This is a genomic window from Nocardia sp. NPDC055002 (genome assembly GCF_053608825.1).
On sequence record NZ_JBSGWE010000011.1, the window covers coordinates 1 to 113,011 of the forward strand.

Genomic DNA, 113,011 nt, shown 5'->3' on the forward strand with positions numbered 1-113,011 from the left:
GGCGCCGGTGCGTAGGCGACGAAGGAGCAAGCACCGGTGCCTGACCGGCGGCCCCTCAGGGCCGCGGACACGCGCGCGCCAGCGCGCCAACAACACAGCGTTCACCGTTCTGGGACTACCGAACCCCCGAATCCCCGCACGCCCCGACCACTCCACCACCCAGCACCAAAACCCTGTCGGACCCCCATGACATCATGCGAGCACCATGGAACTACGCAAGGGTGCGCACGCGCCGGTACCGACATCGCTTCTCGCCGTGGTCGTTTCATGGCGGTCGGCGCATACCGTAGACGCGCATGCCCTGCTGGTCACCGAGTCGGGCCTGGTCCGCGCCGACCGGGATTTCGTCTTCTTCAACGCGCCCCGGCACGCCTCCCAGGCGGTGACCCTCGACCAGGAACCCGCCCCCGGCACCGCGCGGCTGAGCATCTCACTGCCCCGCACCGAACCCGAGGTGGCGCGCATCGTCATCAGCGCGTCCCTCGACGACGCCACCTTCGACCAGCTCTGCGACCTCACCTTGACCGTGCACGCCGCCGACGGCCCGATCGCCCAGTTCACCATCGACGGTATCGAAGACGTCCAGGCGATGATGTTCGGCGAGTTCTATCGCCGCGACGGCCAGTGGCGGTTCCGCGCGATCGGCCAGGGTTGGTCGGGCGGGCTGGCCGGACTCGCCAGTGAATTCGGGGTCACGGTCGACGAGCCGGCCACCGGACGTCCCAGCATCACGCCCGACGACAGCTCGCGGGTACCCGCGCGACCGAATGGGGCCGCCGCTGACGCCGCTGCGCGCTCCGTCGATCGCGCACGATTCGCGAGTGTGCCGTCACGGCACGACGCGTCTTCTGCCGATCTGCCCGACGCCGATCACCGGGCGAACTGGTCGTCCCCCGAGTCTCCGAATCCCGCCGCAGCCCGACACGACGGACCGACATCGACGCGCCCACCGGCCCTGTCCCGCCGCGTCATCGACGTACCGCCCCCGCCACCGGCCGACCCGGAGGTCGCCGACTGGCACCCGGACCCGGAAACCCCCGATCAACTCCGCTGGTGGGACGGCGACGAGTGGACCTCGAGCGTCCACCCGCACATCCACGATCACCGAACCCGCTGTACCCGCTGTGGTAGCCCGCTGCGGCGCAAGCTGTTCGGTGGGCACGGACCGTGCAAGAACTGCGCCGCCGAAATCGAGGAGTTCCTCACGCACTGGCGCAACCGGGCCAGGCGCGTCCTCGCGGGTCCCGGCACGATGTCGGTGGAATGGACCGAGGTGTGGGCCGCTCTGCGCTTCCAGCGCATCGACGAGGAGCGCGGCCGAACACTGCTGCGCGAGGCGGGTCTGACCCAGGTCGAGCGGATGGTCGCCTTCGCCTTCGCCGACGGTGAGGTGTTCGCCGAGGAACTGGACGCCTTCGAACACGTGGTCAGCGAGCTGGCGCTGTCCGGCGGCATCGTCGACGATCTGCGTCGCCGAATGCATCGCGGCCGCACCCTGTCCCGCTTGCGCGCCGGCGAACTGCCCACCGTCAACACCCCCGGTCTGCACCTGGACCCCGACGAACGCGTGCACCTCGATCTGCCCGCCGTCCACGTCCGCATGCTCGCGCGCGGCCCACGCAACACCGAGGGTCGCCTGATCGGCAGTTCCAAGAAGCTGCGTTTCGTCGGCCACGGCACCGGCATCGAGCTGCCGTGGAACCGGGTGGTGTCGGTGCACCCCGAGCACGGCACCGTCGTGCTCGCGGCGACCTCGGCGCGCGGCGGCGCGACCTTCGGCGTCGCCGACCCCGACTATGTGGCGGCAGCATTGGAAGGCGCACTGCGCGTATCGAAACGTCTGGTCCTGACGCCGGGCCAGCTCGACAGCCGCAGCATCCCCCAGGATGTGAAAGCCCAGGTGTGGCAGCGCGACGGTGGCGCGTGCGTCGAATGCGGTGACGGCCACTACCTGGAGTTCGACCACATCATCCCGCTCAGCCGCGGTGGTGCGACGAGCGTGACGAACCTGCAGATCCTGTGCCGGGCCTGCAATCGCGCCAAGGGCGCGCGGATCTAACCGAGAATCGCGTTCATGATGGTGCCGCCACTGGTGGCGACGACGCCGCCGATCATCGCGCCCGCGATCATCTTCGGCGACTCCATCGCACTACCGTTCCACTTCTCCCAGGCGAACTTTCCACCGGCGACAGTGATGGCGAGCACACCCGACAGAATCATGAACCAGGTCAGGTACTGAACCATTTTCATGATCTTGTCCGACAGCGGAGGCGCTTCCGGCGAGGGATTGCCGATCTGCGCATACGTGGTGATGGTGTCGGCCATCGACGTCAGAATGATGCTCATAGCCTGCTCCCCTATCGCGTGACGCGAACTGCGTTCCAGCCCTGCCGTATTCGATCGTGGTCCAGGATACGGGCGCGAACCCCCTGCACACCAACAAAACCGATCGGTTCGGTCGGATGGGCACCGACACGGTGACAGATGACCGGATACCATCAGTGCAGAGTTCATCGTCGTCCCGTTCCTCCGAGATACCGAGTGAGACCCCATGCTCCTGGCCGCCGTCACCGATACCTTGGCGCAGATCGGCAATCCGACCCCCGAAGCACCGCCACTGGCGGACAAGATCATGCAGCTGGTCAGGTACCTGACCTGGTTCATCTTGTTGTCCGGCATCATCGCCATCACTGTCGCGGGCGGAAAATTCGCCTGGGAGAAGTGGACCGGCAGCTCCATGGAGTCGCCGAAGATGGTCGCGGGCGCGATGATCGGCGGCGTCGTCGCCACCAGCGCGGGCACCATCATGAACGCGATGCTCTAGGTTCCTGCTCCGCTCGGGACGGTCCGGGATCAGCCCGGGCCGACTCGACCGGCCAGAAACGCTTCGACCCGAGTTCTGTTGGGGTTCAACAGAACTCGGGTCAGCTGAACTCTCGAGTGTCGGCGCACAGCATCTACCTCCTGTCGTTCGGTGGTTCGGGTCGGCTAGGTGTAGAGCCGGTCCACGAAGGCGTTCAGGTTTTCCACCACTCGCTGGGCCTTCTCCTCCGGGGTCAGATCCTCGCGATACCGGCTGCCCATCGACGGCCGCTTCTTGTTGCGCGCGTACAGCGAGCAGGCCAGATCGGTACACATGTAGCTACCGACCGTGTTGCCTTTACGCCCCGACTCGCCCGTCTTGCTCGCGGTCATCAGCGAAACGCCGCCGCCGGAGTGCGTGGTGAGGCAGATCGTGCACATCTGTGTCTTGCCCGACCCGCCGGTCTCGTGCCGCAACGCGACGCTGACCAGCCCGTCCTCCCGCGGCACCGAGATATAACAGCGCCCCGCGTACGAGGGGTCGGTCCAGCCGAGGAAGTCGAGATCCTCCCAGGGGCGTTCGACCAGGTCACGCGGCACATTCAAGCGCTTGGCGTCGCCCTTCGAACAGTTGACGAACGACGACCTGATATCGCGTTCGGTAATGGGTTCCATGCGTTGCTCCTTCCAGTCTGCGTACTGCAAACGGTAGACACGCTAACGATCCCCACCTGCGGAGACAACCTGTTTTCCGGCCACCGGTGACGAGCATCCCCGCCGATGACCCGGCTGTCAGCGGAGGATCCCCGCGGCCCGCGCGGCGCGCAGCCAGTCGGGGAACTCACCGAGCAGCCTCCCGTACAGCTCGGCGTCGCTGATCTGGTCGATGTCGTCGAGGGCGAAGAAGCCCGCGTTGTCCACGACGCGGCCGTCGAGTTCGTCGAGGGTGCGCAGGACACCGAAGTTGGCTGTGCCGAGGCCGATGAACTGCCAGAAGGCGGGCAGGTGGGCGGCCTCGCGCATCAGGGCCGCGATCTCGCGCTTCTTCGCGAAGCCACCGTCGGTGAAGAACAGGACGAGAGTGGGCTCGGTGAGGGTGTCGATGACCGCCCGCATGATCGGCAGTTCGTCGTTGCGGCCGCCGATGGCGTTGTAGTCGACGCCCTGGTGCGTGCCCTTGAGATGGAGATAGGTGTGCGCCCACTGCTCCCCGCCCTCGACGGTGATATCGGGCAGTTTCACGTAGCTGAGCGCGTAGAGGTAGGCCTCGAGTACGCCGTCGTCATCGAGTTGCGTGGCGACCGGGATCATTCGCTCGACGACCCGATGCACCGTCCCGGCGCGATACATCTTCTCCATGCTGCCGGTCTTGTCGATCACCAGCACCACCCGCGCCCTGGCGCCGAACGCGCTCTTGTCGAGCAGCACCTTCGCGACTTCGCGCTTGCGCATGTCCAGCCGCTGCCGCTTCTCGAACGACAGCGCCGCCTCGCCGGGAACCGTCCGAACTTCCACCACCGCTTCCGGCTCGTCGACGCTCACCCCGTGGTCGGTTACCAGGTCGGCGAATCCGCCCGCGTAACCCTGTCCGACGGCGCGGACTTTCCACTGGCCACCGCGGCGATACAGCTCGAGCGCGATCACCACCGACTCGCGACCGAGTCCGTCGATCACGTACTCGTGCAGCACATTCCCCGCACGGTCAGCGACCGAGGCCACCGGCGACGTGGCGCCGCCGAACGTATCCCCCTCTGCCGCGACAGTGATCACGGCGCGAATCTGCGCGATCTCGACCGGTACGGCGCCGAGTGACACCTCGAGCCCGGCACCGTGGAGCCGAACACCCGGCGCCTGCGGCTGATTGAAGAAGACGAAGTCCGCGTCCGAACGCACCTTTCCCGCGTCGGTCACCAGCAGTGCCGAGAGGTCGGCGGCCACGCCGCCGCGAACCGACAGCACCACCTCCCCCGAAGCCAAGCCCGCATTCTGTCCCTTGACCAGCGCAGCAGCCATCGCCATCCCTCTCATCGCACCGTAATGCCCCACACCCTAGGCGAATACGGGCTAGATCCAGCCCTTCTCGCGCGCTTTGAGGGCGGCTTCGTAGCGATTGGACACCCCGAGCTTGGTCATCGCCGAGGACAGGTAGTTGCGGGTGGTACCCGGGGACAGGTGTGCGCGTTTGGCGATATCCTCCACGGAGGCGCCGTCGGCGGCGAATTCGAGGACGTCGGCCTCGCGGGCGGTGAGGACGGTGTCGCCCGCGCTGATGGCTTCGGCCGCGAGCTCGGGATCGACATATCGGCCACCGTTGTGCACCGACCGGATCACCTCGGCCAGCGTCGCCGCGGAGGTCGTCTTGGGCAGGAATCCGCGCACACCGGCCGCGAGAGCGCGCTTGAGATAACCGGGCCTGCCATGACTGGTGACGATCAAAGTGCCCGCACCAGGAGTGATTCGGAGCAGTTCGACGGCGGTGTCGATGCCGTCGATGCCCGGCATCTGCAGATCGATGACCGCGACCGCGCCCGGTTCGCCGTCCTCGGCCCTGCGGCGCCACGCGGCGACGAGTTCCGCACCGGAGCCGACGTGGGCGACGACCTCCAGATCGGGCTCCAGGCCGAGCATCGTCGCCATGGCGGCGCGGATGAGGGTCTCGTCGTCGGCGAGGAATACGGGAATCACTGCTTCTCCCAATGGATTTCGAGGGCGAATTCGTCGCCGGAGGTGGCGACGTCGAGGGTCGCGCCGACAGCGGCGAGTCGTTCGCCGAGGCCGCGCAGCCCGGATCGTTCACCGATCGCGCCCTGCGGTCGGTCGTTGCGCAGCGACATGCCGGACCCGCCGAGTGCGAGGGTCGCGGTGGTCGCGGCCGAGTGTTCGACGATATTGGTTGTGCCTTCCCGGACCACCCAGGCCGCGACTTCATGAAACGCCGCGGGCACCTTGGCCGCGTCACCCTCCACGACGAGTGCGCAACCCGCCGCCGACAGCAGCGATCGCGCCCCGGCCACCTCCCCGCGCAGGTCGATATTGCGGTAGCCGCGCACCAGGGTGCGCATCTGCCCCATCGATTCGACCGCCAGTGTTCTGACCTCGTCCATTTCCGCAGTCGCTCGATCGATGTCGCCTGCCCGTGACAGTGCCACCGCCAGTTCACTTTTCACCGCGATGGCCGAGAAGCCGCGTCCCACGACATCGTGGAGGTCGCGCGAGAAGCGCAACCGTTCCTCGGCGACCTGCAGTTGCGCCTCGACACCTTTGGTTCGCTCCAACTCGTCGATGATTCCCAGACCCCACACGGTGAGCCGCGTCAATACGATCGCGAAGACCCCGGTGCACAGAAACGCCGCCGCGCCTCGAAGGCCCGCGCCCAGTGGCGTGCCGAAGACCACCAGCGGAGTGGCCGCGCTGAGAACGACCAGGATCCACCACTTGTGACGAGTGAACGGGATGACGGAGAAGATCGCCATGAACACCGCGGACACACCCACCGTGCGCGCGCTGAGGACGGTCGCCTCGTCGGTGGCCACGCGGGCGACGAGCCCGCTGATCGCCCACAGCGCGACCAACATCACGATGGCGACGGGCAACATCCGCGGCCGTGCCACCACACCGGGAACGGTGGCGAAAGCGGGTTGTGCCTCCAACGCGAACCCGGCCGCGATGCCACCGGCGACGATCCCGAGCACCGATGGCACCGACTCGGCACTGATCGCCAGCGTGACGACGAGCACGGCGATCACCGCCTGGAACGAGAGCCGGGTGTAGAGCCGGAACTTGGCGGCTCCCGACAGCTCATGCCACCAGGCGGTCGCGCGCGTCACCCGCGGTCGTCCCAGCGGAAGCTCTTGCGGGTCAGCACGAGCGCCAGCACGGTCCATAGCGCCAGTGTCGCAAACGGCCGGCCGGATTCGGTGACGGTGCCGGCGAAGCCGAGCGCGGCGTCGGATTCGGCGAACGACGACAGCGTGCCCGAGGTGCCGAGGGAGATGAGGTCGGAGACGGCGGCGAACGGGGTCCAGTCGGCCGCCTGCGCCAGCCGATCGGGCAGCACACCGCGGATCGAGGACATGCCGAGCATCGCGATGATCATCACCGGCAGTGAGGTGATCTGCGCGGCCTCGGCGTTCTTGGTGTACGCGCTGGTCGCCAGGGCGAGCAGTGAGAACAGCACTGTCCCACCGGCGAGTGCTACCACGATCGCCAGTGGGTTGACGGGCGCGGGGGCGCCGGTGCCGTAGACCACCGCGGTGATGACGGCGGTGCACGCGAGCGTCATGATGGCGCCCGGGACGGCCGGAGCGAGCTGGATCTGCCAGTCGGCGGCCTCGCCCGTGCGCAACCGTTTGAGGACGCCTTCGCTACGGCGGGTGGTCACCATCGACAGCACCGAGTAGTACTGCACGAACAGCAGGGTGAGCAGCGCCAGCAATTCGAAGGTCACCGCCGCCATCGCCGCTGTGGGCTCGGCGTCTTTGCGGGCGATGAAGTAGCTGGCCAGCGGAATTCCGATCGGGAAGACCGTCGCCATGTAGACGAGAGTTTTGTTGCGCCGGAACTGCAGCCACTCCGCCGTGGCGAGCGCGGTGAGTGGTCGACGGCGAAATCCGGCGGCGGGCAGGGCGGTGGTCATCGTGCTCCGATCAAGGTGGGAGTGGTTGCCTCGGCGATATCGAGAAAGACCGATTCCAGGGATGCGGCGCGCGCTTCGAGTCCGGTCAGGCGCACGCCCGCTTCGCGGGCCCAGCCGAGCAGCTCGAACAGGTGACCTTGGAGATCGTTGGTGCTGATGGTGACTCGCGCTTGCGCGTCGACGCGGGCGCCGCGCAACTGCGGTACGGGCAGGCCGGGGTGATCGAAGGCGATCCGCGCCGGATGGTCGTCGACGATGTCGCGCAGCGTGCCCCTGCGGGCGATCGCGCCCTTGTGCATGATCGCGATCTGATCGGCGAGCGCTTCGGCCTCGTCCAGGTAGTGCGTGGTGAGGACCATCGTCACCCCCGACGCTTTGAGGTCGGCGAGCAATTGCCATGTCCCCCGCCGGCTTTCCGGATCGAGGCCGGTGGTCGGTTCGTCGAGGAACAGCAGGCGCGGCTGTCCGAGCAGGGCGCAGGCCAGGTCGACGCGGCGCTGCTCACCACCCGACAGCGAGCCGACCCGTACCCCGGATCGGTCGGTCAGGCCGACCTGCGCCAAGACCGCCTCGGCGGTGGTCGGTGCGGTACACGTTCCGCGCCACATTTCGAGCGTCTCGGCGACGGTCAGCTCGGCGGGCAACCCGCCCGACTGCAACATGATGCCGACCCTCGGGCGCACCTGGTCGCGGTGCCGGAGCGGGTCGAGGCCGAAGACTTCGACCTCGCCTGCCGAGGGGGCGATGAGCCCCTCCAGCATGTCGAGGGTGGAAGTCTTTCCCGCGCCGTTGGTTCCGAGCAGGGCGAACACCTCCCCTTCGCGCACCTCGAGGTCCACGCCTTTGACGGCTTCGAACGCGTCGTCGCCGCGGCCGTAGGTTCGGCGCAGCCCGCGTGCGGTGATGACGTCTGTGTTTCTCATGCCTTCTACCGTGGTCGACGCGGGGCATCGCCAGTAGTAAGCGCAGTCACCGATCCCCGATGGGATTCACATGGGTAAGCCATGACATAAGTCATCGGACTGCGGCTGTGCGCAGGAGCGCCACGCCGTAGGCGATGAACCAGGCCGACCACAACAGCCAGCCGGACAGGCCGATGAGACCGAGCGGGCCGTCGTGGTCGATGATCAGGGGCGTGATGGTCGCCGCGGTGAATTGCAGTGCGGCGGCGAGGAATCCGATGGCCGCGTGCCATGGCTTGACGAGGCCGCCGAGCCGGCCCGCGACCGTCAGGCCGACCAGTGCTGTCGCGAGGAAGGTGCCGTTCAGCGCGAGCAGGGCATCGTGCAGCGCCCACAGTGCGCCACCTTCCCCGCTCGAAGTGCCTAGGGCATAACGAATTCCGACGATCACTGTGAAAGTCGCGTTCTGCAACAGCAATCCGGCGAAGCCGACCAGCGACCATCCGGTCCCCGCCGTCCGCTCGGCCGGTCGCAGGGCCGCCAGTGCACCGGCGCCGAACAGCACGGCACAGAACCAGCCCAGCGGTACCGGTGCCATCGCCAGCGCCACGAGGTCGCGGTGGTCGACGAAGAACGTGACGGCCGTGCGCGAGTCGGTACCGGGCTTCGGCAACCCGGCAGGTGCCAAGATCAGATTGGCGCCCAGGATGACCAGCGCGAACCCGATACCGGCGATCCCCGCGACCTGCTGGAACCGCGCACCGCTCGACAGATTAGATTTATCATTCATATTTTGAATATAGGTACCGTAAACTGAAAGGGGAACCCATGGCCACCGACCCACCCCGCCGCCGCTACGACTCCCTTCGCCGCACCCTGCAAGCTCAGGCGACCAGCACCGAGATCGCCCAGGCCGCCCGCAGGCTGTTCGTGGAGCAGGGCTGGGCCGCCACCACGGTCCGCGACGTGGCCCGCGAAGCCGGCGTCTCCGTTCCCACCGTCTACTCCGCCTACGGCAACAAGACCGGGCTCATCCAGGCAATAGTCGACGCCGCCGATCTCTCCGCCGACGCCCCGCGAATGCTCGACACCCTGGAAGCCGCCGCAGGCGACCCCCGAGCCCAGCTGGCCGCCATGGCCGGCTACGACCGTCGCCTCTACGAACGCGCCGCCGACGTCATCGGCCTGATCCGCGAAGCGGGCCGCACCGAACCGGCCCTGGCCACCACCTACCTCGACGCCCGTCACCGCGCCGACCGAACCCGCATCGAGGTCTTCACCTCCTGGCCTCCCGGCACCCTCCGCGAAGACCTCCCCACCTCGGTCGACATCTACGCCGCCCTGTGCACCATCGACGTCTACACCACCCTCACCACCGAACGAGGCTGGTCTCCCGACCGAGTCGAAACCTGGTGGACCACCACCCTCGCCCGCGAACTCCTCGCTTGACGATTCACCCTCGGCCGACCGGAAACTTGTCTACTATCGATCGTAGTAGAACGAACACTGGAGGGGCAGTGAGTGATCCGAACAAGACCGATCCCGGCCATGGCGCCGAGAGGTCATCGATGGCACGGCCGGTGGAATCGTGCTCCCGATTCGCGAACAAGCGCGGCATCTACCTGGGCCACCGATCGACGAAACTCCATGTGGCCCTGTACCGCTGGACCAACGGCCGGGTGGGCGGGCACCTGCCCGCCTGGCCCGGCGCCCGAATACTGCTCCTCGACCACGTCGGCGCCAGAACCGGCACCCACCGAACCTCGCCCCTGATGTACCACGCCGACGGCGACACCATCGCCCTTGCCGCGTCCAAAGCCGGCCAACCGACTCACCCCGCCTGGTTCCACAACCTGAAAGCCAACCCGGACACCACGATCCGGATCGGCGCCCGGTCGCACCCCGTCCGGGCTCGCGTAGCCACCGACGCGGAACGAAACCTGCTGTGGCCGCAGTTCATCGAGTTCTTCCCGAGCTACGACTTCTACCAACGTCACGCAGGCGACCGCAAGATCCCGATCGTGATCCTCACCCCGCGCACCTAGATGTCACCCGACCAGCATCGCCGGTCGGTCTCCTCCGCTGCCGTACGCCGATCCACTGGCGACCGGCGGGGACTTCGGCTGGCGCACAGGTAATTTCCCAGCCATTTGCTGAATCCGCGACGCTGTCGACAGGCATCATCAAGGGATGAGTTTTACGGTGGCCTACCTGCAGTACGCCGGATCGGGTCCGATGCGGCACGAGGAGAAGCTCCTCACCGAGGGACTCGCAAGACTCGACGTCCCCGTCCGTCACTACAGCCTGAAGCGTATTCAACGCAGGCAGTTGGCGTTGGGGCCCGGCATTTTCATCGCCGGGGACATGGATGCGATGCACGGCGCGATGCGCCAATTGGGCATCCCGATACCGCAACCCGACGACTATCCCGACGTGCTTCGCGGCTTCCTCGGACGGAAGGTGTGGGCATCGACACTGGGTGAGATCGAGCGCTCGATGGACGGCGGCTCCTCCCCACCGGTTTTCGTCAAACCCGCGGACCGCCGAAAGGCCTTCACGGGCTCGGTCTGCTACTCGGAACACGATTTCGCCGCATGGGGGAATACCAGTCGGCGCCAGCGCGTCTGGTGCTCCGAGGTCGTCACCTGGGTGTCGGAATACCGCGTCTACGTCATCGGCGGGCAGATCGTGGCCGTCGACCACTACGAGGGTGACAACTCCGTGCCGCTGAACATGGAAGCGGTCGAATCAGCGGTCAGTGCCTACTACCGTTCCGGAACCGCCCCCACGGCCTACGCCATCGATTTCGGCGTACTGGCCAACGGTGAAACGACGCTCGTCGAGGCCAACGACGGCTACGCCCTCGGCGCCTACGACATCACCGCCGACCAGTACACCGCGCTGCTGATGAACCGATGGCGCGATCTCCTCACGTCCGAGGCGCGGCCGGCACGCACCACGAGCTTCTAGCGTCAACTCATCGACGACGCAGGGACGCGTCCAGCAGAGATGGTGGGGTGTCGTGCTTTTCGTGGGGGGCGAGGTCGGTGCCAGGGGCCACGATGGCATCGATGGCGTCGAGGATCTCGGGTGACAGGACGGTGTCGGCGGCGGCCAGCTGGGCGTGCAGGTGGTTCATGGTCCGGGGGCCGATGATGGCGCTGGTGACGGCGGGATGGGCCGTGACGAAACCCAGGGCGAGTTGGATCAGGGTCAGGCCCGCCTGGTCTGCCAGTGCCGCGAGTTGTTCGACGGCGGCCAGCTTGGCGCGGTTGGCCGGGATGGTGGTGTCGAACCGGTCGGGCATGAATGCCGAACGGCTGGTGGTTATCTCGCGGTCGGCGCGGATGGCGCCCGAGAGCCATCCCGAGGCCAGCGGGCTCCAGGCGAGCACGCCGAGACCGTATTCCTCGGTGACCGGCAGGACGTGAGTTTCGATGCCGCGCTGCAGGATCGAATAGCTGGGCTGTTCGGCGACATAGCGGCTCAGGTGGTGTTCTTTGGCCGCCCACTGCGCCTGCACGATGCGGTAGGCGGGGAACGTCGAGGATCCGAAGTAGCGGATCTTGCCCGCACGCTGAAGATCGGTGAGCGCCGAGAGGGTTTCCTCGTCGCTGGTTTCGGGGTCCCAGCGGTGGATCTGATAAAGATCGACGTGGTCGACGTCGAGTCGGCGCAGGCTGTCGTCGAGGGCGGTGGTGAGCCAGCGGCGTGAACCGCCGCGATGATTGCGCTCCTCGCCCATCGGCATGGTCGCCTTCGTGGCCAGCACGATGTCGTCGCGGCGACCCGCGACGGCCTTGCCGACCAGCTCCTCCGATTCGCCCTGGCCGTACATGTCGGCGGTGTCGATGAGGTTGACGCCGCCGTCGATGGCGACGTCGATCATGGCGGTGACCTCGTCCTGCGTGGAATTTCCCAGCTTGCCGAAGTTCATCGCGCCGAGCACGAGCGTGCTGACCTGTACGCCGGTACGGCCCAGAGTGCGGTACTGCATGGCGGTTCCTCCCAGATGGGCTTGGTTCGGCTCGCCGACTCTGGCATCCTCAACCAAGCGGAACAGTGTTCCGTTAATCAACATACGGAACACTGTTCCGTTTAACAAGAGGGAGCTCTCGTGGCCGACAACCCGACCGAGCCGCCGAGCCGCCGAGCCGACGCCCGGCGCAACCAGCAGGCCCTGCTCGACGCGGCCGCGGCCGCCTTCATCGCCTCGGGCGTCGATGTCCCCGTCCGCGAGATCGCGACCCGAGCCGGCGTCGGCGTAGGCACCATCTATCGACACTTCCCGACCCGGGCCGACCTCATCGTCGCCGTCTACCGCCACCAGGTCGAAGCGTGCGCCGAAGCGGGCCCCACACTCCTGGCCGCCCTCGCTTCCCCCCACGCCGCACTGGGCGAATGGATGACCCTGTTCGTCGACTTCCTGACCACCAAACACGGCCTGGCAGAAGCACTTCAATCCGACGCCGCCACCTTCGAAACCCTCCACACCTACTTCCTCGACCGCCTCGTCCCCACCTGCGAAACCCTCCTCACCGCCGCCGCCGGCGCAGGCGAAATCCCCTCCGGCACCGACCCCTACGAACTCCTGCGCGCCGTCGGCAACCTCTGCATCGGCGGCAACACCCCCCGCTACCACCCCCGCCGAATGGTCGCCCTCCTCATCTCAGGGCTGGGCGTTAAGTAGGCGACCAGAGCGCAGGCCAAGAACCTCGCGCGCCGACATACCTGGGCGGCGGTGAGCAGGTGGTTGTCGTCGGCACCAATGCGCAGGTGGGCCGAGCGATACCGGCGGCCGCCGCCGAGATCGGGGCGGCGCAGCGTGTCGCGTTCATCCAGGCGGACCTGCGCCTGGTAGCCGAGAAGTGGCCGGTCATCCTCGACCTGTCCGGCCCTGGCGGCGACCCGTCCCGAATCCACTGGAAGAAACCGCAGTTCAGGAGGGGAAAGTGGGGCGGGTGGGGCTCGAACCCACGACCAGCGGATTATGAGTCCGCGGCTCTAACCGACTGAGCTACCGCCCCTCGCCGCGGGGGTCTCCGCGGGCGAGTCGCATGGTACCCGGCGGAGTGCGGGGTTGACCACTCGACGCGGTGGTCGTGTCGAGTCGGCAGGTACGAGAACGGCGATCGGGTCGCGGCTTCCGAGGAAGACGCGGCGACCGATCGCCGTGGTGGTGCTGCACCCGGGGGTAGGGTTTACGAGCGTTCAGCTCGCTGGCCTCCCCGCGCTCGTACATCGCGTTCGCGACGTTCGATGTTGCCCCCTGGGTTGCTGGCCAACTTGATGACTCCAACTACCAACAACAGAACCGCAGCTATCACTGCGATGATTATCAATCCCTGCACGGAACATAACTTAACGTGTATTCCGTTGCAGCGCACAATAAGTTACAATGACGCGCCGACCGTCAACAAGGTACGGCCGAGGGCGGAACGGCTCTCGATCGCGGAGTGAGCCTGCCGCACCTGATCGATCGGGAAGGTTTGCCCGATCACAACTTCCAGCGCACCCTCGGCGACCGCTTCCTGAGCGCGGGCAGTGATGCCCACCCAGTCCACGTCCTGGCCGACGATATCGAACAGACCGAGCACCGTGACACCGCGCGCCACAGCGGCATCGGTGTCGCCCGTCGCGAAATCACCTGCGGCGGAGCCATATCCGAGAAAGAGTCCGGCGTCGGCTGCGGCAGTCAGGGCCGCGCCACCGATGTCGCCACCCGCACCGTCGAACACGACCGCCGCTCCCCCGCCGGTGATCTCACGTGCTCGGTCCGCCCAGCCGTCGACGGAGTAGTCGACGACCGCGGTCGCACCCAATCGCGTTGCGAGCGCGAGCTTTTCCGGTCCGCCCGCCGCGGCGACAACCCGCGCGCCCGCCGCGATCGACAGCTGGATGAGCAGCGTGCCGAGGCCGCCCGCGGCGGCGGTGATCAATACCCACGAATTCGGCTGCACGGCAGCCCTGTCGAAGACAGCCAGCGCGGTCCGGCCGTCGTGGGCGAGACCTACGGCCTGCTCGGTGGTGAGCCCGTCGGGGATCTCGGTCAGCGTGGCAGCCTTGGCGAGCGACTTCTCGGCGTAACCGCCGGTGGGCAGGCCGCCGCCGATGCCGCTGGCGGCAGTCTGGGTGACAACGCGCTTACCGAGCCAGCGGGGGTCGACCTCGGTGCCGACCGCACTCACCACGCCGCCGATCGCACCACCGGGAACGTAGGGCAGGCTCAGCGGGAAGTAGTCCTGACCCCACCCGCTGCGCAGCCGGGTATCGAGGAACATCACGTCGGCGACCTCGACGTCGACGACCACTTCAACCGAATCCGGTTGTGGCGTAGGAACTTCCACCAGGTTCAGAACCTCGGGCCCACCGAATTCTTTGACCTGCACTGCGCGCATCGCGACTCCTTCGTGGTGTTGACCGAACGAGTCAAGGATGAAACCTGAAGTCGAGTTCAGGTCAAGCGCACTGCGACGCAGGTCACACGGTCAGGACCCGCCGCCACAGCTGCTACTGCTGCCACCTCCACAGCTGCTGCTACTCCCACCGGAACAACTGCTGCTGCTTCCACCGCTACAGCTACTGCTGCTCCCGCCACCGCAGCCGCTCCCCCCGCCGCAACCGCTGTTCGAGCCGCCACCGCAGCCACCGGATGGGCTGCCCGGATCCCACGGCTGCCCCGAGGTCCCGTCGACATGCGCGGTCATCCCGGCCGACCCGGCCACCCATCGGCGATCCAGCGGGCGCGCGTTCTGCGGCTGAGTCGACTTCTGGATCAGCCACACGACGGTCGTCACCACCGCGCCGATACACACCGCCAGGAAACCGAGCACGATCACGAGCGTCAACACCATGTTCGCAGGCTAACGCCAGAACCCGGCCACAGCATCCCCACCGTCAGTGGCCTTACAGTGAATTGTGGCGTTCTCCTTCCCCCGGACCGGCAGACGGCAAGTCGACCTTCCCACCGTCGACCGCACTGTCGCCGCTCTGGTCTTCCCCGAAGCGATCTTCAAAACCTCGCCCTGGCAGCCTCGCGAACTCGTGGAAACCGGTCTGCGCCAATGGTTGCGGTGCTGCGGTGCCGCCCTTCGCGACGACCAGGTGATCGGGATGCCCTCGCACGCGGTCGACGAGGCGTGGCACGGTTTCATCCTCTGCACCCAGCTCTACGCGAGGTTCTGCGAGCAGGCTTACGGACGTTTCCTGCATCATTTCCCCGAGGGCGTCGGGGAGAGCACGCAGAATCACGGCACCATGGTCGAACAGCTGGGCCGCACCGTGGTCGCCTGGTCGCTGGTCGCGCGACCCGATGAAGAGTGCGTGCTGTGGGACCTGGACCGCAAGGTCGGCGTCGAGAACGCGTGGGGCGTGGACGCCCGGCACGTTGCCGCCGTAGAGGAGCAACTGCGCCGGGCGTAGCCGATCTAGACCAGCTTCATCCGGCGTGCCGCGAACCGCACCGCGCCGGGCGCGATCCGGTTGATCCGGTATTGCACCCACGACTCCGGCGTCACCGGCACGATGTCGCGCCCGGTCCGCACGGCCTTCACGATCTGCGCCGCCACCCGGTCGGGGGTGTAGCCGCGTCGCTCGTACAGCTTGTCGAACTTCTGCTGCGCGGCGGCCTCCTCGGCGGCGGAAACGCCCGAGATGCGGGTGGTGGCAACGATATTCGTGTGCACGATGCCCGGGCACACGGTCGACACCGAAATGCCACGGTCGGCCAGTTCGGCACGCAGGCAATCGGAGAACATGAAGACCGCCGACTTGCTGGTGGCGTAGGCCGCCATGTCGCGCTGCGGACTGTAGGCGGCCATGCTGGACAGGTTCACGATGTGCCCGCCGAGCCCGCGATCGGCCATCGCCGCGCCGAAGGCCCGGCAGCCGTTGACGACACCGCCGAGGTTGATCCGCAGTACGCGGTCGAACTCCTCCGACGGAGTATCGAGGAATCCGCCTGCCTGGCCGACACCGGCGTTGTTCACCAGCACATCGGGCACGCCGTGCGCGGCGATCACCGTGTCGGCGTGCGCGCGCACCGCGTCCTCGTTCGACACATCGAGTGGATAGGAGTGCGCCACACCACCTTCGGATGCGACGAGCTCCGCGGTGGCCTTGGCGGCGAGCTCGTTGACATCGGAGACCACCACTTCGGCGCCGAGGCGCGCGAAAGCCAGCGCGGTCTCCCGGCCGATGCCGCTGCCCGCACCGGTGACGACCACCAGCTTGTGTTCGAATTCCCTTCGCGCAGCGCCCACTTCGGCCCTGGCCAGTCCGCGCGAGACGCCGGCGCCGTCGAGTGCGTCGATGAGCTCGGTGGTCGCGGTCGCGAGGAGTTCCGGATGCGAGAACGGCATCCAGTGCCCGGCAGGGACGTCGCGACGCCACAGCCGGTCGGTCCACTTGCCCGAATCGTCGTAGCCCGCGGGCCGCACGGCGACATCGCGTCCTGCCACGATCAACTGCACCGGCACCTCGGTGCGACGCTCACGCGGGGAGAGCATGCGCGCCACGATGTTCGCGCGATAGATGAGCAGCCCGTCGACCATGTCGCGGCGGAAGGTGGGGCCGAGCTTCACATTGGCGGCGGGGGTGTCGTTCATGATCGACACCGCACGCTGCCACAGCTTTTCGGTGCCGATGGCGTTGAACGTCGCGCGCGGCAGCCCGGGAGTCATGAAGAAGAAGGTGTAGGCCGAGGAGGCCAGCTGGGTCATCGGCTGCCACACATTGCGCAGGGTGGGCCGGGAGAGACGGTCACGCACCCAGGAGGCGAGGTGGTCGAGGTTGGGGCCCGAGACCGAGGTGAACGAGGCGACGCGCTCGGTGGCCTGCGGTTCACACACCGCCTCCCACACCTGCACCGAACCCCAGTCGTGGGCGAGCACGTGCACGGGACGATCGGGGCTCACCACGTCGATCACGGCGTAGAAATCGCGCGCGAGTTCGTCGAGGCGGAAATCGCCGGTGCGCTGGGTGCGGGTGGACTCGCCGTGGCCACGGGTGTCGTAGGCGACCACGTGGAAACGCTCGGTGAGCAGCGGAATCACCCTGTCCCACAGGTGGTGGGTGTCGGGCCAGCCGTGCACGAGCACGACGGTATCGGCGGCCGGGTCGCCGTATTCGAACACGGCGATGTCGAAATCACCGCTGCGGACGGTGCGCTGGTTCGCGGGCTGCGGGCTGTCGTTCGTCATGATCTTTCGGACTCCTTGTCCAGCGGAGAAATCACAGGTCGAGCACCAAACGATCACCGCGAGAACGGGATACGCAGGCCAGCATGGCGCCCTCGGCGTGGTCGGCAGCGGACAGCGTGGTCTCGCGATGGTCGGGTTCGCCCGAGCGAACCCGCACCACGCAGGTGCCACAGAAGCCTTGCCTGCACGAGTAGGGCTGGTCGGGACGGGAATCGAGGATCGTGTCCAGCACGGTGCGGTCGGCTTCGACCGTCACCACCGCACCACTGGACGCGAATTCGATCTCGAACGGGGTGCCGTCGACGATCGGCGGCGGCGAGAACCGCTCGAAATGCAGTTCCACGTCGGCCATCTCGCGCACCGCAGCGACGATCGACGAGGTCATCGGGGTCGGGCCACACGCGTAGACCGCGGTGCCGGGCCCGACATCGGGCAGCAGGTCCATCGCGGCGGGGAGACCGTGCTCGTCATCGGTGCGCACCACGACGTTCGCGCCGAAGCCTTCGATCTCGTCCAGGAACGGGATGGTGTCGCGACTGCGTCCGCTGTAGACCAGGGTCCACGGCACGCCGAGCCGGTGCGCGAGCCTGGCCATCGGCAGGATCGGGGTGATGCCGATCCCGCCGGCCACGAAATGCAGGCGCTGCGACGGTGATCCATGGCCGGGCACGGCGAACGGGAAGGCGTTGCGCGGGCCGCGCACCACCAGCCCGGAGCCGACGGGCAGTGCGTCGTGCACCTCGATCGAGCCGCCGCCGCCACCGGGGATGCGGCGCACAGCGATGCGGTACGCGCGCTCGTCGGCGGGATCGCCACACAGCGAATACTGGCGCAGCCGACCCGACGGTAGTTCCAGGTCCAGGTGCGCCCCGGGCCACCAGCGCGGTAGCACGCGCCCGTCGGGTGCTTCGAGGCGAAGACTCACCACGTCCTGGTCGTGCGCTTCGATCCGGCGATCGGTCACCACCACGGCCAGGCGGCGATCATCGACGCGTGGGCGCAGATCACCGCGGTTGACCAGCGCGCTCCAGCGCAACCGGGTGGCCGCGATGGCGTCGATGACCTTCATCGCCGGATCGTGGCGGTACCTGCCGTAGAGATCGGCGGGGAGGTCGCGCGTGGTCACGACGCTGCCGCGCGGGCGCCGGGCGAGGCGGCCAGATACGCGATCGCCTGCGCCGTCGAGCCGACCGATTGCGGGTTGTAGCCGGGCTGGAAGGTCGACAGCGCACTGGCCAGCAGCGACGGCACGCCGGGCAGCGCACCTCGCCACATCGCGCCGAACACGCCGGCGAGCAGCCGTGCGTAGCCCTGATCCGGCAGCTGCGGATCCTGCTGGACGAGGAAGCGCGCACCGCGCACCAGCACGATGAGGAAGATCGGGAACACCAGCGTCATCGACGCGCAGCGCCGCACGTAGCCGACCCCGAAGTACTCGGCGACATCGTGGGCGACATTGCGGTGTTCGACCTCTTCGGCGCCGTGCCAGCGGAACAGGTCCGCCATCCGCGGGTCGGCGCCGAACTTCTCGAGGTCGGCGTTGAGCACCCAGTCCCCGAGCCAGGCGAAGAAGTGCTCGAGACAGGCGATGAAGGCGAGCCGCTCGACCAGCATCTGGCGGCCGGCGCGATCGTCGCCGCCGCGCGGGCCGAGCGAGATACGGAACAGGTATTCCATCTGCGCCAGGTAGGGACTCGCGTCGACGCCGTGGGCGGTGAAGACGTCGTCGAGCACCTTCCCGTGGGTCTGCGCGTGCATGGCCTCCTGCCCGATGAAGCCGAGCATGTCCTCGCGCAGCTTCTCGTCCTTGACGTAGGGCAATGCCTCGCGATAGGTCTCGATGAACATGCGCTCGCCCTCGGGCAGCAGCATGTTCAGCGCGCTGATCAGGTGACCGGCGATCGGTTCCGCCGACATCCACTGGAGGTCGACACCCGACCAGTCGAAGCTGACATTGCGCGCGTGCAATGCCACCACGCCCGGATCGATCTCCGGGCTTTCTCTTCCCCAAGGAAATAGCTTCATCGGTACTCCTCGATCAACCGCGCACGAGCATCCGTGCACCAGGTCGCGACGTTGCGTCCTGCTCGGTAGTTCCGATGATACAACTATCCATAACTGTACGTAACACCTAAATGTGTCAGTTGGCCGCACCAAAGATCGCCAGCGCGACCGGCGCCGCCACCAGCAACCCACACATCACGGCGTTGATCGCCTTGTGTTCGGCCAGAATCCCGACGTATTCGCGCAGGACAGCGCTGGGCAGGTAGTAGCGCGCGGTCGGCGCGCCGACGGCCTGGGCGTCGATCCCGACCGAACGGGCGAGCAACGCGGTGCGCAGCACATGAAAATTGCTCGTGACCAGCAGGATGCGGCTGTTGATCCCCTGTCTGGCGAGCAGTTCCCGGCTGAACAGCAGGTTCTCGCGGGTGGTCGTCGAGCGATCCTCCCGCAGGATCTCGTCGTCGCGCACGCCGTGTTCGACGAGGTAGGCGGCCATCGCCGTGCTCTCGGCGACCTTCTCGTCGGAACCCTTGCCGCCGCTGGTCACCAACAGCGGCGCGGGGCCGTGCGCGCGGTCGGCACGCCAGATCTGCAGCGCGCGGTCGAGCCTGCTCGCCAGCAGCGGCGGGACCCGGTCTCCGAGCAGGCCGGAGCCGTGCACCACGATCGCGACGGCATCGTCGGTGCGGGTCACCCCGCCGTAGACGACCGAATAGAGCAGGAACGCGACCAGCACGAAGCCGAGGTAGGCGGCGACGAGCACCACCGCGAGCAGCAACACCCCGAGAACCGCCCACTCGGCGATCACCGCCATCACCAGCAGCGCGTACGGAACCAGCAGCGCCACGCCGAGACCGAAGGAGAGCAGGTTGGCCGGACGCACGCCCTCGCGGCGCAGCATCACCACACCGTTGAGCATCAGCAGTCCGGCCAGGACCAGCACGAGCAGCGGCGACAGCGCCAGGGCGAAGAAGACCAGTATTTCGGGCCCCGATCCTTCGGCGCCCGAACCGATCAGCGCGGCGCCGACACACAGAACTCCGAGCAGCAACAACACCGCGTTGCTGAACCGGCGCCGCTCCTGACGGAAACACAGCGCGAACACCCCGAGCAGAACCACACCTATCGCCAGCAAGATCACCCGGCCACCCTAACCGCAGCACCGGCGAATCAGATCGCCGTGTTATTGCTGACACCTACTGAACAACCTCGATATCTGCGAGTGAAAACCATTTCACCTGCGACTATGACGGCCGGATGATTCCCGTATCCACAACAGCTGATCGGTAACTGACAGCGGCGGAAGGAGGTGAACGATCACGGTCATCGTTTGCTTCCCGAGGTCGGCCAGGATGATCTTCGACTTCTTCGTCTGATCCGAAGACACAAACCGCGAAGGCGCGGGCTCGGATCCCAGTCGCGGGCCCGCCCTCGCGTCAGTGGATAGCACGCGAAGCCGATCAACGCCGCACCCGCGTGGCCCACGTCGGTGAACGTGCGGTCCAGAAATACCGGCGGCACACAGACCGCCAGCACACCGAGCACGTACAGCACCCGCCACGGCAGCAACACACGGTAGGCGAGGACGGCGGCTACTCCGGCCAGCCCGTAACTGACTCCCACATCGAGCGCGAACGCCGCACGCTCCGGGGCTCTGTCGTGGCGAATCGCCCAGAGCAGCACGCCCTGGCTGAGATACGTGGCGCCGACATGCGCGAGGACGACCACGACCAGCCAGCGCAACGTCCCGAGCCACCGTTCGGCGTTGGCGTGCACGAGGCTGAACAGCACCGCGTAGACCAGCCACCCGCCGCCGTCGGTCCAGAACGCGCTGCCGATCAGCACCCGGATCGGGTCGTCGCCGAGACGATCGATATTGGTCGAGCGGTGCCCGAGCCAGACTCTGGCTTCCTCCGGCGTGAGCCGCTGCTGAATCGCGGTGGTCACACCCAGCGCCGCCAGCCACACATAGGTGCCGGGGGCGCTGCGAATCCACCGCCACGCCGAGGCGGCGGCCGCCCGCACGCTGCCCGAGGCGCTCACCACGCCAGTGTGCCAGTCCTCGATCACGGTTCCGGTCATCCTCGCCGGGCGGTTGTTTCCCCGACCGATCCCCGGGTAGGCGGCAACCAGACCCGTCCACCGACCGGAACGGAGCATGTGATGCCTCAGCAAGCCTGGAGTGACAAGCGCGAACGGCAGTACAAAGACATCAAGAAGTCCGAGCGCGACCGCGGCCGCAGTGAGGGCAGGGCCGAGGAGATCGCCGCGCGGACGGTCAACAAGACGCGCGCCCAGCACGGCGAGACCAAGGGGTCGAGCAAGTCGTCGCGATCCAGCGGTTCCTCACAGCGCAGCGGCGGCCAGCGGGCACAGGGCGGCGGCAAGACCCGCGATCAGCTCTACGACGAGGCCCGCCGCCGCAATATCGACGGCCGTTCCAAGATGAACAAGCAGGAACTGGCCAACGCCCTCGGCCGTAGCTGACCCACTGCGAAAGGTTCGCCATGCAGCTCGGATTCAAACTGGCGGCCGAGGCTTTCGGCCCGAAAGAGCTTGTTCGACAGGCAGTTCGGGCCGAATCGGCCGGTTTCGATTTCGTCGAGATGAGCGACCACTTCCACCCGTGGCTCGACGAGCAGGGCCACTCACCCTTCGCCTGGACGGTCCTGGGCACGATCGCGGCGAGCACCACCGACATCGGGCTCGCCACCGGCGTGACCTGTCCGATCATCCGCTATCACCCCGCCGTCATCGCCCAGGCCGCCGCCACCACCGCCCTGGTCTCGGATGGGCGGTTCACCCTGGGTATCGGTTCGGGCGAGCGGCTCAACGAGCACGTCGTCGGCCACGAGTTCCCGCCGGTGCTGATCCGTCAGCGGATGTTGCGCGAGGCGCTCGAGATCATCCGGTTGCTGTGGCGCGGCGGCTATCACAACTATTACGGCGAGTTTCTGGAGCTGTCGGACGCGCGGGTGTTCGATCTGCCGGAGACACCGCCGGTGATCGCGGTGGCCGCGGGCGGGCCGAGCGCCGCGGCGATCGCCGCCGAACTCGGCGACGGACTGTTCGCCACCGAACCCGATCCCGAACTCGTGCGGACCTTTCACGACAAGGGTGGCTCCGGTCCGCGCTACGTCGAAGTGGGGGTCGCCTTCGCCGAGGACGATCGCGCGGGCGCCGAAGCGGCACTGTCGACCAACCGGTGGTCGACCGGTGGCTGGAAGGTGATGAGCGAACTGCCCAATCCGGCGAACTTCGCCGCCGCGTCGAGCACCGTGCGAGTGGACGACATGCTCGAATCCTTTGTCTGCGGCAATGATCCGAAGCGCTACGTCGAGGCGGTGCGCAAGGCCGCCGACGCGGGTTTCGACCATGTGGTGCTGATGAACGCGGGACCCGACATGGACGCGTTCCTCGACTTCTACAGCAGCGAACTCGCGCCCCTGCTGCGCGCGGAGATCTGACGGCCCGCGCTGCGGAGGGAAGCCGAAATGACCATGTACGTTGGCACTTCCGGCTGGCAGTACCGCGACTGGCGGGGCGCGCTGTATCCGCCGGGGCTGCCCGTCCGGCAGTGGCTCGAGCACTATGCGCGGGCGTTCGCGACGGTGGAGTCGAACAACGCGTTCTATCGCTTGCCGAGCAGGGAGAACTTCGCCGCTTGGCGCGAGCGCACGCCCGCCGGCTTCGTGATGGCGGTGAAGGCGAGTCGCTACCTGACCCATATCAAGCGATTGCGCGACCCTGCCGAACCCGTGCAGCGTCTGCTCGACCGGACCGAGGGACTGGGTGATCGGCTCGGACCGATCCTGCTCCAGCTGCCGCCGACCCTGCGCGCGGACCCCGATCTGCTCGACAACTGTCTGCGCTGCTTCCCCGACACGGTGCGAGTGGCGGTGGAACCGCGCCACGATTCGTGGTGGACAGACGAGATCGGTGACGTCCTGCGATCCCGTGGCGCGGCATTGACCTGGGCGGACCGTGATTCGCACCCGATCACGCCCCTGTGGCGCACCACCGACTGGGCCTATCTGCGCCTGCACGCGGGCCGCGCCGCTCCCCTGCCGTCCTACGGCAAGCAGGCATTGAATGGCTGGGCGCATCGGCTGCTCGACACCTGGTCTCCCGACGCCGACAGCTACGTCTATTTCAACAACGATCACGGTGGTGCGGCGGTCCGAGACGCGGCCACCTTCGCCCACCTCGCGGCGGCCGCGGGCGCGGATGCGACGCGGGTACCCGATGCGCGCGCGACCGCGGGCTGATCAGCGAGCCGATGGGGACAGGATCAGGCCGAATCCGGTCTCGGCAAGACGGCGAACCCCGCCCCCGATGCCGCGCGCTCGATGATCGGCGCGAGATCGGAGGCGGGGTGAACCAGTGCTCACCAGCCGGGATCGGTGTCCAGGGGGACGTTGATCCAGCTCGGGCGGGACGGATCGAGCTCGAGGTGCTGGGTGCGCAGGCCGCTTTCGTTCAGCAACGGCCGCAGCGGGATTCCACTGGGGAAGTTGCCGGCGAAGACGTCGACGCGCAGGCGGTGACCCGGCAGCAGGACACCGTCGGTGGCACGGACGCCGATGTCGATCGTCGTCGGCTCGCCGGGCACGATCGGCTGACGGGTATCCAGGGTGAGGTACGGATACGGGTCGGTGTAGTCGCCGTTCGGCGAGCGGGTCGCCTTGCCCTCGTCGACCGTGCGCAGGGATGCCATCAGCTGCCCCTGAGACCAGACCGTCGACGTGCCGTCGGGGGCGACATCGTTCACCGTCACCGTCCAGTACCCGTCGGTCGCGTCGAGCACGGTGTTCAGGTGGGCGGCGATCGGCCCGGAGATCCTCGTCGGCGCGGCCACCGGAGCCGTGGTGAAGGTGAGCGCGGCGCCCTCACTGATCCGGGCGTCCTTGGCACAGATGTCGGGCAGCGGGACCAGGCCGGCCGTGCCCTGCGCGGCATCACGCGAGCAGATGGTGGTCAGGCTCGGATCCACCGAAACGCGTTGCGCGGCACCGGGGGCAGTGCGCAGGCTGCCGTCGTGGCGGGCGCCCGGCGCGGTGCCGGAGGAGGCGGCGTCGAGATACATCCGCCGGTACTGCATGCCCGGCCGCGGGAACGCGACGTCGGCGGTCCACTGCCCACTACCCTGCTGCCACAACGTGACCGGGTCGTAGCGGTCGATACCGTTGTCGATTCCCTTGAGCCACTTGTCGAACCACGCGCGCTGCAACGAATCCGCCGGCGCGGGCGCACCCGGCTGGCCGAGTCCCGAGCTCACCGTCACGTGGTAGACGTCGTCCATGACGAGCTTCTTCTGCTCGGCGGGCACGTTCACCGCGTTGTAGATGCGCGGGGTGGAGTAGGTGAAGATGTCGTGCCAGCCGCCGTAGAGGAAGGTCGGCACCCGCACCTGATCGGGCGAGCCCACCCAGGCCGTCCGTAGCGCGCTCTCGTCGTCGAGGATCGACGCCATCTCCGGCGGGATCTGCTCCACGTTCGGAGTGGTCAGCGCGGCGATGAGCACGTTGAAGAAGGTGAACGGATCGGTCACCCGGTCGCGCAGCCAGACCCAGTCGAATTTGCCGTTCAGCATCGACATCAGGTCGGGCAGCAGCTTCGCGCCGTCGACGGCGAGCAGCCAGGCCGGGATGAACCCGATCCCGAGCGCGCCACCGGGGGCAGCGACATCGCGGATCAGGTCGCTACCGGGCACGATCGGGAAGATCGCCTTGAGCGCCTCGGGGTGCCGCTGCGCGGTCTGCAGCTGGTTGATCGCCGAGTAGGAGATGCCGCTCATCCCGATCTTGCCGTCGGACCAGCCCTGTTTCGCGGCCCAGTCGACGATTTCCACACCGTCGAGCTGCTCGCGTTCACCGAAGACCTGCCAGGTGCCCTGGGAGAAGCCGGTGCCGCGCACGTCGACGACCACCTGGGTGTACCCACCGCGGATCAGATTCCGGTCGACGCCGAAGGTGCGGGCCGCGCCGCCGGGCAGTGCGTTCATCATGTCGCTGAGGCTGCTGAAACCGAACGGCGAGAAGTCCAGGTTCTGCAGCACCGGCATCAGCAGGTCCGACAGGCCGGGGACCGCGAGCGCCGAGTCGGCGACGTTGGTGACCAGCTTGGTGTAGGGCGTCATGTTGACGATCGTGGGCGTCGGCTCGGCGACGGGCCGACCGTCCGCACCGGCCGGGTGATAGACATTCGCTTTCAATACGGTGCCGTCACTCATGGTGATCGGCACATCCCACTCGATGAAGACGTTGGGGTACTGCTGCGGCCCGTTATGGGTGGCGACGAACTGCGCGTCGAGACCCTCGGCATTCGGCGATGCTTGTCCGACCGGTGCGGATGCGACGGCGCCTGCCATTACGACGACGGATGCGACCAGCGCAGCCAGCCGCCCACGATGTGTGATCATGCTTCGGTTCAGCCCTCCACCATCGGGAACTACGACGTTCCCGTACCGGGAAGTAACGTAGCGTGGGTCACGTCCGATCGCAAGAACATGTTCTGGGCAATCCTCGTTCAGCGCCCGCGCGCGCCCCACCACGGTCACCTGACAGAATTGGCGTTGTGACAGCGTCCGAACTCGATGACGGCCGCCGGTACCGCGGGGCTGCCCCTGGGCAACGTCAGCAGGAACGCCGCGCCCGGTTGCTCGAGGCGGCCACGGACGCCTTCGGCATCGACGGCTACCGCAACACCACAGTCACCACGATCTGCGCGGCGGCCGGCGTCGGCAAACGCTACTTCTACGAATCCTTCACCGACAGTGAGGATCTGCTGCTCGAGGTGTATCGCGAGACAGCCGCCAGGATGATCGAGGCGATCCATACCGGCCTGCGCGAGGCCGAGGCCGTCGACGCTCAGGTGCGTGTCGGCTTGACCGCCTACTTCCAGCTCATCCTCGACGACCCCCGGGTCCCTCGGATCGCGTTCTTCGAGATCCTCGGCGTGAGTCCCGCGGTCGACCGGGCCTACCACGATGTTCTCGACGCCTTGGTCGATATCTGCCTGGCTCTGATCACCCCGCATGTCGACCTGGAAACCCACCCCGCTGTCAGCGTGCGCACCGTGCTGTTCGGCCTGGTCGGCGCCATCGTGATCATCGCCCAGAAGTGGGTGCTCGACGCCTACCGCCAGCCGATGGCCGATGTGGTGGACAGCGCGTGCCTGGTGGTCAACGCGGTCCTGGCGCGGATCGGACCGGACGGCGACCGACAGTGACGCCGGAACTGCGGCACCTGCGTTATCTGGCCGCTGTCGCCGAGCACGGGAACTTCACCCGGGCCGCGGAGCAGCTCCATATCTCGCAGCCGACGCTGTCGCACCAGATCAAGCAGCTCGAGCGCGCCGTCGGGGCGATGTTGCTCGACCGGGCAGGGCGCAGTGTGCGGCTCACCGACGCGGGGGCGGCCTATCTCGCGCATGCCCGCCGAGCTGTCGACGAGATCGCCGCGGCGCAGCGGGCCGTGCACGACGTCACCGATCTCAGTCGTGGCCTGCTCCGCTTCGCCACCACTCCCACCTTCACGCCCTATCTGGTCGGCCCGCTGATCGCGGCGTTCCGGGCCCGCCATCCGGGGATCACCGTCGAGTTCGGTGAGTTGCCCCAGGACGCCATGGAGTCCGAGCTGCTCGACGACCGCCTCGACCTCGGCATCGCGTTCGCTCCACCGCGCCTGCCCGGCATCACGGCCGAAGCGCTGTACGAGGAGACGATGGCCGCCGTACTCGGCATCGCCGCGCACCCCGCGCTGCCGGCGGCCATGACACCCGACGATCTGGTCGGCCACGATCTCGCCCTGCTCAATTCGACGTTCGCGACCCGCCACCACATCGACAGCTATCTCCACGACCACGGCGTTTCGCCACGAATCGCGGTGGAAGTCAATTCCATTCAGGCGCTGCTGGAGGTGGTATCCGCCTCGGACCTGATGACGATCCTGCCCGAGTCGGTCACCGACACTCATCCCCCACTCGCCCGGATTCCGCTGCGGCCCAGCATGTCCCGGAGAGCCGTCACGCTGCTGTACGCGGCCGAGGGGCACCGCAGCGCCGCCGCGACAGCGTTCGCCGAATCAGTCCGCGAACAGACGCGCTGAGCGCCTCGGCACGCCCGCTCAGCGCAGCAGTGCCACGATCGCGTCCTGGTGGAGACGTTCGGCGTTCTGAAGCGCGGTGCGGCCTTCGGCGTCGCGGATCCGCGGGTCGGCGCCCGCGGCGAGCAGCGCGGTGACGGTTTCCTGGTAGCGCTGCGAGCCGTCGCCGTAGACGACCGCCTCCTGCAATGCCGTCCACTGCGGCGTGTTCACATGGTTGACGTCGACTCCCGCGGCGATCAGCATCCGCACGGTGCTCACATGCCCGTGCTCGCTCGCCGGGATGAGTGCCGTACCGCCGTAACGGTTCACGCTGCGCAGGTCCGCGCCGTGGCGCAGGGTCGCGGCGAGGATCTCGTCGAGGCCCTCGGCTCCGGCGTACAGGTAGGCGGAGTCCCGGAGGTCGTCCACAGCGTTCACGTCGGCGCCCGCCTCGATCAGGGCCAATGCGGCCGCCGTCGCCGTGTTCTTGGTGGCGGCGACCAGTGGTGTGCGCCCGTTGTCACCACGCGTCTCCATGTCGGCGCCGCGGGCGATGAGGTCACGGACCCGGGCGGCATCGTCGGCGACCGCCGCGTCGTAGAGGTCGCCGTCCAGGGCGTGGTCGAGCTGCCTGGTCGGCGGTGCGGCAGCGGAAGTCGTGACCGAGGTCTCGGGTGTCGCCGAGGCGGCGGCGGTTTCCGGCGTGCCCGGGTCGGCGGAGCAGGCACCGACGCCCACCGCGAGAACCGCGAGCGCGAGCACGGCCGCGCGGGGGCCACGAACTGCCGGGCGAGCCGGATTCATAGGTATCTCCTCTGGTCAGGTCATGCTCCACCGTGCCCATCCCGGCCCCTCACGTCCAGGACGCAGCGCCGATCGCCACCATCGACACCGTCTATGCGCCGCCGTCAGAACGCGATGCGGTGAATTGGGCGATCTCTGGTTTCGACGAAAAGTAGGCGCCGACCCGTTGATCGACGGTATCGCCGGGTACCCCCGGAATATGACTACTCACGAGAACCGCCAACTCGACGAGGTCATCGAGCGGTTGATCATCCGGTACCCGACCATCGCACCCGCTGAGCTCGCCGACATCGTGCACAACGTCTACGACGCGTTCGGGAAGGTGCACATCCGCAACTATGTCCCGCTGCTCGTCGAGCACCACGTGCGAGAAGAACTCGGCAGTCCGACAGGTGAGATCCCACCCATCCCGCATTGACCGGGCGAGCGGCCCCGCTAGCGTTGGCGTAGACCCACGCCAACCATGAGGAGGTCCGCATGCCAGACACCGTCCGCGGAGTCATCGCCCGCGCGAAGGATGCGCCGGTCGAAACCGTCGACATCGTGATTCCCGACCCGGGACCGCACGATGTCGTCGTCCGTGTCCAGGCCTGCGGGGTGTGCCACACCGACCTGCACTATCGCGACGGCGGCATCAACGACGAGTTCCCGTTCCTGCTCGGGCACGAAGCCGCCGGTGTGGTCGAGTCCGTCGGCGCGGCCGTGACCCATGTGGCCGAGGGCGATTTCGTCGTCCTCAACTGGCGCGCGGTGTGTGGCGAATGCCGAGCGTGTCGGCGCGGACGCCCCTGGTACTGCTTCGACACCCACAACGCCAGCGTCCCGATGACGCTCACCGACGGCACCCCGCTCACCCCGGCCCTAGGCGTCGGCGCCTTCGCCGACAAGACCCTCGTGCACGAAAAGCAGTGCACCAAGGTCGATTCCGAGACCGACCCCGCCGTCGCCGGCCTGCTCGGGTGTGGCGTGATGGCCGGGATCGGCGCCGCCGTGAACACCGGCAACGTCTCGCGCGGTGACAGCGTCGCGGTGATCGGCTGCGGCGGCGTCGGTGACGCCGCCATCGCCGGTGCGCGCCTCGCCGGTGCGGGCACGATCATCGCGATCGACCGCGATCAGCGAAAACTGGACTGGGCCAAGGACTTCGGCGCCACCCACACCATCGACGCGACCAGCGAGGACGTGGTCGAGCGGATCAAGGAACTCACCGACGGTTTCGGTGCCGACGTGGTGATCGACGCGGTCGGCCGCCCGGAGACCTGGCAGCAGGCGTTCTACGGGCGCGACCTGGCGGGCACGGTCGTTCTCGTCGGCGTCCCGACGCCCGACATGACGTTGGAGATGCCGCTGATCGACTTCTTCTCGCACGGCGGTGCGCTGAAATCCTCCTGGTACGGCGACTGCCTGCCCGAGCGCGACTTCCCGATGCTCATCGATCTCTACCGGCAGGGCCGGCTGCCGCTGGACCGGTTCGTCACCGAGCGGATCGGCATCGACGGGGTCGAGCAGGCGTTCGCCGCGATGGCGCAGGGCCGGGTGCTGCGTTCGGTGGTGGTCTGGTGACCCGCGTCGAAAGAGTCGTCACCTCGGGAACTTTCGCGCTCGACGGTGGCACCTGGGATGTCGACAACAATGTGTGGCTCATCGGTGACGACACCGAGGTGCTCGTCATCGACGCCGCCCACGACGCCGATGCCATCGCCGCCGCGGTCGGCGACCGGCACGTCACCGCGATCCTGTGCACACACGGCCACAACGACCACGTGACCGTCGCGCCGGAACTCGCGAAGCGCCTCGATGCCCCCGTCCTGCTGCATCCCGGCGACGAGCCACTCTGGCGCATGACCCACCCGGCCGCCGACTACCACTCGCTGGCGGACACCACCCGAATCACGGTGGCTGGCACCGATATCGACATCCTGCACACCCCCGGCCACTCCCCCGGCTCGGTCTCGCTGCACGTGCCCGACCTCGCTGCCCTGTTCACCGGTGACACCCTTTTCGCGGGGGGCCCGGGCCTCACCGGCCGCTCGTTCTCCGACTTCGACACGATCATCGACTCGATCCGAGACCGATTGCTCACGCTCCCCGAGGAGACCACGGTCCACACCGGCCACGGCGACACCACCACCATCGGCACGGAGCGGCCCGCGCTCGCGGACTGGATCGCCCGCGGACACTGACCGTGTGCCCACCGCCGATCAGCGGTGGGCACGCCGGTAGGCGCGGGTACCGAGGGCGACGGCCACCAGGCCGAGGAAGATCGCGATCGCCGCGCCGACGATGCCGTTTCCGGTGCCGGGGCCGCCGTCCGCGGTCGCGAATCCGATCACTCCCACGATCGCCGCGACCGCGCCTGCCCCGATCGCGAGAAACGATCGGGCGGGATTTCCGGCGCGCGAGACTGCCCAACCACCCACGAGCACGGCGGCCAGACCGAGGAACGCGGCCGATGTCGCGACGAGGCGGTCTGTCGTCATGCCGTAGGAGTCGGCGAGTGTGGTGGTTGCCGCGGTGGCGGGTGCGGCGCAGATGAGGGTGAACGCTGTGGTGACAGCGGCTGTGGTGAGTGGGCGGATGGACATCGGGGTACTCCTCGTCGTGCGTTCTGTAGGGGACGGACCTATCGTCGGCGACGTACGGGTGTTCGGTCATCGCGCGGCGGTGGACAATTCGAGGTGACGCGGCCGCGGTATCGACTACCGCCGAGGCGTCAGGAGCTGCGCGGATACCGCAGCCGTAGTAGTCGGTGGATCATCCGTGCGCGGGATTCGCCCAGGACCCGAGCGGGCTAGGGTTGGCGCATGGGCAGAACCGTCGACGGGGTGATCGCCGTCGGCGTGGCCGCGGTGCTGCTGGTCACCGGGCTGAGCCGCGAGCACTCCACCGATCTCGACTGGCTCGGCTACGCGTTGCTGGTCGCGGGCGGGCTGGCACTCGCCGCGCAACGCCGGGCACCGGTGGCGGTGCTGGTCGTGACCGGCGTGTGCGCGCTGGGTTACCAGGCGCTCGGTTTCGACGTGCCGGCGGTCGCCTTCCTTTTCGCGGTGTATTTCACGGTCCGCGCGGGCCATCGGATGGTCGCCGTGCTGACGTCGGTGGCGGTGCTCGCCGCGCTCCCGCTCGCGGCGCTGGTCTCGCTGCACGACACGACCCAGGCGCTCGCCCGCGCCCGCGACGCGCTCGAGATCGCCTGGCTCATCGCGGCGGGCGCCGCGGGTGAAGCGCTGCGCCAAGCCGAGCGGCGAGCCGACGAGGCCGAACGCACCAGGGAGGAAACCGCGCGACGGCGGGCCGACGAGGAGCGCCTGCACATCGCGCGCGAGCTGCACGATTCGCTCACCCACCAGATCTCGGTGATCAAGGTGCAGTCCGAAGCCGCCGTCCATGTGGCCCGCAAGCGGGGCGAAGAGGTCCCGGCGGCACTGCTGGCCATCCGCGAAGCCGGTCGCGAGGCGGCCCGCGAATTGCGCGCGACCCTGGAAGCGCTGCGCGACGACGACACCTCCCCGCGCCCCGGTCTCGCCCACGTCCCCGATCTGGTGGAGCGCGTGCGCGCCAACGGCTTGGACACCACTCTCACGATCGAGGGCGCGCACCAGAATGTGCCGGTCGCGGTCGACCGAACCGTCTACCGGATCGTGCAGGAGTCACTCACCAATATCACCCGCCACGCCGCCGCCGCGACCGCCACCGTCCACATCGACTACCGCACGGACACTCTCGTCGTCGAGGTCGAGGACGACGGCACCGCGAACCCCTCGACCGCACCGGTCCCGGGCGTCGGACTACTCGGTATGCGCGAACGCGTCACCGCCCTCGGCGGCCACCTCCATGCCGCGCCACGCAGCAACGGCGGCTTCGCCGTGCACGCCGCATTACCGGTGGACAGAACATGATTCGCGTCCTGCTCGTCGACGACCAGCCTCTCATCCGCAGCGGCTTTCGCGCGCTGCTCGAGATCGAGGACGACATCGAGGTGGTCGCCGAAGCCGCGGACGGCCGCGACGGCGTCGAGCTGGCCCGGACCCATCTGCCCGACATCGCGCTCATCGACATCCAGATGCCGGTGGTCGACGGCATCGAAGCCACTCGCCGCATCGCCGCCGATCCGGCGCTGTCGGGCGTTCACGTCGTCATCCTGACCAATTACGGCCTCGACGAATACGTCTTCGACGCCTTGCGAGCGGGCGCCGCGGGCTTTCTCGTCAAAGACATCGAACCGGAGGACTTCCTGCACGCCATCCGCGTGGCCGCCCGTGGCGACGCTCTGCTCGCACCCTCGATCACCCGCAGGCTGATCCACCGCTACGTCACCCAGCCCCGCACACCGACCCCGGGCGCGGGCCTGGACGAACTGACCACCCGCGAACGCGAGGCCGTGGTTCTCGTCGCGCAGGGTCTGTCCAACGACGAGATCGCCGTCCACATGGTGATCAGCCCGCATACCGCGAAAACCCACATCAACCGGGCGATGACCAAACTCCACGCCCGCGACCGAGCCCAATTGGTCGTGCTCGCCTACGAATCCGGCGTGGTGATTCCTCGAACCCGGTGAACCTCAGTCGCGAAGATCGATGAGGGACTCCTGGTAGGCCACTGCCGCCCGAGCGAAGTAAGACGAGCACGTCCCCTCCGTTGTGATCGCGCTGCGCGCAACCCGTGAATCCGGCACCTCCCTGCGCGATCGTGGAAGCATGACTTCCACCGCCGCGCCATCGACCACCGATTCCGAGCTGGACGCCATCTTCGCCCCGATCTTCGACCGGATCGCCGCGGGCGCGGTCGAACGGGAGGTCGATCGGCGACTGCCGTTCGACGAGGTGGGCTGGTTGAAGGAGGCCAAGTTCGGGGCGTTGCGGGTGCCGGTCGAGTTCGGCGGGTACGGCGTGAGTGTGCGACAGCTGTTCCGGTTGCTCATCGACCTGGCGGCGGCCGAGTCGAATCTGCCGCAGGCACTGCGGGTGCACTGGTCGTTCGTCGAGGATCAGCTCCTGGCGGAGGCGGGACCGGCGCGGGAGCGATGGTTGCGGGCGGTCGCGGCGGGCACACTGGTCGGCAATGCGATCACCGAACCGGGGGTCGGTGCGGTGGACCGGTATCACACTCGGCTGACCCGCGACGGTGACCGGCTGCTGCTCAACGGCGTGAAGTACTACAGCACCGGATCGCTGTTCGCCGATCACATCCTCGTCGCGGCCGACAGCGACGGTGAGCGGCTCGGCGTGCTGGTCGACTCGGACGCCGACGGTGTTGTGCAACACGATGACTGGGACGGTTTCGGGCAGCGGCTCACCGCGAGCGGCACCACCGAGTTCACCGATGTCGTGGTGGCCGAGGACCGTGTCCTCGGACCCGGTTACGGTGTCGCTGGCCCCACCTACGGCACCGCCTACCTGCAACTGGTGCAGCTGGCGGTGCTCGCGGGGATCGCCGCGCGCGCCGAACGTGATGCCAGGGAATGGGTGAGCGCGCGCACCCGCACCTACACCCACGCCGCCGCCGATCTGCCGCGCGAAGACCCCCTCGTCCAGCAGGTGATCGGCAAGCTGTCGGCGGCGGCGTTCACCGCGCGTGCGGCAGTGCTCGCCGTGGCGGATGTGCTCGACGGGGTACTCGACGCCGGGGCGAAGGACGAGCAGGCTCTCGTGGCAGCCGAATTGGCCGCCGCCCAGGCACAACTCGGGGTGATCGACATCGTGCTCGACGCCACCACAAGACTGTTCGAACTCGGCGGAGCCTCGATCGTGTCCGAACAGCTGCGCCTGGATCGGCATTGGCGCAACGCCCGCACCATCTCGGTGCACAATCCCGCGATCTTCAAAGCTCGCGCCGTCGGCGACTATCTGCTCAACGGCACCGACCTGCCCTTCGGGTGGAGCGCGGGCGAGCGGAACACCGGCACACCAGCTTCCACGAATGCGAGCACCGTGCACCCCGAGGCGGCGACGCGATGAGCAGGCCGATCCGGTTCAACGCCTTCGACATGAACTGTGTCGCCCACCAATCACCGGGGCTGTGGCGTCATCCCGACGACCGGTCGCATCGCTACACCGATATCGGCTACTGGACCGAGCTGGCGAAACTCCTCGAACGCGGGCGGTTCGACGGGATCTTCATCGCCGACGTCCTCGGCACCTACGACGTATACGGCGGCAACGACATCGCCGCGCTGCGCCAGGGCGCGCAGACGCCGGTCGCCGATCCGCTGCTGCTGGTGTCGGCGATGGCGGCGGTGACCGAGCACCTCGGTTTCGGGATCACGACCGGCACCGGTTTCGAACATCCGTTTCCGTTCGCGCGCCGCCTGTCCACCCTCGACCACCTCACGAACGGGCGGCTCGGCTGGAACGTGGTGACCGGCTATCTGCCCTCCGCGGCAAGGAATTTCGGTGCGGCCGATCAACTCGACCACGACGAACGGTACAACCAGGCCGACGAATACCTCGAGGTGCTCTACAAGCTCTGGGAGGGTTCGTGGGAGGACGACGCAGTGGTGCGCGATACCGAACGCGGCATCTACACCGATCCGTCGAAGGTGCACCACATCGGCCACTACGGCAAGCACTACACCGTGCCGGGGATCCACGTCTGCGAACCGTCGCCGCAGCGGACGCCGGTGATCTATCAGGCGGGCGCCTCCCCGCGCGGTGTGCGGTTCGCGGCCGAGAACGCCGAGGCGATCTTCATCGCCGGCCCCTCGAAACGAATCCTGGCGCAGACAGTGTCGCGTGTTCGTGACGCGCTCGAGGCCGCGGGCCGTGACCGGTACGCGGCCAGGATCTACGCGCTGGCCACCATCATCACCGACGAGACCGACACCGCCGCACGGGCCAAACGCGACGAATACCTGTCCTACGCGAGCATCGAAGGCGGACTGGTGTTCATGTCCGGCTGGATGGGAATCGATTTGTCGCAGTACGACCTCGACGACCCGATCGGCGATGTGCAGAGCAACGCCATCCAGTCTGCGGTCGCGGCGTTCCAGGAATTCGACGACGACGGCCGTGAATGGACGGTGCGCGACATCGGCCGTTGGGCCGGCATCGGCGGCATGGGCCCGGTGTTCACCGGATCCGGCGAAACAGTCGCCGATCTGCTGCAGGAGTGGGTCGCCGACACCGACCTGGACGGATTCAATCTCGCCTACGCGATCACGCCGGGGACGTTCGAAGACATAGTGCGCCACGTTGTTCCCGTCTTGACCGAGCGCGGCGTCTACCGGACCGACTACGAGCCGGGCACGTTGCGCAACGCGCTGTTCGGTGCCGGTGATCGGCTCCCGCCGGAGCATCGCGGCGCCGGGTATCGCGTCGGCGGTCCGCGATCCACCGTATTGTCACCCGAGCAGTCGCGTCCCGGACCGGTGGAGGCACTCGCCCGCCCATAGCGTGACGTCAGTCGTCGATCAGCGTCAGGACGCACTCGCCCTGGCGCGATCGGCGTGCGCTCATGTCCATATCCGTTGGGGTGCACAGTATTCGGATCGATTCCCGCTGATCGCAACACTCATCATCGGGCGAAGGTGAGCGCACCATTCCGGTATGACATCGCAGACACCCGTTTCCCGTTCCCCTCGTTCGGCCGCGGTAATCGGCGCCGGCCAAACCGGCGTCACTGCGGCGCTAGGTCTACTCGACGCCGGTTTCACCGTGACCCTCTACAGCGACCGAGATCAACGCTCACTCCGTGACGACGTCCCCGCCACCGGCACCGCCCTCGAATTCGGCGAGACCCAGCAGGCCGAGGCGGCGCTCGGGCTCGACAGTTACACCGGGCGCGCGCCCCGCCACACCGGGCTCAGCGTGCGCATCGCCGGACCCGAGAATGCCGAGCTGATCGCCTTCGACGGCACCTTCGACGGTTATGTCGGCGTCGCCGTCGACACCCGGCTCAAGGCCGATGAGCGCCTCACAGCCTTCCTCGAACGCGGCGGGGATTTCGTCGTCGGACCGGTCACCCCCGAATCCCTCGACGCCATCGCCGCCGCCAACGACCTCACCCTGGTCGCGACCGGCCGCGGCGGGCTGGCCGACCTGTTCCCGATCGACGAGGAACGCACTGTCTACGACAAGCCGCAGCGCTCGCTGCTCACGGTCACCGTCACCGGCCTCGACTTCGACCCCGGGGTCTTCGCGCACCGTAGCCCCGCGGGCGGCGCGCACAGCCTGTTCTCCATTCTCGCCGAGCAGGGCGAGGCGTGGTGGGGTCCGTACCTGCACAAGGACGCGGGCCCGAGCTGGGCGTTCCTGGGTTGGGCCCGACCGGGCAGCGACTGGGAAACCCGTTTCGCCGCAGCCGATTCCGCCGAATCGGCGTTGCAGATCGTGAAGGACCTCTACCGCGACTACATCGACTGGGATCTGCCGGAAGTGCAGGCCACCCAGGTGATTCCCGAGGACCCGCACTCCTGGCTCAAGGGCGCGGTCCGGCCGGTCGTGCGGGTCGGGGTGGGACGCACCGCGGGCGGCCATCCGGTCGCCGCTCTCGGTGACACCGCGGTCGCCTACGACCCGGTCGCGGGCCAAGGCGCGCAGAGCGGGCTGATCCAGGCGCAGCGCCTGGTCGCGGCCGCCGCCGTACACGACGGACCGTTCGACGAACAGTGGATCACCGACCAGTACGCCGCGTTCCTCGCCGCCCGCAGCGACGCCGCCGCCAAGGTGACCCGCCTGTTCCTCAGCGACCCCGAATTCGGCGACATCGGCGGCCAGTTCTTCGCCACCGCCGCCGTGAACCCGAAGTTCGCTTCGGCGTTGGTCGGCCTGCTGCACCGTCCGCAGCCGTTCCTGCCGATCGATTCCCCCGCCGACGCCGCCGCCTACATCACCGAGGTCACCGGCACGGACGCGGCCGAACTGCTGGCGAAGTTCGCCCCCGCGGGCCGCTTCGAACGCTCGACGTTCGCCCCGGCCGCCGTCGGGTAAGCGTGCGATCCGGGCGGCCGCGGGCATCTCCGCCCGCGGCCGCCCGCTCTTTCCCGCGCCGGCTACACCGAAGCCCCGGGGCCGGTGATCTCCCAGGCCGCCTCGATCATCCGGAAGATCTCGTCTACCGCGGTTTCCGGATCGGCGGCCTCCCGGCCCAGCGCATAGGCGTCGATCACGAACCTCGCGATCGCCGCGCTCTCCGTCGCGGTCCGCGCCAGCGCGGGATCGGCAGCGATGGCCGCTGCCAGCGCCTGCGCATGGCGCACCCGCATCGACTCCCCGTACCTGCGCAACGCGGGGGATTCGTCGATCATGCGCCAGATCGGGGCGGCGCTGTCCGCCGAGCAATGTCGCACCATCGAATGGATTTCGCGCCGCAGCGCGGGGATGAGCGGTTCGTGAGCCGCACGGTCGGTGACCGCCCGTACGAGTCCCTGTTCGAAGTCTTCATCCCGCTCGAACACCAGGGCCTCTTTGGCGGCGAAGTGGGCGAACAGTGTCGTGACGGCCACGTCGGCCTCAGCGGCGACGTCGCGGATGCCCACCTCGTCGTACCCGCGTTCCAGGAAGAGCCGCAGGGCGGTATCGGCGATCTTCTGGCGGGTCGCGGCCTTTTTGCGTTCACGACGTCCGGTAGGCACGGTCATGCCAGGAGGCTACCAGTTAGGAATCTGTATCAGTTATGAACTCATATCCGTTTCAAAATACTAACCGTTAGTGTTACGTTCGAGGCATGAAAAAAGTGAGCTTCGCCGAGTTCGGCGGTCCGGACGTCCTGCAACTCATCGATGCCGAGGAGCCCCATGCGGGCCCCGGCCGGATTCGCATCGCGGTGCGCGCGGCGGGCGTCAACCCGGTGGACTGGCGGCTGCGCGAAGGCCAGGTGCTCGGGGCTCATCCGATCGCCTTGCCCGCCGGTGTCGGGCTGGACGCGGCCGGGGTGGTGGACGAGGTCGGCGCGGGCGTCGACGGAGTCGAGGTCGGCGACCCGGTGTTCGGCGAAGGCTCGAGCACCTACGCCGAGTTCGCCGTGCTGACGGCCTGGGCCCGCATGCCGGAAAGCCTGACGTTCGAGGAAGCCGCCGGGTATCCGTCCGTGGTGGAGACCGCGCTGCGCGTCATCGGCGAGGTCGGTGTGCAGGCCGGGCAGACGCTGCTGGTCAGCGGCGCGTCCGGGGGTGTCGGATCGGCGGTGCTGCAGATCGCGCGCGAGCGTGGCATCACGGTGATCGGCACCGCGGGGGCCGCGAACCAGGACTATCTCCGGAGCCTCGGCGCCCTCCCCACGACGTACGGCGAGGGGTGGGTCGAACGGGTGCGCCGGTTCGGGTCGGTCGACGCGGCCCTCGATCTGGCGGGCTCGGGGGTGATCGGCGAGCTGGTCGAGCTGACCGGGGATCCACAGCGGGTGCTCACCATCGCCGATCTCGGTGCGCCGGCGCTCGGGGTCCGATTCTCCGGCGTGGCCGGGAGCGTGCCGGACGCGCTCGCCGAGGCCGCCGCCCTCATCTCACAGGGCACACTGCGTATCCCGGTCGAGAAGTCGTACTCGCTGGCCGACGCCGCCGCGGCGCACATCGACAGCCAGGCCGGTCACTCACGCGGACGCCGGGTCATCGTCATCTGAGTTGTTCACGCGCGATCGCACCGAGGCCGCGGTGGCCCACACCCAGGGGTGGACAGCGGCCACCCCCGGGTTCGCTGGGTGATACCTGCGGGCACTATCCGGACCGCCACAGAGAGCGGATAGTCATAGTCACCCCCTATGACTTTCTCCCCTGTGAAGGAAAGGCCACATGCAGCCCAGCTACGTGCACCACGTCAGGCAGCAGGTTCGCGTCTACGGCGAGACCCGCTCCTACATCTACCTGCGTGAGGCGGGGCGCGAGCTCGTCGAGGAGGTCGTCACCTACCGCGATCTCGATCGCGATGCCAGGGCGCTCGCCGCGTGGCTGGCCGATCGCCCGGAATCGACGGAACCCGTCGTTCTGCTCTACCACGACGGTATGGCTTTCCTGCGAGCCTTCCTCGGCTGCCTCTACGCCGGCGTCATCGCAGTGCCCGCGCCCCTGCCGCACGACGAGCGCAGCACCCGGCGCGTAGCGGGCATCATCGCCGACTCCGGCGCCCGCCTGGTTCTCACCACCGCCAACTTCCAGCCGATGGTCGCCGCGGCCACCACCGCGGCCGTGGTGGCCACCGACGAACAGCTCGGCGACCCCGACGCGTGGCGCCTGCCCGACATCGACACCGGGACCATCGCGTTCCTGCAGTACACGTCCGGCTCGACCGGCACACCCAAGGGTGTCGTCGTCACCCATGGCAACCTCCTGCACAACGAAGCCGCGATCTCCGCCGCGATCGGGAGCGACGACACCTCGACCGGCGTCACCTGGATCCCGCAATTTCACGACATGGGCCTGATCGGCTCGCTGCTCGCCTCGATCTACGTCGGCGCGAATCTGGTGTTCATGTCGCCCACCACCTTCCTCAAGCGTCCCGTGCGCTGGCTGCAGGCGATCGACAAGTACCGCGCCACCTGCACCGCCGCCCCGAACTTCGCCTATGAACTGATCGCCAAGCGCGTCACCGACGAACAATTGGCCACCCTCGACCTGTCCTCCCTCGAGGTGGCGTTGTGCGGCGCCGAGCCGGTCCGCGAACGCACCATCACCGCGATGCGCGAACGGTTCGCACCCGCGGGGTGGCGACCGACCGCACTGCTGCCCGCCTACGGCCTGGCCGAGGCGACGCTGCTCGTCACTTCCGGGCCGGTCGATGCACAGCCCGTCGTCACCGAAGGGCCCGACAGCATGCTGGTCGGTTGCGGACAACCGGCGCGCGGTCTCACCGTCCGCATCGTCGACCCGCACACCGGGCAGCAGGTCACCGACGACACCGTCGGCGAGATCTGGGTTCGCGGCGACAGCGTGGCAGCCGGCTATTGGAATCGGCCCGAGGAGACCCGGCACACCTTCGACGCGCATCTCGGCGACGAAGGGCCCTTCCTGCGCACCGGCGACCTCGGAATGTTGCGCGACGGCGAACTGTTCGTCACCGGGCGGCTCAAGGACCTGCTGATCATCAACGGCCGAAACCTCTACCCGCAGGATGTCGAGGAACTGGTGGAGGCGTTGCATCCCGCGCTCACCACCGGCGTGGCCGTCTCCGTCGAAGCAGGCGCCCGGGAACGGCTCGTCGTCGTGCAGGGCATCAAGACAGCGCTGCTGCGCGGTACCACCCTCGCCGAGCTGACCTCGACGATCAAGATCGCGGTCGCCCGCGGTTTCGATGTCCCCGCACCGAGCGTCGTCCTCATCGAGAGCCGCTCCGTGCACCGCACCACCAGCGGCAAAGTCCAACGGGCCTCGATGCGCGAGGCCTTCGTCGACAACAGCATCTCGACCGTCCTGCACGAAGACCTCGAACCGGCCCTGAGCCGATCCTCGACCGCCACCCACTGAGGAGCCGAAACATGTTCGCCACCATCACCACTCACGCCACGACGACCCAGGACTGGCTCATCGAGCGCGTCGCCGACTACACCGAACGCGCACCGCACCAGGTGGACCCGACGATCCCGCTCGCCGAACTCGGCATGGACTCGGTGTCGGCAGTGGCCCTGTGCGGCGAGATCGAAGACCGGTGGATGCTCGACATCGACCCGACCCTGGTCTTCGAATACCCCACCATCGCGGCCATCGCCACCTACCTCACCGCCGAAATCGCCGTCGCGGCATGACCGATATCGCTGTCGTCGGCCTCGACTGCCGCTTCCCGCGCGCCGCCGACCCGGCGCGGTTGTGGCAGTTGCTGATCGAGGGCCGCGACGCGATCTCCGAAGTCCCGTCGAGCCGCTGGAACGCCGACGACTTCCACGACCCGGCGGGCGCGCCCGGCACCATCAACACCCGCAGCGGCGGATTCATCGACGACGCCGACGCGTTCGACGCCGAATTCTTCGGCATCACCGCACACGAGGCCGAGTCGATGGACCCGCAACAACGACTGCTGTTGCAGGCCACCTGGCGAGCCTTCGAGGACGCCACCCTCGACCCCCGGGCACAGGCGGGCTCACGGACCGGGGTCTATGTCGGCGTGATGGCCAACGAGTGGGCCAACCTGCAGATGAGCGACTACGCCGCGATCACGCCGCAGCACGGATCCGGCAACGGCTACTTCATGACCGCGAATCGGCTGTCCTACCAGTTCGACCTCGAAGGGCCGAGCATCGCGGTCGACACGGCGTGCTCGTCGTCACTGGTCGCGGTCCATCTCGCGTGCAACGCCCTGGCGGCGGGCGATTGCGACCAAGCCGTCGCGGGGGGCGTCAATCTCGTGCTGACCCCGGCCGTCGGCGTGTTCTACACCCAGGCGGGTCTGTCGGCGCCGGACGCGCGGTGTAAACCGTTCAGCGGCAACGCCGACGGGATCGTGCGCGGTGAAGGCGTGGCGGTGCTCGTCCTGCGCCGCCTGGCGGACGCCGAGGCCGCGGGGCTGCCGATATACGCGGTGATCAAAGGCAGCGCGGTCAACTCCGACGGGCGCAGCAACGGCATCACCGCGCCGAACCGATGGGCGCAACAGAAGGTGATCGGCGAGGCCTACCGGCGAGCGGGCGTACGGCCCGACGACATCGACTTCATCGAGGCACACGGCACCGGAACGGTTCTCGGCGACATGATCGAGGTCAAGGCGCTCGGCAAGCTGCACGGGAGCGACCGGGCGCGGCCCTGCGGGATCGGGTCGATCAAGGGCAACCTCGGCCACACCGAGGGCGCCGCGGGCGTGGCCGGACTCATCAAAGCCGTCCTCAGCCTGCACCACGGTGTGGTCCCGCCATCGAGGTTCGCCGACCAGGAGAACCCTCGCCTGCAGATGGCGCGGCACGGCCTGCGCCTGCTCGACGATCTGATGCCGCTCGACGGACGCGCGCACGGTGGGGTGAGCAGCTTCGGGCTCGGCGGTACGAATGTGCACATGGTGCTGGCGAGCGCCACCACCGCATCGCCCGTGGCATCCGCACCCTCCGAGACGCCCACGGCATCCGGAGCGAAGGTGATCACCCTGTCGTCGGACAGCGAGGATGGACTGCGACGCAACGCGATCCGAATGTCGGAGGCGTTGGCATCGGTGACCGACGACCACTTCGCCCAGTTCTGCTGGACGAGCAATCAGGTCAAGTCGTCGGGTCGGCACCGGCTCGCCGTCGTCGCCCGCCACCGCGACGAGGCAATCGCGCAGTTGCGCCCCGATGACGGCACAGGCGAAGACGCGAGCCGGCGCCACGGTCTCGCGCAGCCGGTGCGCGCCGGCTGGATGTTCACCGGCCAGGGCTCGCAATTCCCCGGGATGGGGCGGACTCTGCACGAGACGAGCCAGGGGTTCCGGCGAGCACTCGAACTCGTCGACACCGCCATGGCCCCCCATCTCGGCCGATCGATCCGAGATCTGCTGCTCGACGAAGACGCCGACCTCGATCCCACCGCCCTCGCGCAACCGGCGATCTTCGCCATGGAATACGCCATCGCCAAGACGCTGGCCGACCTCGGCATCCGACCGGCCTGGCTGATCGGGCACAGCATCGGCGAATTCGCGGCCGCGGCGGTGGCGGGTGTCTTCGATCTCGACGACGCCTGCAAGCTGGTCACCGCCCGGGGACGGCTGATGCAACGACTGCCGACCGGTGGCGCGATGCTGGCCGTACGCGCCGCCACCGAACGGATCGCCGACCTGCTCACCGGCGAACCCGCCGTTGTGGTCGCCGCTGTCAACGGTCCGGAGGATCTCGTCCTCTCCGGCGACGCCGAGGCGCTGCACCGTATCGCCGCGGCGCTGCGCACCCGGTCGGTGGTCGCGAAGCCACTCACCGTGTCGCACGCGTTCCACAGTCCGCTGATGGCGCCGATGCTCGCCGAGTTCGACACCATCGCCAGTACCTGCTCCTACCGCGCCGCCGCCCTGCCGATCTACTCGACCGTGCACGGCAGGCTTCTCGATCCCGAGGAGGTGATGGACGCCGAATACTGGACCGAACACGTCCGCGCCACAGTCCGTTTCGGCGACGCCGTCCACGCCGCGCTCGGCACCGACCCGACGCACCTCGTCGAGGTCGGCCCCCGGCGCGTACTCGCCGCGGCGGTGCGCAGGGTCGATCCCGGGCTCGGCGCGCGCTGCCTGTCCCCGAGTCCCGGCCCCGGTGCGACCGGCGACGACCTCGCTGCCACCGTTGCCGCGCTCTACCGCGACGGTCTCGACCCCGTGTGGAACGAACTCTACGAACCCGCGCAGCGCGTCCGTCACCGTCTGCCGGTGTACGAGTTCTCCGGCGCGCACCGGTTCTGGGTGGAACCACCCACAGTCGGCGAAGCCGGCGCATCGGCACCCGCACCCCACTCCGCACCTACCGAGGAAACGACGATGGACTCACTGATCGCGCTCTTCCGTGAACAGAACGCGGTACTGGCAGGCCTGCTGGCGACGCCCGGCCGGGCACCCGGCACACCCCTCGACACCGGCTCCGGCTCCGGCTCCGTGCGCCACGATCACGCCCCGGACGCCGCCGCGATCGTCCGCGCGGAAGTGGCCAGGGTGAGCGGATTTCCCGCCGACCGGCTGGAGGACAGCCGAACACTCGGCGACAGCCTGGGCTTCGACTCGCTCATGCTCACCGACCTGTTCACCGGTCTGGCCCGCAAGATCCCCGGCACGACCGTCGACCCTGCCCTGGTCACGGGAACAACGACGCTCGGCGATGTCATCGCCCACTTCACCGGTCGACGCTCCGATCCGCCCGCCGCGCCGAACACGTCGGTCGAGACATCCGAAACCCCCTCCACCGCAACCGAAGCCAGGCAGGCGGGCGTCGCCCCCGAATACCGGATCTCCGACTTCGCCGAGGTGCGGGCCATCACCGACCGGCTCGCGGGCGGCGAAGCACTGGGCCTGGCCAACCCCTACTTCCTGATCAACGACGGCGTCACCCGAGACACCTCGTTCATCGGCGGCACGGAGGTGGTCAACTTCTCCAGCTACAACTACCTGGGGATGTCGGGTCACCCCGCCGTCGTCGCCGCCGTGCAAGACGCCGTGGCCCGCTACGGCAGTTCGGTCTCGGCCAGCCGCCTGCTCTCCGGCGAGAAGCCGATCCATCGTGAACTCGAGGCCGAACTGGCCGCCCTGCTCGGTACCGAGGACGCGATCGCGCTGGTGGGCGGTCACTCGACGAACGTGACGATCATCGGCCATCTGGTCGGCCCCGAGGATCTGGTGATCCACGACAGCCTGGCGCACGACTCCATCCTGCAGGGCTGCCGGCTGTCCGGTGCGACCCGCAGACCGTTCCCGCACAACGACCACGCCGCTCTCGACGCGTTGCTGACCGAGATCCGGCACCAGTACCGCCGGGTCCTGATCCTCATCGAAGGCGTCTACAGCCAGGACGGTGACATCCCCGATCTGCCCGCGATCATCGAGATCAAGAAGAAGCACCAGGCCCTGCTGATGATCGACGAGGCGCACAGCGTCGGCGTGCTCGGCGAGAACGGCGGTGGCATCGGCGAATACTTCGATGTCGACCGCCGTGATGTCGAGCTGTGGTCCGGCACGATGTCGAAGGCGCTCGCGGGCTGCGGTGGCTATGTGGCGGGCAGCGCGGAGCTGGTCCAATTCCTGAAATACACCACCCCGGGCTTCGTCTACAGCGTCGGCATGACACCGATGAACGCGGCCGCGTCCTTGGCTGCGATGCGGCTGTTGCGGGCCGACCACTCGCCGCTCGACCGCCTTCGGCACAATGCGGAACTGTTTCTTCGCCTTGCCCGCGAGGCGGGCATCAACACCGGCGACAGCCACGACACTCCGATCATCCCGTGCATCGTCGGCGACTCGATGAAGACGCTGAAACTGTCCACCGCGCTGCTGCATCGCGCGATCAACGTCAACCCGATCATCTATCCGGCCGTGCCGGAAGACCTGGCCCGGCTCCGCTTCTTCGTCACCTCCTGCCACACCGAAGACCAGATCCGCGACACCGTCGCCGCCCTCGCCGAAGAACTCGCCCGGATTTCCGCCGACGACCTCGTCGACCACTAGCCCTGGCAGTCAGCTGGTCCAGTCGACTCGATCGGCCATGGCGAGGAGTTTGTCGCGGCGGTGCGGGCTGGTCTCGCCGATCCACGAGATCAGGCCGTACACGTGGGCGCGGAAGTCGTTGTGCTCGTCGATGTTAGGCGTGGAAGCACCGGTGCGCGCACAGTTGTGCAGCAGGGCAAGGACGGCGTCGTAGCGGTCGCGGGGTGCGGCCGGGGAATAACCGCATGCCGTGAACACCGCGCGACCGTGATCGTCGGGAAGAAGTCGCGAAGATCGTGTCTGATCACGAGCGCGGAGCCGGCATGCGGAGTGGCGAAAGTTGCTGCGCTGCAACCCTTCTCGAATCCGTGACACGCCGGATTAGCGGGGACGCCCGCGAGAATCCGACGCAGGATCCGGCGCTGGATCTCGCGCAGTCGCACCTTCGGCGCCTCGACGACCCGCACCCCCGTCGCTTTGGGCAATCGCCGATATCGGTAGTGCGACAACGGTTGTGACCACGCGCGGCGCAACCGGCCGCCCCGATCGGCGAACCATTCGAGCCCGATCGGGCAGCTCGACGACCAGGCGGCAGAGCTATGACCCGGAGCGAGCCCAGCGCGCCGTCTGCCACAGTCGTGCCCAGTCGAAGGCCGCGGCAGCGGGACGAACTCCCGGTCGGGTTCTGGGTACTCGCACGCGCAGAGCCGCAGGTTGGATGGTGCACCGGACCGGGGTGCCGAGGAGCATGGATTCGCCGTCGATGCCCGCCGGGATCTCGGGGGTGTCGGCGTCGACGATCAACTCGATCGCCGTTTCCTGCGACAGGCCGCGAAGCCGGGTGCGGCGCAGCAGCCCGACCGCTTCCCTCGTGCTGGTGACAGACAGGGTGACCGCGCCGAGGACACCGCGATCGAGGCGGACGCGACGGCTCAGGCCCGCGAGATCATTGCTGCCGTAGGGATTGTTGCTCACCAGGATCGCCTGTGGTCCGTCCACCACGAGTTCCCCGATCCGGGCGACCAGTCTCGGGCCCCGATGTCCGTTGAGCAGATCGGGAAGCAGCGCCAGCACCGTCGCGGTCTTGTCGTCGCGGTATGCCGGACTGCGCACGATCTCGGCGTAGACCCCGAACGAGGCATTGTTGACGAAGGGCCGTCCGTTGACGGTGCCGAGATCGACGCGCAACTCCACCCCGTCGCGCAGTGCGTCGAGCGAGCGGGTGGGATCGGCGCGATCGAGTCCGAGATCCATGGCGAAGTGATTGCGGGTGCCGGCACTGATCACCAGGAACGGCAGATCGTGTTCGACCGCCACCGCCGCGACCAGGGCCTGAGTCCCGTCACCGCCCGCGACCCCGAGCAGATCCGCACCGTCGGCGACCGCCCGCTGGGCCAGCGCGGTGACGTCGATTTCCTCGGGTCCTTCGAGTAGAGCGACCTGAGCGCCCAGTTCCTCGGCTTTGCGCACGAGGTCGAACTTCGACACCTTCCCGCCACCGGAACGCGGATTCATGATCAGGAACGGGCGCTCCGGTGCTGGAGCGGAGTATTCGGGCATCGTTGTCTCCGCACCGCTGCCGCGCAGGGCGATGCGGGCGGCGCCGATGGTCACCAGCGCGAGCGCACCCGACACCAGGACGACCCACAGCAGATTCGCCCGCACGAACGAGACCACCACGATGACCGGTGCGAGCAGCGCCACCGCCAGTGCCATCCACCGCAGGATTCCGAACCGGGTGATGAACGTGTAGAGCGCCGCCACGGCGACCACGACACCGCCGGTGCCGACGATCAGCAACGCCACGGCGCCGAGCACTCCGGCGGCGAGCACAGGCACCACCACGGCCGCGGCGGCGCAGACGAACGCCAGCCGCGCCCACCAGCGGCGAGCGCGGCTACCGGTGGTGTCCGGGGAGGTCATGGAGCCGGTTCACTTGGCGGTGGTCTTGCGCGCCCGGGGTCGGCGCGTGGACTTGGCCGGTTTCGGTGCCGCTTTCCTTGCCGGTGCGGCTTTCGTCGCCGGTGCCGGTGCCGGTGCCGGTTTCGCGTCGGCCCCTGTCTCGGCGGCCGGATCGTCGTGCCACTTGATCTCTATTTCGATTTCGGTCTCGTCGCCGTCGACTTCGATCTCGAATTCCCAGTGGAGGCGGTCGGCGACGACGATCTCGATCGAGTCGTCACCGGTCTTCAGTTCCACTTCGGATCCGTGGGCGAGGGCCCGTCCGATCATGATGAGCCGCTCGCCTACCTCTTTGCGGGAGAGCTCTGTTTTCCTCTTGATCTCCAACTTCGGCACGGCAACTCCTGACTGGATTCAGCGTGGACGTTCCTCCACCGTAGCCACGGCGGCGAGCCGGACGGATCACCCTTTTCGGATGAGCTGCGCCTGCCGCCGGGGCTTTCGAAACCCCAGCTCAGCCTGCCCGGTCGATGCGGGAGATGCAGTAGCCGTTCGCGGCGTGATCGAGGGTGAGATCGACCGCTGATGCCGCACCGTCCGCACTGCTCACCGGCGCGTTGATGGTTACGACCGAGCCTGTCGAGCCGCGGACCGTGAGTGCCGTGTCCTCGAATCGCCGCACCCCGGACAGGGCGGTGCCCGCCTGCGCGCCGTTGCACAGCAGCGGATAGTCCGGTTCCACGTCGGCCGGGTTCACCGGATCGCCGACCACCCGGCTCAGGTAGCGCTCGACGGTGTAGCGAGCCTGCTCGTCGGTGAGGCCGGTCTTCCATCGCTCGCTCACGGTCGGGCAGCCGTATTCGGATCGCAACTCGCTGGGGCGCAAGCTGACCACGAGGTCCTCGTTCTGCCAGTAAGGCCCGAATTGGCCGAGCACCCCCGGGCGCTGCACCGCATCGATGATCGGCAGGACGTCGCCGTACATCCGGGGGATCTCGGCGGGCGACTGGGTCCAGCATTTGCGGATCAGGGCGCTCATGTCACCGGCGAGGACATCGTCGAGCCAAGGACGCAGAACCGCCGCCGCCTTCGGGCTGTTCGGAACGGCACCGATCCGCGCGGCCTGCGGCGTGGCGGGCGAGTTGGAGGCACCCCTGTCCTGGGCGGTCAGCACGGCGAACGCGGTCACCGCGGCCACCACCGCCGCGCCACCGACACCGAGCAGGACTTTCCTGGTCCGCGACCAGCCAGGAGCCCGCGGCGTGTCCCGCCGCAGCACAGCGGTATCCCCCACCACCGGTGCGCCGGTGAGAGCGGAGACCGCGGCGTCGGCGAGCTCACCGCAGCTGGCGTACCGGTCGCCCGGATTCTTCGCCATCGCCCGCGCGATCACCCCGTCCAGGGCAGGCGGCAGCCCCGGATTGCCGACCGACGGACGCGGCGGCGGCTCGATCAGATGCGCGCTGATCAACGCGGCCGGACTCTCCCGCTGGAACGGCACGAACCCGGTGAGCAGCTCGTAGAGGGTGCCGCCGAGGGCGTACACATCGGTGCGCACATCCAGCGGTTGCCCCTCGAGCTGTTCGGGCGCCGCGTACGCGAGCGTGCCGAGCACCGATCCCGCGGAGGTGAGACTCGTCGTCTCCCCCATGCTCCGAGCGATCCCGAAGTCGGTGACCATCACCTCGTCGGTACCGTCGTCGGCACGCGCGATCAGCAGGTTCGCCGGTTTGATATCGCGATGCAGCAACCCCTGCCGATGCGCGTAGTCCAGTCCCTTCGCCGCCTCGGCGACAATGCGTACCGCCCGCTGGGGCGTGAGCACCGACAGCCCCTGGCGCAGCAGCTGTGCCGCGTCGAGCCCGTCCACGAACTGCATCGCGATCCACAACCGATCGCCGTCGACGCCCCGATCGAAGATCTGCACGACATTCGGATGACGCAGCCGCGCGGCCAGATCGGCCTCACGCTCGAACCGGGCCCGAAACGTCGGCTCCACCGCGAGCCGCACATCGAGCACCTTCACGGCGTCGCGGCGCGGCAGCCGAGGATGCCGGGCCAGATACACCGTCCCCATTCCCCCGCCGCCGAGCCTGCGCTCGATGCGGTATCCCGCAAGGATCGCCTCCGGCCCGAACTCCATCACCACTCCTTCGCGCGACCACCCACGTGACTGCGCTCAGGTTATCCGGCACGGGCCACCCCTGCCGCAACTCGGATTCGGCTGCACGGGTTCAGGTCTCCGCGCGCTCGCTCCATTTCGCCATCCAGCTCGCGTTCTCCATCGAGAAGGTGTTCTCGCAGTCCGCGACGAATTCCGCCCACCGCACCCGATCGGTGGGTGATCCGTCGGCGCGCCACCGATCGAGCCGCCGTCGCAGGCGATCCGCGGTGGCGAGATAGGTCATCACCAGGAAGTCGTACCGCTTGCCCGCGAGGTAGGCCAGCAACGATCCGCTCAGCGTGGTCATGACCGCGACCCACGGAGCGATCCGGCCCGACGATTCCGCGCCGACGCCGGTGTTGATCGCGGCGACGATCGTGGCCGCGAGGCCGAGTCCGATGGCCGCGCGGCGCAACCTGGTCGCGCGGGCGCCGTAGCAGCGGGCCGTCGGCAGGTAGTAGTCGTCGATCTGTGCCCGTACCCGATCGCGGACGTACTCGTCGGGCCGCATCGATCGCGGCGCCTGGACGGCGTCGTCGCCGGGTGCGAGCAGCGGCAGCAGGTCTTCGGCGGCCTGCTCGATGCCTTCGATCTCGGCCTGCAATCGCTCGGTCTGTTGTGCGTCGCCGATGGCGCGGAAGGTGAGAATTCTCTGCTTGATGCCTTCGGAGACCGCCCGCGCCCGGGTCCAGCGGCGGGTCGACTCCGCGGTGAGGTACTGGGCGGTGAGGAACGTCGCCACCGCCAGCGCCACCGCACCCGACAGCGCCACGACGCGGGTCGCGGTGCCGGCCGAGCGCAGGATCGTCGTGGTCGAGGCCGTGGCGATCGCACCCCAGCTGCCGAGGAACAGGACGGTGAGCCGCACTCGATCCAACCGGCGCTTCATCCGGGTAGCGGTGGCCGACCAGCGAGTTCGCCGCTGCCAGAGAGTGTTCAGCAGATCGTCGTCGTACATCGGCTACTCCTCCTCGCCGGCGATCGGAAGTCCCGGGCACAGCTCGATGTAGTCGATCTCCGAAGACACCCAGGTCCGCCACATCTCCCGGCTCATGTTGTGCGTCATCTTGGCGCAGAGTTGCTCGGGCGAGGCGGTCGGCACGGGCCACATCCGGATGGTCTCGTCGACACTCGCCGACATGATCCCCGAACCATCGGGCAGGAAATCGACAGCGGTGACGGGGGCACCGTGACCGACCAGCGCGGGTCCGATCTGGCGGTGCGTTCCCACATCCCACAGCCGCAACACGTTATCGGTACCGACGGTGACCAGTGTGCGGCCGTCCCGAGAGAATTGGACTCTGGTGGCGGGGCCGTCCTGCACCATCGGTGCGCCGAGTTCCTGGCCGGTGTCGGTGCTCCAGATGCGAATCGTCTTGTCTTCGTAGCCGACAGCGAGCAGGCGGCCGTCCGGGCTGAAGCTGGTGCTCTTGACCCACCCGTTCCCGACCATCGGCTCGCCGACCGGCTGACCGGTGTCCGCGTCCCACAACCGCACCGCGTAGTCGGTCGCGCCGGTGGCGACGCGGCGTCCGGCGTTGTCGATCGACACCATCTGCACCGAGCCGTCGTCGTGTCGCAGTTCGGATCCGATCGGCCGCATACTCGCCATGTCTCGAATCTGGGCATTGCCGTCGCTGGTGATCACCAGCCTGCGCCGACCAGGATCGTGCGCGAAAACAGCCGTTTCGGGCGGCAGCGAGATCGGCGGCCCGACCGCGGCGCCCGATGCGGCATCCCAGAACCGGATTTCGGTCCAGGTGAGGGATTCGGGGCTGAACCCGGCGGCCTCCAGCTGTGTGCCTTCTGCTGTGTATTCCGCGAGCTGGAAAAGGCCCTCTTCGCCTCGGATCAGGGGACCTACCTGCGCACCGGTGCCGGTATCCCACTGCCGAACGGTGCCGTCCGCACCGCCGGTGACGATATGGCGGCCGTCCGGGCTCACGTCCGCGCCCAACACCCTGGCGCCGTTGTGGATGGTTCGCCCACCACCCACATCCCATTCTCGGACGGTGGAATCCATACTCCCGGAAAGGATTCGACCGGAGCCGGGATGCAGCGCGACGCTGGACACGATGAGCTCGTGACCCTCCAGCGGCTCTCCGATCGGCCGGCCCGTCGCAGAATCCCACAGCCGGATCTTCTTGTCATCGCCCGCCGAAGCGATCTGAGTACTGTCGCGGCTGTAAACGACCTGCTCCACCGCCGCGGTGTGCCCACGAAGCGGCTCCCCGATCGGCCTGCGAGTTCTGGTATCCCATTGCTGGAGATCGAATCCCGCGACCACCAGCCGGTCGCCAGTGCGGTCGAAGGCAAGGCTGTTCACCGCGCTGCCGGTGTACACAGTCAGCGGATCGCCCGCGGGCCGTCCGGTCCGGGCGTCCCACAGATAGACGGTGCCGCCGACGTCGCCCGAGGCGATCAGCCCACCCCCACCGAACGCCACCGAGGTCACCGGCATGGTGTGCCCGGTCATCTCGACGACCTGCTCGTGCCTGTCGGCATCCCAGAGCCGGACGGTCTTGTCCGAGCTCGCCGACACGATCGTGCGGCCGTCCGGGCTGAACGCGACGCCGACGACCACACCGGTGTGGCCGCGCATGTCGGCCCCGATCTGCTTGTGGGACTCGACATCCCAGAGCCGAACAGTTCGATCTCGACCTGCGGACACCAGCCGGGCACCGTCCGGACTGAACGCGATGCGAGTGACTTCGGACGCGTGACCGGACAGCGGAGCGCCGATCGGGGTCCACGTCGTGGCGTCGAGGAGCTGGATCGTGTTGCCACGAGTCGTGGCGATGAGTTCACCGTTCGGGCTGTAGCTGACGCTGGAGACATCGGCCTCGTCCATGTGGGCGATCTTGCGGATTTTGCCTTGCTGGTGAATTGCGTTGAGCAGGGCGAACTCCCGCCCGTCCCCCTCGCCGAGACGGTACGCGGCGACCGCCATCTGCATACCCAGGATGTCGTCGCTCTTGCCCGGCCACCTGCCCGAGAGCATGAGCTGCGAATTCGCCGACAACGCCAGCACTGTCGCGCGTCGGCTCTCGGCGACGGCTCGTTCCTGCGCCCGGTCCGCGCGCACCCACAGCAAACCCGCGACCAGCGCTGCCATTATGGTCACCGCCAGTGCCGCGCGCAGAATCCGCGACCGCCGGCGCAACGCCGTGGCGCTGCGCTGCGCGTCCTCCTTCGCCCGGCTCTCGGTGGCCGCCAACGTTTCCGCTGCCTGCTGACGTTCCCTGGCGGCCCGCAACTCGTCCTCCCGGTGCCGGCGTTCCTCGGCGAGGCGCTCGTCCTCGGCCTGCCGTGAGGCCAGCAGCAATCCCCGGACCGGGTTGAGCCGTTCGCGGAATCCCGGTGCGGTGGCCAGTGATTCGGCATCGGTGAGCCGTGACGCCGACAGCAGCCATTCCTCGCGCCGCCCGTTCTGTTCCCACGCCTGCGCGGCCCGCTCGAGGTTGTCGGCGGCCTCGAGCTCGGCAGCCTGCACCCGCAGCCAGTCGGCGAGGGTGTCCCATTGGCGCAGCAGGCTTTCCAACGCGACCTCGACGACCACGGCGCCGTCGCGCTCATCTTTGACCAACAGCCTGCGTGCGACGAACTCCTCGAGCAGCGGATGGCTCTCCGGCGGCAGATCGAACCAGCGGGCCGGGCGGCGCATCGGCTGGTCGTTGCCGGAATTGATCGTCGCCAGCCACGGCACGAAAGCCCGCCGCAGGATCGCCAACTGCCCCGCCCGGACCTGGGGATCGGCGTCGAGAAGCTCGTCGACCTCCCGCTGGACCACCCGCCGCAATCCGCCGAGGGATTCGTAGTTCGCGAGGGTGATCTCCCCGTCCCCGTAGTCCCGGTACAGCCGGGCGAGGGTGAGCGAGAGCAGCGGCAGGGTGTCGGCGCCGCGCGACCAGTCGTCGAGCAGACGCTCCACCAGGTCCGGGGCGAACGACAACGCCGCGCCGGCTTCTCTCGCCCGCCGTGCGGGCCCGACGATGACCTCTTTGAACTGGGCCTGCGGCATCGGTTTCAGATCGTCGAACGGCCGCACCGCGACCGACGCGAGCATGGGTGCGGTCTGGAGCGGTTCGTAGCGGTCGGAGCGGATGGTGGCGACCGCGATCATCGCGATCCCACGCTCGCGGTCGAGCAGTCCGCCGAGGAGAGTGAGCAGCACGCCCGCCTGCTCCCCCGCCTCGGGGCCGAACAGCTCCTCGGCCTGGTCGATCGGCAGAATCAGTGTCGGCGCCGGGTCGTCGTCGGAGTCCAGGACGCGATCGCGCGCGGCCTGCTGCGCTTCGATCAGCCAGGCCCGCACCTGTTCGATGTCACGGACGCCGTCCTCGATCTCGGTGAGGCAGGGTCGGCGCAGCCCGACGCCGACGCGCAACGCGTGGATCGACCGGGCGAATCCGGCGTCGCCGGTGAGCGCTCTGCGGTGCGGCCGCACGATGTCCATGGTGCGGAAGTGGCGGTCGTCGCGGGCCAGCCGGGGCAGCAACCCGGCGCGCACGAACGACGACTTGCCGACGCCGGAGGGACCGAGGACAACGAACAGATGGCCGCCGCCGAGCCCACGCAGGCCGCGCACGGTGTCCATCGCTCGCCCGATCTGCGCGTCGCGGCCGAAATATACTGCGGCATCGACCGATTCGAGCGGTTCCCACCCTCGGTAGGGTGCGCGTCCCGGGTCGCCGGGCGGTGGCCAGCCGAAGGTGTCGGCGCCGATACCGGCCGCCCGCAGACCGTGACGTAGTCGCTGCAACCCCTCGGTCAGGAACTCGACCTTTTCCCCGTTCACCGAGATCGTGGTCTTCGGTCCGTCCCCGAACAGGTCGCAGCGCTGCCACTCGCTGGTCATGTCGCGCCCGGTCAGCGGTTCGAGCCGGACCGTGAAGATCGGCTTGTTCAGGGTCTCGGCATGACGGTATTCGACCTTGCACTCATGAGAACTGTCCCAGTTGTCCGACAGCAGGCAGATGACCGCCTCGCAGCGGTCGCCTGCCCGGCGCAACGCGTCCTTCCAGCGCACGCCTGCCGGAATCCCGGTGTCCGGGTCGAGATCGAGGAAGATCTCGCCCGCCAGACCGGGTTCCGCCTCGATCAGCCATGCCCGCAGTGCGACCGCTTCGCGGCTGTCCCGGCTCGAATGGCTGAGGAACAGCCTGGCCTTCATGGCAGCTACACCCGCGAACGGTCGATACCCGCTTCGACCAACGCCGAGCGCGCCACGTCCTTCGCGCAGGCGGTGAGCGCACCGAACGCGCTGATCCGGCTGAACGTCTGTCCGGTGTGGACGACGTTGTCGTTTTCGTCGTCGCCGTCCACGATCGGCACAGCACCCGCCAGCAGCCATTTGCGAACATCGGCGACCGACGGCAACGTCCCGGCCACCCGCAGATGGAATTGCTGAACCAGCAGCACGACGCCGGCGACCACGGGCGTGGCCTGACTGGTGCCGTGCTGGATCGACTCGCCGCTGTCGTTGCGGATCCCCGACGAGGTCGTCGGGGCGCCGGGCGCGAAGATATCGGTCGCGCAGGCGCCACCCACACTCGAGTGCAGGCGCTGTGAGAACGGGGTGATCCGATCCGGCGCCGTCGAAAGGGCGGTCGCCCCGGAGCCGTAGCTGAACGAGCCCTCGTCGGCGTCGTAGACCGCGCCGACACTGATCGTCTGGCGGAAGATCGCCGGGTAGCTCATGCCTTGGCCACTGTTGTGGGCGAAGTAGTCGTTACCCGCCGCGACACAGCAGGCGACGCCGGCGTCGGTGAGTCTCCGCATCACCTCGCCGATGCCGTCGCCGGCGAACTCCGCGTCCGAGGTGTTGTTGTCGGATGCGCCGAGCGACATACACACCGCGGAGATGCCCAACGATGCCCGATTGGCCAGCACCCAGTGCAGTGCGTCACGGATCGCCTCGAAGCTACCGCCGCCGGTGTTGCCGAGGACCTTGACGGGCACGATGTTCGCGCGCGGCGCCATCCCGGTGTGCACTCCGCCGGCACAGATGATCCCCGCGACGTTGGTGCCGTGACCCTGTCCGTCGCTCGGATCGGTGGGCGAACCGTTGTTGTCGGCAGTGAAGTTCCGGCCTGCCCGAACCCGGCCCGCGAAATCGACGTGCGTGGTACGGAGCCCGGTATCGAGGACGGCGACCGTCATGCCGGATCCGTCGACGTTGAACTTGGTGCGCGCCTCCGCCGCGCGCACCAGCAGATCGACCTCGAGCAGTTCGGGCATCACCGTCAGGTCGGTCTGCAACGGCTTCTCCACGGGGACAACGAATTCGTAGGCGACGTCGGCGACCGATTCGGCAGAGATGGTGTCGGACATGATGATTCCTTTCCTACAGAGCCGAGTACGCGACGATGAAGTCGTAGACGTCGCGGGTCATCCGCCGTCCGAAGTTGGGCTTGCTGTTGTCGCCGATCGCGCCGGCGGCACCGCGCAGCACGCCTACGACGTAGGGCCATCCGTCGGTGCCGTACACGTAGAGGCCCGAACCGCTGTCGCCGTACCACGCGTCCATGAAGAAGTTGATGTACTGACCGTTGAGAACGCCGTTGCCCTCGTTGCCCCAGATCTGGGGTTGGAACTTGTCGCTCGGATGGCCGTAGAGGTGCATCCGGTTGCCGGTCACGACGTTGTCGGGCGCGACCCACAGGCCCTTCCACCCCGACGCGCGACCGGGGAAGTCGCCGTATCCGGAGAATTCGATGACGGCGTAGTCGAACCGCGCGTCGCCGCCCGCGTTGTTGATCCAGCCGCCGGGGACCGTCACGTTGTAGCCGCCGTGGCTGCCGAAGGGCATCGGCGTGGGGTCTTCGCGGTCGGTGCCGGGCGCGACGGAGGGGAGCCGGAGCCAGCTCGTCCCGTTGTGCACCACGTGCGCGGCGGTGAGGGCGGTGGACGGCCCGATCATCGTCGCCGACCCCGAATATCCCCCGCTCGCGAGGGCGAGGTAGGCGACCGTGCTCATGGGATACACCGTGTTGTCGCGACGCACGACCCGGTTGTCCGAGCCGATGATTCCCGAAAACGCGTGCAGCGACGAGGAATCGACCTGTTCGGACGAGGAGCGCGGCAGCGCGGTGTAGGACGATGTGCGCCGTTCACCGTCCGCCCGCAGCAGCTCGACGAACGAGGTGGTCGGTGCGTCGACCGTGTATTCCTTACCCTCGTTGAAGATGACCGGCCGCAGCGCTTCGGCGAGCTCATAGTCCGACATCTCGAGGACAGGCCCGAGTTCGTCGCCGCCAGGCGGTTCGACGCGGGGGTACACCGAGTTCGGTGAGACCTTCGCGTCGCCGATCAGAGTCAGTGGTTGGCCTTTGGGCGATGTCAGCGTGGTGATTGCGGTAGACATCCGTACTCCTCGACACTCGCGCGGCTCAGATGTCCCAAACGCCGACGTCAGCCGCAGATTTTCAGGCTGATCTGAACGTACGAGGATGTGTCCGAACCCACACGAGTACCCGGCTACTCCAATTTTCGCGCAAGTACTACGCGCTCCGATCCGCCCCGAACTTCGGGGAGCTTTCTCGCCGTCGACTACCGGAAGCGGCGAGAGCGAGCGTCAGCTCTGGTCCGGGTCTTCGACAGCGGCCAGGAAGGTCGGCAGATGGTTGCCGGGGACCGGCTCGGCGGACTCCGCGCTCGCGTCGCCGAGATTCTGGGCGCTGAACAACGACACCGGTGCGGCGCCGGCGGCGTTCAGGTGCGGATCGGTCATGGTGGTCCCCCGTATATCGGTGTGACTGAGGTGAAGTTTCGCGGAGCCTGCGCGTCAGGAGGATTCGTCGGTTCGGACGCTCGTCCGCGCGGGCCGACAGAACGAGCGGACCCTACACCGCGACGGAACTCAGTTCAGCGACGCAGCTGGTTGTGTGGAATCAAGACCGTGGTGCGCTCGTCGATCGGCTCCATCGGCTCGAGCTTCGGCTGCGTGCTCAACTTGTCCGACAGCTTCTGTCGGCTCACCGACACCAGCTTCCTCGTCACCGGACTACCCGCGACCGCTCGCGAGGCCGCAGTGATCTGTTCGTAGCGTGCCCGACCGGCCTTCGTGCCCAGCACATAACCGGCCGCCACGCCGATGATCAACCGCAGCATCTCCTGGAGCTCCTCCCACGTCTGTGTGCGGGCTCCATCCTGCCCCAGCCGCCCCACCCCTGTCGATCCGGCCACCGTTCGACAGCACATCGTTATACGCCGCATGTCCGCAGGTAGCGCCCCGATTTGGGTTCCCGCGACACGATGCGCTAAAGTTTCATCTCGGTCAGCCCGCCAAGGCAGACCACCTGAGTCTAACCACCCAGGACAATCCCCTATAGCTCAATTGGCAGAGCAGCCGACTGTTAATCGGCAGGTTTCTGGTTCGAGTCCAGATGGGGGAGCATAAAAAATCCCCTGACCAGGTGAAATGGTCAGGGGATTTCTTCGTTTATCCCGTATTTTCGGGCCATCACCAAGAAAACACCAAGAATTCGCCACCAAGAACGTCGTTGTCAGCCCGACGTACCGAACCCCAGCTCCAGCGCGGCCGATGAGTCCGGGGCCTGCTCCGGTGACGCGATGTAGTGCCGTTCGGTGATCGCCTCGCGGGAGTGCCCCAGCTGCTTGGCGGCGGTCTTCGAATCCGACGTCTCGGCGATCAGCGTCGCGACCGCCTTCCGGAACGTGTACTGCGTGACATCCCGATACAACGTGCCCCGGGCATTCCGCCATGTCCGATTGAAGTTGTTCGGATCACGCAGCACTCCGCCCCGACCGGGAAAGACGAGCGCGACCTTATCTTCGACCTGTACCACGCTGGCACCCACCTCGCGCAGTGCCTTCACCGCGCACATCCGTCCGCAGGTCGGGCTGTCGCGTAGCCGCTTCAACATCTGGATCGTGAACCCGGGCAGTGCCACTGTTCGATGCCCGGCATCGGACTTCGCCCACTCTTGCCGGAACAACCCCTTCCCGTCGAGCCTGACAACGGTCGCCGACACGGTGAACGTCGCCGGTTCCGCCTCGAGATCGAACTGGTCCCAAGACGCTGCCAGCGCTTCGCCTGGCCGCACTCCTGAGCCAAGGATCAAATCGGCCACATCGAGTATCGCCCGATCCCTTTTCGGGCCGTGCGTGTAGGCAGGCGCTCCCAGAATCCCCTTCCCCGCCAACCACTCCCGAAGTTGGGCACGCAAACCTGCCAGGCGATCCCGCTCGATCGTCTGAGGTTTGATCTTGCGGCTGCGCAGGCGGGACGTGTCTCGCACCGGGTTCTCCGGCAGGGCTCCGTATCGGACGGCGACCCCCATGATGCCGGTCAGAATCACCTTGTGCAGCCGCGCCTTCGACCACATTCCGGCAGCGACAATCTGCTGGATGTGTTCGTCGAGTCGGCCTGTATCCGCTTCCCAGACACGAAGATTGCCGATCGCGGGACGCAGCTTGACCGTAGCCTTGTCGGCGCGCTTGTGATCGCTCGCGTCGATCTCACCCTTGTACAGGTCATACGACTGCGGGCCTACGCCTTCATCTCGTGCCACTTCGTCGAGCCAGATATCCATCAGGACCGTGAGGCGCGTATCGCGGGTGACTTTGCCGCGGGTACGGCCTTTGTACTGCTTCTGCCGAGCTGTGAGCTTCTTCCGCAACGCCGCCTTGGCGTTGCTCTTAGTTGTTCCGAGTGCATCCACGACGCGGCCCGTGCCGTCGTAGTCACGAAACGTGACCCAGGCTCTCCACTTCCGGTCCTTCTGCTCCTTGGTGCCGATATCGCCGTAACTGCCGAGTTCGGTGGCTGGTCTTGGCACTGCTGTTCCCTTCGTTCGGGTTGCTCACGCCGCTTCGGGCTGCTCGTCGGTGTGCACCAGATGGGCCTCGAGGTAGGCATCCAGGTCCGCGCGCCGATACATGCACGAGTTGCCGGACGGCTTCGAGTAGCGAGGCCCATGCCCTTTGGCGGCCCAGTTCGCGAGGGTGCGGGGATGAACACCCAGGTATTCGCCCGCCTGCTCACGAGTGAGCCACCGTTTGTCCCTGCTGGGGTCGGTCTGACTCACACCGCCAGACTGCGGTGTGCCCGTGTCACGGGGCGTCCAGGCTCCTGGTGCTGTCACATTTGGGCGCGGCGAAAGCGACTCCAGCGACCGGGTCGAGAAGTCGAGTTCTTTTGGGGTGTCGGTCATTTCGTCCCTCCAGGTCGGTGCCATGTCCGGCGCGGCAGGGTGCGCGGTGTTGTGGCTGGTCACCGACCTGAAATACGACACCCCGCTCGAGGGTGTCACCGTGCACGATGTGAGCGACCCCGCCACCACGGTCCGCGCGATCGCCCGTGCAGCCACCACGGCAGTGCGCGCTGCCTAGCACATCACCGGCCGATCGCATCGGCACCGACTACGGCCCGCGCAGACAGCGGCACCGCCGCACACCCACCGCCGCACACCCGAAACGACGGCCAACGTTGCCGTTGGCCGTCGTTTCGGGTTCATTTCTGTCAGATGGACGGATTCAATTCGTTTGTGTAGCTGCACTTTTCAGCGCTCTCCCTCGTGCGGAATGTTCGCGACCGCACGCCGCTGCTGCGGCCGTACCGCCTCCGGCGGCGATCCGCCTACCGACTGCTCGCAACCTGATCGGAGAGCCAATCACCGACCAAGTCGAGAGCACCGTCGGTGTAGCCGTTCACGTGGACACCCGAGGTCGCAAATTGCGCAGCCTCGGCGGCCTGGCTGGCGAGATCGGCCAGAGCCGTCGTGGTCGCCGCATCGGTGCTACCGGTGAACTCTTGTGCGAGCGTGGCGATCTCGCTGCTGTTGCCGGTCAACGCCGATGCGGCGGTGGCCGCGAGGTCAGCGGCGACCGGAATCAGACCGGTGAGTTCAGTGGCCGCCCTGATCAGATCGACAACGGCGAGCTTCTCGAAGGCACGCCAGGCGACCTCCTGTGCGGTGCCGATGTCAGTCGCGATCCGGCTGATGTCGAGGTCGGCCAGAATATCCACGATCTGGGCAGCGATCCCGGTCCACCCCGAGGCATCGAATGCTGACGCCAGCGACAGTGCGTCGGCGACGAGGTGGAAATCGACCTTGTCGGCAAGGCTCACCAGCGGGTTGAACAGCGTAGTGAGCTCTCCGGCAACCCGATGCACTCCGGCGACGTCCCCAACCGCAAGCAACGAGGGCAATTGAGCGATGTCGGTGCCGATCTGCGGAATGTTCGCCGCGAAGCTGGCCAGGCCACCGAGCACGATCACGACCTGCTGTGTCACCGACGAGGCATCCAAGCCACTGCTGGAGTCATCCTCGGTGTTCGTCGAGTTCGAGTTGTCGGTGTCGAGAGTCGATTCGCCGGTGAACGCGCGCCCGACCGCGGACAACGCCGGGGAGGCTTCCGGGGAGGTGGAGCAGTAGATATCGCCAGAAGCGCAGCTCGTGACCACGCGGCCTTCCAATTCCGCGAAACTGTCACGAGTTCCCGCGATCCCTTGGCCGGAAACTGCTTGTCCGAGTTGAGGAGTGCTCGGGTCTCGGTTGGGATCGGACAGCAATCCCACGCCAAGTACCCGCGAGGCGGGAATCGGGCCCTTTCCGTTGCCGATCTGCGAGGCCAGGTCGCCGGCTACGTCGGCGCCTTGCGAGTACCCGGCCATCACCACCTGAGTCGAGTCGCACAGTCCACCCAGCATCGACGACAGAGCTTGTACCCCACCGGATTCCGATGCCGAATATGGCAACGGAGCAGCCGAGTACGGAAGACTCCGCACGTCGATATCGTCACCGAACCGCGCGCGCAGCCCTTCACCTATCGGAGCGAGGAGACCTACGAGCTGGCTCGGGTCGGCCGTCATAGAGGTCTCGGTCGTACCCGGCACCATCACTGCTGTCCACCGTGGACACCCTGGTCCAATCGCTGGCTCAGCAACGGCCGTCGCTATGCCCACCGTCGCCGCGAACGCGGTGATGCAGGCGACGACGCCGACCGTGCGGCAATGATGTGTTCGAGTCTTACCGAGTGGTGCAGCGGGCGAGTGTGTGTCAGTCGAAATCGTGTGTGTTGGGGTGGTGAACATCTGCCCTCCGGAATGTCCGATGGAATCCTGGCGGGTACGCGCCCGCACCACAGGACTCCGAACATCGCGGACTGATTCGACATGTCAGAGGCGCTCGGCCCCTACACGAGGAACAGCGGTTCCGGCGTCAAGAAGTCCGATGGTCCGCCACACGCTCGGCATGCTGCCGCACGTTGCGCGTCCGCACAGATCGGCTGGGCTAATCGCCGCCCCGACCAGCGAGTGCGCACTCGTGGTACCGTCCAGTGGTTTCATCTAGAGGGGGATATATGGCCACAGAATCGAGCGGATCAGTCGGCGACTTCTCGTTAGTGCCAGACGAAGTCGCAGACGCCGGGACGTTCGTGCAGCAGGTTGCCGAATCCCTGATCAACGGGCTGACGTCCTTGGATACCGACATCGCCACTCTTCTGAGCTCTTGGCGTGGCACCTCAGCGGACTCCTTCTCCGCAGGGTGGATCGAGACGAAGTACGGTGCCGACACCATTCTCGACGCCCTGTCCGACATGGCCGAACTTCTCGGTGTCACCAGCAAGACGCTGGACAATCAAGACCAGATTTGGGCGAGTAACACCATTACGTTGTCCGGGTCTCTCGACCTACCGGAGTTCTGATGGTCGACAATTCTCAGCCCTTCCGCGCCGACCTCGCCGAACTCGAGCAGATCGTCACCCGCGTGTCAGGTTTTGTAGGATTCCTAACCGACAGTCTCGATGGACTTCAGCAGCGCATCAACGCGGTCCAGCAGAACTGGAGCGGTGCAGCAGCCGATGCGCAAGCGGAGGCCTACCGTGAATGGCATTCCGGCGCAACAGATGTCGCCGAGGGAATTGAAACTATGCGCCAAGCAGCACAAGCAGCCCATGACCGCTACTCCGCCGCTCTCGCCGCGAATTTAGGAATGCTAGGGCGATCGTAAGCCCCGGCGATATACAGCGCTCTCAGCTCACGCACCGTTCGCGCTTCCGAGATTTTGACAGCCGAATTGAGAATTGCTGCCATAAATAGCAACCTACTATCTACTTGCCGCTTCGATGTTTAGAGCCTTACCGAGGATATATTTCGCGTGACTACCTTAAATGTCGACCCAATCGTATACGCCACCTCCGCATCCAATCTCCATAGCGCCGCCGTGGACTTCCACGCCGACTTTCAAGCCCAAATGGCGGCACTGAGCAATTCCCGGGAGATGGGGGGCAGTGTCGGGGAGTGTAAGGAATGGGCAGCCTCATACGACGAGCTGTCCACTGAAGCATACAATCTCGCAAGTTCAATGATTCGGGCGCTCGACAATTACGCAGGTATCTTGCAGCAAGCCGGATACAACTATGCGCTCGCCGACTACGCCAAAGGCACCGGTCGACCCGAACCAATCCAACCGTCACCTTTCCCGCCAGCCTGGAGTACATGCCCAGTACCGCCACCGTCGGCCGGAGGTCCAGGAAACGGCCTCATTGACGACGGTTTCGACCTCGCCAAGGAGGCTGGAGTTACCATCCCAGATGGCGACCCCGACAAATTGCTAGCGGCCGCAACAACATGGGAAACCCTCGCAGCCAAGGGTAAAGCGTCGAACCTACCAGCCAGGATCGAAGCCCAGGCCAAATGTTTCGAAGCTATTACCGCACAGGATGCTTCGTTCATTGACGAGGACTTGCGGGAAATGAAAACCGCAGCCGAGGACATCCTTGGACTGTTCGCGGAAATAGCACAATCGTGTCGCGATCAAAAGACCGCTATCGACGATATGCGCAAGCAGATAACGAAACTCCTTCAGGACCTCGCCGCTGACATCGCCGAATATGTTGTCGAGGGTGTAATCATATCGGTGGTTGCTGGCGCATTGTCTGCAGGGTACGGCGCTGTCGCCGTTGCGGCATATCGAGCAAAAAAGATATACGACAAAGTAAAGGCCTACGCCGAGAAACTAAAGGGAATTTACGCCACCTTCAAGCTCCTGCGAGCAATTAAGGTAAAGAACCCACCAACAACTATTCGTGGTAAACTGCAACGTATTATCGACCTCGCCAAGCGCGCGGTCAAGCTAGGCGCCCCCAAGCGCCCGAGTCATGTTCCTGACGACTGGGAGGCGCGGCTTGCAGATAACGGGAAAGGTTGGGTGTGGCAGAAGCCGGGATCGAGTTTCAATCAAAATACATTCCGCGACGCTCTGCCGACTACAGACTACCCAAACGGATATGTACGGTTTTACAACGAGCATGGTCAACCTTTGAAGCTGGACGGAAAGCCCGGTAGCAACGCAGATACACATATACCCAAGAATCCCGATGGCACATACCCGAAACCTCCAGGCTGGTGATTATGGAACTGCAATTGGAAATCATTGGACAGTCAATCTCAGAAGTCGAGTTAGGCTTCACAGCAACAATTAGAATCGGTTCGCCGATTGAATTTGAACTACAGGTAGAGGGTGAACTCTCCATCCACACAGCAGATGGGAGACTGGTGAGTGCACCATCCAATAACTACGCCGACATATGCAATGAACTAGAATCCACTGTTGGGTCGAAAATCACACGAGCCATCGCCAGCGAAGTAGACGGTTTAAGTATTGAATTGAGTTCTGGTGCAGTGCTCAAAGTTCCTGTTGACGAACACTATGAAGCTTGGGGAATCGTGGGACTGAGCGGATATCGCGTTATTTGCCTGCCAGGCGGAGAGCTTGCCATCTGGTCCGCAAAATAAGAAAGTGGAAGTCGACCTTGTCGGCGCAACTCACCAACGGGTTGAACAGCGTATTGGGTTCACAGGCAATCCGATGCGCTCCGGCGACGTCCCCGACCGCGAGCAGCGAGGGCAATTGAGCGATGTCGTTGCCGAATCGGGCCTTGCGCGCTGCCGATCTGCGAGGCCAGGTCGCCAGCAAAATCGGCGCCTGCCGAGCACTTTCGGTGTCGTGAACAACGAGATGCGCCACCTCGCAGAAGTTGGTTGGGCGCGGAGTTTCCGCGTCCACGGCGAGCCCGAATTTGAGTTCAGACGGGTCAAGAAGCTGTGAAATATCTTCACGGAGAGACGGCCGCTCTGTATATCGCAGCCTGCGCAATTGCTACCGGGATCGGGGGATGCTCCACCGACCAGGAATACAAGCTGAGCCACCTGTCGGCGTGTGCAAACCTATCGTTCCCGGAGGGCGCGGATGTCGTGTGGTACCAGCATGACTCCCAATTCAGAGAGTCGACCTCCGTAGCCGTGGTCGACATTCCCATCGAATCAGTGAGCGAGTTCAAGCACCGATCCGGATTCGCGGAGTTCGCTCCCGGCGTACCCTCGTCGTGGAAGTCCTACTGGACTGCAACGGGAATGAACGACCTGCTGATGACCGCCGTCGCAACGAGCAATCGGTCGAGGGTTACCGGGATCCGAGACGATACGTAGTCATCCACGACAGCGGCGACAAGGCGAGACGGATATTCGTTCATACCGACTGCTGATACGTGTTGCGCCCAAGGGTCTCGCGGGAGTAGCACATTGAGCACGTCACTGACGGGAAGCAAAACACCTGGTCTGTAGCGACTTAGGGTATTGAGCCATCAAATCGAGTCGATGATTCCACGATTCACGACACGTATGAAGTGCTCTATTCGCTCCCCTGAAGCCGGCAGATACGGCCGATACTCGGCAACCGCGAGGACATAGGTCCAGGCCAACAGTCGATTCGGCGTCAGCAGGGGGTGTTTGGCCAGATCGTCGAGCCGCTCAGCAATCGTGCGCGGTCCATCCTGAATAGCCACCCACAGTGCAGCTTCGGCGTTGACATCGCCGACAGCACCCAGGGGGTCGATCGTGTACCAAAGGTCAGGTCCTTGCAAAATATTCTTGGCCTGCAGATCCGCGTGGAGGACTCGGGGCCGTTCGGTGGTGCTCAGGAGTTTGTCGGTCACCACCTGTGAGTCCGTGAGGTGTCGGTTGGCGTCGATGCGCTGAATTGCGTCCGTGAACCGCGGATCGTCGAAACGTTCTCTGGCCCAGCCCATTCGCATCTCGATCACGTCGGCGAGGTCTTTCAGAGCGGGCGGTTCCGGCAAGTCCGGGGAGTTGAGACGACTGAGAAGTGTCGCGAAGTGCCCACCAATGGCCTCGGAGCCCAATGGAGTTTGGTATCGGGGCCTGTCCCACCAGTATTTCTATATCCCAGCTCCGGAGGATTCATATCCTTGACGGCGGCGACGACGGAACCGGTGGGCACGCTCCCGGCACCAGGATGCCAGATAAGACTGAATTCCCAGACATCCCGCTATGGACCGATGACCACATCATCAACAGCATCCAGGACGTCGCTAAGAATCCCGATCAACCTCCAGTGCTCCAGGATCATGGAACCTGGAAAGTCACCGGCACGCGGGATGGTGTTCTAATTACGGCCATCGTGGACTCATCCGGTAATATTGTGACGGGCCATCCGGTAAGCGGTCCCGGCGTCTATAGGAACGACGCAAATGGCGTCCCGATCAAATAAGAGTTAGGTGACACAGATGGATTCTGATGACCGGCCCAGCGCTAAGCGCAAGAGGCGACAGTTCACTCCGGAACAGTTGGCCAGATTCGCGAAGCTGAGCAATGGCTCCCGGGAACTTATTGAACGGTTCGCGGACCGCCTTGAGCCCGAAGTGCTGGCTGATTACCGATCTTTCAGCGACGTCGGCGAGTGGACCTTGTTGGTCGACAATCTGTGTGCCACTCTTGTGAAGCGTAAAATTTTGGTCAGCCCGGCCGAACGTGATGCCTTGGCCGAGCTGCTGGCATTGTTCGGGGACCCAAAAGACAATATTAATATGTCTTATATAGATGATTATCAGCGGGTACTGGAGGAGCTGAACGTATTACCAAAGATTGACGTTGATGGTGAACACCTATGAGTCAGTCGGCAAGTTTTTGTGTGACTGGTCAGGCATTGCGGTCGGTGATTCGGCCTTCTCGTTAGGTCGCCCCTCGATGAGGTCTCTCCGACGGTCCACATCGTGGTGCCGGTACGACGCACGCGGTCACGGTCGATCAACCGGCTGGCCGCAGGCAGCGGACTACACCTTGGACCGCTCTGGCCGGTGATCTCCTGGCAGTGCTCGACGAGGTCGATGCCGAAGGTCCCGTCGACTGCATCGGCGGCTCGATGGGGTTGCGCCACGATACTGCACGCCGCCATCATCGCGCCCGAGCGCTTCGAGCGCTTCCCCGCGGAACAGCCTCTGCGCCACGTGAGTGTGGAGACGTAGGTCCGATCGCGCCCCGGCGTCGGCCCGCATTTGCTGAGTGCCGGTGGATTCACCTCACCCTGACACGCAGGGGCGGCGGAGGGTGCCCCCGGCGGTTGCAGCGGCGCTACCCCCGACTTGACCCCACAACACGGAAACAACACGGATTCAGCGGGAAGTAGCGGGATCGTTTGGGGTACAACGGGAACACCTTCAACGACGAATCCGCAAGTAATAGATTCTATTAGGAATCGATGCGAAGCGTTGGGGTGCAACAGAATTCAGACGGCAGGTTTCTGGTTCGAGTCCAGATGGGGGAGCAGTAAAAAAGAGGTTCTGACCTGCGAATATTCGCACGTGTTGGGATCTCTTTTTTGTGCTGCATTAAGGGCGCAAGGCTCTCACCTGGCCTTTTGCTGGACTCTACCCCAAGTAGCATCGTGTTTCGGGATCGAGTCCGGCGCCGCCGAAGAAACCATGCCTGACCTGGTCAGTTTGTTGCCATTCGAAGCTCCCGCCAGAAGGGCAACACGGAAACACCACGTTTTCGATGAGCACCATCCTTCGCGACGCTGTGCGACGCGTTCTGTCAGCTCGGCGAGCCGTGCCCGCTCAAGGCGGGACTTCGACGGCGGCGACTTCAAGGGAGCCGACCGGCGGTCAATCTGCGACATCCTCGTGCAGTAGTCCCTCCTCGTGGCCCGATTGCCTGGCCTCACTCGCTCGTCGTTTCAAGGAAAGAACGACCTTGACACGACCTTCCTAAGCTCAGGATGACCAGCACGAGGAAGCTGGCGAGGGAAACCGCTAGGCCCATCGACCGCGGTAGGCAAATTTCGCGACGTTCCGCTTCGTTCTTTTGGTCTCCGCGAACAAGCGGCAGCTTGGAGCCAAAGACCTTGAATGGATGACTCTCTCGACACTGCGATCATTCGTTACCGGGGACAACTTGCCTAAGGGTGTAAGTGACGCCATGGTGCGCGAACACATCACAAAATTCGCGACAGCCCTCTTCAGAGACTTCGCGGACCCCTTCTCCAACCGAGTCCAGACCGTTATCGGGTCGCCTGCAGTGCTCGCGACGATCGGCGCTGTGGCCCACCGCAGTATGCCGTGGAGTCCCGAACCTCAACGGACGACTGACCAACTTTTGGCCATGCTCCTCCGTTCGATGGGAGCGAGATCCGCCGGGGCGGCATCGCAGGGAAAGACGACGCTGGGAAAGCGAACGATCAAAGACCCTAATCCGCCAATGCAGCTCTCGCTTGCGGGCAGGATCAACGAAAACAGCTCTAAGGTCACTACCGCCCTCGAGGACGCCACCGCGGATACGTATCGCAGGGTGCGGATTCAGTTGCAATAACTTATGAATCGGCGGGGATACACGCGCCGACGATACAGGTGGCAACAATGACGACAATGGTCGCACGTCTGAGTGACGGGAACCCCCCCCGGGCAGTCGGTCCCCGGGGGTGAGACCGGTCATCGGTGATACAGGTTGAAGGGGTGTGCTGACCGACGATGGAGACGAGCTTGAGTAGTTAGGCTGCGTCGGTATGGTGGCTGGTGAAGCTGACTTGGGTGTCGTCGGCGTCGAGGGCGATGTTGAGGGTGGCATCGAGGGCGTCGGCGAGTTTCGCGAGCAGGGGCAGGGTGGGGACGGTGTCGGAGCCCTCGATGCGCGAGATCTTCGCTTGAGTCAAACCAGCGCGTTCGCCGAGTTCGGTTTGGGTGAGGCCGAGTTCGGTGCGGCGGTCGTAGACGGCCTGGGCAAGCGCCATGGAGAGTCGGATTTCGCGGCGGGCCTCGGCGACGTCGACAGGTTCGGTGTAGCCCTCGGTGAGTTGACGTTCTCGGAGGGACTTCCAGCGGGTGTGCCTCATCGGTCCAGTTCTCCTCTCTCGATCGTGCGGACGAATTCTTGATGGGCGGGTTCGTGTTCGGCCTGACAGGTTTGTTGTGCCAGTTTCGCTCGTTTGACTTCGATGTCTTCGCGCATCTTGGTCTTGCGGAACACGGTCAACAGGACGACCCGACGTCCTGGTGCGAGCCAGTAGGTGATGCGGATCGCGGCGCCGTCCAACGTTGGACGTAACTCGCGAACTCCGTCGCCGAGGTATCGAGCGAAGGGTTCGCCGAGGGTCTCTGCGCGTTCGGCGAGGAGGCCAACGTATTCGTCGACCTTGAGGAAGTGCTTGGCTGGTAGTGCTTGTAGCCAGTCGCGCACTTCGGGCTCGATCTCGATGGTGAACAGTTCACCCATGACCTCATGCTATATGTCGTCAACAGCATATGACAAGCGGGTGGCAAGGCCGACGCCAACTCGGCGCATCAGGGACTGCTGCACGCGTAGATGGCAAGTTGGCCTGCACGAGTCCAAGCCTGCAGTGACCTGCGGCGGCTCTCGCGGTCCGGATTGCGGGTAGCCGACTACGCGTGACGAACCCTCGCTCGCGGGCGCAGGCTGACGAGTGCCCAACACATTGGAGGTGCACTCATGACATCGACAACGCCCCGGGCTCCCCGCACGGAACCCCCCGCGTCACAGATCCGCTACTCGGAGGGGTTCCCCGCCGAGCACCGCCCTTTCGTCGAGAAATCTATCGAGAGCATGATCGAACGTTCTTCCGCGGCGACCGCGCACCGGCGCGCCGGCGCCGCCGAACGGACCGCGATCTCGCAGGCGCTCTACGCCCCGCTGATCCGCCTGGCACAACAGGATCCCGACACGGCGGACACGCTGCGAAGCGCGGAGGAAACCCCTGTACCACTCGACGAGGATCTGGCGCACCTGCGGCGCACCGACTCGCACGGGACCACTGAAACAATGGCAAAGCTCGATATCCGGGCCGGCACCGAGATCTTCGGGATCCCGTACCACTTCGAATGGGCGTGGCACGACCCGGCAGGCGGCGCACCGTTCGAGATCGTTGTCGATCGCGACAACGGCCGGGTGGCCATCGACGGCCGAGCAGGTCCGAAGATCGGCGGCGCCGACGACTTCGTGAGCGCGCGCGCCGGATTCGGGGTCTCGCTGCAGACCACCCACGAGGTCTCCGCGATGGGCCGCGCGTACCGGACAACCGACGACCACTACTCGGTCGGGGCCGGGTTCGGCGGAGACGCCACCACGGAGGGCGGTACCGATCTCACGGTGTTCGAGAACGGCAACTTCATCGCCTCCGCCACCGACAAACGCTGGCGCAAGCGGGTCAGCCAGAATGAGGTCGACGTCTACAGCAGCGACGGATTCGGCCCCGGGGCGACCATCGACGTCTTCTGGACGATGCGCCCGGGCAACACGTACACATTCAACGTCGGAGCGTGGGTCTTTGCCGAACGGCACGACGGCCTCGGCAACACCTGGAGCCAATCCAGCATTGTCGCGAACCTCATCTTCATGAGCCTCTTCCGATAGCGGCGTGACGTTCGGGGATCTCCAGGTGTGAGAAGTTGACCTGCCCCTGCCCGTGGCGAGAGGCCGCGCCTCGCAGGCGGTATCGTGGCGCGTCCCGACTCGACCCACAACACGGAAACAACACGGATTCAGCGGGAAGTAGCGGGAACGGTTGGGATGCAACGGGAACACCTTCAACGGCAAATCTGCGAGTGATAGGTCACATTGGGAGGCGTTGAATTATGTTGGTTTGCAACGGAATTCAAACGGCAGGTTTCTGGTTCGAGTCCAGATGGGGGAGCATCTACCAGGGCAGACGTACGCGTTTGACCTGGTTTTCTGCTTTCTACAGTCGTCCACACGCTTTGACGTGCGGAAGCCACACGTTTTCACGAATCCAAGCGGTCGAGCGCGGTGGTGAAGTCGGGGGCTTGGGTCGGTAGGTCGACGTAGTGGCGGCGGGTGACCGACTCGTTGGCGTGGCCGAGTTGGCGCGCGGCGGCTTGCAGGCCGAACTCGTCCGCGATGAGGGTGGCGACTGTCTTGTGAAAGGTCTTCGGGGTGACCCACGCGAACTTCTCGCCGCGTGCTCGGCGCCAGAGGCGGTTGAAGTTGAAGGGCCCCAGATTCCGCCGTCGCGGTTGGGAAGACCAAGTCCAGCTTTGTTGGGAGTGGCTTCTGATTGGACGCGGCGAAGGGTGTTGGCCACGAACGCAGGGATCATGACCGTGCGGTATCCGGCGCCGGTTTTGGTGCGGAATTGGCGTATGAGCCTGTGTCCCTGAGCCGGACGATAGTGCCAGCGAAGGTGATCCGGGGGGAGTCAAGGTCGACATCGCTCCACCGCAGCGGAACAGCGTGGACCGGTAGCCTCAACTGCATCCTCGCCGCCGATATGGCCTGCGCTATATGAGAACTCAGCGTCCTCTTCTGCTGATTGCCGGATGTTCTGTCGGTACCAGATCGCGGGGTTGTTGCCGATGTCAGTTGACACCGCCATTCACCGGCAGCCAGCCCGCAGCGGGAACACGAACGTTGTTTTATGGAAATCACCCAAGGCGCCTCGAGTCACGGGATGCGGTCGGACCTCGGGATGTTTCTCGCTGGCGTCGTCTTGTGTGGCCGCATCGGATCCCCCAGGCAGATCGGCGCCACGCTGCTCGGCGCAGGTGTGCCGGTCAGGCGATGATAGGCGCGGGCCAGCGGGCGGCGGCGAGTACCGGGCGCGCCGGCCGTCTGGTCTCGACCTGCGACACGAATGGTGAGGTCATCGCCCGGAGCAGGGCGCCGTATCCGAGCCCGAACGCCAGTTCGTCGCCGACGGACACGGCGTGGTCGCCGACGTCGACCACCAGGTGATCGCTGCTCGTCCCGAGGATGGCGATTCCCGGCGGCGGGATCAGGCCGTCCACGTCGACATCCTGACAGCCCAGCGCGAGGATCGCCTGCCGGATGGTTCGGTCTCGTGTCGGTGCCAGCTGGCGCACGACCGCGGCCTGGTGGCCGAACGCTGTCTGGGCCCGATCACCCCACGGCCGGGCCGGTTTGACGGCGACCTCGATCACCTCGGCGACGAGACTGAACGCGTCGGGGTGCAGGCCAGGGAGCAGGGTCCGGTGCAGCGGCTCGGTCCCCAACAGGATTGCTTCGCCGATCCGGAGCTCGTTGACCCGACCGACATCGGACGTCGACAGCGCCCACGGCAGGTTGGCCGAGTTGCCACCGGAAACGACGTCGAGCACGCCATGGCCACCGGATTCGACTTGGTCGACCAGCCTGCTCAGCTCTCCCATATTCCGGTCGTCCGGGACAACGCCGCTGCGGCAGGCGAGGTTCGTGCCGAGCCCCGACAGGCGCAGCCGGCCGCGTTTGCGGGTGACCGCGGCCATAGCCGCGACGTCCTCGATCGCGATCCCCTCGCGGAGGTCGCCGAGCTCGACCATCAGGACGACGTCATGGGTCCGCCGCTGACGACGGGCAGCGGCATCGAGCGCGTCGAGAACGGCCGTTCCGGTGTTCAGACTCGACGTCGCGGTACGCACGACCTGGTCGACCTGACTGAGCATCGGGGACCGGATCAACGTGCGTGACGCGCTCCGATCCCGAGCGCCTAGCCGGGCCAGATTCTGGATCCGGGAGTCGCCCAGCCCGGACGCGCCGCCGCGCACCATCGCCGCACCCACGGCCGGGGATCCGAGAGTCGCCTTGGTGATTCCGACGACGCGGATGCCGCGCGGGGCGAGCTGGTCCACCAGGTGCCGGGTGTTCGCTTCGATCTTGCCGAGGTCGACGTCGATCCGCGGCGAGGTCATTCGGCGATCGGCACCGGTCGCTTCGCGAGATGTGGCAGGGCTCGCAACACCATGTCGACCAGCTCGGAGGCCGGGCGGGTGAGCGGATCGGTGACGGGCAGCCCGAGCTCGGACTGGTGCTCGGTAATGGCGACGCCGATCTCGTCCGGCTCCATCCGCTCGTGGTTGATCGTCACGCCGATGACTGTCGTGTCGGCGAATGCCTCGATCAGGGCGATTTCGCTTGCCACCGTCGGCATCGGCATCATCGGGAAGTCGCCGAGCACTGTTCGCTTCGGTGCGTGCTGCACGATCACGGCGACCGGTCGGCTGCCCCGCAGGATGTGTCCCGACGTCAGATACGCGGGGTGACTCAACGCGCCCTGGCCCTCGACGACGATGACATCCGGGGCCTCACCCTCGAAAGCGGCCACGACCTGATGCTCGACCTCTCCGGAACAGAACTGAGGGACGAGCGCGTCGAGCGCGACGCCGTATTTGCCGCCCTGGATCAGCGTGGTCTGGCCGGTGCCGACCAGGACAGCCCTGATCCCATAGGCGTTCAGCGCCTGTACGACCAGTGTGGCGGTGGTGCGCTTGCCGATCGCGCCGTCGGTGCCCAGGACGGCGATCCTGGGGCATGTCACATCGAAGATCCGGCCCGAGAACAGGTGGAGGTCCCGGGCGGGCTTGGGCCGCCGGACATCGGTGATGGTGACCCCGGCCAGCTCGGCTGCGGCTGAGAACTCGGCGTCGTCGGCGAGGAACTCGTGCAACCCGTTGATCACATGCATCCCGCGGGCGATACCTTCGAGCAGCACGACGCGCTGGGCCGCGGAGAGCAGGCCGTCGGCGGGGGCAACGCCGCAGATCAGGTAGTCCGGGACCCGCCCGGCATGCGCGATCGCCTCCGGCAGACCGGTCAGGATCGGGATGCCGCTCGGAGTGCCGTCCAGGAATTCACCGGCGTCGAGCCCGGCGCGACTGCTGTCGATCACGCTCAGGATCTCGTACTTCTCCGAGTGCCGGACCAGGCCGTTCGCGGTCTTCCCGTCCTGTTCACCGAACTGGTTCTCGCAGTAGACGATCGCGGTCGAACCGATGGGGAGCGCGACGAAAGACGGGGAATTGCTACCTGGCGAAAGCATGGAAATCCTCTGGGAAGTCTCAGAGGAGGCGACGGGCTCCGTGGTCGGGCGCGGGCCCGGCGATCGACAAGACGTCTGCCCTGAGTAGCGGCAAGATTGCCGACTGAGCCAGGATAGTCGCAGCACCCCCGCTCCCCGGCATTGGGGCCGAATGCAGCCATACGCTGCCGCAGATCCGCCGGCGAAGCCGGTGACGGTGCACCGGACCGACGTTCAGACGGTGTTCACCGCGACTCTCTGCCCGCCCCCGCGACTCCGACCGTGTGAACCGGCCACTGATCCTCGCTTGCAACGAATCCGGCTCCGCTGCAACAGTATCCAAGACCAAGCAGGCGTGATACTCGAACCGAGCTGTTTCTGTCCACCCTCGAGCACATCAGCGACGTGTCGCCAACGGTACGTGGGAACTCACCAAGGTCGCGGTGCCGACCGGGTTGCCGAATTTCGCTGTATAGAGTCGAGAGCGGTGCCGCTCCGCCGCGAATCCCGGTGAAGGACAGGAAATAATGCCCGACAGTGACGAACCCGCTGTGCGCTACTTCGCGTTGATCGATGACGAGAGAGGCTGGCCTGAGGGCTGGCGCGCGCGTCGGATCACCGGGCTTGTGCGCCGGACCGACACCCGACCTGTGCCGACCGACGAAGCGTTCGGCAGGGACTTCACATGGGGTCCTACCGACTACCTCCAGCGCTACAAGCCCGGAAGAGACGAGCCTCACGAGGAGATCTCCGCCGAGGTAGCCGAGCGGTTCATAGCGAGTTGGCGCGCCTCGAGCGCGAGCAGCGAGTCCGAACGCACGCACCCCGCGTCAAACCCACCCATCGATGACGCACAAGCCTGATCGGTTCCGCGCGGCGAGCAGGTCGTCAGGTTTCGGTGCTTCGACCGGCTCGCGACCTCTTGTTTCGTGCCGAAAGTTGGGATCGGTAGGTGGGGGTCGTGGCATGTACTTGCCGCATGACATCTTCTCAGCTTCCCTCGAACCAACCGCAGTCTGCCGGCCTGGACAAGAAGACCAGTGCGATCCTGTCCTACGCGCTGGGCTGGCTCACCGGAATCATCTTCCTCTTCGTGGGAAAGAACGATCCCGACGTGAAATTCCATGCTGCGCAATCGATCATCTTCTTCGCCGGGGTCTCGGTGCTCAATATTGTGCTGAGCATCGTCGGCTCGCTCCTCGGCGCCCTGGGGATCATCTTCAGTCTCGCCGGACTCGCCCTCGGGATCTTCGCGGTCGTCGTCTGGATCATGGCCATGGTCCAGGCGAACAACAGCGGCGGTGTCCGCGCGGAGCTTCCCCTTGTCGGAAAGTTCGTTGCCCCGTTCGCCGATCAGCTGGCCGGTTCGGTCAAGTAGCGACGTACCCGAAATCCCCGCACGGCGACCACGCCCAATACTCCGAAGATCAACGGCCCGAGACTGTCTCGGGCCGTTGACGCACGCCCGGATCGTCGAGCCCGCAGGCTTCCTGACCAGTCTTGACGAATGGGCTTCGGTTCATGCTGTGAGTAGCGCTACTACGGGCAGTGCGGTGAGAACTACCAGCAGTGTCGCCACGATCTTGGCCAGTCGAATCCGGCTCGAGCCGGGTTCGACGACAAACGGCGCGGCGGCCGCGAGGACCGCCGCGGCGGGCAGGGCGAGCACGGTGCCGATGACGAGTTCGTAACCATGGGGATCTGTCAGCGGATCGGCTGACAGTCGGGAGTGGAGCACGATGTACACGCACCGCAGCCAGAAAAGTCCTGCCGCACAGGCGATGAGAAGGGCCGATGCGGCGACCGGTTTGCGCCATCGGGTGCCCGTCGCCTCCTCGGGTCTCATCACTGCCTCTCCGCTACTTCGGTGGCCGACCTGGGGTCCGCCCCGATCAGCATGCCTGGGCGGTCTGGTCGGGGTCACCGCCGGCGGCTAACTCTTTCTCACCCGCGCCGGTCATGCGGGCTACGAGCGCGGAACGCAGGCGCCAGATCCCGTCCGGCTGCGTCGGGTCGAGGCCGGTGATCTCGGCGATCTTGTTCAGTCGGTAGTCGACAGTGTTGGGGTGTACGTGCAGCACACGCGCGGTGCGCAGACGAGTGGAGTGGGTCGCGAGGTGCGCTGTCAACGTCTCCAGCAGGACTGGATGTTCCTCGAGCGGGTCCAGTAGCGCGGCCAGATGCCTTCCTGCCGTGCCCGGCCGGGACAGCTGATACTCCAGCGACAGGTCGTCGAAGCGCTCGAGCCCGACTCGGCGCAGGCGGCGCATGATGTCGAGCACCGCGTGCGCGCGCTGGACCCCTTCGGAAATGCCGCCTGCCCCCACCGCCACGAACGCGGCGCGAACCTGCGTCTGCGCCGCGCCGGCGATCTGCTCGACGAACCGTTCGGCGGCGGCGGGATCGAAATGGTCTTGCGGAATCAGCAGGGTAGCTGTGTCGGTGCCCATCTGTATCAGCGCGTTGTCATCGCAGTGGTGCAGCACCTCGGCTCTGATTCGACGAATTGTCGGGTGCGCGAGGGTATGTCGATCCTGGCGCGGCTCGTCCGCTCCACGGCGTGGCACGAACCCGACCGCGAAGACGTAATAGCTCTCGGCCAACCGGACCCCGCAGGCGCGCGCCATGGCCGGTGTCGCGTTCCCGGCGATCAGCGCGGCGGCCACGGCATCCGCTGCGTCGCTACCCGCCACCCGCCGTTCACGCAGGTACGCCTGTGAGATCGCTATGGCGAGCTCGCGGGAGAGGTGGACGAACATGTGCGCTGTTTCGATCAGTGCCACGTGATCCTCGTCGGCTCTCGCCCGTGCGGTGAGGTGGTCGAACACCGCCTGCGTGCCTACCCGCACGGCCTTGTGCATCGCGTCGATCGTGACGCCCTCGCGTGCCCATTCCATGACGTCGGCGCGCACCTCGGCCAGCGGTTCCGCAGTGTCGCCGCCGGTCAGCATTCTGGCGGTGAGCTCGAGGCACGCGTTCACCAGCGCGGCGACATCGCGACGCAGGGCCACCATGGGGACTCGGTCGGGTAGTTCACTGCCGACGATGAACAGACTCATGATCTTGCCCGAAATCGTTGACGCTGCGGGGAGCCGGTCGAGAATCGGCCGACCTACCGTCGTCGCGGTCCGGGCCGACAGGATGCTGTCGGGCATGCGCACATTTCCTACTTTCCGCTGTTTGCGCTTCATCGTGCGGCCTCACCACCCCGCGTTCCAATGGTGCTTCGCACCCAGATGGAACCATCGTTGTGCACTATGCACCACCGGGTACACATCGGGCGCTTCACCCGTACACCGAAACAGGGTCAGGAAGCAGGATTCGCAGCTGCGGTCGGCGCGGTTCCGCCCGGCGCTTGCACGGTCTCCGTGCATGCCAAATGTCGAAGACGGGCCATCTCAGCTGTAGAAATGCTATCCCGTGCCCGCAATGAAGACGAGTCGGCCGACCCGGTGCGGAGCGCGATGGTCCCAGGATTCATCGCCGGCAGGCATCCGCTACGCCGGTCGAATTCGAGTGAACGCATGTGTACTATTTTGCCGTGAACAGCTCGGGCGCACAGCCGCTACAGGGTTCGACCAGCCACGCTACTCCGCCAGGGTTTCTCCGATGACCACAGTCGTGGTCACCGTGCTCGCGATCGTCGCCGCCGGTGAAGCCGTCGGCATACTCATCCTGTCGATCCTACTGGTCCGGAGTCGGCGCAAGCGCCGGGCACCGCGTCGGTCGACGACGGGACAGCGGTTGGTGGTGAGCGGTCGCGAAGCGGTACGGACCGCCTGGCAGGCCGCTGATCTGGTGCGGGCCAAAGGTTTTCGTGCCGCCGTGCTCACCTCGATCGAAGACCTCGCGGGCTGGGCACGGGTCGAACGTCCCGACCTGGCCAGACTGGCGCCGGACGGCAACGTCGTCATCATGTTCTCCGACATCGAGCAATCGACCGCTCTCAACGAACAACTGGGCGACCGGGCCTGGGTCAAGCTGCTCGACCGCCACCACCGCCTGGTGGATCGATGCGTGCAGAACCACGGCGGCCATGTGGTCAAGAACCAAGGCGACGGGTACATGATCGCCTTCGCCGCTCCCGACCGGGCGGTCCGATGCGGCCTGGCCATTCAGGCGGCGCTGAGCAAGGACGCCGAAGCATCCCGGGGCGAGGCCGATTTCCGGGTCCGGATCGGTATCCACATGGGAAGTTCCGTCCGCCGGGGTGACGATTTGTTCGGACGCAATGTCGCCATGGCCGCGCGGGTCACCGCGCAGGCCGAGGGTGGCGAAGTGCTCCTCAGCGAGCCGGTGCTGGAGGCGATCGGAAGCAGTACCGATCTCACGATCGGAACCGGACGTGAAGCGACCCTCAAGGGCCTGCGGGGCACGCACCGCCTCACTCCGGTCTGCGCGCAGCGGTAATCAGAATTGGCTCAACTGGGCCGGGGAGTGTTCTGCCGCCAGTACAACGCGTCCAATGCGACCGCGACATGCACGCCGTTCTCCGCCAGCGGACGTGGCAGCAACTCGTCCGCGCGGGCGATCCTGCGCAAGATCGTGTTCCGGTGGGTGAACAGGCGCGCCGCAGCGCGCGTGGCATTGCATTGCTCGTTGATGTAGACCAGGACTGATTCGCGTAGTTCGCTGTCGGCGTGTTCCAGATCGCCGAGGGTGTACTTGATGAATCGGTCTGCCTGAGCGCCGTTTTCGGTGATCAGCGAGGTCAGTTGCACCTCGCCGAAGGTGACCAGCCGTCGGGTGCTGTGCGGGCGGGCGAGGATTCGGTGCGCGGCCTGAGCGTCGAGGTGACTGGTCCGGAACCCGGCGAGGTCTCGGCCGGTCGAGCCGATGGCGATCCGTACGCCGGGAATATGGTCCAGCGCTTCGGTCAGTGCCGCGGTGTCGGGAGGAGTGGGTCCGGGCACCCACACCCACAAGGTGGCCGCGCTGGCGAGCACGCTCAGCGCCGTGGCCGCCCCGGCGGCCTGTGTGAGGGCCCTGGTCACCCGATGCGGTTCGTCGAGTTCGGCACCGGGAATGTCACTCCAGGCGATGGCCGCGGTGTGGGTGGCGTCGAGCCGGTAGCCGAGTCGGATCGACGCACGCTCGATGTTGGTCGGCTCCCCCTCGAGAATGAGCGAAATGACTTCGCGGCGTTCGGCATATGAGCCGCGGGCGAGTTCGTCGCGCTCCTGACCGATGACCTCGGTGATCGCCTCGATGGTGCCGTCCACGAATGCGGCGATCGAGGCGGCGGTGACCTCCAAGACCTCCTGCAGCTCGAACGGGTCCGGCGTGAGAATGAAGATGATGGTCATCCACCTTCGCCAGACGACATTTTGCCCGACGCGATAGGCCTGCAAAGCGGCCTCGTTCATGCCACGCCTTACCAGGTCGCGAACAATGGCGATCTGGTCCGCACCGAGATTGATCGGCACCGGCATTCCCGGATCGGCCACGTTGGCCGAGGCCCAGTGCAGCAGGTTGCCGCGATTGACGCGCCGGACAGCCTCGGCCAGCAGCGGATCCCCCGCGACAGCACGCAGGCTGGTTGTCAGGAGAGTGGCGTCATAGAGTTCGTCGAGCCATTCCTCCGGCGCGTTCAGCGCGATCTCGGCACCTTGGCGGATCACTTCTCGCGCGCGGTCGGACAGGCGTCGATCGAACAGACCATCACCGGAGTGCACCGCCTCATTATGCAACCTCCGATCCGAGTTCATCTGCGCCGAATTGCCCGTCGCCGGTGCCGCGCTCGGCGCCGGATCGGTTGTGCGTAGGCACCGCGCCGTACGCGGTGGGCGCAATACAGTAGGCGCATGATTCGAATCCTGTTGTCAGCGGCCGCGACAGCCGTGGCAGCACTGACTCTGCCCACCCTCCCCACGGCGGCCGCCGACTCGGCCGCTCCCCCCGACGGCTGCGCGGAGGTCCGGGTCATCACCGTTCGCGGCACTCTGGAGCCACAGTTCGGCAGTCTGCTGCTCACCCCCCTCGCCTGGCGGATCGCCCAGGAATCCGGCCGCCACACCACAGTGACCGAGCTCGACTATCCGGCCTCGAGGGAATCGGACAGCGCCGCGCGCGGAACGGCGAACTTGACCGCCCTGCTGAACACGACCGCCGCCACGTGCCCCGACCAGCAGCTCGTGCTGCTCGGCTACTCGCAAGGCGCGAGCGTCATCGGCGCCACCTTGCGGGAACGAACCGCGTTGACAGCCCAGGCGGCCGCGCGCATCGACGCGATCGCACTGTTCGGCAGCCCACTGTTCAACGGCGCGGAGCCCTACAACCGCGGCAGCTACGATCCCGCGCTGTCGGGCACCCGTCCACTACGCACCGGCGCGCTGGTGGAATTCGCCGACCGCCTGCGCGACTACTGCAATACCGGAGACCGCGTCTGCCAGGGCGGCGACCCGGCCGCCGGTTTCGAGAACGCCCTGACCTATGGCCATGTCGCGTACTTCGTCAACGACACCCGTGACCAGGCCGCGGCGTTCGTCCGCGAACAGCTCAGCCGGTAGCCGCGAAACTCGGAGGTGTCGCCGGGCGGTCGCTGGCATAGTGATTTCGCATGGGACGGACGTTCGAGGATTTGGTCGCCGAAGCGGCTTCGGCGCCGGTGGAAGGATGGGATTTCTCCTGGCTCGACGGGCGGGCCAGTGAAGCGCGTCCGTCGTGGGGTTATCAGCGCCTGATGAGCGATCGGCTGAAGACCGCTTCCGCTGCGCTGGATATTCAGACCGGTGGTGGCGAGGTTCTGGCCGAGGCGCAGGTGTTCCCGCAGACCATGGTCGCCACCGAGTCGTGGCCGCCGAACGTCGCCAAGGCGACCGCGTTGCTGCATCCTCGCGGCGTCGTTGTCGTCGCCGCACCCGACGAGCCGCCGTTGCCGTTCGCCGATGCGGCGTTCGATCTGGTCACCAGCCGACATCCGGCGACGATCTGGTGGGCCGAGATCGCGCGCGTTCTGCGTTCGGGGGGAACGTATTTCGCACAGCACGTCGGACCGGCGAGTGTGTTCGAGCTGGTCGAGTATTTCCTCGGTCCGCAGCCGGAGGCCCGTCGAGGGCGCCATCCCGACGATGAGGCCGCCGCCGCGCGGGCCGCCGGACTGACGATCACCGACCAGCGGACCGAGCGACTGCGGATCGAGTTCGACGACATCGGTGCCGTCGTGTACTTCCTGCGCAAGGTGATCTGGATGGTGCCCGGGTTCACCGTCGAGGCCTATCTCGACCAGCTGCGTCGGCTCCACGACCGAATCCGGCAGGAGGGGCCGTTCGTGGCGTACTCCACCCGCACCCTCACCGAAGCCGCCAAGCCGTGACTTCCGGGTGGTGTCAGGCCCCGGCCGCGTAGCCCTCGTTGCCCATCGCCTGGGCCGCGAGGCTCTTGCGGTACTGCTCCAGCGCCACCAGGTCGCCGAACAGCGTCATGTAGGTGTCGGGCTCCTCGCTGGCCGACAGTCGCTGCAGCCTCGACTTGAGCTCGGCGATCTGGCGGCCCACCCAGGCTTCCTGGACGCGGGCGAGGATGCCGGTGATGAAGCGGGGGGTGTCGTTCTGGGTGCGCACCGGGAGCTGCTCGTTGGCCAGTTCGGAGACCAGCGCGCGGATCATCAGGTCGTCGGTGTGGTCGGCCACGGCGGCGACCCATTCCGCACCGCTGAGCCCGGCAGCCGTGCCGCCGGCCTGGGCGATCATGATGCGCACGGCCACATAGGCGGGGTGGGTGAAGGCGGCGGCGTCGATGGCGTCGAAGGACACGCCCGCGATGCCCGGGTATTGCAGTGCGGCGCTGAGGGTTTGGCGCTGCGCGTACAGCACCGGGTCGTTCGGTGCGGGCCGCACCGAGGAGCTCTCCTCGACGCGAGGCGCGGGGATCGCCGCGGCGCCGGACTTCAGATCGGGCGTGGTGCCACCCATCCGGTTCTTCTTCGCCTCTTCACCGACCCGGCGCACGACGAGCTGGATGTCGTCCCAGCCCACCCAGCCTGCCAGCTTGGTGGCGTACCCCTTGCGGGTGGCGTTGTCCTTGATCTGGGCCACCACGGGCACCGTACGGCGCAACGCCTCGACACGGCCCTCGACATCGTCGAGATTGTGTTCGGCGAGCAGTCCGCGAATCACGAACTCGTACAGCGGGGTTCGCCGCGCCACCAGATCACGCACGGCGCTGTCGCCGGAGTGCTGACGCAACTCGCACGGGTCCTGCCCGTCGGGCGCCACCGCGATGTAGGTCTGTCCGGCCAGCCGCTGATCGCCGCTGAACGCCTTCAACGCCGCGGCCTGCCCGGCCGCGTCACCGTCGAAGGTGTAGATGATCTCGCCGCGCCAGAAGTTGTCGTCCATCAGCAGCCTGCGCAATACCTGCAGGTGCTCTTCGCCGAACGCGGTGCCGCAGGACGCGACCGCGGTTTTCACCCCGGCCAGATGCATGGCCATGACATCGGTGTAGCCCTCGACGACCACGGCCTGATGACCCTTGGAGATGTCGCGCTTGGCGTGGTCGAGACCGAACAGCACCTGAGACTTCTTGTACAGCAACGTTTCCGGCGTGTTCACGTACTTGCCGGGCATGGTGTCGTCGTCGAACAGCTTGCGCGCGCCGAAACCGATCACCTCGCCGCCGAGATTGCGGATCGGCCACAGCAGGCGGCGATGGAACCGGTCGATCGGACCGCGCTTGCCCTGCTTGGACAGTCCGGCCGCTTCCAGCTCCTTGAACTCGAAACCCAAGCGCTGTAGGTGCTTGGTCAGCCCGTCCCAGCCCGCGGGGGCGTACCCGCAGCCGAATTGCGCCCAGGATGCCTTGTCGAAGTTGCGGTCGGTCAGATACTTGCGCGCGGCCTCGGCTTCGGGTTCGTGCAGCAGGCCCATGTAGTACTCGTGCGCGGCGGCATTGGCGGCGACCAGGCGCGAGCGGGTGCCGCGGTCGCGCTGCACCGAGGTGCCGCCACCCTCGTAGTTGATCTGGTAGCCGATGCGATCGGCCATCTGCTCGACGGCCTCGACGAAACCGATGTGTTCCATCTGCTGCAGGAACTTGTAGACATCGCCGCCCTCACCACAGCCGAAGCAGTGGAACAGCCCGTGGTTGGGGCGCACATGGAACGACGGCGACTTCTCGTCGTGGAACGGGCACAGACCTTTGATCGAGTCGGCGCCCGCGCGCTTGAGCGCCACGTACTCACCGACTACATCTTCGATCCGGACACGTTCACGGATCGCCGCGATATCGCGATCTGGGATTCGTCCGGCCACGATGAGCGAGTCTAGTCGGGTCTGCTCAGCGGCAGTCCAGCGAGGCGGCGACGCGTTCGAAGCGGCTCTCGGTGTAGGACGCGATCTGGTCGATCACCACGCGCACGCGGGCGGCCTCGGTGGTGGCGGCGTTGAACCAGGGCAGCATCTGATCGTCGAGGTGGGCGGGCGCGGTGGTGAGCAGCCGGTCGGCGACGGCCTGCACGCGGTCGCGCTGGGTCTGCTGTCGGGCGAGGTGACCGGGGTCGGAACGCACGTACCGCAGCGCCATGGTCTTGAGCACGGCCACCTCGGCGGCCACGATCGGCGGCACGATCAGATCGGCCTCGTAGCGGCTGAGCGGGCCTTCGCCGTAGCGCTCGTGGGTGGCCGAGATCGCGGCGGTGGCGAAGCGGCCGACCAGTTCGCTGGTGAGCCGTTTCAGGGCTACCGACGCGCCGAAGCTGCCGTCGTAGTCCGCGGCGTCGGCCACGATGTCGAGTTCGGAGAGCCGTTGCGCGGCGGCGGCGAGTGCCTCGATCGATTGGTCGGGGTGCTGGCCGTGCCCCTGTTCGGCCAGCGCCGCCTGCTCGGCCGGGTCGGCCAGGGCGCGCAGGTCGATGCGGCCGACGATCACGCCGTCCTCCACGTCGTGCACCGAGTAGGCGACGTCGTCGGACCAGTCCATGATCTGGCATTCCAGGCTCTGCTTGCGGTCGGGCGCGTCTTTGCGCACCCAGGCCAGGCGCTCGAGATCGTCGTCGTAGGCGCCGAACTTGGTGCCGGAACCGCTTCTGCCCCAAGGGTATTTGAGGGTCGCGTCCAGGGCCGCCCGAGTGAGGTTGAGCCCGAAGCTCTCTCCGTCGGCGTCGAGGACCTTGGGTTCGAGGCGGGTCAGGATGCGCAGGTTCTGCGCGTTGCCTTCGAAACCGCCGTATTCGTCGGCGAATTCGTCGAGCGCGCGTTCACCGTTGTGGCCGTAGGGCGGGTGGCCGATGTCGTGGGCCAGGCCGGCCAGGTCGACCAGGTCGGGGTCGGCGCCGACACCGTCGGCGATGCTGCGCCCGATCTGGGCCACTTCGAGCGAGTGGGTCAGCCGGGTGCGCGGGGTGTCGCCCTCGCGCGGGCCCATGACCTGGGTCTTGTCGGCGAGGCGACGCAGCGCGGCGGAGTGCAGCACGCGGGCACGATCGCGGGAGAACTCACTGCGATGTCCCTTGCCCGCGGCGCCGGGCCATGCGGTCTTACCGGGCTCGTGGACCATGCGTTCCTGGTCGTGCGGGGTATAGGTCCCTGTCATCTCACTGTCCCGCCTCGTAAGGAAAATCTGCCGAGAAATGAGTGAGCTGATACCAGAGCAGCGCGCCGGTTTCGCGGGCGATGCCGTGGAATTGCGACTCCCTCGTGTAGACGGCGGGCCCGGTGCGAGTGGGTGCGGTCCACGCTTCCAGGCCTGCGTCGCGAGCCATCGTCCTGGTTCGCAGTGAATGCCACGGATCGCTCACGAGTACGGCCGATGACATATCGCGCTCCCCCATCGCCGACGCCACCGCCTCGATGCTGCGCAGTGTGTCGGAACCGGTTTCGACGGCGACGATGTTCTCGCTGGGGACGCCCTTGTCCTCCAGATACCGTTTGCCCGAGGCGGCTTCGGTATACAGGTCGCCCTCCTGCTTGCCGCCGACGGTGATCACGGTGGGCGCCACCCCGGCTTCGTAGAGTCGCCAGGCCTGATATAGCCGCGCCTCGAAAACCGACGACGGCGTTCCCGAATACTGGGCCGCGCCGAGCACCACGATCGCGTTCGCGGGGGTGTAGTCGTCGATCCGCGCGACCTGCCAGACCCGGACCGCTGTCCCGGCGACCAGCACCAACCCCATCAGCACCGCTCCGGCGATCAACCGGACGAACCACACCGAGACCGTCGACACCAGCCCGCGCGGATGCCTGACATCCGGGGCGGGCGTGACCGTTCGCGAGAAACCCGATTTCACCTTCGTCAGTCTGCCAGGTCGGTCCGACGCGCCGTGGGGTCAGCGGTCACCACCGGATTCCGTTCTGGTGAACTACCGATCGGTGTCCACGAGATCGTCGCCGCGACGTCGACGAACGAGCGGATCAGCGGGTGTGCGCGACGCTGTTCCAGGCCAGCACGAGTCTGCTGGGCGGCTTGTCGACGAGTGGGACCACCACCAGACCGTCCGGAACCGGATGACCGAGCGGCGTGAATCCCACGGTGCCGTTCCACAGGACGGTTTGCTGGCATTCGTGGACGGTCCGCAGCACCGGCCCGGTGTCGGGTGCGACCCGTAGCCGCGCCAGATCGGGTCGGTGTCGGGAGGCAGCTGGAACCAGTGTCGATCTGCCAGCTCTCGCAGGTGCAGGTTCGGGCGGTCGGCGAATGGATCATCCACGCGCAGTACGACGCCGACGGGGTCGGTGCGCAGAACCTGTGTGGTGATGCCTGTTTCGTCGAAGGGCGTGCGGGTGAGAGCGATGTCACGCGTCCGGCGCGCAGCCACGCTGTCGGATCGGCGAAGTCACCTTCTCTGATGTGTACCTGCACGTCGGGGTGCGCGGCTCGGTAAGCGGCCGCCAGTCGGGTGCCTGCATGTTCGGCGAAGGTGCCGATGGTGATGGTGGTGTCCGCCCCTGCGGCGACCGCGACCCTGGTGCGTACTCGATCGGCCTGGACAAGCAGGTCGCGTGCCTCGTCGTAGAGCGCGGCACCGGCGGGCGTGAGGGTCACACCTGTCGATGAGCGGCGCAACAGTTCGTAGCCGAGGTCGGCCTCCAGCTGCTTGATTGCCGCCAGAGTTGGTCCACATGCGGGAGATCGCGGAGAATGATGCGGTGCTAAATTGGGTGGGTAAGCGCAACAAGGCAATTGGCCAGTTCGTAGGGCGAACACGACTACTGTCCGCGGTTCTTATCGCACTGTGCGGAGGACTGACTGTGGCTTACCTCGCCTATCAGGTCGTCCATAGAATCACGCCCACCAGCGACGCCAAAGCCGCACCGATCGACATCACACGTGTCGCGTTGACCGTTGTCGCTGGTGTCGGTGGTGTCGTCGCCTTGGTGATTGCCTATCGGCGTCAACGCGATCTCGAGCATTCCCGGTTCGTCGAACGTTTCGGTGCCGCAGCTGCACAGCTTGGCGCCGCCGACGTCGCGGTCCGTATCGCTGGCGTCTACGCGATGGCCGGCGTGGCCGACGAGTCAGAGGGACTACGACGCCAGCAGTGCATCGACGTGCTGTGCGGATACCTCCGACTGCCCTACGACACCGACCACGGCGCCAGCGGACGCACCAAACTCGTGACCAAAGCCCCCCGAGTCGAACACGGGCGAATCCGGGGAGAAACAGAGGAACACGTCGAATACCGCCAGAACGACCGTGTCGTCCGCGCAACCATCGTCCGCGCCATCGCCGACCACACTCGCGCCTCAGCCGAGTACCCCTGGTCGAGAAGCGACTTCGACTTCCGCACAGCACATCTCGAAGACGTCGACCTCAGCGAAGGAAAGTTCATGGGAGCTGTCCGGTTCGACGACTCGGTATTCTCCGGCGACACTCGGTTCGCCGGGGCAACCTTCGATGACACCGCATGGTTCAGAGGGGCAACCTTCCACGGCTACACCGATTTCAGACAGGCAAAATTCTCCGGCGGGGCCGAGTTCAGCGGATCGACTTTCGACGGCACGGCCGAGTTCGAGAGGGCAACGTTCAGCGACAATGCCTTATTCGACGAAACAACTTTTTCCGACAACGCTGATTTCGGCGGCGCAACCTTCTCACGCCGCACCTCCTACGTCAGGTCATCGTTCGCTGGTAGCGCGCGGTTCAGTGAGACATCGTTCTACGACTACGCCGAGTTCAGAGCGACAAAGTTCTTCGGAATCGCCGACTTCAATAGGGTGACCTTCGATTCCCCCACCTTGTTCTTTGCGGTGACCTTCAACTCCGCCGCCGAGTTCGGCAGAACAACTTTCCATGCCGACGCCGATTTCAGGAAGGCAACCTTCTCCAGCTACACCTGGTTCCGGATGGCCACATTCCACGGCCGCGCCGACTTCGTGCAGTCGACCTTCTCCGGTGTCGCCGGATTCAGTGGGGTGACCTTTCTCGGCGACACTGAGTTCGTAGAGGTGAACTTCGGCGCCAAGACTGTCTCGTTCGAAGCACCCATGCTCTGGGGTCCTCCAGCACCTGTGTTCGACTGGGACCAAGACGTCAGCCGAAAGCCCATGAACGTCGAGCCGCAGGATTGGCCGCCTGTCAGCCCACCAGCCGCATAGGCGACAGCAAGCGGCCGCGTGCGCCAATCCGGTCAGACACGGCAGCAGTACTGATCGAATTCGGTTGCTACCACGGCGAAATCATCGCCGTGGTCCGCCGCCACCGCCACACAGCGCAGGGGTCGCCGCTGTACTGGGTCGATCGTCGGCCGGCGTTGGCCTGAGCCTATCCCTGAGCTGTGACTGTTCACTCAGCCAGCCGGATGGGGCTAGCCACACTCGCACGACATGCTCGTACGAGACAATCTCGCTTGCCGTTTCCCGACCCGAAATCGGACCAAAATTTCATATATGCTCCAACATTGCTTCTTGAAATGCATCCGCGACTAGCCTCATGACTTCACTGACCAGCTTTATATGTTCCTCAACATCCAAACTCCCAAGGTTTGGCGCATCTCCATGCGCAACCCCATGACGCCAACCAACTACCTCTCGGTCAAGGCGGTTTCTATGCAAGAAGAAGGGTGATATCTCGAAGCTTAGAAGCTGAAAATTATGCTCAAGTTTCTCCCAGTTCAAATTCGAACGAGCCTTCACCGACTTACGGTCGAATGACCCAAAATCGCACGCTAAACGAGCTTTCAGACTGTCTACAAACTGCCTTTTGGCACTTGCCGAGTGGTTTCGACTCCTCAACGACTCGAATTCAGCTTCCAAAGCTCCTACAAGCATTGGCCAACCGGCGTCAGACACCTTCCTGCCCTGCATCTGAAGAAAATCGCAATAGAAATCTACACACTCGTTATAGAATCCTTCCCACGCGGCGTAGGAAAGCACCACTAGGGCTTTCGAGCGAACACCCAACGGATCCGATCCTGACGATGCACCAAAGATGCGCTTGACCTCTGATAGTTCCCGAACGCGCAATGATCGTGACGAGTCGATATCGTCAAAATAGTCATCAATTTTTTTTGGCACGTGGATCGAACCACTTCTCTCCAAACGGCACACTACGCTGAATTCGGGTAGTTCCTCGCATCCCCGCACTTAATTCTGTTGCCACCGGGTCGACCCAGAAGGCCGAGATTCGCTCATTTATAAATTCGTCACTTTCCGCCCAACCATCCAGAGAAGACCGATTTTTTGCAATACCAACAGCAATTACTTCCAAGGCTCGCAGAGTAAAGCGTCCTCCACCGCCACCGGGTCGCGGAGGGTCCGTCGGCACCAGCGCGTCCTGCCCGCGCACACGCAGAAGTGTTTCAAGTACCCACTTCGCCGTTTCGATCGCCTCATCCTGTATTCGCCTTTCGACAATCTGAAGAATTCCAGTACTAAGAAATTCCTCAACATCCATACTAAGCGAGTACTCAACGTATACGTGAACAAGAATGCGAATTAGATACTCGAGATCTTTCTGCTTCTGATGCTGCTCATCGGTAATGCGAAATAGTTCGCGAAATCCTTCTTGCGCTGCAATATCTTTCAAATTCTGCGTAAACTGCGGGTCCGCAAGAACCATTGAACACGTTCTAACTTCTTGCTCAGTGGCGTACGCACCACCACGATTCAGGCGTTGGAAAAGATCGTACTTTGTCCGCGGATCGCTGGGATGCTTCAAAATTTCGAAATCTAAACGAGCACGACGAAAAAATAACTGAAGAGGCTTTTGTAGCGTTATTTCACCTGGACCCCTCGCTTCCCACACAACATCCTTGAGGCTCGGTAAGTACTTAGTCGAAGCCATAATGCTGCGCTTAAGCGTTCCAGGATTGTCTACGTCTCGTAGCAGGCCCATGAATTCAAGAATCGTAGATATTCGCTGAAGGCCGTCAACCAACTCCCAAGTACCCAAATCCGTCTCATAAACGAACACCGACGGTACCGGAATCCCAATTAGAATCGATTCTACAAAATTGGACTTCTTTTCAAGACTCCACCGATGTAGGCGCTGAAACTCCGGAAGAATGTTTAGCTCATTACTTGAGTACATCGTCGCAACTTCACCCAAGGTGATTTGCACACGATCAGTATTAACAGATCTTTTTGCGGAATCTATCTCAGAACTCAGCAAGTATCCTTCTCCTCAATCGCGAGACTTGCACCGAACCTGCCAAACAGCATGATCCTAATCTTCGCGGAAGCCCATCCGCTTCGAAACTCGACTACGTCACCAGCCTCTGTCACGCCACTCAGTGAGGTGGGGACGTTCAGCACCTAGAGTCGTGTCATCACCGTGGCCCGGGTAGACGACGGTGTCATCGGGCCAGCGATCGAAGATCTTGCTGGTCACGTCATTGAACAGGTTGGTGAAGTCAGCCGGATTTGTTGTCCGCCCAAGACCCCCCGGAAAAAGGGAGTCGCCGGTGAAGAGGTGGGTGTGGCCTGCGTTGTCGGTGAGGGCGAGGGCGATCGAGCCGGGGGTGTGGCCGCGCAGGTGGATGACGTGGAGGGCGAGGTCGCCGAATTCGATGGTGTCGCCGTCTTCGAGCAGGCGGTCGGGGCGGACCGGGAGGTGGTCGGCGTCGAGGGTGTGGGCGGCGGTGGGGACGTCGAGGGACTTGGTGACCTCGGTCAGTGCCTGCCAGTGATCGGGGTGGCGGTGGGTGGTGACGAGCTGGTCGATCTGGCCGGGCGTCTCGAGCGCGGTCAGTTCGATGATGCGCTCGGCGTCGTTGGCGGCGTCGATCAGCACGGCGGCGCCGGTGGTGGCGCTCTGGATCAGGTAGGTGTTGTTGTCCATCGGACCGACGGACATCTTCACGATGCGGGCGCCGGGGACGTCGCGCTGCTGGGCGTCCTCGCCCGCGGTGACGTGACCTGTGTACTGGCGAGCGACTGTGACCATGCCCCCGATCGTAGAAGCCACGGGCCGCGCTGTCGTGCCGGTGTCGGTATCGACCGTTAGATTCGACACATGCCGCTGTCGAGTTCGGCCCCACGATCGGTTTCCGTGCTCTGCGCGGTGTTCGCCGTATTGAGCCTGCTGTGCGCGCCGAGTGCGGTCGCCGAACCGCCCGCGCGGATGGGTCCGCAGGTGGTCGATACCGCGAATGTGCTCAGTGCGGGCGACGAAGCACGCGTGCTCGACGCGGTCGATACCCTCTACCGCGATCACCAGGTGAAGCTGTGGGTGAACTATGTGCGCACCTTCGGGTCGATGGCGCCGCGCGACTGGGCTGCCCGCACGTCCGACCTGTCCGGCTTCAGCGATCACGATCTGCTGCTGGCGGTGGCCGTCGACGACCGCGGCTACTGGCTCGACGGCACCCTCCCCGAAGGGGTGAGCGACGCCGAACTGGACTCGCTGCTCGCGGGTTCGGTGGAACCCGATCTGCGCGACCAGAAGTGGGCACAGGCCGCGGTCGACACCGCCGAGGGAATCGGTTCGGCGATGCGGGGCGGCGGGGTGCCGTGGGGTGTGCTGATCCTCATCGGGCTGGCCGTGATCGTGGTGGCCGGCGGTTTGATGCTGTTCTCGCGCAAGCGCCGTGGCGACCGGGATCGTGCCGAGCTGACCACCGCGCGCGAGGTGGATCCGACCGATTCCGCGGCGCTGGCGCGATTGTCGCTGCCGACCTTGCACGCGCTCTCCCGCGAGCGACTGGTCGAGATCGACGATGCCGTGCGGACCAGCGCCGAGGAATTGACCCTGGCCACCAGCGAATTCGGTGATACCGCGGTGACGCCGTTCCGCTCCGCGCTCGATGCCGCCCGCGCCGCCACCGCGAAGGCGTTCACGATTCGTCAGCAACTCGACGACGCGATTCCGGAGACGCCGGACCAGCAGCGCGCCATGCTCATCGAGCTGATCGCCACGGCGGGCAAGGCCGATCGCGAACTCGACTCGCAGGTCGCCGATTTCGACGCCATGCGCGATCTGCTCATCGACGCGCCCGCTCGGCTGGACACGCTCACCCGCGACATCGTCGAGCTGACCGCGCGTATGCCGGGCTCCGAAGCCGAACTCGCCCGCCTGGGCTCGACCTATCCGTCCTCGGTCATCGCGCCGATCCACGACAACGTGCGGATGGCGCAGGAGCGGATCACGTTCGCCGAGAACAACATCGATTCCGCTCGCACTGCCCTCACTCAGCCTGTCGGGCAGCAGGGTGGTGCGGTCGCGGCGATCCGAGCGGCCGAAGGCGCGATCGGGCAGGCAAGGACGCTGCTCGATGCCGTCGACCAGGCCGCGACGAACATCCAGCAGGCGCGCGATGGTCTTCCGGCCGCCCTCGACGAACTGCGCGCCGACCTGAGCTCGGCCAAGAGCCTCGCCGAGTTCGGCGGCGCCGACCTGGCCGCCGCGGTCTCGTCCGCCACCGCTGCCCTCAACACCCCGAACGCCGACAGCGATCCCCTCGGTACCTTCCACACCGCGGTCACCGCTGATGCCGAACTGGACCGTGCGATCGCGGCGGCCTCGGATCGCAAACTGGCCGTGGAGGATCTACGACGCCGACTCGATCGCACCCTCACCGACGCGTCCGCCCGCATCGATGCGGCGTCGTCGTTCATCACCACCCGGCGTGGCGGCGTCGACGCGGAGGCACGTACCCGGCTCTCCGAAGCGCAACGCCACCTCGCCGAGGCACGCGGACTCGCGGGCAGTGACCCCGAGCGCGCACTCGTCAGCGCGCAGACCGCCGCCGACCTCGGCGGCCGGGCCATGCAGCAGGCGCAGGCCAGCGTGCAGGCGTGGGAGACGCGTCAGCCGATGTCGGGCGGTGGCTCCCAGACCGGTGCGGTGCTGGGCGGAATCCTCCTGAACGAACTACTCCGCGGCGCGATGAGCGGCGGTTCGCACCGTGGTGGCTACGGCGGAGGCGGAGGTGGTTACCGTCCGGGCTCCTACGGCGGCTCGTCGGGATCACGAAGGGTCAGCCGGGGCGGCAGATTCTGAGCCCGGCGCGGGGAGGTCTGACGGCGCCGAGCCGAGGTCGTCAGGTTGCGCTTGACTCTCCCACTGTGTGAGGCCGTACACCGGAAGGCGTCATGTTCAGTATCGGAGATTTCGCCAGGCACGGTCAGGTGTCGGTGCGCATGCTGCGCCACTACGACGCGGTGGGCTTGCTGCCGCCTGCCAGGGTCGACGCGGCCACCGGGTACCGCTTCTATACGGCGGCGCAGCTGGCCCGGCTCAATCGGCTCATCGCATTGAAAGAGCTCGGGTTCACGCTGGAACAGGTGGGCAGAATGCTCGAGCCGGGGCCCGACGCGGCAGAACTGCGCGGCATGCTCACCTTGCGCCGCGCCGAGCTGGAACAGCGGATCGCTGCGGACCGTTCGCGGTTGACCGAAGTCGAAGCGAGACTCCGAATCATCGAAAAGGAGGGCGTCATGCCCGATCAGGATGTGGTGATCAAGTCGGTGCCCGCGGTGCGGGTGGCTGAATCGTCCAGCTGGGCTTCGGGATTCGAACCGCAGGCGATCAGCCCGGTGATCGGGCCGCTGTTCAGCGAACTGTCCGACCGGCTGGCCAAGGCCGGGATCACGATCGCCGGTCCCGCGATCGCCTACTACGACGCGCGTGACGACGGAACGGTCGGCGTGCATGCGTGCGTGCCAGTGAACGTGGAACCCGCTGCGGCACCGGACTTCTCGATCGTCGATCTGCCCGCGCTCGAACATGCGGCGACCACCGTCTATCGCGGGAACGTGAGCGGGATCGGTGCGGCGTGGCAGGCACTCGGTCGCTGGGTGGAGGACAACGGGCATCGCACCGGCGCACCCGTCCGCGAAGTCACCCTGGAGTGGACCCCCGATCCCGACGGCTGGGTCACCGAACTACAGGAGCCTCTCGCCCCGCGGTGATGCAAGGTCGGCGGTCGGCACGTGCTCGCCTGACTTCAAGCGGTCGCGGCTTCCTGATCGGTGGACGCCCAGGACAGCTCGGATGCCACGGCATCCAGCAGTTCGGCGGCGAGCGCGCCGCCGCCCAACCGGCCGATGGTCAACCTGCCGAGGTAGGTGTAGACGAGGAAGGTGACCGCCGCGGACGCCCCCGTCGACGGGCGGGGGTGTGCGGAGAGGTAGACGATCTCGTAGTCGTCGAGGATCAGCCCGGCGGGGGCGCGGAACGTGGGCACCGTCCCGGTGTTGGTGAGCGCGATATGCCCTGCGGTGGAGTGGATTCGATCGGGACCGAAGAAGTCCGGGAAGTGCAGAACGGACTGTTCGATCACCCCGTCGGCCAGGTCGTCGTGCAGGCTGGTGCCGATCCGGCGAGCGAGCACGATGAGGTCCGCGGTGCCGGCGGCATCGGTGGCGAACGCGGCCAGACCGGACAGGTTGGTGCCCGCTTCCGCGGCGACCGCCGGGTCGAGGCGCCTGCGCAGGTCGACCGGATACACACACGACACGCGGTCCGCGCCCGAAAGATCGCTGTACGCCCGCAACGCCGCGGCGGTGACCAGCCCGTTGACGCTCACCGCGTGCGCGCGAGCCGTCTCGAGCACCCGAGCGGTCGCGACGGTATCCAGCTGAATCCGCGCGGGCCGGGCCAACGTGGCCGGTGCGGCTTCCGACCACTCGGCCCCGCTCATCGAATCGGCGACGACGAGCGGACGCGCCACCGTCTCGAGTCCCGATCGCCGCCCACGCCGGATCCCCCGCTGCGCCAGCAGCACCTCGAGTGACGCCGGATACTCCCGCGTCCCCTCGGCTGCGGTCTCCGACTCGGCGACCACGGCTGCCGAGTCCGCGATCTTCCCGGTCTCCACAAAGTCGGTGTAGTAGCCCCACAGCCGCGCGAACAGTTCGACACAATGCCCCGCGTCGGCCACGCTGTGGTGCACGAACAACGTGACCCGAGCCCGATCCTCTTCGGCGAGAACCACATCCAGATAGGCCAATTGGGCCCCGGGATCCATGGACTCGGCCGGAATCCGCACCTCGTCGGGATCACCGAAACTCACCCACGCGCCGACGGCCTCGATATGCCCGGGACGCAACAGGATTCCGTTCTCGTCGGCATCCTCGACGATCCGGCACACCAGAATCGGAAACCGCCGCTGCAATGCCGCGAAGGCCGCGCCGAGCCCGGCCGCGTCCAGTTCCCCGAGCACGGTGACCGACCGTCCGGTGAAAGTCGCGTGCCGCACGAATCGTTGTTCCGACGGGTCGAGCGCCCGCACCACGTCTTCCGGTTCCCACAGCACAACGAAGATCGTGAGGCAAGCGCCCACCCAACGCAAACCGTCAGCTACGCAGTGTGATCAACCGCCCAGCGCGCGGACGCGAAAGAACCCGCACCGACTTGCCGGTGCGGGCTCCCTCGACCTGACGGGTCAGGCGCCGATCAGTCGTGCTGCCAGGTAGGACTCGACCTTGTCCAGGGCGATGCGCTCCTGGGCCATCGAGTCGCGCTCGCGGATCGTCACCGCGTGGTCGTCGATGGTGTCGAAGTCCACCGTGATGCAGAACGGGGTACCGATCTCGTCCTGACGACGGTAACGACGGCCGATGGCACCCGCGTCGTCGAAGTCGACGTTCCAGTTGCGGCGCAGCTGGGCGGCGAGGTCCTTGGCCTTCGGGGTCAGGTCGGCGTTGCGCGAGAGCGGCAGCACCGCGGCCTTGACCGGCGCGAGGCGCGGATCCAGACGCAGGCTGATCCGCTCTTCGGTCGTGCCCTTCGCGGTCGGCACCTGGTCGACGGTGTAGGCGTCGACCAGGAAGGCCATCAGCGAACGGGTCAGACCGGCGGCCGGCTCGATGACGTACGGCGTGTAGCGCTCACCGCCCGCCTGATCGCGGTAGCTCAGGTCGACGTTCGAGTGCTCCGAGTGCGTCTTGAGGTCGTAGTCGGTGCGGTTCGCGATGCCCTCGAGCTCGCCCCATTCGCTGCCCTGGAAGCGGAACCGGTACTCGATGTCGGTGGTGCCCGCCGAGTAGTGCGACAGCTTTTCCTTGGGGTGCTCGAACAGGCGCAGGTTCTCGGGGTCGATGCCGAGGTCGGTGTACCAGGACAGACGGGTGTCGATCCAGTACTTGTGCCACTCCACGTCCTCGCCCGGCTTGACGAAGAACTCCATCTCCATCTGCTCGAACTCACGCGTGCGGAAGATGAAGTTGCCCGGCGTGATCTCGTTGCGGAAGCTCTTGCCGATCTGGGCGATGCCGAACGGCGGCTTCTTGCGCGCGGTCTCCTGGACGTTCTTGAAGTTGACGAAGATGCCCTGTGCGGTTTCGGGACGCAGGTAGTGCATGCCCTCTTCGTCGTCGACCGGGCCGAGGAAGGTCTTGAGCAGGCCGGAGAAGTTGCGCGGTTCGGTCCACTTGCCGGGCTGGCCGGTATCGGGGTCGTTGATGTCGGCCAGGCCGTTGGCGGGCGGGTGGCCGTGCTTGGCCTCGTAGGCCTCGATGAGATGGTCGGCGCGGTAACGCTTGTGCGTGTGCAGCGACTCGACCAGCGGATCGGAGAAGGTGGCCACGTGGCCCGAGGCCTCCCAGACCTGGCGCGGCAGGATCACCGAGGAGTCGAGACCGACGACATCGTCGCGGCTGGTGACCATGGTCCGCCACCACTGCCGCTTGATGTTGTCCTTCAGTTCGACGCCGAGCGGACCGTAGTCCCACGCCGACTTGGTGCCTCCGTAGATCTCACCGCACGGGTAGACCAGACCCCGGCGCTTGGCGAGGTTGGCAACGGTGTCCACCTTCGACTTGGGTGCCACGCGAGATTTCTCCATCCACTGCGAGTCGGAATTGTTCGGCATGCCGTACCGGTGTTCGGTGCGGCCTACCGTACGTAAGTGGGTCCAGCGTATCGGGACGCGTCCAGTGGGTTTGCAGCAGCCGAGGTGTCCGCGCGGCGCGTCATTTGACATGCGCAATTATGCATATCAAAATGGAATCTGTTTCCATTAAGGAGTTGGTTGATGACCACCGAGGCCGCGCCCGCGCACCCGCACAACCCGTATCACTCCCCCGCCCCCGCCGCCGTGCCGTCGCGCACGGTACTGGAGGACGCGGGCGAGCTGCTACGGGCACTGGCCGCGCCGGTACGCATCGCCATCGTGCTGCAGTTGCGTGAGTCGCCGCGCTGCGTGCACGAGCTGGTCGACGCGCTCGGCGTCACCCAGCCGCTGGTCAGCCAGCATCTGCGCATTCTCAAATCGGCGGGCGTCGTGCACGGCGAACGCTCGGGCCGCGAGGTGCTCTACGAACTCGTCGACGACCATCTCGCGCATATCGTGGTCGATGCCGTCGCCCATGCCGAGGAAGGGTAATCCGTTGGCAGACAACACCTCAGCGAAGCAAGTCGGGGTCCGCAGCACCCGTCAGCGCAGTGCCATCTCAGCCCTGCTCAGCAACATCGACGAGTTCCGGTCGGCGCAGGAATTGCACGACGAGCTCCGCAAACGCGGCGAGGGCATCGGCCTGACCACCGTCTACCGGACCCTCCAGTCCCTGGCCGACGCGGGCATGGTCGACGTGCTGCGCACCGACACCGGCGAATCCGTCTACCGCCAGTGCTCGAGCGGCCACCATCACCACCTGGTGTGCCGCCATTGTGGGCGCACCGTCGAGGTCGAGGGCCCGACGGTCGAGGCGTGGGCCGAGACCATCGCGAGCGAACACGGCTTCACCGAAGTGAGCCACACACTCGAGATCTTCGGCACCTGCCGCGAGTGCGTGCACAGCCGGGCCGATGCGGACGAGGACGAGCCTGCTTCCGTGTGACTCACATCACATAATGGAACCTTCGCATCGCGAGCCCCGTCCAACCTTCACGAAGGGACCGGTCCGCACGGGCGCGTAGTCCTCTCGGCATCGAAGGAGGGGGCATCGTGAGTGGGACCCTGGGCGTCGAGCCCGATCAGTTGAGGACCATGGCGACGACCTGGCGTCGGGAGGCAGCCGAAGTCGACGCACTGAGCTGGGCGGCCGCGAGCGAGGCCACCGGCGACGGCAGTGAGGTGCTCTCCGCCGTGCGTGGACTGTCCGACCCGGCTTCGCAGGCGATGGACTCGATCGCGACCCGATACACGACGCTGGCCGACCTCGTCGACAAGTTCTCCGCCGATATCCAAGCCAAAGATGCCGAGACCGCGGGCGAGATCGGGAAGCTCGGTACCCGCTGATGCGGCCGACCATCCCCCAACTCGACACCTGGAATCTCGAAGGCCTGCACCGCGCCGGGGAAGCCGCCCGTGCCAACGCCGACACCCTCTCGACCTCGGTCGACGACTGCTCGCGCGCGGTCTCGGCGGCGGGTGGCTGGTACGGGCAGACCAAAGACGCGGCCTCGCGGCGCATCGACGAGGAAGTCGATCACGGCTACGAGGTCCGCACCGTGCTGCTCCGCGTGGCCGACGATGCCGAAGACGCCTATCAGGGCTTGAAGCACGCCAAAACCTATGTGCTGGAACAGAAGAACCTCGCCGTCGGGCAAGGTTTCGTGGTCGCGCCCGACGGCCGGGTGACCCATTCCGATCCGGAAGAGGAAGGCGCCGCGGGAGTTTTCCAGCTCAACCTGCTCAGCGGGTTGGACGAGCTCGAACGCCTCGACAACCTGTTCGGCGCCAGGCTGCGGGAATCGGTGGGCGACCTCGGGGCGATGCGCGACGGGCAGCCCGACATCACCCTCGCCGACGGTTCGATGCGGGACCCGGACGCGGTCGCGATCCAGCTGGCGTCGATGTCGCCGGACGATCGGGCGGCCTTCCTGGCCGGGTTGAGTCCCGAAGCGCAACGTCAGCTGGTGATCGCGGCGCCGGAGAAGCTGGGCAATCTGAACGGAGTGCCGTTCGTCATGCGGATCGAGGCCAACGAGATCAATGTCCGCAATGCGCTGACGTCGGAGAAAGCCAAGCCGAATCGGGACGAATCGCGGGTGAAGCAGCTGGAAGCGATGCTCGCGCCCATTCCGAATCCCGAAGGTGCGGGCACGCTCGACACCACCGCCGCCGCGACCGGCGAGACAGCGACACCGCAGCTGGGCATGGTCGACCGCAAGTTCGTCATGTTCAGCACCGAGGGCAACGGGCGGATGATCGAGATGGTCGGCGAGATGACGTCGGGTGCGCCTGGTGTGGGGGTGTATGTGCCCGGCACCAGCACGAATCTCAACGGCTCGGGGTCCAATCACGTGGCCGCGTGGAATCTCGCCGATCAGACGGGCGGCCCGATCTTCCTGTACATGGAGGGCGACTTCCCGCAGAGTCTGACCAGCCTTTCCGACGGGGCGCCCAGCCCGAAATTCGCGGCCGACATGGCGCCGAAGCTGGTCGACTTCGGACGGGAAGTCGACCGGGAGGCCGCCGCCGGCGCACCGGGCACACCTGTGTCCTATGTGGGGCATTCCTATGGTGGTTCGGTCGTCGGTTCCGCCGAGCAATGGGGCCTGCGGGCCGACCGGGTCCTCCATGCTTCGTCGGCGGGAACCGGTGTGTTCGAAGGTGGTTGGAACAACCCGAACCCGGATGTCCAGCGCTACTCGATGACCGCGCCCGGCGATTTGATCGGTGTCGTGCAGTCCTATCCGGACAGCGGGCTGACCCTGCCCGGTGGGCTCCACCTTCCCGGTAATCCGCATGCGTCGGAAGTTCTCGGCGGCGATCCCGATGAGGTTCCCGGCGTGACCCGGCTCGACACCGGGTTCTATGGCGGCAACACCGGCGAGCACAGCGCCAACGAGGTCGTCTTCGGCAGCGACGGACACGGCAAATACTGGGACGACCCCAAATCGACCGCGTTCCAGAACATCGTCGGCGTCATCGCCGGAACGGATGCGACCGCATACGTCGAACGCGGGATCGAAACCCGTTGGGTGGACGTGGGTCTCGGCGACAACGGCAACGGCGGTAAGGAAGCGTTCGACGCGGGCCGCGCCGCGACAGTGAAAGAACTGTTCGGGGTCGAGCACCCCTACTCGAACCCTCGCGTCACCGACAACCCGCAACGGGGCGAACGGATAGATATCCCATGAGAAGGTTCGTCACAATCTGCGCGATCCTCGTGATGCCTGCCTGCTCGGCGTTCGTCGACGAGGGTACGTCGACCGATGAGGTCCTGAACTCCACTGGTCTGCGCGTTCCGGAAGCATCACAGATCGTCGCCGACAACTTCGAGCTGATCTCGCCGAGAACGCGCTCGGTCGACGCGGGCTCGGTGAAATTGGGCAACGGATGCCGCACCGACCCGAACACGCTGAAGAGCTACGGTCCGCCGTGGGCACCGAGTTACCAAGAGGCTGAACGGAATCCGTCACAGGAGCACATCGACAAGGCGCTGGCGAACCTCGAGGCGATGACCGCACGTGGTTTCACGCGACAGGAAGGCATCCCCGGCGACGACCCGGCGAGCCGGGTGTATCGCGATTCACGAGGGTTCGCCGTGTACAGCATCCGAGACAAGACCGTTCGCGGCGAGGTCGAGTTCACCTTGTTCTCCTCCTCCCCCTGCGCAGCGGAGTAGGCGTGACCTTTCGCGATGCGCATCAGCGTGACTACGATCTTCGGAGCGGGGACGTCATGAACGAGCACCGGTCTGTGGGAGGGACGAAGACATGGCAGTTCGAGGTGCGGCGGCGAGGGTGTTCGGCGTTGTCGCGGTAGCGGGGTTGGCTGTCGTGGGGTGCGGGGAGCAGGGGACGGCTACTCCACAGACGAGCAGTGTGAGTGTGGCGGCGAGTCCTACTTCGGTGGATGCCGAGGCGAAGGTGTGGGATCCGTGTTCGTTGCCGGATTCAGCTGTCAGCGACGTAGGCCTGAACGTCCAGAGCAAGAAGAAGGATGTTGCGGGTGTGGACTTCACCGGGTGGAAGGTCTGCAGCTGGATGGATCCGGGTAAGCAGTTCAGCCTGGCAGTCATGTCGTCTGAACACACCTTGGCGGAATCTCGGGCGCGTACAGATTTTTCGGACTGGAACTCGCTTGCCGTCGGATCCCACGACGCGCTCGAGTTTCGGCAGGCCGGCGCATCCCACGACTTGTCATGCTTCGTCGCCGTCGAAGTACCCGCCGGATCGGTCATGTTCAGGTTCCAGAATCGTGTCAGCGCCGACAATCCTCTGCCTCCGTGTCCTGAGGCACGTCGATTGAGCGCCGGTCTGGTCCAATACCTTCCAACGGCTTGAGGGAGTGATCGCAATTGCACCTCAGCATCGACCCCGCCCAGTGGAATCAGCTTCTGAGCCATGCGAATGCCGGAGAGCTTTCTCTCGACCCCGAGGTCGGCAAGGATCTCGACCGCGTGTGCGATGAACACCTGGACCGACTCGAAGAGGTCTTCGAGCAAGTAGCAATCGTCAGTGCGATTTCCGGTTTCGGCGACTTCAACTCAGGTCGAACGTTGGAGCGGAAGTTCTCCTTGACTGCGTCCGGAGGAGACCGTCCACTGGACGACGTCCTCAAGAAGCACATCGAAGCGGTCAAGACCGCGAAAGAGGTTGTGGCCAAAGCGATTGCGAACTTCGTCGCCCAGGACGAAGCGACCGGTGCCGAGATCTCCGCGACAGGAGAACACCTGTGACCTACGAGGACTACAAGAGCAAGGTGATCGCAGCTCAGGAGCAGTGGAATACCGAGCGGGCCAAGATCTACGACCGCCAGCTCGCCGGCAACTACGCCACGATCTTCGGCGGCGATATCCAACCCCCGCACATCACCACCCCTGACAACTACGACAGCATGACGCTCGAGCAGATGCAGGCGGCGGTCGCGGCGATGAAACCACAGCTGGTCGATGACGCGGTCACCGCGTGGGCGAATATCGGTGGTGCGCTGATGGGCACCTTCACCGGGTTCAACCAGCAGTTCGCCCGCACCGTCACCGGCGCCGGCGGCCACAGCGGATGGACGGGGGCGGCAGCTTCCGCCGCCGTCGCGGCCGTGAACAACTATGCGCAGCAATCGATTCCGCTCTCCCAGGCCGCGACTGCGATCAGCCTCAAACTGACCGAGATGCGCACCGGGATCGAGCAGACCCAAGCGTTGATGCCCGGCCTCACCGAGCGCACCAACGTCACCGGCAAGTCGCTGCCCGCCGACGGTGTGATGAAGGTCGACGATCACAACCGCGACGAAGCCACCCAGGAGGGCAGGCGGATCCTGCGTTCGGTGTACAGCCAGGTCGCCGGCCAAACCGACAACGGCGTTCCCTTCTTGCCGACCGCGCCGACCATCGCCGACGGCGGTGGACCGGGCAGCAACAGCGATACGACTGCCATTGACAATCAGGGTGATTCGACCGCAGCCGGCAACGAAACCGAAAACACGGCAGCGGGAACGTCCGGCGACAGCGCGACACTCGAGGGGTCCGGTACCGGATCGTCCTCCACCACAACCTCTTCGACAGACGCGGGCTCGACCACGCCCCAGAGCACCACCACCACACCGCAATCCACCGCCCCCACCACAGCTCTAAACACCCCTGCACCGACCAGCGCTGGTGCAACAGCACCAGGCGTCGGCACACCAGGTGCCGGCACCCCGGGCACCGGCGCCCCCGTCTCCGGCAGACCCACCGGTAGCGGGCCCGGTGGGACGGGCACCCAGCGCGGCAGCGGCACCCCGACCAGTTCCGCCCCCGGCCGAAGCACCCCTGGCACCCCGTCTCCCGCTGCCGCGACCGGAACCCGCGCGGGCACCTCCGCCGCCGGCGGTCGCGGCGCAGCGAGCGTGGGCGGCATGGGCGCGCCGGGCGCAGGTCGCGGCAACTCCGACGACGAACGAACCAAGGGCATCCCCGACTACCTGATCACCCAGGAAAACGGTGACCTCCTGCTCGGCGCGGACCAGATCAGGACCGTGCCCCCGGTGATCGGCGGAGACGACGACAGTGCACCGCGCTGAATTCACCGGCATCGAATTCGAGATCCTGTGGTCCGGCTACGGCCGTGACCGCCTTCCTTATCCTCTCCAATACCGCACCGACATCGCCGAATTCGACGAACTGAAGCAGCACCGGGAAGCCGCGGTGGACGCCCTCCTCCGCAAATACGACCCGGCGGTGGAACGCGCTCTCGCTGTCCTGCTCGACCCCGAGGCCAGGGTCGAATCCAAAGGCTATGTGGGACAGGACAACGCGAACATCATCCGATTCCACGGCGCGATCCGCGGCGCGGTCGGCGCCACCCTGCAACAGGCGCCGGGCACCGCGGAGGACACCGGCGCCGACGTCACCCTCACCTACTGCACGCCCAGCCAGGTAGCAGCCCTGACAGTCGCTGCCCTCCCCCGCACGAAGCCGGGCAAGAAAGCGCCGGTCGAGGTCCGCCGAGACCAGCTGTCCGCCGAAGAAGACCACTTCGAATACCGCGCGGGCCGCCTCAGCTCGGCCGACCAGCTCAACCGCATGTTCCACCGCCCCCGCCGAGCCTTCGGCGAGATCTCGGCCCTCTCCGGCCCCGCCCTCGACTCGCGCCCCACCCCCGCCCGCACCTTCTGGTGGATGGACTACCCCGACGGCCGCTACTACGTGAAAACCGGCGACCCCATCGTCGCCGAGCCCCTGCCCACCGACCGCATGATCGCCGGCATCTACCGCATGCTCACCCGAGCCCAGCGCTACCACCAAGAATTCGGCACCGACGACTACCGCACCGGGTAACCGCACAGTGCACGATGCAGCGATTACCCGCCTATTCGCTTCAAATTATGCAGCGAATAGGCGGTAATATCGCTGCATGACGAACCGTGGGTACATCTGGGAGGCGACGAACTGGCCTCGCTTCACCTACGACGCCGTTCTGCTCGCCAAACCGACGGCAGAGGTCGCGCTCGCACAGGGGCGCCTGCACGGTCGACTCACCCACGCCGACGACGCCACACAGGAACGCGCGGGGTTGGAAGCGCTTACCACTGACGTCGTGCAGTCGAGCGCCATCGAAGGCGAGTTACTCGATGCGGCGTCGGTCCGGTCGTCCATCGCTCGCAGGCTCGGTGTCGATATCGGCGCGACAACGCCCACCGACCGCCGGGTCGACGGTGTCGTCGATATGGTCCTCGACGCCACCTGCCATCACGACCAACCGGTGACTGCGGAGCGCCTGTTCGGCTGGCACGCCGGACTCTTTCCCACGGGCTACTCCGGCATCTCGCGAATCCGGGTGGGCGGCTGGCGAACCGATGAGACCGGACCGATGGAGGTGATCTCCGGACCATACGGTCGGCAGCGAGTCCACTTCGAAGCGCCACCCGCCTCCCGCCTCGATGACGACATGCACCGCTTCCTGATGTGGCTCGACTCGGAAACCCCCGAACCCGCGGTGTTGAAAGCCGGCCTGGCACACCTATGGTTTGTGACGATTCATCCCTTCGATGACGGAAACGGCAGAATCGCACGCGCGATAGGCGATCTCGCCCTGGCTCGTTCCGAACACAGCCCTCGCCGGTTCTACAGCCTGTCCGCCCAGATCCAGCGCGACCGCAAAAACTACTACGCGATCCTCGAAAGCACCCAACGCGGCGACCTCGATGTCACAGCCTGGCTGCTCTGGTTCCTCGACGCGCTACTCCAGTCCATCCACAACGCCGACCGAACCATCGACGCAGCGCTCGCGAAAGCCCGCTTCTGGCGCACGTGGCACACCACGGCGATGAACCCCCGTCAGATCGAAATGCTCAACCGAATCCTGGACGGTTTCAACGGCAACCTGACAACCCGCAAATGGGCGATCATCACCAAAACGTCCCAGGCCTCCGCCCTCCGCGACCTCAACGAACTCATCGAGCTCGGCGCCTTGCGACGCTCCGACTCGAGCGGCCGAAGCACATCCTACGAACTGACGGAAATCGCCGAGCTGAACAAGGAGTAGCTGCCGGATCTCCGCAGCCACAAGCCCGCTCGACATCAGAGCCAAAACGCTCCGCACGAGAGTTGGTCGTGCGGAGCGTTTTCGCGGGAAGGTCAGGCGGGTACCGCCACCGGTTCGGGAGATGCGGTAGGCGTGGTCAGCTGGCGGGAGCGGAGGGCGCCGAGGCCGAGGAGGGCGACTCCGCCTGCGGCCCAAGCGAGCAGGACGGTGAGGGGGGCGAGGGCGCCGGCACCATCGAAGTAGGCGACCGAGCGGAGCAGGGAGGCGGCGGCGCCCGGGGGGAGCAACTGGCCGATGGAGCCCCAGGGCTGGGGCAGGAGTTCGGGGGCCGAGGTGGCGGCGGAGAACGGGTTGCCGACCAGCAGCATGGTGAGGGCGCCCAGTCCGATGCCGGGGCGCCCGATGGCGGCGGCCAGGCCGACGATGACGGCGGCGACAGTGAAGGAGGCCAAGCCCGCGATGGCGGCCAGTTCGAGATAGGAGCCGGGCAGGATCGAGAGCCAGGTGTGGAAGATCAGGGTGCTCAGGAGCCCGCCCGCGATACCGAAGGCGGCCAGTCCGGCGAGCCGGGACCCGAAGGCGGGGACCAGCAGGGTGAGCAGGATGCCCGCGGCCATGCCGGACATGACCAGCGGCAGGACCATCGAGCCGAAGCCCGCGCCGCGCTGATCGTCGGAATCGATGGCGATCACGTCCTCGACGGGAGCGACGGGGATACCGCTGAGTTGCTGCGCGACGGCGGTGAGCTGTTGGGCGACGGCGGGCGAGGCGGCGGAGGCGACCAGGACCTGCGGTGCGCCGTTGCCGGTGATGATGGCGCCGTAGATCTCGTTGTCGGCCATCGCGTTTCGCGCCTGCTGCGCGTCGGTGACGGTGGTGATCTCGAAGGCCTCGGGATCGCGCTGCCGCAGTTGCTGGGCGACCTGGGCTGAGGCGGGACCCGCGACGGCGACCGGCAGATCCCGCGGACCGATATTGACGGCGGGCCAGGCGAAGGCGATGAGCATCAGGGCCTGGATCGCGGTGGCCGCGAGGCCGAGAGCTACTGCTCGGCGGGTGATCGTCATGCGGTTTCTCCCCTTAAAAGCGAATGTTCGTTCTTTTTGATGTTCCTACCGTGACACCGCCCACCTCGCTTGTCAAGAACGGACATTCGTTTTACTTTTGACTCATGCCCAGAGTCAGCGAAGAACACCTGGAACGCCGCAGGCAGCAGATCCTCGACGCCGCGCAGCTGTGCTTCGCCAGGAAGGGCTTCCACGAGACCTCGATGCAGGACGTATTCGCCGAATCGCAGATGTCGGCGGGTGCGGTCTACCGGTACTTCACCAGCAAGAACGAGATCATCGCCGCGCTCGTGAACCGCACGATGGGGCCGCTGCGCGAGCGGCTCGCCGAGATCATCCGCACCGAGACCCCGCCTCCCCCGGCGGAGGTCATCCGACTGCTGACCACCGAGATCGTCAAACGCAGTGGGCCCGAGGGACCGCTGCGACTCGCCCCACAGGCGTGGGCGCTCGCGCTGGTCTCGGACGAGGCGGCCGTCCCGGTACGCGCGGCCATCGCGTCCATGCGCGCGCTGTGGTTCGAATACGCGGACCGGTTGTGCGAGTCCGGCTGGCTGCCGCCGGGCACCGATTCCGACGCGATCGCCAAAACGCTCATCGGGCTGCTGCCCGGCTTCATCCTCCAACACCTCCTGCTCGCCGACGTCGCCCCGGAGGATTTCGCCCGCGGTCTCGAGGTCATGCTGCCGGGACCTCCGCACCATCCCAGGTGAGCAAGGCCACTGTTGCCACCGCCGCCGAACGGGTAGGTTCGGGTGCGGCACCGGAGGGGGTCCCGAGCGCCGGACATCGTTGAATACCGATCCGACCAGGGAGTTTCCTGTGACTTTGCACCGTCGAACCCTTCGATCACGCGGCTTGACCGCACTGGCAGCCGTGACCGTTGTGGCCGCGCTGCCCGCGGCGATGGCAGGTACCGCGCAGGCCAGGATGATCGGCGGATTCGAGGTGGGCGGCGCGATCGAGACCGAATACGACCAGGCGGGCGGCCCGGCGCTGGGCGAGCCCACCTCCCCGGAAGCCGACGCGGCGGCCGGCGGCAAGTACCAGACCTTCGCCAACAACGCGGCCATCTACTGGCATCCCGACACCAACGCCAACACCGTCGCGGGTCAGATCCGCGACAAGTTCGCCGAGACGGGCAACGAGTCGGGCAAGCTCGGCTACCCGACCACCCGCGAGCAGTCCACCCCGTCGGGCAGCGGCCGGTACAACCACTTCCAGAAGGGCTCGATCTACTGGTCCGTCGGCACCGGCGCACACCAGATCAGCGGTCCGATCCGCGACAAGTGGGCGGCGTTGGGCTGGGAATCGAGCCCGCTGGGCTTCCCGCTCACCGACGTGTCCGCGGCGGGCAAGGGCGACGGACAGTTCACCATGTTCCCGACCGGCGCCATCTACTGGACGTCGAAGACCGGCGCGCACGCGGTGTGGGGCAGCATCCAGGCCGACTGGATCCGCGCGGGCGGCGAAAACGGCCGCTACGGCTACCCCACCAGCGACGAATACGACTACCAGGGCGGCAAGGCCCAGGATTTCACGGGCGGCAAGATCACCTGGAAGCCCGAGCGCTGAGCTACAACCAGCCCTGACGCTGCGCCGCCAGGATCGCCTCCGCACGGTTGCGGGTGCCGGTCTTGCCGATCGCGGCCGAAAGATGGTTGCGCACAGTCCCTTCCGAGAGGTGTAAGCGCTCGGCGATGGCCCCGGCCGCCGAACCGTCGGCGGCCGCGGCGAGCACTTGACGTTCCCTGGCCGTGAGCGGAGACGTTCCGGCAGTGAGGGTCTCGGTCGCCAGCGCCGGGTCGACGACGCGTAGTCCCAGATGCACCCGGCGGACCGCGTCGGCCAATTCCCGTGCGGGAGTGTCCTTCACGACGAACCCACTCGCGCCCGCATCGATGGCGCGGCGTAGGTAGCCGGGTCGACCGAACGTGGTGACCATGAGGATTCGCACGCGCGGGTGTGCGGCGTGCAGGCGGGCGGCGACCTCGATGCCGTCCAGGCCAGGCATGTCGATGTCGAGCAGTGCCACGTCGGGGCTGGTGCGGGTCACCGCGGCCAGGACTTCGTCGCCACGGCCGACTTCGGCGACCACCTCGAGGTCGGATTCCAGACCGAGCAGGGCGACCAGCGCGCCGCGCACCAGTGCCTGGTCGTCGGCGAGCAGCAGCCGGATCATCGGACACTCCCTTCCGCGGGGACCGTCGCCAGCAGGCCGACGCCACCGCCCGTCGGCGTGGACATGGTCAGCGTGCCACCGGCCGCGCGCAGTCGCTCGGCCAGCCCGCGCAAACCCGAGCCGGACGATGCGGTGACGTCGCAGCCACGGCCGTCGTCGGTGATCTCGATGCTGTTCTCGGTGATGACCACGGTGCAGTGTTCGGCCGCACTGTGACGCACGACATTGGTCACCGCCTCGCGCAGCACCCAGCCGAACAGCTCACTGTGCCGAGTGTCCACCATCGACGAATCGGGCAGTACAGCAACGATCTCGGCCGCGGTCAGCGCGGTGTGCGCGGTGGCGAGTTCTCGGCGCAAACTCACCTCACGCAGACCACCCACGGTGTCGCGCACCCCGGCGAGCGCCTCGCGGGCCAAGCGTTCGACATCGGCGAGTTCGGTCTTGGCGCGCGCCACGTCGACATCGATAAGGCGTTGCGCGAGTTCGGTTTTGACGGTGATCACCGTGAGGGAATGGCCGAGGATGTCGTGCACATCGCGGGCGACCCGATTGCGCTCGGCCTCGATCGCCAGGTCGGCGCGCTGACTGCGGGTAATCGCCTGTAGTCGCCTGCCGCGCAGGCCGATCTCCCTGGCGAGCCAGATCACCGGTGGAATCACCGCGAGCACCAGCGCCGTGCCACCGAGCCACCGGCCCGGCGCGAACACGGGCATCGCCACCATCGTCGCCGATACCGCCACCACCACGACCAACGAGAGCCGGGTGGGCAGCGAGAATATCGCGACCGCGGCGATGTAGAGCACGGTTGGGAGCGCGGCCGCGCCGAGCAGCGCCATCATCACCACCGACAACGCGGCCATGCCTACGAGCAGCGGCCAGATCCGCGGATCGACAGACCGCGGATCGTCCTGCTCGTCCCAGTCGAGCCGGCGGAAGACGACGAACGCCGTCACGATCAGCCCGCCGAACGCCAGCACGGCTACCGTCGCACCGACCGCCCGCACCGTGCCGTGCTCGACCCAGCTGTCGTGGATCTGCGGTACCAGGTACAGCAACCATCCCGCCGCGAGCGCGGCACCGAACCACCCGCGGCGCATGCCGCTGGTATCGGTCACCCCGGTGCCGAACACCCGGTCGACGAAGTCACCCGAACTCACGAGCATTCCCTTCTCACAGCACTTGCGCAGCCACGCGGGCCGACCGGCGAGTACCGACGGTACCCACGAATCGGCCCGCGTGATCGTTCGTTCAACGGGCGGTGTCCCGGCGGAACAGCGCGGCCGCGCCCACCACGAACACCGCGGTCCACGCGACGACATTCACCACGGCCAGCGCGATGGTGCCCGCACCGGTATCACCGAACGGGGTACGCACCAGGGTGGCGACCCCGTAGGTCGGCAATACCTTCGACACGGCGGCGAACCACCCGTGGATCGGGAAGAACAGCCCGCCCGCGAACGACAGCATCGCCAGTCCCGGGCCGAGCAGTTGCATGACGTTCTCCGAGGGCAACAGGTAGCCCATGAGCAGACCGAAGGCCGCGAACACCAGCGAGCAGATCCAGGCGAGCAGGAAGCAGGCCACCCAGGCCACCGGTGTCAGAGCGGCACCGCAGAACGCGCCGACGACGAACACCGTCGCCACCGCCACCAGCCCCAGCGACATCGCGACCGCGACCTTCGTCGCCACGTAGGCCACCGGCCGCAGCGGTGTCAGCCGTAGCTGGCGGGTCCAGCCGTGGGCACGTTCGACCGCTACCATCGCGCCGCCGCTGGTAGTCGCGAGCAGGGCCCCGTAGAGCGCCATCGACACCATGATGTAGCCGGTGATGTTGCCCGAACCGAAGGACTCGTCCCGGTTTCCACCCTGTAGACCGAAGATCACGAAGAACACCGGCGGCATGATCAGGGTGAAGATCAGGGTGCGCCGGTTGCGGAGCATGCGGCGCAGTTCGAGCGAAAGAAAGGCCGCGCTGAAGCCGCCGAGGCGAGGTGTGCGCGCCGGTTTTGTCGCGGTGCGGGTTGTCTCGATCATGTCAGCGCTCGCCTTCGGGTGCGGAGGTCAGCGCGAGGAACGCCGATTCCAGGTTGTGGGTGGTGATTTCGATGTCGTGGGCCGCGGTGTGGGTGAGCAGATAACGGGCGATGTCATCGGAGTCCCTGGCCTGCACCAGGATTCGATCGCCGCGCAGCTCCACCTGCTCGACGCCGGGCAGCACGGACAGGTGGGCCGGGTCGGCGCCGGGCAGGGTGGCCGCCACGGTCCGGCCGACGGTCAGGTTCTTGATCTGGGCGGCGCTGCCGTCGGCGACGATACGACCGGCACGCACCAGCACGATCCGGTCGGCGTAGGCGTCGGCTTCGTCGAGGTAGTGGGTGGCGAACAGCACGGTGCGGCCACTCACCGCGTCCTCGCGCATGGCCGCCCAGAAATCGCGCCTGCCCGACACGTCCATGCCGGTGGTGGGTTCGTCCAGCACGATCAGGTCCGGGTCGGGCAGCAGTGCCAGCGCGAACCGCAGCCGCTGCTGCTGGCCACCCGAGCACTTTCCGACGAGGCGGTCGGCGATATCGGCGATGCCTGCCCGCTCGAGGACTTCCGGCGCCGGCCGCGGCCGGGCGTGCAGGGCGGCGACCAAGCGAACGGTTTCGCCGACGGTGAGGTCGGGCAGCAGCCCACCCGACTGCAGCACCGCGGCCACCCGACCGGCCCGCACGGCATCCTCCGGCGCTTCGCCGAAGACCGCGACCGTGCCCGAATCGGGAGCGGTCAGGCCGAGGAGCAGGTCGATCGTGGTCGACTTACCCGCGCCGTTGGGGCCGAGGAAGGCGACGATCTCTCCCGGCGCCACGGTCAGGTCGAGACCGTCGACGGCGCGGACCGGACCCGTGGTTCCGGGAAAGGATTTACGCAGGTCGCGCAGCTCGATGGCCGCGCGGGTCGTTCGTGGTGAAGGCATGGTTCAAGATTCGCGCGGACGAGGCCGCGAAACCTGAGCCGACTGTCACCATTCGCCCATGACAGGTGTCACGGATTACGGCGCGAGCAACCCCTGCCGGGCTCGGCTCGCACCGGACAGCGCGAGCAGCAGCATGGTGGTGAGGGCTCCGTCGTCCAGGCCTTCGGCGGGGAAGGTGTAGCGCAGAATGACGTCGCCCAGCTGACCACGGGCGATCAGCGTGACCGAACCGAACTGGATCTCGTTGTTGCGTTCGGCGACGCGCTTGTGCAGCGCCGTCTTGAGCGGGCGATCCCACGCCAGCACGCTGGTCAGCGACAGCACGGTGAGGCCGGGCGCGAGGGTGACGGCGCGGATCGAGCACAGGGCGCCGTCGTATTCGAAGCCCAGCGACCCGTCCGAGTCCACCCGGACATCGACGTCCTGCATCTGCAGGCAGGCGCCGGTGCGCGCCTGCAGGTCGATTTCGGGTGAGACCGTGGTATCCATCTCGGCTCCGTCGTCACTCATTTGGCGCCACCGAAGCGGCGATCGCGCTTGGCGTATTCCAGGCACGCGTCCCACAGGTTACGCCGGTCGAAGTCGGGGAAAAGCGTGTCCTGGTAAACGAATTCGGCGTAGGCCGCCTGCCAGATCAAGAAGTTCGAGCTGCGGAACTCGCCGGAGGGGCGAAGGAACAGGTCGACATCGGGCATATCGGGTTCGTCGAGATACTTCGCGACGGTGGCCTCGTCGACCTTCTCCGGGTCGATCTCACCCGCGGCCACCCGGCGCGCGATTTCCCTTGCGGCGTCGGCTATTTCGGCACGGCCACCGTAGTTGACGCACATGGTCAGCGTCATCACGTCGTTGTCCTTGGTGAGCTCTTCGGCCACCTCGAGTTCCTTGATCACGCTGCGCCACAGGCGGGGCCGGCGCCCGGCCCAGCGCACCCGCACGCCCATCTCGTGCATCTCGTCGCGGCGGCGGCGGATCACGTCGCGGTTGAAGCCCATCAGGAAGCGCACCTCGTCGGGGCTGCGTCGCCAGTTCTCGGTGGAGAAGGCGTAGGCCGAGAGCCACTTCACGCCGATCTCGATGCAACCTTCGACGGAGTCCATGAGCACGGCCTCGCCGCGTTCGTGTCCGGCGGTACGTGGCAGGCCACGCTCCTGGGCCCAGCGCCCGTTGCCGTCCATCACCAGCGCGACGTGGTTGGGGACGAGCTCGGGCGGGATCGCGGGCGGACGCGCGCCGGAGGGATGCTGGGACGGCGGCCGCACGGTGCGGGTGCCGTCCTTGCTCGCGGGAGAGGAGTCACGACGCAGGATCACGGCGTCCATCCTGCCTGATCGCCGGGTACGGGCTGCACGGGCTCCGGCTTCGCGCCGTTTGCTCAGCCGACCCGGCCGACGACAGCGGCGTCGGGCCGGTCCGCGGGTTCGATGCGGGATCGCTCGATCAGCGGGAGCGTGCGCAGCTGGCGCTCCAGATGCCACTGCAGGTGGGCGGCGACGAGACCGCTGGCCTGGCGGCGGACGTTGTCGGGAACGCTGTCGATGTAGGCCCACTCCCCCTTCAACAGGGCGACGAGCAGATCGAGCACCCCGGTGATGGGCGTGCTCGCGCCCGGCGGACGGCAGTGCACACAGACCGCACCGCCCGCGGCCACATGGAAAGCGCGGTGCGGGCCGGGGGTCGCGCAGCGGGCACATTCGTCGAGCGCGGGCGCCCAGCCGGCGAAACCCATGGCGCGCAACAGGTATGCGTCCAGGATCAGTTCGTGGGGGCGCTGTTTGGCGGCGATCGCGCGCAGGGCACCCGCGGTGAGTACGTGCAGTTTCGGGGCGGGTGCGCGTTCTTCGCCCGCGAGACGCTCGGCGGTTTCGAGGATCGCGCACGCGGTGGTGTAGCGGCCGTAGTCGTCGATGATGTCGGCGGCGAACGCCTCCACGGTGATGACCTGGGTGACGATGTCGAGCGTGCGCCCGGGGTGCAACTGCACATCGATATAGGAGAACGGCTCGAGCCGCGCCCCGAACTTCGATTTGGTGCGCCGCACCCCCTTCGCCACCGCCCGGACGAGCCCGTGTTGCCTGGTCAGGAGCGTGACGATGCGATCGGCCTCGCCCAGCTTGTGCTGGCGAACCACTACCGCCTCATCCCGATACAACCGCACGCGCCCAGTCTTGCATGTGCGCCCGACACCGCGGTCACGGACACGGATCAGGACTGGAGCAGACCGGCGATGAGTAGCAGCAGCGATTGCTGGGTGTCGATGCGAGCACGGTCGGGGTCATCGGCGTGGGCGACGATGAGCGAGGCTTCGGTGATGGCGCTGAGCAGTAGTTGCGCGAGTACCGGAACGGGGGCGACCGGGATCAGGCCCGCGTCGGTGGCACGTTGCAGTTCGTCGGTGATGAGGCCGAGTCCGTGGCGAGCTTCGAATTCGCGGAAAGCGGGCCAGCCGAGGACGGTCGGGGCGTCCATCAACACGATGCGCAGCATTTCCGGGCGGGCGCAGATGTCGAGAAAACGCGCCAGACCCGCGGTCATGCCGCCGATGATGTCGGCACGGTCGACGGCGGCGACGGCGCTCGCGATCTCCTCGGTGGCCTCGGTCTCGACCTGTTCGAGAACCGCGAGGAACAGTCCGCGTTTGTCGCCGTAGTGATGGTGCAGAGCGCCACGGGTGACACCGGCTGCGGCCACCAACTGCTCGGCCGATGTACCGGCGAAGCCGCGCTCGGCGAACAGGCGACGGCCTGCCTGCTCGAGCGCGGCTCGGGTGACGCGGGAGCGATCCTCCTGACTACGGCGCTGCATGCAGCCGAGTGAACTCCACGATCAGTTCGGTGAGCAACTCCGGCCGGTCCTCGGGGATGAAAGTGTAGGAATTGTCGAGGGTGCGCAGGCTCGCCCGCGGTAGATCGGCGACCAGCCGTTCGGCCAGCGCCATCGGGAACAGTTTGTCCTCGGTCGACCAGACCACCA

At 66.5% G+C, this 113,011-nt stretch carries 111 protein-coding genes, 2 tRNA genes and 1 pseudogene (1 of these 114 cut by a window edge); 53 read left to right on the top strand and 61 right to left on the bottom strand.

Annotated features, from left to right (window positions below):
• Positions 1-205 precede the first annotated feature (205 nt).
• A complete protein-coding gene (locus ACWF99_RS30805; protein ID WP_378637735.1) occupies positions 206-2,059 on the top strand; it encodes a TerD family protein in 1,854 nt (617 codons plus the stop codon).
• On the opposite strand, the gene ACWF99_RS30810 is transcribed toward ACWF99_RS30805, so the two are convergent.
• Positions 2,056-2,346, bottom strand: a complete 291-nt coding sequence (locus tag ACWF99_RS30810) for a hypothetical protein (RefSeq protein WP_378637732.1) — start codon at positions 2,344-2,346, stop codon at positions 2,056-2,058. The two genes, ACWF99_RS30805 and ACWF99_RS30810, sit on opposite strands and share 4 nt — an antisense overlap.
• 205 nt (positions 2,347-2,551) lie before the next feature.
• Between ACWF99_RS30810 and ACWF99_RS30815 the strand changes: the two genes are divergently transcribed.
• Positions 2,552-2,824, top strand: coding sequence for a hypothetical protein (locus tag ACWF99_RS30815; RefSeq protein WP_101469239.1), 273 nt, complete (start codon positions 2,552-2,554; stop codon positions 2,822-2,824).
• A 164-nt stretch (positions 2,825-2,988) separates the two neighbouring features.
• Here the strand turns inward: ACWF99_RS30815 and ACWF99_RS30820 are convergent, their stop codons facing one another.
• The 7 genes from ACWF99_RS30820 to ACWF99_RS30850 all read right to left on the bottom strand — a co-directional run bounded on the left by ACWF99_RS30820 (position 2,989) and on the right by ACWF99_RS30850 (position 9,130).
• Positions 2,989-3,477: an FBP domain-containing protein gene (locus ACWF99_RS30820; RefSeq protein WP_378637730.1), complete on the bottom strand. Its 489-nt coding sequence runs from the start codon at positions 3,475-3,477 to the stop codon at positions 2,989-2,991.
• Positions 3,478-3,594: 117 nt separating this feature from the next.
• A complete protein-coding gene (locus ACWF99_RS30825; RefSeq protein WP_452538185.1) occupies positions 3,595-4,815 on the bottom strand; it encodes a vWA domain-containing protein in 1,221 nt (406 codons plus the stop codon).
• A gap of 51 nt (positions 4,816-4,866) precedes the next feature.
• On the bottom strand, positions 4,867-5,487 hold the full coding sequence (locus ACWF99_RS30830) for a response regulator (protein WP_378637725.1): 621 nt from the start codon (positions 5,485-5,487) through the stop codon (positions 4,867-4,869).
• On the bottom strand, positions 5,484-6,629 hold the full coding sequence (locus tag ACWF99_RS30835; RefSeq protein WP_452538099.1) for a sensor histidine kinase: 1,146 nt from the start codon (positions 6,627-6,629) through the stop codon (positions 5,484-5,486). Before ACWF99_RS30835 ends, ACWF99_RS30830 begins: the two co-directional genes overlap by 4 nt.
• Positions 6,626-7,438, bottom strand: a complete 813-nt coding sequence (locus ACWF99_RS30840) for an ABC transporter permease (protein WP_452538100.1) — start codon at positions 7,436-7,438, stop codon at positions 6,626-6,628. Before ACWF99_RS30840 ends, ACWF99_RS30835 begins: the two co-directional genes overlap by 4 nt.
• Positions 7,435-8,361 (bottom strand): ABC transporter ATP-binding protein, encoded by a 927-nt coding sequence (locus ACWF99_RS30845; RefSeq protein WP_378637718.1) that lies wholly within the window; start codon positions 8,359-8,361, stop codon positions 7,435-7,437. The genes ACWF99_RS30840 and ACWF99_RS30845 overlap by 4 nt, the downstream gene beginning before the upstream one ends.
• 91 nt (positions 8,362-8,452) lie before the next feature.
• Entirely contained in the window at positions 8,453-9,130 is a 678-nt protein-coding gene (locus ACWF99_RS30850) for a hypothetical protein (RefSeq protein ID WP_378637716.1), read from the bottom strand.
• Between the two features lie 38 nt (positions 9,131-9,168).
• On the opposite strand from ACWF99_RS30850, the gene ACWF99_RS30855 reads away from it, so the two are divergent.
• From ACWF99_RS30855 to ACWF99_RS30865, 3 genes are all read left to right on the top strand, one after another.
• Entirely contained in the window at positions 9,169-9,789 is a 621-nt protein-coding gene (locus ACWF99_RS30855) for a TetR/AcrR family transcriptional regulator (protein WP_378637714.1), read from the top strand.
• A 68-nt stretch (positions 9,790-9,857) separates the two neighbouring features.
• A complete protein-coding gene (locus ACWF99_RS30860; RefSeq protein ID WP_452538101.1) occupies positions 9,858-10,385 on the top strand; it encodes a nitroreductase family deazaflavin-dependent oxidoreductase in 528 nt (175 codons plus the stop codon).
• Positions 10,386-10,530: 145 nt separating this feature from the next.
• Complete coding sequence (locus tag ACWF99_RS30865) at positions 10,531-11,310, top strand: ATP-grasp domain-containing protein (RefSeq protein WP_452538102.1); 780 nt, start codon at positions 10,531-10,533, stop codon at positions 11,308-11,310.
• Positions 11,311-11,317: 7 nt separating this feature from the next.
• Here the strand turns inward: ACWF99_RS30865 and ACWF99_RS30870 are convergent, their stop codons facing one another.
• Positions 11,318-12,337, bottom strand: a complete 1,020-nt coding sequence (locus ACWF99_RS30870; protein ID WP_452538103.1) for an aldo/keto reductase — start codon at positions 12,335-12,337, stop codon at positions 11,318-11,320.
• Between the two features lie 120 nt (positions 12,338-12,457).
• Between ACWF99_RS30870 and ACWF99_RS30875 the strand changes: the two genes are divergently transcribed.
• On the top strand, positions 12,458-13,030 hold the full coding sequence (locus ACWF99_RS30875) for a TetR/AcrR family transcriptional regulator (protein WP_452538104.1): 573 nt from the start codon (positions 12,458-12,460) through the stop codon (positions 13,028-13,030).
• A 263-nt stretch (positions 13,031-13,293) separates the two neighbouring features.
• Here ACWF99_RS30875 and ACWF99_RS30880 read toward each other — a convergent pair.
• Positions 13,294-13,367, bottom strand: a tRNA-Ile gene (locus ACWF99_RS30880).
• A gap of 366 nt (positions 13,368-13,733) precedes the next feature.
• On the bottom strand, positions 13,734-14,738 hold the full coding sequence (locus tag ACWF99_RS30885; RefSeq protein WP_452538105.1) for a zinc-binding dehydrogenase: 1,005 nt from the start codon (positions 14,736-14,738) through the stop codon (positions 13,734-13,736).
• Positions 14,739-15,258: 520 nt separating this feature from the next.
• On the opposite strand from ACWF99_RS30885, the gene ACWF99_RS30890 reads away from it, so the two are divergent.
• Positions 15,259-15,762 carry a glycine-rich domain-containing protein gene (locus tag ACWF99_RS30890; RefSeq protein WP_378663045.1) on the top strand — a complete coding sequence of 168 codons (504 nt, stop codon included), beginning with the start codon at positions 15,259-15,261 and terminating at the stop codon, positions 15,760-15,762.
• 5 nt (positions 15,763-15,767) lie between these two features.
• Here ACWF99_RS30890 and ACWF99_RS30895 read toward each other — a convergent pair whose 3' ends face one another.
• The 5 genes from ACWF99_RS30895 to ACWF99_RS30915 form a co-directional block, all read right to left on the bottom strand.
• Positions 15,768-17,540 carry an SDR family oxidoreductase gene (locus ACWF99_RS30895; RefSeq protein WP_452538106.1) on the bottom strand — a complete coding sequence of 591 codons (1,773 nt, stop codon included), beginning with the start codon at positions 17,538-17,540 and terminating at the stop codon, positions 15,768-15,770.
• Positions 17,541-17,571: 31 nt separating this feature from the next.
• Positions 17,572-18,609, bottom strand: coding sequence for a PDR/VanB family oxidoreductase (locus ACWF99_RS30900; RefSeq protein ID WP_452538186.1), 1,038 nt, complete (start codon positions 18,607-18,609; stop codon positions 17,572-17,574).
• Between the two features lie 53 nt (positions 18,610-18,662).
• A complete protein-coding gene (locus ACWF99_RS30905; RefSeq protein ID WP_378637694.1) occupies positions 18,663-19,565 on the bottom strand; it encodes a metal-dependent hydrolase in 903 nt (300 codons plus the stop codon).
• A gap of 115 nt (positions 19,566-19,680) precedes the next feature.
• Positions 19,681-20,685, bottom strand: a complete 1,005-nt coding sequence (locus ACWF99_RS30910) for a YdcF family protein (RefSeq protein ID WP_452538107.1) — start codon at positions 20,683-20,685, stop codon at positions 19,681-19,683.
• Between the two features lie 182 nt (positions 20,686-20,867).
• The gene (locus ACWF99_RS30915) at positions 20,868-21,626 is read right to left on the bottom strand and encodes a rhomboid-like protein (protein WP_378663054.1); all 759 of its coding nucleotides are present in this window, start codon (positions 21,624-21,626) and stop codon (positions 20,868-20,870) included.
• An 81-nt stretch (positions 21,627-21,707) separates the two neighbouring features.
• Between ACWF99_RS30915 and ACWF99_RS30920 the strand changes: the two genes are divergently transcribed.
• From ACWF99_RS30920 to ACWF99_RS30930, 3 genes are read left to right on the top strand one after another with little or no spacing between them, the layout of a single operon-like run.
• Positions 21,708-22,031 (top strand): plasmid stabilization protein, encoded by a 324-nt coding sequence (locus ACWF99_RS30920; RefSeq protein WP_378663057.1) that lies wholly within the window; start codon positions 21,708-21,710, stop codon positions 22,029-22,031.
• A 20-nt stretch (positions 22,032-22,051) separates the two neighbouring features.
• Entirely contained in the window at positions 22,052-23,011 is a 960-nt protein-coding gene (locus ACWF99_RS30925) for a TIGR03557 family F420-dependent LLM class oxidoreductase (RefSeq protein ID WP_452538108.1), read from the top strand.
• 27 nt (positions 23,012-23,038) lie between these two features.
• Positions 23,039-23,812, top strand: coding sequence for a DUF72 domain-containing protein (locus ACWF99_RS30930; RefSeq protein WP_452538109.1), 774 nt, complete (start codon positions 23,039-23,041; stop codon positions 23,810-23,812).
• Positions 23,813-23,931: 119 nt separating this feature from the next.
• On the opposite strand, the gene ACWF99_RS30935 is transcribed toward ACWF99_RS30930, so the two are convergent.
• Complete coding sequence (locus tag ACWF99_RS30935; protein WP_452538110.1) at positions 23,932-25,965, bottom strand: CocE/NonD family hydrolase; 2,034 nt, start codon at positions 25,963-25,965, stop codon at positions 23,932-23,934.
• A 155-nt stretch (positions 25,966-26,120) separates the two neighbouring features.
• Between ACWF99_RS30935 and ACWF99_RS30940 the strand changes: the two genes are divergently transcribed.
• Positions 26,121-26,774 carry a TetR/AcrR family transcriptional regulator gene (locus ACWF99_RS30940; protein ID WP_378637675.1) on the top strand — a complete coding sequence of 218 codons (654 nt, stop codon included), beginning with the start codon at positions 26,121-26,123 and terminating at the stop codon, positions 26,772-26,774.
• Positions 26,771-27,652, top strand: coding sequence for a transcriptional regulator CynR (gene cynR / locus ACWF99_RS30945; protein WP_452538111.1), 882 nt, complete (start codon positions 26,771-26,773; stop codon positions 27,650-27,652). Before ACWF99_RS30940 ends, cynR begins: the two co-directional genes overlap by 4 nt.
• Positions 27,653-27,670: 18 nt before the next feature.
• Here cynR and ACWF99_RS30950 read toward each other — a convergent pair whose 3' ends face one another.
• Entirely contained in the window at positions 27,671-28,435 is a 765-nt protein-coding gene (locus ACWF99_RS30950; protein WP_452538112.1) for an ankyrin repeat domain-containing protein, read from the bottom strand.
• A gap of 199 nt (positions 28,436-28,634) precedes the next feature.
• Between ACWF99_RS30950 and ACWF99_RS30955 the strand changes: the two genes are divergently transcribed.
• The 3 genes from ACWF99_RS30955 to ACWF99_RS30965 are packed head-to-tail and all read left to right on the top strand — an operon-like array spanning position 28,635 to position 30,618.
• Positions 28,635-28,853, top strand: a complete 219-nt coding sequence (locus ACWF99_RS30955) for a three-helix bundle dimerization domain-containing protein (protein WP_358067951.1) — start codon at positions 28,635-28,637, stop codon at positions 28,851-28,853.
• A gap of 59 nt (positions 28,854-28,912) precedes the next feature.
• Positions 28,913-29,998, top strand: coding sequence for an S-(hydroxymethyl)mycothiol dehydrogenase (locus ACWF99_RS30960; protein WP_378637667.1), 1,086 nt, complete (start codon positions 28,913-28,915; stop codon positions 29,996-29,998).
• On the top strand, positions 29,992-30,618 hold the full coding sequence (locus ACWF99_RS30965; protein ID WP_452538187.1) for an MBL fold metallo-hydrolase: 627 nt from the start codon (positions 29,992-29,994) through the stop codon (positions 30,616-30,618). The genes ACWF99_RS30960 and ACWF99_RS30965 overlap by 7 nt, the downstream gene beginning before the upstream one ends.
• An 18-nt stretch (positions 30,619-30,636) precedes the next feature.
• On the opposite strand, the gene ACWF99_RS30970 is transcribed toward ACWF99_RS30965, so the two are convergent.
• A complete protein-coding gene (locus ACWF99_RS30970) occupies positions 30,637-31,020 on the bottom strand; it encodes a DUF6223 family protein (protein WP_378637665.1) in 384 nt (127 codons plus the stop codon).
• Positions 31,021-31,239: 219 nt separating this feature from the next.
• Here ACWF99_RS30970 and ACWF99_RS30975 point away from each other — a divergent pair, with 219 nt between their 5' ends.
• The 5 genes from ACWF99_RS30975 to ACWF99_RS30995 all read left to right on the top strand — a co-directional run bounded on the left by ACWF99_RS30975 (position 31,240) and on the right by ACWF99_RS30995 (position 37,362).
• On the top strand, positions 31,240-32,334 hold the full coding sequence (locus ACWF99_RS30975) for a sensor histidine kinase (RefSeq protein ID WP_452538113.1): 1,095 nt from the start codon (positions 31,240-31,242) through the stop codon (positions 32,332-32,334).
• On the top strand, positions 32,331-32,993 hold the full coding sequence (locus tag ACWF99_RS30980; RefSeq protein ID WP_378637659.1) for a response regulator: 663 nt from the start codon (positions 32,331-32,333) through the stop codon (positions 32,991-32,993). The genes ACWF99_RS30975 and ACWF99_RS30980 overlap by 4 nt, the downstream gene beginning before the upstream one ends.
• 139 nt (positions 32,994-33,132) lie before the next feature.
• On the top strand, positions 33,133-34,392 hold the full coding sequence (locus ACWF99_RS30985) for an acyl-CoA dehydrogenase family protein (RefSeq protein WP_452538114.1): 1,260 nt from the start codon (positions 33,133-33,135) through the stop codon (positions 34,390-34,392).
• On the top strand, positions 34,389-35,825 hold the full coding sequence (locus ACWF99_RS30990) for an LLM class flavin-dependent oxidoreductase (protein WP_452538115.1): 1,437 nt from the start codon (positions 34,389-34,391) through the stop codon (positions 35,823-35,825). Before ACWF99_RS30985 ends, ACWF99_RS30990 begins: the two co-directional genes overlap by 4 nt.
• 154 nt (positions 35,826-35,979) lie before the next feature.
• On the top strand, positions 35,980-37,362 hold the full coding sequence (locus tag ACWF99_RS30995) for a styrene monooxygenase/indole monooxygenase family protein (RefSeq protein ID WP_452538116.1): 1,383 nt from the start codon (positions 35,980-35,982) through the stop codon (positions 37,360-37,362).
• A gap of 62 nt (positions 37,363-37,424) precedes the next feature.
• Here ACWF99_RS30995 and ACWF99_RS31000 read toward each other — a convergent pair whose 3' ends face one another.
• Complete coding sequence (locus ACWF99_RS31000) at positions 37,425-38,012, bottom strand: TetR/AcrR family transcriptional regulator (protein WP_378637649.1); 588 nt, start codon at positions 38,010-38,012, stop codon at positions 37,425-37,427.
• A gap of 86 nt (positions 38,013-38,098) precedes the next feature.
• Here ACWF99_RS31000 and ACWF99_RS31005 point away from each other — a divergent pair, with 86 nt between their 5' ends.
• The 4 genes from ACWF99_RS31005 (at position 38,099) to ACWF99_RS31020 (ending at position 45,459) form a co-directional block, all read left to right on the top strand.
• Positions 38,099-38,992, top strand: a complete 894-nt coding sequence (locus tag ACWF99_RS31005; RefSeq protein WP_452538117.1) for an NADP-dependent oxidoreductase — start codon at positions 38,099-38,101, stop codon at positions 38,990-38,992.
• A gap of 169 nt (positions 38,993-39,161) precedes the next feature.
• Positions 39,162-40,829 carry a fatty acyl-AMP ligase gene (locus ACWF99_RS31010; protein WP_379312705.1) on the top strand — a complete coding sequence of 556 codons (1,668 nt, stop codon included), beginning with the start codon at positions 39,162-39,164 and terminating at the stop codon, positions 40,827-40,829.
• A gap of 11 nt (positions 40,830-40,840) precedes the next feature.
• Positions 40,841-41,107, top strand: coding sequence for an acyl carrier protein (locus ACWF99_RS31015; protein WP_101469269.1), 267 nt, complete (start codon positions 40,841-40,843; stop codon positions 41,105-41,107).
• Complete coding sequence (locus tag ACWF99_RS31020; RefSeq protein ID WP_452538118.1) at positions 41,104-45,459, top strand: type I polyketide synthase; 4,356 nt, start codon at positions 41,104-41,106, stop codon at positions 45,457-45,459. The genes ACWF99_RS31015 and ACWF99_RS31020 overlap by 4 nt, the downstream gene beginning before the upstream one ends.
• A gap of 9 nt (positions 45,460-45,468) precedes the next feature.
• On the opposite strand, the gene ACWF99_RS31025 is transcribed toward ACWF99_RS31020, so the two are convergent.
• The 10 genes from ACWF99_RS31025 to ACWF99_RS31070 all read right to left on the bottom strand — a co-directional run bounded on the left by ACWF99_RS31025 (position 45,469) and on the right by ACWF99_RS31070 (position 57,616).
• Positions 45,469-45,696 (bottom strand): hypothetical protein, encoded by a 228-nt coding sequence (locus tag ACWF99_RS31025; RefSeq protein WP_378637640.1) that lies wholly within the window; start codon positions 45,694-45,696, stop codon positions 45,469-45,471.
• A gap of 339 nt (positions 45,697-46,035) precedes the next feature.
• Positions 46,036-47,361, bottom strand: a complete 1,326-nt coding sequence (locus ACWF99_RS31030) for a diacylglycerol/lipid kinase family protein (protein WP_452538119.1) — start codon at positions 47,359-47,361, stop codon at positions 46,036-46,038.
• A gap of 9 nt (positions 47,362-47,370) precedes the next feature.
• Complete coding sequence (locus ACWF99_RS31035) at positions 47,371-47,736, bottom strand: amphi-Trp domain-containing protein (RefSeq protein ID WP_452538120.1); 366 nt, start codon at positions 47,734-47,736, stop codon at positions 47,371-47,373.
• A 118-nt stretch (positions 47,737-47,854) separates the two neighbouring features.
• Positions 47,855-49,483, bottom strand: coding sequence for a serine/threonine-protein kinase (locus tag ACWF99_RS31040; RefSeq protein WP_452538121.1), 1,629 nt, complete (start codon positions 49,481-49,483; stop codon positions 47,855-47,857).
• Between the two features lie 91 nt (positions 49,484-49,574).
• Positions 49,575-50,462 (bottom strand): DUF4231 domain-containing protein, encoded by an 888-nt coding sequence (locus tag ACWF99_RS31045; protein WP_378637631.1) that lies wholly within the window; start codon positions 50,460-50,462, stop codon positions 49,575-49,577.
• A gap of 3 nt (positions 50,463-50,465) precedes the next feature.
• A complete protein-coding gene (locus ACWF99_RS31050) occupies positions 50,466-54,677 on the bottom strand; it encodes an nSTAND1 domain-containing NTPase (protein ID WP_452538122.1) in 4,212 nt (1,403 codons plus the stop codon).
• A 5-nt stretch (positions 54,678-54,682) separates the two neighbouring features.
• Complete coding sequence (locus ACWF99_RS31055) at positions 54,683-55,837, bottom strand: S8 family peptidase (RefSeq protein ID WP_378637626.1); 1,155 nt, start codon at positions 55,835-55,837, stop codon at positions 54,683-54,685.
• 13 nt (positions 55,838-55,850) lie between these two features.
• Positions 55,851-56,870, bottom strand: coding sequence for a trypsin-like serine peptidase (locus ACWF99_RS31060; RefSeq protein ID WP_378637623.1), 1,020 nt, complete (start codon positions 56,868-56,870; stop codon positions 55,851-55,853).
• A gap of 210 nt (positions 56,871-57,080) precedes the next feature.
• Positions 57,081-57,236 carry a hypothetical protein gene (locus ACWF99_RS31065; RefSeq protein ID WP_378637621.1) on the bottom strand — a complete coding sequence of 52 codons (156 nt, stop codon included), beginning with the start codon at positions 57,234-57,236 and terminating at the stop codon, positions 57,081-57,083.
• 134 nt (positions 57,237-57,370) lie between these two features.
• Positions 57,371-57,616 carry a hypothetical protein gene (locus tag ACWF99_RS31070; protein ID WP_056821808.1) on the bottom strand — a complete coding sequence of 82 codons (246 nt, stop codon included), beginning with the start codon at positions 57,614-57,616 and terminating at the stop codon, positions 57,371-57,373.
• Positions 57,617-57,827: 211 nt separating this feature from the next.
• On the opposite strand from ACWF99_RS31070, the gene ACWF99_RS31075 reads away from it, so the two are divergent.
• Positions 57,828-57,900: transfer RNA gene (locus tag ACWF99_RS31075), tRNA-Asn, on the top strand.
• 111 nt (positions 57,901-58,011) lie between these two features.
• On the opposite strand, the gene ACWF99_RS31080 is transcribed toward ACWF99_RS31075, so the two are convergent.
• Positions 58,012-59,307 carry a site-specific integrase gene (locus tag ACWF99_RS31080; RefSeq protein WP_452538123.1) on the bottom strand — a complete coding sequence of 432 codons (1,296 nt, stop codon included), beginning with the start codon at positions 59,305-59,307 and terminating at the stop codon, positions 58,012-58,014.
• A gap of 24 nt (positions 59,308-59,331) precedes the next feature.
• Positions 59,332-59,556 carry a helix-turn-helix transcriptional regulator gene (locus ACWF99_RS31085; RefSeq protein WP_378657375.1) on the bottom strand — a complete coding sequence of 75 codons (225 nt, stop codon included), beginning with the start codon at positions 59,554-59,556 and terminating at the stop codon, positions 59,332-59,334.
• A 148-nt stretch (positions 59,557-59,704) separates the two neighbouring features.
• Here ACWF99_RS31085 and ACWF99_RS31090 point away from each other — a divergent pair, with 148 nt between their 5' ends.
• A complete protein-coding gene (locus tag ACWF99_RS31090) occupies positions 59,705-59,860 on the top strand; it encodes a hypothetical protein (RefSeq protein ID WP_378657372.1) in 156 nt (51 codons plus the stop codon).
• A gap of 247 nt (positions 59,861-60,107) precedes the next feature.
• Here the strand turns inward: ACWF99_RS31090 and ACWF99_RS31095 are convergent, their stop codons facing one another.
• The gene (locus ACWF99_RS31095) at positions 60,108-61,565 is read right to left on the bottom strand and encodes a cutinase family protein (RefSeq protein ID WP_452538124.1); all 1,458 of its coding nucleotides are present in this window, start codon (positions 61,563-61,565) and stop codon (positions 60,108-60,110) included.
• A gap of 269 nt (positions 61,566-61,834) precedes the next feature.
• Between ACWF99_RS31095 and ACWF99_RS31100 the strand changes: the two genes are divergently transcribed.
• The 5 genes from ACWF99_RS31100 (at position 61,835) to ACWF99_RS31120 (ending at position 64,584) form a co-directional block, all read left to right on the top strand.
• The gene (locus ACWF99_RS31100) at positions 61,835-62,179 is read left to right on the top strand and encodes a WXG100 family type VII secretion target (RefSeq protein ID WP_378657369.1); all 345 of its coding nucleotides are present in this window, start codon (positions 61,835-61,837) and stop codon (positions 62,177-62,179) included.
• Positions 62,179-62,484, top strand: coding sequence for a WXG100 family type VII secretion target (locus ACWF99_RS31105; protein WP_452538125.1), 306 nt, complete (start codon positions 62,179-62,181; stop codon positions 62,482-62,484). The genes ACWF99_RS31100 and ACWF99_RS31105 overlap by 1 nt, the downstream gene beginning before the upstream one ends.
• Positions 62,485-62,631: 147 nt before the next feature.
• Positions 62,632-63,885: a WXG100-like domain-containing protein gene (locus ACWF99_RS31110; RefSeq protein ID WP_452538126.1), complete on the top strand. Its 1,254-nt coding sequence runs from the start codon at positions 62,632-62,634 to the stop codon at positions 63,883-63,885.
• A 2-nt stretch (positions 63,886-63,887) separates the two neighbouring features.
• Positions 63,888-64,271, top strand: coding sequence for a DUF6188 family protein (locus ACWF99_RS31115; RefSeq protein WP_378657360.1), 384 nt, complete (start codon positions 63,888-63,890; stop codon positions 64,269-64,271).
• A 4-nt stretch (positions 64,272-64,275) separates the two neighbouring features.
• Complete coding sequence (locus ACWF99_RS31120) at positions 64,276-64,584, top strand: hypothetical protein (protein ID WP_452538127.1); 309 nt, start codon at positions 64,276-64,278, stop codon at positions 64,582-64,584.
• A gap of 535 nt (positions 64,585-65,119) precedes the next feature.
• On the opposite strand, the gene ACWF99_RS31125 is transcribed toward ACWF99_RS31120, so the two are convergent.
• On the bottom strand, positions 65,120-65,677 hold the full coding sequence (locus ACWF99_RS31125; RefSeq protein WP_452538128.1) for an aminoglycoside phosphotransferase family protein: 558 nt from the start codon (positions 65,675-65,677) through the stop codon (positions 65,120-65,122).
• Here ACWF99_RS31125 and ACWF99_RS31130 point away from each other — a divergent pair.
• Together ACWF99_RS31130 and ACWF99_RS31135 are read left to right on the top strand one after the other, a co-directional pair.
• Positions 65,677-66,045: an EndoU domain-containing protein gene (locus ACWF99_RS31130; RefSeq protein ID WP_452538129.1), complete on the top strand. Its 369-nt coding sequence runs from the start codon at positions 65,677-65,679 to the stop codon at positions 66,043-66,045. The genes ACWF99_RS31125 and ACWF99_RS31130 overlap by 1 nt on opposite strands.
• A 16-nt stretch (positions 66,046-66,061) precedes the next feature.
• Positions 66,062-66,445, top strand: coding sequence for a MafI family immunity protein (locus ACWF99_RS31135; protein ID WP_452538130.1), 384 nt, complete (start codon positions 66,062-66,064; stop codon positions 66,443-66,445).
• A 1,874-nt stretch (positions 66,446-68,319) separates the two neighbouring features.
• Here the strand turns inward: ACWF99_RS31135 and ACWF99_RS31140 are convergent.
• Positions 68,320-68,661: a helix-turn-helix domain-containing protein gene (locus tag ACWF99_RS31140; protein ID WP_452538131.1), complete on the bottom strand. Its 342-nt coding sequence runs from the start codon at positions 68,659-68,661 to the stop codon at positions 68,320-68,322.
• A complete protein-coding gene (locus tag ACWF99_RS31145) occupies positions 68,658-69,041 on the bottom strand; it encodes a type II toxin-antitoxin system RelE/ParE family toxin (RefSeq protein WP_266298712.1) in 384 nt (127 codons plus the stop codon). Before ACWF99_RS31145 ends, ACWF99_RS31140 begins: the two co-directional genes overlap by 4 nt.
• 348 nt (positions 69,042-69,389) lie before the next feature.
• On the opposite strand from ACWF99_RS31145, the gene ACWF99_RS31150 reads away from it, so the two are divergent.
• A complete protein-coding gene (locus tag ACWF99_RS31150) occupies positions 69,390-70,196 on the top strand; it encodes a hypothetical protein (protein ID WP_452538132.1) in 807 nt (268 codons plus the stop codon).
• Positions 70,197-71,353: 1,157 nt separating this feature from the next.
• Here the strand turns inward: ACWF99_RS31150 and ACWF99_RS31155 are convergent.
• The gene (locus ACWF99_RS31155) at positions 71,354-72,487 is read right to left on the bottom strand and encodes an alanine/ornithine racemase family PLP-dependent enzyme (RefSeq protein ID WP_452538133.1); all 1,134 of its coding nucleotides are present in this window, start codon (positions 72,485-72,487) and stop codon (positions 71,354-71,356) included.
• Positions 72,484-73,614: a DUF1611 domain-containing protein gene (locus ACWF99_RS31160; RefSeq protein ID WP_452538134.1), complete on the bottom strand. Its 1,131-nt coding sequence runs from the start codon at positions 73,612-73,614 to the stop codon at positions 72,484-72,486. The genes ACWF99_RS31155 and ACWF99_RS31160 overlap by 4 nt, the downstream gene beginning before the upstream one ends.
• A gap of 958 nt (positions 73,615-74,572) precedes the next feature.
• Here ACWF99_RS31160 and ACWF99_RS31165 point away from each other — a divergent pair.
• Positions 74,573-74,971, top strand: a complete 399-nt coding sequence (locus ACWF99_RS31165; RefSeq protein WP_378637610.1) for a DUF4870 domain-containing protein — start codon at positions 74,573-74,575, stop codon at positions 74,969-74,971.
• 141 nt (positions 74,972-75,112) lie between these two features.
• On the opposite strand, the gene ACWF99_RS31170 is transcribed toward ACWF99_RS31165, so the two are convergent.
• Complete coding sequence (locus tag ACWF99_RS31170) at positions 75,113-75,442, bottom strand: hypothetical protein (protein ID WP_378637608.1); 330 nt, start codon at positions 75,440-75,442, stop codon at positions 75,113-75,115.
• A gap of 43 nt (positions 75,443-75,485) precedes the next feature.
• The gene (locus ACWF99_RS31175; RefSeq protein ID WP_452538135.1) at positions 75,486-76,748 is read right to left on the bottom strand and encodes a PucR family transcriptional regulator; all 1,263 of its coding nucleotides are present in this window, start codon (positions 76,746-76,748) and stop codon (positions 75,486-75,488) included.
• A 454-nt stretch (positions 76,749-77,202) separates the two neighbouring features.
• Here ACWF99_RS31175 and ACWF99_RS31180 point away from each other — a divergent pair, with 454 nt between their 5' ends.
• Positions 77,203-78,003 carry an adenylate/guanylate cyclase domain-containing protein gene (locus tag ACWF99_RS31180; RefSeq protein WP_452538136.1) on the top strand — a complete coding sequence of 267 codons (801 nt, stop codon included), beginning with the start codon at positions 77,203-77,205 and terminating at the stop codon, positions 78,001-78,003.
• Positions 78,004-78,014: 11 nt separating this feature from the next.
• Here ACWF99_RS31180 and ACWF99_RS31185 read toward each other — a convergent pair whose 3' ends face one another.
• Positions 78,015-79,268 (bottom strand): PucR family transcriptional regulator, encoded by a 1,254-nt coding sequence (locus ACWF99_RS31185; RefSeq protein WP_452538137.1) that lies wholly within the window; start codon positions 79,266-79,268, stop codon positions 78,015-78,017.
• 129 nt (positions 79,269-79,397) lie between these two features.
• Here ACWF99_RS31185 and ACWF99_RS31190 point away from each other — a divergent pair, with 129 nt between their 5' ends.
• Complete coding sequence (locus ACWF99_RS31190) at positions 79,398-80,102, top strand: cutinase family protein (RefSeq protein WP_452538138.1); 705 nt, start codon at positions 79,398-79,400, stop codon at positions 80,100-80,102.
• 50 nt (positions 80,103-80,152) lie between these two features.
• Positions 80,153-80,908, top strand: coding sequence for a class I SAM-dependent methyltransferase (locus ACWF99_RS31195; protein ID WP_452538139.1), 756 nt, complete (start codon positions 80,153-80,155; stop codon positions 80,906-80,908).
• A gap of 13 nt (positions 80,909-80,921) precedes the next feature.
• Here the strand turns inward: ACWF99_RS31195 and dnaG are convergent, their stop codons facing one another.
• The 5 genes and pseudogenes from dnaG to ACWF99_RS31220 form a co-directional block, all read right to left on the bottom strand.
• Positions 80,922-82,844: a DNA primase gene (dnaG, locus tag ACWF99_RS31200; RefSeq protein ID WP_378637593.1), complete on the bottom strand. Its 1,923-nt coding sequence runs from the start codon at positions 82,842-82,844 to the stop codon at positions 80,922-80,924.
• Positions 82,845-82,869: 25 nt separating this feature from the next.
• Positions 82,870-84,123: a deoxyguanosinetriphosphate triphosphohydrolase gene (locus ACWF99_RS31205; protein ID WP_378637590.1), complete on the bottom strand. Its 1,254-nt coding sequence runs from the start codon at positions 84,121-84,123 to the stop codon at positions 82,870-82,872.
• Position 84,124: 1 nt separating this feature from the next.
• Positions 84,125-84,703, bottom strand: a complete 579-nt coding sequence (locus ACWF99_RS31210) for a YdcF family protein (RefSeq protein WP_378637756.1) — start codon at positions 84,701-84,703, stop codon at positions 84,125-84,127.
• A 238-nt stretch (positions 84,704-84,941) separates the two neighbouring features.
• A complete protein-coding gene (locus ACWF99_RS31215; RefSeq protein WP_452538193.1) occupies positions 84,942-85,109 on the bottom strand; it encodes a hypothetical protein in 168 nt (55 codons plus the stop codon).
• A 53-nt stretch (positions 85,110-85,162) separates the two neighbouring features.
• Positions 85,163-85,345: pseudogene (locus ACWF99_RS31220) on the bottom strand (LysR substrate-binding domain-containing protein); the annotation flags it as partial.
• Positions 85,346-85,649: 304 nt separating this feature from the next.
• On the opposite strand from ACWF99_RS31220, the gene ACWF99_RS31225 reads away from it, so the two are divergent.
• Positions 85,650-87,125 (top strand): pentapeptide repeat-containing protein, encoded by a 1,476-nt coding sequence (locus ACWF99_RS31225; RefSeq protein ID WP_452538140.1) that lies wholly within the window; start codon positions 85,650-85,652, stop codon positions 87,123-87,125.
• 285 nt (positions 87,126-87,410) lie between these two features.
• Here ACWF99_RS31225 and ACWF99_RS31230 read toward each other — a convergent pair whose 3' ends face one another.
• The 3 genes from ACWF99_RS31230 to ACWF99_RS31240 all read right to left on the bottom strand — a co-directional run bounded on the left by ACWF99_RS31230 (position 87,411) and on the right by ACWF99_RS31240 (position 89,913).
• Positions 87,411-88,043, bottom strand: a complete 633-nt coding sequence (locus tag ACWF99_RS31230) for an MAE_28990/MAE_18760 family HEPN-like nuclease (protein WP_452538141.1) — start codon at positions 88,041-88,043, stop codon at positions 87,411-87,413.
• Positions 88,027-89,088 carry a DUF262 domain-containing protein gene (locus ACWF99_RS31235; protein ID WP_452538142.1) on the bottom strand — a complete coding sequence of 354 codons (1,062 nt, stop codon included), beginning with the start codon at positions 89,086-89,088 and terminating at the stop codon, positions 88,027-88,029. Before ACWF99_RS31235 ends, ACWF99_RS31230 begins: the two co-directional genes overlap by 17 nt.
• A gap of 147 nt (positions 89,089-89,235) precedes the next feature.
• Positions 89,236-89,913, bottom strand: coding sequence for an MBL fold metallo-hydrolase (locus ACWF99_RS31240; RefSeq protein ID WP_452538143.1), 678 nt, complete (start codon positions 89,911-89,913; stop codon positions 89,236-89,238).
• A 69-nt stretch (positions 89,914-89,982) separates the two neighbouring features.
• On the opposite strand from ACWF99_RS31240, the gene ACWF99_RS31245 reads away from it, so the two are divergent.
• Both ACWF99_RS31245 and ACWF99_RS31250 read left to right on the top strand, forming a co-directional pair.
• On the top strand, positions 89,983-91,968 hold the full coding sequence (locus ACWF99_RS31245; RefSeq protein ID WP_378637580.1) for a TPM domain-containing protein: 1,986 nt from the start codon (positions 89,983-89,985) through the stop codon (positions 91,966-91,968).
• Between the two features lie 92 nt (positions 91,969-92,060).
• Complete coding sequence (locus tag ACWF99_RS31250) at positions 92,061-92,879, top strand: MerR family transcriptional regulator (RefSeq protein WP_378637577.1); 819 nt, start codon at positions 92,061-92,063, stop codon at positions 92,877-92,879.
• Between the two features lie 35 nt (positions 92,880-92,914).
• Here the strand turns inward: ACWF99_RS31250 and ACWF99_RS31255 are convergent, their stop codons facing one another.
• Together ACWF99_RS31255 and ACWF99_RS31260 are read right to left on the bottom strand one after the other, a co-directional pair.
• A complete protein-coding gene (locus ACWF99_RS31255; protein WP_452538144.1) occupies positions 92,915-94,225 on the bottom strand; it encodes a phthiocerol/phthiodiolone dimycocerosyl transferase family protein in 1,311 nt (436 codons plus the stop codon).
• 129 nt (positions 94,226-94,354) lie between these two features.
• Positions 94,355-95,755, bottom strand: coding sequence for a glycine--tRNA ligase (locus ACWF99_RS31260; RefSeq protein WP_452538188.1), 1,401 nt, complete (start codon positions 95,753-95,755; stop codon positions 94,355-94,357).
• Positions 95,756-95,944: 189 nt separating this feature from the next.
• Here ACWF99_RS31260 and ACWF99_RS31265 point away from each other — a divergent pair, with 189 nt between their 5' ends.
• From ACWF99_RS31265 to ACWF99_RS31310, 10 genes are all read left to right on the top strand, one after another.
• Entirely contained in the window at positions 95,945-96,295 is a 351-nt protein-coding gene (locus ACWF99_RS31265; RefSeq protein WP_067456316.1) for an ArsR/SmtB family transcription factor, read from the top strand.
• A complete protein-coding gene (locus tag ACWF99_RS31270) occupies positions 96,279-96,749 on the top strand; it encodes a Fur family transcriptional regulator (RefSeq protein WP_452538145.1) in 471 nt (156 codons plus the stop codon). Before ACWF99_RS31265 ends, ACWF99_RS31270 begins: the two co-directional genes overlap by 17 nt.
• Before the next feature lie 107 nt (positions 96,750-96,856).
• Positions 96,857-97,150 carry a type VII secretion target gene (locus tag ACWF99_RS31275; RefSeq protein ID WP_378657291.1) on the top strand — a complete coding sequence of 98 codons (294 nt, stop codon included), beginning with the start codon at positions 96,857-96,859 and terminating at the stop codon, positions 97,148-97,150.
• Complete coding sequence (locus ACWF99_RS31280) at positions 97,150-98,997, top strand: alpha/beta hydrolase (RefSeq protein ID WP_452538146.1); 1,848 nt, start codon at positions 97,150-97,152, stop codon at positions 98,995-98,997. The genes ACWF99_RS31275 and ACWF99_RS31280 overlap by 1 nt, the downstream gene beginning before the upstream one ends.
• Entirely contained in the window at positions 98,994-99,485 is a 492-nt protein-coding gene (locus ACWF99_RS31285; protein WP_452538147.1) for a hypothetical protein, read from the top strand. The genes ACWF99_RS31280 and ACWF99_RS31285 overlap by 4 nt, the downstream gene beginning before the upstream one ends.
• A 91-nt stretch (positions 99,486-99,576) precedes the next feature.
• Positions 99,577-100,146 carry a DUF3558 domain-containing protein gene (locus ACWF99_RS31290; protein WP_452538148.1) on the top strand — a complete coding sequence of 190 codons (570 nt, stop codon included), beginning with the start codon at positions 99,577-99,579 and terminating at the stop codon, positions 100,144-100,146.
• A 14-nt stretch (positions 100,147-100,160) separates the two neighbouring features.
• Complete coding sequence (locus tag ACWF99_RS31295; RefSeq protein ID WP_452538149.1) at positions 100,161-100,541, top strand: hypothetical protein; 381 nt, start codon at positions 100,161-100,163, stop codon at positions 100,539-100,541.
• Positions 100,538-101,863, top strand: a complete 1,326-nt coding sequence (locus ACWF99_RS31300) for a hypothetical protein (protein WP_452538150.1) — start codon at positions 100,538-100,540, stop codon at positions 101,861-101,863. The genes ACWF99_RS31295 and ACWF99_RS31300 overlap by 4 nt, the downstream gene beginning before the upstream one ends.
• On the top strand, positions 101,850-102,620 hold the full coding sequence (locus tag ACWF99_RS31305; protein ID WP_378637555.1) for an ESX secretion-associated protein EspG: 771 nt from the start codon (positions 101,850-101,852) through the stop codon (positions 102,618-102,620). The genes ACWF99_RS31300 and ACWF99_RS31305 overlap by 14 nt, the downstream gene beginning before the upstream one ends.
• 76 nt (positions 102,621-102,696) lie before the next feature.
• Positions 102,697-103,827, top strand: coding sequence for a Fic family protein (locus ACWF99_RS31310; protein WP_452538151.1), 1,131 nt, complete (start codon positions 102,697-102,699; stop codon positions 103,825-103,827).
• A 92-nt stretch (positions 103,828-103,919) separates the two neighbouring features.
• On the opposite strand, the gene ACWF99_RS31315 is transcribed toward ACWF99_RS31310, so the two are convergent.
• The gene (locus ACWF99_RS31315) at positions 103,920-104,894 is read right to left on the bottom strand and encodes a hypothetical protein (protein WP_452538152.1); all 975 of its coding nucleotides are present in this window, start codon (positions 104,892-104,894) and stop codon (positions 103,920-103,922) included.
• 104 nt (positions 104,895-104,998) lie between these two features.
• Between ACWF99_RS31315 and ACWF99_RS31320 the strand changes: the two genes are divergently transcribed.
• Positions 104,999-105,607, top strand: a complete 609-nt coding sequence (locus ACWF99_RS31320) for a TetR/AcrR family transcriptional regulator (protein ID WP_378637547.1) — start codon at positions 104,999-105,001, stop codon at positions 105,605-105,607.
• Positions 105,608-105,752: 145 nt separating this feature from the next.
• Positions 105,753-106,469 (top strand): LGFP repeat-containing protein, encoded by a 717-nt coding sequence (locus ACWF99_RS31325; RefSeq protein ID WP_378637544.1) that lies wholly within the window; start codon positions 105,753-105,755, stop codon positions 106,467-106,469.
• Position 106,470: 1 nt separating this feature from the next.
• On the opposite strand, the gene ACWF99_RS31330 is transcribed toward ACWF99_RS31325, so the two are convergent.
• The 9 genes from ACWF99_RS31330 to ACWF99_RS31370 all read right to left on the bottom strand — a co-directional run.
• The gene (locus tag ACWF99_RS31330; protein WP_378637541.1) at positions 106,471-107,076 is read right to left on the bottom strand and encodes a response regulator; all 606 of its coding nucleotides are present in this window, start codon (positions 107,074-107,076) and stop codon (positions 106,471-106,473) included.
• Positions 107,073-108,236 (bottom strand): sensor histidine kinase, encoded by a 1,164-nt coding sequence (locus ACWF99_RS31335; protein ID WP_452538153.1) that lies wholly within the window; start codon positions 108,234-108,236, stop codon positions 107,073-107,075. Before ACWF99_RS31335 ends, ACWF99_RS31330 begins: the two co-directional genes overlap by 4 nt.
• Before the next feature lie 91 nt (positions 108,237-108,327).
• On the bottom strand, positions 108,328-109,113 hold the full coding sequence (locus tag ACWF99_RS31340) for an ABC transporter permease (RefSeq protein WP_378637536.1): 786 nt from the start codon (positions 109,111-109,113) through the stop codon (positions 108,328-108,330).
• Between the two features lies 1 nt (position 109,114).
• Positions 109,115-110,038 (bottom strand): ABC transporter ATP-binding protein, encoded by a 924-nt coding sequence (locus tag ACWF99_RS31345; RefSeq protein ID WP_452538154.1) that lies wholly within the window; start codon positions 110,036-110,038, stop codon positions 109,115-109,117.
• Positions 110,039-110,113: 75 nt separating this feature from the next.
• A complete protein-coding gene (locus tag ACWF99_RS31350; RefSeq protein WP_378637751.1) occupies positions 110,114-110,467 on the bottom strand; it encodes a YbjN domain-containing protein in 354 nt (117 codons plus the stop codon).
• Positions 110,468-110,544: 77 nt separating this feature from the next.
• Entirely contained in the window at positions 110,545-111,360 is an 816-nt protein-coding gene (locus tag ACWF99_RS31355; protein WP_378637531.1) for an isoprenyl transferase, read from the bottom strand.
• A gap of 53 nt (positions 111,361-111,413) precedes the next feature.
• Positions 111,414-112,196 carry a DNA repair protein RecO gene (gene recO / locus ACWF99_RS31360; RefSeq protein WP_101463905.1) on the bottom strand — a complete coding sequence of 261 codons (783 nt, stop codon included), beginning with the start codon at positions 112,194-112,196 and terminating at the stop codon, positions 111,414-111,416.
• A gap of 47 nt (positions 112,197-112,243) precedes the next feature.
• Positions 112,244-112,843 carry a TetR/AcrR family transcriptional regulator gene (locus tag ACWF99_RS31365; RefSeq protein ID WP_378637525.1) on the bottom strand — a complete coding sequence of 200 codons (600 nt, stop codon included), beginning with the start codon at positions 112,841-112,843 and terminating at the stop codon, positions 112,244-112,246.
• Positions 112,830-113,011, bottom strand: partial view of an alpha/beta fold hydrolase gene (locus tag ACWF99_RS31370; RefSeq protein WP_452538155.1) — the final stretch only. It continues 685 nt past the right edge of the window; 182 of the gene's 867 nt are visible here — the last part of the coding sequence; its start codon lies off the right edge, out of view; its stop codon occupies positions 112,830-112,832. Before ACWF99_RS31370 ends, ACWF99_RS31365 begins: the two co-directional genes overlap by 14 nt.

What these genes read in the sequence shown, in the direction of transcription:
- ACWF99_RS30805 (WP_378637735.1), top strand. Translation starts at nt 206, where the DNA reads ATGGAACTACGCAAGGGTGCGCACGCGCCGGTACCGACATCGCTTCTC.
- ACWF99_RS30810 (WP_378637732.1), bottom strand. Translation starts at nt 2,346, where the DNA reads ATGAGCATCATTCTGACGTCGATGGCCGACACCATCACCACGTATGCG.
- ACWF99_RS30815 (WP_101469239.1), top strand. Translation starts at nt 2,552, where the DNA reads ATGCTCCTGGCCGCCGTCACCGATACCTTGGCGCAGATCGGCAATCCG.
- ACWF99_RS30820 (WP_378637730.1), bottom strand. Translation starts at nt 3,477, where the DNA reads ATGGAACCCATTACCGAACGCGATATCAGGTCGTCGTTCGTCAACTGT.
- ACWF99_RS30825 (WP_452538185.1), bottom strand. Translation starts at nt 4,815, where the DNA reads ATGGCTGCTGCGCTGGTCAAGGGACAGAATGCGGGCTTGGCTTCGGGG.
- ACWF99_RS30840 (WP_452538100.1), bottom strand. Translation starts at nt 7,438, where the DNA reads ATGACCACCGCCCTGCCCGCCGCCGGATTTCGCCGTCGACCACTCACC.
- ACWF99_RS30845 (WP_378637718.1), bottom strand. Translation starts at nt 8,361, where the DNA reads ATGAGAAACACAGACGTCATCACCGCACGCGGGCTGCGCCGAACCTAC.
- ACWF99_RS30850 (WP_378637716.1), bottom strand. Translation starts at nt 9,130, where the DNA reads ATGAATGATAAATCTAATCTGTCGAGCGGTGCGCGGTTCCAGCAGGTC.
- ACWF99_RS30855 (WP_378637714.1), top strand. Translation starts at nt 9,169, where the DNA reads ATGGCCACCGACCCACCCCGCCGCCGCTACGACTCCCTTCGCCGCACC.
- ACWF99_RS30865 (WP_452538102.1), top strand. Translation starts at nt 10,531, where the DNA reads ATGAGTTTTACGGTGGCCTACCTGCAGTACGCCGGATCGGGTCCGATG.
- ACWF99_RS30870 (WP_452538103.1), bottom strand. Translation starts at nt 12,337, where the DNA reads ATGCAGTACCGCACTCTGGGCCGTACCGGCGTACAGGTCAGCACGCTC.
- ACWF99_RS30885 (WP_452538105.1), bottom strand. Translation starts at nt 14,738, where the DNA reads ATGCGCGCAGTGCAGGTCAAAGAATTCGGTGGGCCCGAGGTTCTGAAC.
- ACWF99_RS30895 (WP_452538106.1), bottom strand. Translation starts at nt 17,540, where the DNA reads ATGACGAACGACAGCCCGCAGCCCGCGAACCAGCGCACCGTCCGCAGC.
- ACWF99_RS30900 (WP_452538186.1), bottom strand. Translation starts at nt 18,609, where the DNA reads ATGAAGGTCATCGACGCCATCGCGGCCACCCGGTTGCGCTGGAGCGCG.
- ACWF99_RS30905 (WP_378637694.1), bottom strand. Translation starts at nt 19,565, where the DNA reads ATGAAGCTATTTCCTTGGGGAAGAGAAAGCCCGGAGATCGATCCGGGC.
- ACWF99_RS30915 (WP_378663054.1), bottom strand. Translation starts at nt 21,626, where the DNA reads ATGACCGGAACCGTGATCGAGGACTGGCACACTGGCGTGGTGAGCGCC.
- ACWF99_RS30920 (WP_378663057.1), top strand. Translation starts at nt 21,708, where the DNA reads ATGCCTCAGCAAGCCTGGAGTGACAAGCGCGAACGGCAGTACAAAGAC.
- ACWF99_RS30925 (WP_452538108.1), top strand. Translation starts at nt 22,052, where the DNA reads ATGCAGCTCGGATTCAAACTGGCGGCCGAGGCTTTCGGCCCGAAAGAG.
- ACWF99_RS30930 (WP_452538109.1), top strand. Translation starts at nt 23,039, where the DNA reads ATGACCATGTACGTTGGCACTTCCGGCTGGCAGTACCGCGACTGGCGG.
- ACWF99_RS30935 (WP_452538110.1), bottom strand. Translation starts at nt 25,965, where the DNA reads ATGATCACACATCGTGGGCGGCTGGCTGCGCTGGTCGCATCCGTCGTC.
- ACWF99_RS30950 (WP_452538112.1), bottom strand. Translation starts at nt 28,435, where the DNA reads ATGAATCCGGCTCGCCCGGCAGTTCGTGGCCCCCGCGCGGCCGTGCTC.
- ACWF99_RS30955 (WP_358067951.1), top strand. Translation starts at nt 28,635, where the DNA reads ATGACTACTCACGAGAACCGCCAACTCGACGAGGTCATCGAGCGGTTG.
- ACWF99_RS30960 (WP_378637667.1), top strand. Translation starts at nt 28,913, where the DNA reads ATGCCAGACACCGTCCGCGGAGTCATCGCCCGCGCGAAGGATGCGCCG.
- ACWF99_RS30970 (WP_378637665.1), bottom strand. Translation starts at nt 31,020, where the DNA reads ATGTCCATCCGCCCACTCACCACAGCCGCTGTCACCACAGCGTTCACC.
- ACWF99_RS30975 (WP_452538113.1), top strand. Translation starts at nt 31,240, where the DNA reads ATGGGCAGAACCGTCGACGGGGTGATCGCCGTCGGCGTGGCCGCGGTG.
- ACWF99_RS30980 (WP_378637659.1), top strand. Translation starts at nt 32,331, where the DNA reads ATGATTCGCGTCCTGCTCGTCGACGACCAGCCTCTCATCCGCAGCGGC.
- ACWF99_RS30985 (WP_452538114.1), top strand. Translation starts at nt 33,133, where the DNA reads ATGACTTCCACCGCCGCGCCATCGACCACCGATTCCGAGCTGGACGCC.
- ACWF99_RS30990 (WP_452538115.1), top strand. Translation starts at nt 34,389, where the DNA reads ATGAGCAGGCCGATCCGGTTCAACGCCTTCGACATGAACTGTGTCGCC.
- ACWF99_RS30995 (WP_452538116.1), top strand. Translation starts at nt 35,980, where the DNA reads ATGACATCGCAGACACCCGTTTCCCGTTCCCCTCGTTCGGCCGCGGTA.
- ACWF99_RS31000 (WP_378637649.1), bottom strand. Translation starts at nt 38,012, where the DNA reads ATGACCGTGCCTACCGGACGTCGTGAACGCAAAAAGGCCGCGACCCGC.
- ACWF99_RS31005 (WP_452538117.1), top strand. Translation starts at nt 38,099, where the DNA reads ATGAAAAAAGTGAGCTTCGCCGAGTTCGGCGGTCCGGACGTCCTGCAA.
- ACWF99_RS31010 (WP_379312705.1), top strand. Translation starts at nt 39,162, where the DNA reads ATGCAGCCCAGCTACGTGCACCACGTCAGGCAGCAGGTTCGCGTCTAC.
- ACWF99_RS31015 (WP_101469269.1), top strand. Translation starts at nt 40,841, where the DNA reads ATGTTCGCCACCATCACCACTCACGCCACGACGACCCAGGACTGGCTC.
- ACWF99_RS31020 (WP_452538118.1), top strand. Translation starts at nt 41,104, where the DNA reads ATGACCGATATCGCTGTCGTCGGCCTCGACTGCCGCTTCCCGCGCGCC.
- ACWF99_RS31030 (WP_452538119.1), bottom strand. Translation starts at nt 47,361, where the DNA reads ATGACCTCCCCGGACACCACCGGTAGCCGCGCTCGCCGCTGGTGGGCG.
- ACWF99_RS31040 (WP_452538121.1), bottom strand. Translation starts at nt 49,483, where the DNA reads ATGGAGTTCGGGCCGGAGGCGATCCTTGCGGGATACCGCATCGAGCGC.
- ACWF99_RS31045 (WP_378637631.1), bottom strand. Translation starts at nt 50,462, where the DNA reads ATGTACGACGACGATCTGCTGAACACTCTCTGGCAGCGGCGAACTCGC.
- ACWF99_RS31050 (WP_452538122.1), bottom strand. Translation starts at nt 54,677, where the DNA reads ATGAAGGCCAGGCTGTTCCTCAGCCATTCGAGCCGGGACAGCCGCGAA.
- ACWF99_RS31055 (WP_378637626.1), bottom strand. Translation starts at nt 55,837, where the DNA reads ATGTCCGACACCATCTCTGCCGAATCGGTCGCCGACGTCGCCTACGAA.
- ACWF99_RS31060 (WP_378637623.1), bottom strand. Translation starts at nt 56,870, where the DNA reads ATGTCTACCGCAATCACCACGCTGACATCGCCCAAAGGCCAACCACTG.
- ACWF99_RS31065 (WP_378637621.1), bottom strand. Translation starts at nt 57,236, where the DNA reads ATGACCGATCCGCACCTGAACGCCGCCGGCGCCGCACCGGTGTCGTTG.
- ACWF99_RS31070 (WP_056821808.1), bottom strand. Translation starts at nt 57,616, where the DNA reads ATGCTGCGGTTGATCATCGGCGTGGCGGCCGGTTATGTGCTGGGCACG.
- ACWF99_RS31090 (WP_378657372.1), top strand. Translation starts at nt 59,705, where the DNA reads ATGTCCGGCGCGGCAGGGTGCGCGGTGTTGTGGCTGGTCACCGACCTG.
- ACWF99_RS31095 (WP_452538124.1), bottom strand. Translation starts at nt 61,565, where the DNA reads ATGTTCACCACCCCAACACACACGATTTCGACTGACACACACTCGCCC.
- ACWF99_RS31100 (WP_378657369.1), top strand. Translation starts at nt 61,835, where the DNA reads ATGGCCACAGAATCGAGCGGATCAGTCGGCGACTTCTCGTTAGTGCCA.
- ACWF99_RS31105 (WP_452538125.1), top strand. Translation starts at nt 62,179, where the DNA reads ATGGTCGACAATTCTCAGCCCTTCCGCGCCGACCTCGCCGAACTCGAG.
- ACWF99_RS31115 (WP_378657360.1), top strand. Translation starts at nt 63,888, where the DNA reads ATGGAACTGCAATTGGAAATCATTGGACAGTCAATCTCAGAAGTCGAG.
- ACWF99_RS31130 (WP_452538129.1), top strand. Translation starts at nt 65,677, where the DNA reads ATGGAGTTTGGTATCGGGGCCTGTCCCACCAGTATTTCTATATCCCAG.
- ACWF99_RS31135 (WP_452538130.1), top strand. Translation starts at nt 66,062, where the DNA reads ATGGATTCTGATGACCGGCCCAGCGCTAAGCGCAAGAGGCGACAGTTC.
- ACWF99_RS31140 (WP_452538131.1), bottom strand. Translation starts at nt 68,661, where the DNA reads ATGAGGCACACCCGCTGGAAGTCCCTCCGAGAACGTCAACTCACCGAG.
- ACWF99_RS31145 (WP_266298712.1), bottom strand. Translation starts at nt 69,041, where the DNA reads ATGGGTGAACTGTTCACCATCGAGATCGAGCCCGAAGTGCGCGACTGG.
- ACWF99_RS31150 (WP_452538132.1), top strand. Translation starts at nt 69,390, where the DNA reads ATGATCGAACGTTCTTCCGCGGCGACCGCGCACCGGCGCGCCGGCGCC.
- ACWF99_RS31155 (WP_452538133.1), bottom strand. Translation starts at nt 72,487, where the DNA reads ATGACCTCGCCGCGGATCGACGTCGACCTCGGCAAGATCGAAGCGAAC.
- ACWF99_RS31160 (WP_452538134.1), bottom strand. Translation starts at nt 73,614, where the DNA reads ATGCTTTCGCCAGGTAGCAATTCCCCGTCTTTCGTCGCGCTCCCCATC.
- ACWF99_RS31165 (WP_378637610.1), top strand. Translation starts at nt 74,573, where the DNA reads ATGACATCTTCTCAGCTTCCCTCGAACCAACCGCAGTCTGCCGGCCTG.
- ACWF99_RS31175 (WP_452538135.1), bottom strand. Translation starts at nt 76,748, where the DNA reads ATGCCCGACAGCATCCTGTCGGCCCGGACCGCGACGACGGTAGGTCGG.
- ACWF99_RS31180 (WP_452538136.1), top strand. Translation starts at nt 77,203, where the DNA reads ATGACCACAGTCGTGGTCACCGTGCTCGCGATCGTCGCCGCCGGTGAA.
- ACWF99_RS31190 (WP_452538138.1), top strand. Translation starts at nt 79,398, where the DNA reads ATGATTCGAATCCTGTTGTCAGCGGCCGCGACAGCCGTGGCAGCACTG.
- ACWF99_RS31195 (WP_452538139.1), top strand. Translation starts at nt 80,153, where the DNA reads ATGGGACGGACGTTCGAGGATTTGGTCGCCGAAGCGGCTTCGGCGCCG.
- ACWF99_RS31205 (WP_378637590.1), bottom strand. Translation starts at nt 84,123, where the DNA reads ATGACAGGGACCTATACCCCGCACGACCAGGAACGCATGGTCCACGAG.
- ACWF99_RS31210 (WP_378637756.1), bottom strand. Translation starts at nt 84,703, where the DNA reads ATGGGGTTGGTGCTGGTCGCCGGGACAGCGGTCCGGGTCTGGCAGGTC.
- ACWF99_RS31225 (WP_452538140.1), top strand. Translation starts at nt 85,650, where the DNA reads ATGCGGGAGATCGCGGAGAATGATGCGGTGCTAAATTGGGTGGGTAAG.
- ACWF99_RS31240 (WP_452538143.1), bottom strand. Translation starts at nt 89,913, where the DNA reads ATGGTCACAGTCGCTCGCCAGTACACAGGTCACGTCACCGCGGGCGAG.
- ACWF99_RS31245 (WP_378637580.1), top strand. Translation starts at nt 89,983, where the DNA reads ATGCCGCTGTCGAGTTCGGCCCCACGATCGGTTTCCGTGCTCTGCGCG.
- ACWF99_RS31250 (WP_378637577.1), top strand. Translation starts at nt 92,061, where the DNA reads ATGTTCAGTATCGGAGATTTCGCCAGGCACGGTCAGGTGTCGGTGCGC.
- ACWF99_RS31260 (WP_452538188.1), bottom strand. Translation starts at nt 95,755, where the DNA reads ATGGAGAAATCTCGCGTGGCACCCAAGTCGAAGGTGGACACCGTTGCC.
- ACWF99_RS31265 (WP_067456316.1), top strand. Translation starts at nt 95,945, where the DNA reads ATGACCACCGAGGCCGCGCCCGCGCACCCGCACAACCCGTATCACTCC.
- ACWF99_RS31270 (WP_452538145.1), top strand. Translation starts at nt 96,279, where the DNA reads ATGCCGAGGAAGGGTAATCCGTTGGCAGACAACACCTCAGCGAAGCAA.
- ACWF99_RS31280 (WP_452538146.1), top strand. Translation starts at nt 97,150, where the DNA reads ATGCGGCCGACCATCCCCCAACTCGACACCTGGAATCTCGAAGGCCTG.
- ACWF99_RS31285 (WP_452538147.1), top strand. Translation starts at nt 98,994, where the DNA reads ATGAGAAGGTTCGTCACAATCTGCGCGATCCTCGTGATGCCTGCCTGC.
- ACWF99_RS31290 (WP_452538148.1), top strand. Translation starts at nt 99,577, where the DNA reads ATGGCAGTTCGAGGTGCGGCGGCGAGGGTGTTCGGCGTTGTCGCGGTA.
- ACWF99_RS31310 (WP_452538151.1), top strand. Translation starts at nt 102,697, where the DNA reads ATGACGAACCGTGGGTACATCTGGGAGGCGACGAACTGGCCTCGCTTC.
- ACWF99_RS31315 (WP_452538152.1), bottom strand. Translation starts at nt 104,894, where the DNA reads ATGACGATCACCCGCCGAGCAGTAGCTCTCGGCCTCGCGGCCACCGCG.
- ACWF99_RS31320 (WP_378637547.1), top strand. Translation starts at nt 104,999, where the DNA reads ATGCCCAGAGTCAGCGAAGAACACCTGGAACGCCGCAGGCAGCAGATC.
- ACWF99_RS31330 (WP_378637541.1), bottom strand. Translation starts at nt 107,076, where the DNA reads ATGATCCGGCTGCTGCTCGCCGACGACCAGGCACTGGTGCGCGGCGCG.
- ACWF99_RS31340 (WP_378637536.1), bottom strand. Translation starts at nt 109,113, where the DNA reads ATGATCGAGACAACCCGCACCGCGACAAAACCGGCGCGCACACCTCGC.
- ACWF99_RS31345 (WP_452538154.1), bottom strand. Translation starts at nt 110,038, where the DNA reads ATGCCTTCACCACGAACGACCCGCGCGGCCATCGAGCTGCGCGACCTG.
- ACWF99_RS31350 (WP_378637751.1), bottom strand. Translation starts at nt 110,467, where the DNA reads ATGCAGGACGTCGATGTCCGGGTGGACTCGGACGGGTCGCTGGGCTTC.
- ACWF99_RS31355 (WP_378637531.1), bottom strand. Translation starts at nt 111,360, where the DNA reads ATGGACGCCGTGATCCTGCGTCGTGACTCCTCTCCCGCGAGCAAGGAC.
- ACWF99_RS31365 (WP_378637525.1), bottom strand. Translation starts at nt 112,843, where the DNA reads ATGCAGCGCCGTAGTCAGGAGGATCGCTCCCGCGTCACCCGAGCCGCG.